This window comes from Mycobacterium gordonae (genome assembly GCF_001417955.2).
Taxonomy (GTDB): Bacteria; Actinomycetota; Actinomycetes; order Mycobacteriales; family Mycobacteriaceae; genus Mycobacterium; species Mycobacterium gordonae_B.
Genome location: NZ_LKTM01000001.1, coordinates 344,956 through 455,117, shown reverse-complemented (window position 1 = coordinate 455,117; position 110,162 = coordinate 344,956). Strand labels below are relative to the sequence as shown.

Below are 110,162 nucleotides of genomic sequence, written 5' to 3'. Positions count from 1 at the left end.
CGGGGTGGTGGCGGGGGTGGCGGTGATGCGTTCGAAGGCGGTGTCGGCCATGACTTGTCCGCGGGAGCGGCCGTCGACGGTGGTGTCGGCGGTGCGGCGTAGCGCGGCGTAGACCCCGACGCCCTGGGCGACGGGCAGCAGGATGCTGACCCAGGTCATGGTGTCCGGCGCCGGGCGGATGGTGACGGTGCGGTCGGCGGGGGCTTGGGCGGCCCGCTCGACGACGGCGCGGGCGTTCAGGCGGTAGGCGATCTTTTGGGCCGCGGCGGTGATCCGTGTGTCACCCAGGCCCGCCAGCGTGTCCATCTCGGCGCACAGTTCGCGGTCCAGCGTGCGGCGGTCCTCGACGTCCAGGCAGGCCGATTCCCGCACGATCAGGGTGGCGCGCCATTCGCTGAGCGCGCCGTGTTCCAGCGCGGCCAGGGTGTGGGGCATCTCGTGCACCAAGGCTTTGGCGAATCCGAGGTGCCGGCCCCCGCGGGCGGGGGAATCGCGGCGCGCCAGGGCGACCTCGCTGGCCACCCCGCGGCCCCGCTTGCCCGCCGGCACTCCCGCGGCCGATTCCGCGGCACGCCGGGCGGCATCCAGGGCGGCCGCCGCCCGCGCCTGCCCCGCAGCCGCCGCGGATTTCACCTGCTCCAACTCGGTGATGCGCGCGACCAGTTCGGCTTCGGTGGCACCCGGGTCCACCTGCGAGAATCCCAGTAGATCGAACACATGTTCGAGCATACCTGAACCTACTGACTCATACTTTGTGGCAGGGTCGCGACTTGTGGACAACTGCGTCCCGCCACCCGCCGTTACCCTTTGATAATGAGCCTGGTAGCCGGACGCGGCCCACTCAGCAGCAATCCCGCCGGACGATTCACTCCCCCTATCCCCGAGAGCGTCGTCTACATCGAGCCGCATCCGCGTCGGATTCAGGCCACACGTAACGGACACACCGTGATCGACACCGAACGGGCGCTGATGGTGCACCGGCAGAACAAACCGCTCAGCTACGCCTTCCCAGAAGACGTAATCACCGGGCTCCCAACCGAACCCGAACCAGACGCACCAGGCTTCGTTCGCGTGGCCTGGGACGCGGTGGACACCTGGTTCGAGGAAGGTCGTGAGCTCGTTCACTACCCGCCCAACCCCTACCACCGCGTCGACTGCAGGCCGACCAACAGAAGGCTCCGGGTGTCAATCAGCGACACCCAGCTGGTCCATACCGACGACACCCTGATTCTCTTCGAAACCGCGCTTGAACCAAGGCTTTACGTCCATCCGAGACATGTACGCACCGATCTGCTCAGGCAGACCGAGACCGCAAGTTACTGCAACTACAAAGGATATGCGACGTATTGGTCGGCGGTCATGGGCAACACCGTCATCGAGGACGTCGCCTGGACCTACCCCGACCCTTACCCCGAAAGTCAGCCCATAGCAGGGTTTTTCAGCTTCGACGCCGCAAGGGCTCAAGTCGAGGCCGAGCTGCCGTAACTGGGCCGACCCAACCGCAACTCGTGCTGGGCGATCATGTTCCGGAACACCTCGAGGCTGCCGCCGTAGATTCCCATCGGCAGGGCCAACCGGAAGAGATGCTCCGCCGAGCCGTCGTCGGCGGACCCCTCGGCGTCCGTCGGCAGGGCCGCTGCCGGCCCCAGCATGTCCATCAGGTCCCCTGAAATGTCACGCATGGTCTGCCCGATCGCGACGCGGCCGAACATTCCCGGGCTGGACAACGCCGCCTCCATCCGCGCGAAACTGCGCCCCAGCCGATACTGCACGGACGCGTCTTCAACATCTGCCAACGCGGCCACCCGGTCGACCGCCTCGGCCATCACCAGGCCGTGCCCGGCCATCGCGGCGACGTCCTGCAACCCCTCGGCATCCCGTTCGGTCAACCCGTGCTCGGAGTCCAGTGCGGCCCGCATCACCGTCCAGCCGGCGTTGACCTCACCGATCCGGTACAGGTCGTCGACCCGGACGTTGCTGTAGAACACGATGTTGGTGCGGTCGCCGTCCAGGGTGCGGATGCCCCGGATCTCGATACCCGGTGAATCCAGCGGCACCAGAAACATGGTCAGGTTTCGGTGTTTCGGCCCCTGCGGGTCGGTGTTGGTCAGCAGGAAGACGTACTTCGCATTCTGCGCGTTTGACGTGAACATCTTGGAGCCACTGATAACCCAGCCGTCTGCCTCCCGTACCGCACGCGTCTTGCAGGTCGCGACGTCGGAGCCGCCTTCGGGTTCGGTGTAGCCCAGACACAACCGCACCTCCCCCGACAACACACCCGGCAACACCATCTGCACGAGCTCGGGCGCCGCGAACTGCTCCACGAGCTGGGCGACGACGGACGTGGTGCCCCAGTGGTACCACGGCGTGTGAGCCCGGGCGATTTCCAGGTTGAAAATCCGCCGACGGACGGCGCTGAACCCTCCCTCGGATTCCGGTTTCCAATCCGAGGCCAGATAACCGGCCTCACCCAACGCCAAATGGACTCGCTCATCGAAGTTCTCGCCGAACTCTCGGTTCCGCCGACGCACGTCATCCGTGACGTGTTCGGTGACGAACGCGCGCGTCTGGTCATGAAATGCCCGATCCTCGTCGGACAGCGGTACCACAGAGAAGTCCACTCAAATCACATCGATCACCAGAGACCCGAACCGGTCCATCACTTCGAGCGCGTGCGCCAGACTGTCGCCGGGAAGGTGCGCCGACACCCATGTAATACCCAGTGCGGCAAGCTTTTCCAGCCCGTCCAGGTATGCGTCGGCATTGAAGTCGTCGCTGGCCGGGTTCCCGCCCTCGAAATTACTGAAGGTGATATCGATCGCCGACCAGTCCTTGCCCGCCGCGTCGCACCGCCGCCGCAGATCGTCGATCCCGGTGGCCAGCGACTCGATCGAATCGATGACGGCGGTTCCCGCAGTGCGCGCCAGTCCTGCCGGAGCGGGGAACGGGCACCACCCATCCCCGTATTGCGCGACCCGTTGGCGAGCCATACCGGTATTGCCGCCGATCCAGATGGGCGGATGCGGCCGGCTTACCGGCAACGGGTGCGCGGTGATCCCCCGCGCGGTGAAGTGCTGCCCCTCGAAGGAGATGTCGTCGGACGTCCAGATGGCCCGGATCGCCTGCAGGGCTTCCTCGAACAATTCCGCACGCTTGTCGTAGTCGACGCCCAGGGCGGCGAACTCCCGACGCAGATAGCCCACCCCCACGGCAAGCGTGAACCGGCCACCGGACAACAGATCCAGGGTGGCGCCGGATTTGGCCACCACGAACGGGTTTCGGTAGGGCAGCACCACGATGTTCGGAATCAGCCGAAGCTCGGACGTCTGCGCCGCCGCAAAGCCCAGGGCCACAAAAGGATCCAGCGCGTCGTGGCCACCCGCTTCCAGCCAGCGCTGCGACGGAGCCGGATGATCGGTGAACCCGAACCCGTGGAATCCGGCCTTCTCGGCCGCGGCCGCCACCGTCGCGATGCCGTCGCCGCTCACCAGTTCCGGGTTGTACGGATGACTGTGCATCGGGTGAGTGATGGTGAAGCGCATGGGAATCAGAATCTGGCCGCAGCGCCGATCGACGTGTCACTGGTGCGCAGCGGGCGGATCAGCGCCTCCTGCGCGAAGGAACACAGCAGATCGCCGTCCTCGGTGTGAATGGTGCCGCGCACGTAGGACATTCCCGCACCGACCTGCGTGCTCTCGTGGCTGTAGAGCAGCCAGTCGTCCCAACGCACCGGTTCGTGGAATGACACGAAGATCGACATCGGCGCGGTCGACACCGTCAGGTGCGCCTGGGCGGTGCCGATGCCCGGATGCGCCCGCATTGTCGTCGAAATACCAAGGTGCCCAGTGAAATACGCGATCAATGCCTTGGCCAGATCGTCCCGCTCGGGAATGGGGTCGTAATGCAGCCACGCATACAACTCCGGCGGGCCGACCTCATCAGGACTGTTCACATCGACCACGTCGACCAGGCGGAGTTCGCGGCCGGCCATCGGCATCTCGACAGCGTTGGCGTCTGCGGGCGCCGCGACATCGGGCCGGGTCAGGTGGTGGCGGATGACGTCGCCGGTCGGAACGTCGGTGAGCACCGTGACACTCACGCACCGCTTGCCGTTCTGCAGCACCGAGATGATCGCCGTCGCGGTGGAGCGTCCCTCGTTCAGCACATCGAGCACGAGTTCGATCGGTGGCCCCACCATGACAGCGCGGGCGAAGACAGCGTGCGCCGAACGCACGGACTTGCCCTCGAACCGGTTCGCCGCGGCCACAATCGCCTGAGCGACAACCTGGGTGCCTTCCACCACCTGCCGGCCGTCCTGACCCGCCAGTCCGGTCTCGGCGATGAACCGGTCGGGGCCGTCGGGCCGCACCTCGAAGAGATCCAGCAGGCTCTCCACCGACCACTGGACCTGTTCAGACTCTGTCGTCAACGCGCTCACCCCTTGTTCCGGCAGCTCACGGCCCAGCGTGACATTTTGAGCAATAATTGTAAAGCTTGCCGGCCAGCCGGCGCGCGTTGACAGCGATGCCCACGGTGCATGACACTTTGGCAGTGATTTGTAAAGGCACGCCGGCGCCGACACCGCTCGCCGACGGCTTTTGCTTCGGAGAGGGTCCGCGCTGGTTCGAGGGCTTGCTCTGGTTCTCCGACATGCTCGGCGCTGCCGTTCACACCTGCGACTGGCGCGGCTCGCTCACCACCCTGCCGCTGCCGGGCCACTCCCCTTCCGGACTGGGTTTCCGGCCCGACGGGTCACTGCTCATCGTCTCCACCGAAGAAAAGCAGGTTCTCCGGTACGACGGCGAGACGGTGGCGCCGGTCGCCGACCTGTCGGACCTCGCGCCGGCCAGCCTCGGCGACATGGTCATCGACGACCTCGGGCGGGCCTACATCGGCTCCCAGGCGGTCGAAGGCGGCATCATCGTCCGGCTCGACACCGACGACAGCGCGACCGTCGTGGCAACAGATCTCGACTTCCCCAACGGGATGGTCATCACTGAAGACCGGGGCACGCTCATCGTCGCCGAATCGATCGGCCGCCGGTTGACGGCATACTCGATCACCGAAGACGGCGGGCTCACCGATCGCCGGCTCTTCGCCGACAACCTCGACGGCCCACCGGACGGCATCGCACTGGACGCCCGCGGTGGCGTGTGGGTGGCGATGACGCTGGCTCATCAGTTCGAGCGGATCACCGAAGGTGGCGAGGTGACGGACCGGATCGACCTCGGTGACCGGGTCGCCATCGCGTGCGCGCTCGGCGGACCGGAGCGGCGCACGCTGTTCTTGCTGACGAGCACCGATGCTTATCCCAGGCGACTGGTGGGCACCCGGCTGGCCAGGCTGGACGCGGTGCAGGTGGACATTCCGGGCGCCGGCCTGCCCTGACTTGAGGGGGATGATGACCGACTCGTACTACGAGCTGATCGACAGCGCCGACGCGCAGGGCGAGAAGTTCCGGGCCACCGATCTGGCCCGCGGCACCTGGTCGTCCTCGATACAGCACGGCGCGCCGGTATCGGCGCTGCTGACGCGGGCGCTGGAACGATGCGAGCGGCGCGACGACACCAGGCTGAGCCGGGTGGTGATCGACCTGCTCGGCGCGGTCCCGGTTGAAGGGGATCTGTGGGTCCGTTCCAGGCTGGAACGCGGTGGCAAGCAGATCGAGTTGGTCACCGCCGAGATGCTGGCTCCCGGCCCCGACGGCGCGCCGCGGCCGGTGGCCCGGGCCAGCGGTTGGAGGTTGCAGCAGGTCGACACCGCGGCCGTGGCGCATGCGCCAATGCCGCTGCCCCGCCCGGTGTCCGAGGCGCGCGACCGCAACCTGGCCGCGAAAAACTGGGACCGCAACTACGTGCACAGTTTGGAATGGCTGTGGCTGACCGTGCCGATGACGCCGGGCCCGGGTGAGTCCTGGATCAGGCCGATCGCGGACCTCGTCGCCGGTGAGACCATGACGCCGCTGGAGCGGTTGTTCGCGGTGGCCGACTGCGCCAACGGCATCGGCAGCAAGCTGGACATCACCAAGTTCACCTTCGTGAACACGGATTTGGCCGTACACGTGTTCCGGGTCCCCGAGGGGGAATGGACCGGCATCCGCGCGGAAACCAGCTACGGGCCGGACGGCATCGGAACGACGATCGGGACGCTGTTCGACGAACACGGCGCGGTCGGCGCAATCCAGCAATCGGTGCTGGTACGCCCCAGGCCGCCAAAGCCAAACCCAAAACCAAACCCAAAACCATTGGGAGAGAACAAGTCATGAGCCAGCCATCGCCGGTGAGCGAAAGCGTCGAGAACGACACTTCGACCCGTCAGCGGATCCTCGCGGCCACCGCGGAGGTGCTGGCCCGCAGCGGCAAGACCAAACTCAGCCTGTCCGAGGTCTCGACACAGGCCGGGGTGTCGCGCCCCACGCTCTACCGCTGGTTCGCATCCAAAGAGGAGTTGATGTCCGCCTTCTCCCGCTACGAGCGGGACAATTTCGAGAAGGGACTGGCGAAGGCGACCGCGGGACTCAAAGGCGTCGAAAGGCTGGACGCCGCATTGCGATTCATCGTCGACTATCAGTACTCGTACTCCGGGGTGCGGATGGTCGACATCGAACCCGAGCACGTCATCCCGATGATGTCCGGTGTCATCCCGGAGATGCGGGAGGGCTTACAACGGCTCCTGCCGGGACCGAACGCCGCGGTGAAAGCGGCGACAGCGATCCGAATCGCGATCTCGCACTACGTCGTTCGCAGTGACGACGCCGATCAGTTCCTGGCTCAGTTGCGTCACGCCGTCGGCATCAAGGGGCCTACCGACTGAACAGCACCGCCGCGTTGAGGTAGCCGGTCGGGTCCAGCGCCGCCTTGACGACGCGCATCGCGGCGATGTCGGCGGGTTCCCGTGACATGCCCAGGTAAGACCTCTTCACAGTGCCGACGCCGTGTTCGGAACTGACATTCCCCCCACACCCGGCGATCAGCTCCATCATCGCCGCATACAGGGCCGGCTCCTGCCCGGAGGGCACGCGCAACACGTTCAGGTGCAGGTTGCCCTCCCCGACGTGGCCGAACAGCACCGGCAGCGCTTCCGGCACCCGGTTTCCGATCAACGCGACCGCGTCGCGGGCAAAATCACCGATGGCCGACAACGGCAGCGACACATCGAATTTCAACGGCGGACCGTACACCCCCAGCACCTCGGTCAGCGCTTCGCGGAGCCGCCACAAACGTTGTTGCGCAACCGTATCCACGCCCACCGCCGGCTCGCCGCATCGTCCCACCCGGTCCAACAGGCCGGCCAGCTGCTCGGTCTGGTCATGATCGGCCGCCAGCTCCACGAGCAGCAACCAGTCGCCGTCGACCGGCGCCCCGACCCCCAGCTGGTCGCGGGTCAATGCCACTCCCCGGGCATCGATCAGTTCCAGCGCCGCGATCCCGTCCACCTCGGCGAACACCCGGCCCGCCTCGACCAGCGCCGCCAGGTCGCCGAACCCGCACAGGGCGGTCACCCGGTACGGGGGAACCGGGTGCAATCGCAGGTCGAGTGCGGTGATGACGCCCAGGGTGCCTTCCGCGCCGACGAACAGCGACGGCAGGTCGTAGCCGGTGTTGTCGCTGCGTACCCGGCTGTGCCGGCGCAGCACCGAGCCGTCGGGCAGCGCCACGTCCAGACCGACGACCTGCTCGCGCATGTTGCCGTAGCGGACCGTGCGCAGGCCGCCGGCGTTTGTAGAGGCCATGCCGCCCACGGTCGCGGAGTCGCGCGCGGCCAGGTCGACGCCGAATATCAGGCCCGCCGCCCCGGCCGCCGCCTGGACGGCCGCGAGGGTGGCTCCCGCGCCCGCCACCACCCGCCGCTCAACCACGTCGACATCGCCTACAGCAGAAAGCCTTTCAGTGGACAGCAGCACGTCGTCGCGCTCGGGAACGGTGCCCGCGACCAGGGAGGTGCGACCGCCCTGCACGGTGACGTGGACGCCGGCGTCGCGGCACACCCGCAACACCCCGGCCACCTCGTCAGCCGAGCCCGGCCGCACCAGCGCGCTGGCCTTGCCGCGATACCGGCCGGTGTGGTCGACGCTGCGGCCGGCCAATATGTCAGGGTCGGTGACGACGTGGTTTGAGCCCACCACCTCGGTCAGAAGGGCGGCCAGGCTCGACAGCATGCTCAGAACTGCTTGTGCGGCACGTCGGTCACCAGCCCGCCGTCCATGATGAACTCGCTGCCGGTGGCGTAGGAGGCTTCGTCGCTGGCCAGGAACACCACGAATGTTGCGACTTCGCGCGCCTCGGCCGGCCGGCCCAACGGGATGGTGACCATGTCCTCGGGCAGGTGCGCGGTCATCGGGGTGCGGATGAAGCCGGGGTGCACCGAGTTCACCCGGATGTTCACCGGTGCGAGTTCCAGCGCCGCGGATTTGGTGATGCCGCGCACGGCCCACTTGGAAGCGACGTAGGGATGCACCATCGGCGCTCCCCGGATCCCTTCGATCGAGGAGATATTGATGATGGAACCGCCGCCGGCCTCGGTCATCGGGTCGACCACCGAGCGCATACCCAGGAAGGTGCCGGTCAGGTTGACGTCGAGCACCTGCTGCCACTTGTCCATCCGGAACTCGCGCAGCGGCCCGGCAGCGACGATGCCGGCATTGTTGACCAGCACGTCGAGCTTGCCGAATTCGCCGGTGGCCGTGGCGACCGCGGCCTCCCACTGGTCGAGTTGCGTGACGTCGAGATGGACGTAGCGTGCCGCCTCACCAAGTTCAGCGACCAGCGCATTGCCCTCGTCGTCACGGACGTCGCCGATCACCACCTTCGCGCCTTCTTCGACCAGCAGCCGCGCGTCCTCGGCGCCCATTCCGCGGGCGCCGCCGCTGATCAACGCGACCTTGCCCTCGACCCGTCCCGGTCGTTCCATCGCTGCAAGTCCTTTCGTTTAGGTGACCACCAGATCGGTGGGCGTGAACAGACCTTTTCCGGTGACCAGCGGCAGGTCCAGCGTGCTCCTGATGCCCGGCGGCGCCGAGATCACGTCCGGAATCGAATTGACGATGCGGCCCGCGGCCCCGGCGATGGCCGCATGGTTGTGGTCGCCCTTGCGGCTGCTCGGCACGATGTCCACCGCGTAGGACGGCTCCCCGGTGATCTCTACGCGATACGAGCCGGTGCCGGCCGCGGGCTGGGCCAAGTCGGGGCGCAGATCGGGACGCAATCGGGTGATGTGCTCGATGACGATCGCCGGACGGCCCTTGACCATGCCGCGGATCTCGAACTGCAGCACCGCCAGGGTGCCCTTGGCCACCCGGCCGACCGCGATGTCGAAATCCTCCGGAGCCGGCTCACGCTGGTAGGACTCGGTGATCTCGTCGACCTCGATGCCCAGGCCGGCCGCCAGCTGCCGGATCGCCGTTCCCCAGGCGATGCTGAGCACGCCCGGCTGCAGCAGCATCGGAATCTCGTCCAATGGCCGCGCGAAGCCCATGTAGTGCATAACCTCGGCGCCGTTGTAACTCGCGTAGTCGTGAATCTCCATGCACCGCACCGCTTCGACGCGCTGGCAGGTGCCGGCGAGTGCGAACGGGATCAGGTCGTTGATGAACCCGGGGTCGACGCCGGTGATGAAAATGCTCGAATTACCTTGCTGCGCAGTCTTTTCCACCCGTGCGATGTACTTGTCCGGCATCACGCCCCACGGGTACTGCAGCAGTCCCGGCGAGGACCCGACGACATTGACACCGGCAGCCAGGATCCGCATCACGTCGGCCATCGCGTCCGGCAACCGGGTGTCGCCCATCGCGCAGTAGACGACGCACTCGGGTTGGGTGGCCAGTAGCGCATCGAGGTCGCCGACCGCGGTGACTCCGGTCGTCACGCCCGAATCCAGGCCCACGCCGCACAATTCGCCGGCGTCGCGTCCAACTTTCTCCGGGGTCGACACGCATACGCCGGTGAGTTCGTACGCCGGGTTGGTGATGAGCTGGGCAAGGGCCAGCCCGCCGACATTTCCGGTGCCCACGTGGGCGACGCGAATCGCCATGAGTGTCCTTCCGTCCCCACAACGCTGTAGCTTTTCTAGACAGTAGTCCATAATTTTTCGGGGCTCTCGGCGGCACTATTGTTGCGCTATGCCGCAGCGCGAAGACGTCTCGTTCATTTCCGGTCGCGACCGGATCAGCGCCTGGCTGTACCGGCCCGAGGCGGACGGCCCGGCACCGGTGGTGGTGATGGCACACGGACTGGGCGCGGTGCGCACGATGCGACTCGATGCCTACGCCGAGCGGTTCCGTGCGGCGGGTTACGCCTGCCTGGTGTTCGACTACCGCAACTTCGGCGACAGCGAGGGGCAGCCGCGTCAGCTGCTCGACATCGACATGCAACTCGCCGACTGGGCGGCGGCCGTTGCCTACGCGCGCACCCTGCCCGGCCTGGACGCCAGCCGAATCGCGTTGTGGGGCACCTCTTTCGGTGGCGGCCACGTGATCGAGTCGGCGGCCCGCCTGCCGGGCATCGCCGCGGCGGTGGCACAGTGCCCGTTCACCGACGGCCTGGCGTCCATCGGGGCGATCAACCCGGTGACCGCCACCCGCGTCACCGCGCTGGCGGTGCGCGACCTGTTGGGTGCCCGCCGCGGCAAGCCGCCGGTAATGATCCCGACCGCGGGCATGCCGGGCGAGGTCGCACTGATGACGGCACCCGACGCCTATCCCGGCTATCTCAAACTGGTGCCCGAGGGTGTGGAGCTGCGCAACGAAGTCGCGGCGCGGATCGGACTGAAAGTGCTTCTCTACCGGCCGGGTCGCAGCGCTGCGAAAATCTCCTGCCCGATTCTGTTCTGTGTGTGCCAAACCGATTCGGTGGCACCGGCGGGTCCCACATTGCGTTATGCGGCCAAGGCACCGCGGGGCGAAATCAAGACCTACCCCGAGGGCCATTTCGCCATTTACGTCGACGACGCTTTCGAGCGCGTTGTGACCGACCAGATCGCTTTTCTCGACAAACACCTGCAGACCGCCGGCAATTAACCGCCGAAACGCCGGAATTCCCGGGCGCACAGTTCTAGTCTCTGGTTGATACCTAATACCCGCGGTTGCGGGTAGTGCGTGCCGGACCGGGATGGGGGCCGGTCGACGGGAAGGACGGGGAGATGTCGTACCTGCTCACTGCCCCCGAGGCGCTCGCCGCGGCGGCGACCGATGTCAACGGGATCGCCGCCTCGATTCATGCCGCCAACGCCGCCGCCGCAGGCCGGACGTCCGGCTTGCTGGCCGCCGCCGGTGACGAAGTCTCGGCCGCGGTGGCGAACCTGTTCAATGCCTACGGCGACGAATATCAGGCCGTCGTCAGGCAGGCTTCGTTGTTCCAGAGCGACTTCACCCGGGCCCTGTCGAACGCCGCGAGCGCCTACACCCAGGCGGAGGCGCTGAACGGCGCGCTGCTCAACGGAGCCCAGTCACTGCTCGCACAGCCCCCGACGGCCGCTTCCGCCGCGGCGACCCTGGCAAACCCGATCACCGCGCTGATCATGGGCGGCACCAACGACCCGATACCGAACGCGAAGTACCTCACCAACGTCTTCAACCGGTACATCAAGCCGCTCTACCCGGGGGCCATTCCCAGCGTGCTGCCCACGCCGGAGCAGTTCTGGCCGGTCACCCCGGCTCTGGGCGACATGACATACACCCAATCGGTCGCCAAGGGTGTGTCCATCCTCAGCAACGCGGTCAACGCTCAGCTCGCCCTGGTCCCGAGCCATGACGTCATCACCTTCGGCTACTCGCAGAGCGCCTCGATCGTCAACAACTACATCGTCCAACTCATGGCGAACGGCTCGCCGCATGTCGGCGACCTGTCCTTCATCCTGGCCGCGGCGGGTAACAACCCCAACGGCGGTCTGCTGTCCCGCTTCCCCGGTTTCTACCTGCCGATACTGGACGTGCCCTTCAACGGTGCACTGCCAGCCGGCAATCCCTACGAGACCTACGTCTACACCGCGCAGTACGACGGCATCGCTCACGTTCCGCAGTACCCGCTGAACGTGCTCGCCGACATCAACGCGCTGATGGGCTATTTCTACGTACACGGGAGCTACCCGTTGATTTCGGGCACGGATTTCTCCCACGCGGTGCAATTACCGACGTCGCCGGGATACACCGGAAACACGCAGTACTACATGTTCCTCACGCAGGACCTGCCGCTGGTGCAGCCCATCCGCGACATCCCCTACGCCGGACCGGTGCTTGCCGACCTCATCCAGCCGCCGCTGCGGGTGATGGTCGACCTCGGCTACAACTACGGCTATGCCGATCTGCCCACCCCGGCCGGGCTGATCAACATTCCCAACCCGTTCACCGTCGCCTACTACCTCGGTCAGGGACTGCTCCAGGCGCCCTACGGCGCCGCGGTGGAAATAGGCGTCCAGGCCGGCCTCTGGGGACCGGAGTACTTCCCGGACGCGTACCCGTGGGTTCCCTCGACCAATCCCGGACTGAATTTCTACTTCGGCCCGCAATTCAGCCAGACGCCGGTGACCGCGCTGTCCGTGCTCAGCGGCGTCCTGGGCGATGTGCTGCACATCATCCCGCCGATCTTCAACTGACCCGTCAGGGACCCAGCGGAGCGGTGGTGCGGATCGCCTCATCGCGAATCAGCCCACGCAGCAGCGCGGTGCTGAACTCGGCCGCGATCTCCTTGGCCGAGCGCCGACCACTGGGCCGTAGCCACCGGTAGCTGCCCAGCGTCATTCCGATGTAGCCCAGCGCCAGCACGTGCGAGTCGCACTCGTAGAACTCGCCGCTGGCGATCCCGCGGTCGATCAGGCCGTGCACGTGCTCGTAGACCTGAGCTTCCTTCTCCCGGACTTCGGCCACCTGTTCGGAGGTGAACCACTCGGTGATGTAGGGCTGTTCCTGGAAGTACACGGCGGCGCGTTCGGGATTGCCGGCGATACCGGTCAGCAGGCGGACGGTGTACTGATACAGCGCTTCGCGCGCGGTCCAGGACGGGTCGTCGTGGACCGCGGCCAGCGTTCCCTCGGCGGCCTGACGGTAGATGTCGAAGAGGATCAGCGCTTTGCTCGCGTAATAGTGGTAGACCGTGGCCTTGTTCAGCCCGATCACGTCGGCGACGTCGTCCATCCGGGTCCCGTGATAGCCGCGGGCGGCGAACAGCTTGGTGGCGACCGCCAGCAACTCCTCACGGCGGGTCAGGCCACTTCCGGATGCCATCTCTACTCACCCTCGTCACTGCGGGTGGGGGCGCGGACGACCCCCCACCTGACTGATTATCAATCAACTAGTTGGACAGTTTAGGCAGGACCGCGCCTGTCGCACCGACGCGGATAGGACTAGACTCGCGAAACAGACGCAATGGGGGAGTCGATCGGCAGTCGAGAGGTGGAGTGATGGACCCGAGTCCTGACTACGACGGAAGCGACGAGATCGAGTTTTTCTTCAGCTATCTCACCTGGGGCCTGCGCGGCGTGGAGTCCGGAAACGGATATCCGCCGCCCAGCTACCCGCCGGTCTGAGAACGGATCACCACAGCGGGAAGTCCGCGCCGTGCTCGGACTCGAGGCGGGGCCCGAACAGCCTGCGGTCGGATTCATTGATCGCGACATCGTTGATGCTGGCTTCGCGGCGCGCCATCAGCCCGTCCGCGCTGAATTCCCAGAGCTCGTTGCCGTAGCTGCGGAACCACTGGCCACTCGGGTCGTGGCACTCGTACTGAAAGCGCACCGCAATCCGGTTGTCGGTGAAGGTCCACAGACCTTTGCGTAGCGAGTAGTCGAGTTCGCGTTGCCACTTGCGGGTCAGGAAGGCAACGATCTCGGCCCGGCCGACGATGTGCTCGCCGCGGTTCCGCCACTGCGAGTCGACCGTGTAGGCCAGGCTCACCCGCTCGGGATCACAGGTGTTCCACGCGTCTTCGGCGGCCTGAACTTTCTGCAGCGCTGTCTCGAGGCTGAACGGCGGAAGCGGGGGGCGCATAACACAACACCATAGTCCCCGCGAGCAGACACAAAATCGCACAAATCCGTGCTCTTGCATGCGATTCTGCGTCTGCTCGCGGGGGGTGGTGACAGGTGTCCTATCGTGGCGGTCATGGACTTCGCAATGTCGGCCAAAGCCAGCGATTACCACAAACGACTGTCCGACTTCATGACCGAACACGTCTTTCCGGCAGAGGCCGACTATGACAAGTACCGCCACGAAGCCGGGCCCGGCGACTTCACGGTCCCGCCGGTCATCGAAGACCTGAAGGTCAAGGCAAGGGAACGCGGCCTGTGGAACCTGTTCCTGCCGGCCGAGTCCGGTCTGACCAACCTGGAGTATGCGCCGCTGGCCGAACTGACCGGCTGGAGTCTCGAGATCGCTCCGGAGGCGCTCAACTGCGCGGCCCCGGACACCGGGAACATGGAGACCCTGCACCTGTTCGCCACCGAACCCCAGCGCAAGCAGTGGCTCGAGCCGCTGCTGAACGGGGAGATCCGCAGCGCGTTCTCGATGACCGAGCCCGCGGTCGCCAGCAGCGACGCGCGCAACATCGAAACCTCGATCGTGCGCGACGGCGCCGACTACGTGATCAACGGCCGCAAATGGTGGACGTCGGGCGCGGCGGATCCACGCTGCAAGATCCTCATCGTCATGGGCCGCACCAATCCCGACGCGGCCAGCCACCAGCAGCAGTCCATGATCCTGGTGCCGATGGACACCCCGGGAGTGACGGTCGTGCGCTCCACACCGGTGTTCGGCTGGCAGGACCAGCACGGCCACTGCGAGATCGTCTACGACAACGTGCGGGTGCCGGCCACCAACCTGCTCGGCGAGGAGGGCACCGGCTTCGCCATCGCTCAGGCACGACTCGGGCCGGGCCGCATCCACCACTGCATGCGCGCCCTCGGCGGAGCCGAACGCGCGCTCGCGCTGATGGTCGCCCGGGCCAACAACCGCATCGCGTTCGGCCGCCCGCTCGCCGACCAGGGACTTGTGCAACACGCGGTTGCCAAGTCCCGCAACGAGATCGACCAAGCCAGGCTGCTGTGCGAGAAGGCGGCGTGGACCATCGACAAACACGGCAACAAGGCCGCGCATCTGCTGGTCTCGCAAATCAAGGCGGTAGCACCGCAGGTGGCATGTGACGTCATCGACCGCGCGATCCAGGTACACGGCGCCGCCGGCGTCAGCGACGACACGGTGTTGGCCCGGCTCTACGGCTGGCACCGCGCGATGCGTATCTTCGACGGCCCCGACGAGGTGCACCTGCGGACCATCGCGCGCACCGAGCTGGGCCGCGAGCAGTCAGCCCTGGCCGCGGCGGTCACCAGTCATGGCTGAGACATCCCGGGAACTGCCCGGGGCGTGGAACTTTCGCGATGTCGCCGATCAGACGGCGGCACTTCGGCCCGGACGGCTGTTCCGATCCAGTGAGCTGAGCGGACTGGACGACGACGGCCGGGAGGTGTTGCGCCGGTTGGGCATCACCGACGTCGCCGACCTGCGCTCGACCCGCGAGGTCAGCCGGCGCGGCCCGGGTCGGGTGCCCGACGGCGTCGACATCCACCTGTTGCCCTTCCCGGACCTCGCCGACGACCAGCCCGCTGCCGATGACCCCGACAACAATGAAGCCCCGCACGAAAGTGCGTTCAGGCGGTTGATGACCGAAGGCGACGCCGACGAGTCCGACGAGGCGATTGAAGCCAACGCGGTCCGCTACATGACCGAGGAGTACCGCGAATTCCCCACTCGCAACGGGGCCCAACGCGCGGTACGCCGGGTCTTCACGTTGCTGGCCGCCGGCCGCCCGGTGCTCACCCACTGTTTCGCCGGCAAGGACCGTACCGGATTCGTGGTCGCGACAGTCCTGGAAGCGGCCGGGCTGGACCGCGACCTCATCGTCGCCGACTACCTGCGCAGCAACGAAGCCGTACCGCAGCTTCGCCACCAGATCGCCGAGATGATCGCGCAGCGCTCCGACGTCGAGCTGACCCCCGAGGTGGTCACCTTCACCAAGGCGCGGCTGTCCGACGGAGTTCTCGGTGTCCGCGCCGAATACCTCTGGGCGGCATGGCAAACGATCGACGAGTCGTTCGGATCGCTGGACGCCTACCTGCGCGACGCCGGCATCACCGGGACGGATGTGAACCGGTTGCGAGAGGCTCTGTTGGGCTGATCCGGGCCAGGTTCTATGAGTCGGGCCAAAGGCCAGACATCGTGGCGCAACCGCTCTACCCTCACCAGGGTGTCTTACGTATTCGCGCAGCCGCCGGCATTGGCAGCCGCCGCGACGGAATTGTCCGGGCTCGGCACGGCGATCGGTGAGGCTGCCGCGGCCGCGGCAGCTCCCACGACCACGCTGATGACCGCGGCGGCCGACGAGGTGTCGACGGCGGTCGCCGACTTCTTCGGTGGGTTCGGCCGGGAATTCCAATCGATGAGCGCCAAGCTCGGGCCGCTGTACCAGGGTCTGATTCAGAACCTGAACTCCACGATCGACTACTACGTCAACGCCGAGGCGATCAACACGGCCCAGCTTCGGCGGAGCGTGACGGGCGGGCTCTTCCAACCGACCGCGCCGCCCGTCCTGCCGCCGGTGTTCAACGACAATATCGCAATTGCCATGGGCGGCACCGGAACTCCGATTCCCGGGCCGACCTACCTCGATGCTGTCAATAAACTCTTCATCCAGCCCAATGCGATGGGCGCGGTTCTGACATCGCTGGTCACTCCCGAGCAGCTGTATCCGATCACCGGCGTGCGGTCGTTGATCTTCGCCTCCTCGGTGCAACAGGGCCTGCAGATCCTCGACACCGCGGTCTGGGATCAGATCCACGCCGGCAACCACGTCACCGTTTTCGGCTACTCGCAGAGTGCGGTCATCTCGTCGCTGCTGATGGGGCATTACGCTTCGCTGGGACCCAATGCCCCGCTCCCCAGTCAGCTCAGTTTCATCCTCACCGGCAACGAGATGAACCCCAACGGGGGCATACTGGCCCGCATCCCCGGCCTGGACATCTCGACCGTGGGTCTGCCGTTCTACGGCGCGATGCCCAATACCCCTTATCCCACAACGACTTACACGCTCCAGTACGACGGCTTCGCCGACTTCCCCCGCTACCCGCTCAACATCCTGTCGGACATCAACGCCGTCTTCGGCATCATCACGGTCCACACCACTTACGCGGACCTCACGCCGGCCCAGATCGACGCGGCCACGCAGTTGCCGACCACCGGCGCGACGAGCAACAGGTGGTTCATCATCGATCACCCGAATCTTCCGCTGCTGGACCCGGTGCGCGCCATCCCCGTCATCGGCGAACCCCTTGCGGCGCTGGTACAGCCGAACCTGAAGGTGATCGTGAACCTCGGCTACGGCGACCCCAACTACGGATACTCGACGGGCTACGCCGACGTGCCTACGCCGTTCGGGCTGTTCCCGGAAGTCCCGCCGGGCGTCGTCGCGGACGCTCTGGTCCGGGGGACCCAGCAGGGCATCAACGACTTCCTCGCCATCGCACCGCACGCGCTGACCACGGCCCCGGTAATTCAACCGCCCGGGTTCCCGCCACTCATTCAGGCTTACGCACCACCGACGCCGCCGGTCCTACCGCCGACGCCGGTCAACATCGCCAACACGTTCGCATCGGTGGTCTCCACCGGCTACTCGGTGCTGCTCCCGACGGCAGACCTGCTCACCGCGTTTGCCACCACCATGCCCGCGTACGACTTCACGCTGTTCGTGAGCCAGCTCGCCCAGGGCAACCTCAGGGCCGCAATCGAACTTCCGCTCGCCGCCACCGCCGGGCTGGCCGCGCTGGGCGGCATGATCGAGTTCATCGCGGTGGTGGAGGCCGCCGCGGACATCGCTCAGGACCTGCAGAGCATCGGCTTGTAGCCGGACTCGGCCTTCGACGTGTTGGTCGATCTATTCCCTTGCGCCAGTTCCGAAGTCGCACACACCGCACCGGTCGGTGCGGCCCCGATCGAGGGACCCGCCGTCGGCCCGGTCGCTATTGGACGCAGAACCTTTGGCTTCCCAGCGGAATTCCCGCACGGTGGGCCAGAACGTCGCAAATCCGCGGGAAGCGTTAGTCGTCGAATTCCAATAATTCTCAAATGTATTGCGGCATGCGCTATTAGGCGATTGTCAAAGAACGGGAACTCCTGACAGGCATAGCGTCGGCGTCATACCCTGACTTCGGGAACTGACCGTCTTTTCGGTCACAGGGGGATGGGGTGGGCAAATGACGTCTATGTTGGTACAGCCGGAGATCATCACATCGGTCGCCACGGACATCGAGAGCATCGGTTCAACGGTGCGGGCGGCAGGCGCGGCCGCGGCCGCACCGACCTCGGGCCTCCTGGCCGCCGCCGCGGACGAGGTATCCGCGGCCGTCGCGAATTTCTTCGGCACGCACGGCCAGGAATTTCAGGCGGTGATCGGCCAGGTGGAGGCGTACACGCGCAGTTCCAGCAGAGCCTCGCAGCTGCGGCGAATGCCTACGTCCACACCGAGACCGCAGCCGCCGCCGCCCTGCAAGGGGCCCTGGGTCTGCCCGCCGCCGCGGCGTTCACACCCCCACCGCCGGCGTTCCCGGTCACCAATCCGCCCTTCAGCACATTTCCGACCGCGGTGTTCATCGGCCCCACCGGGGTGCCGATACCGCCGCCGGAATACGCCACTCTGGCGAATCTCCTTTACGTGCATGCGAACAACCCGAACCAGGCCCTGCCGATCCTCTACACGCCCGAAGAGTTGTACCCGATCACCGGCGTCAAAAGCCTGACGCTGAACCAATCGGTATCCGAGGGGCTGACGATCCTGGGCAACTACATCCAGAATCAAATAACAAACGGCCCGGTGACCGTTTTCGGCTACTCGCAGAGCGCGATCATCTCCTCGCTGTACATGCAACAGCTTGCGGCGCAGGGTTTCCCGATCTCGCCGGCGGATCTCAACTTTGTCCTGGTCGGCAACGAGATGAACCCCAACGGCGGCATGCTGGCCCGCTTCCCGAACCTGACCCTGCCGACGCTGGGTCTCGACTTCTACGGAGCGACACCGTCGAACACGCCCTACGACGTGGCCATCTACACCCAGGAGTACGACGGCTTCGCCGACTTCCCGCGGTATCCGCTCAACTTCATCTCCGACCTCAACGCGGTGGTGGGTATCGCCACGGTGCACACGAAATACCTGAGTCTGACTGCCGCCCAAGTCAATAGCGCCGTTCAACTACCCACTTCGCCCGGCTATTACGAGAACGGCGGCAAGACCTACTACTACATGATTCCCACCGAGGAACTACCGCTGCTCATGCCGCTACGCGCGATACCGGTGATCGGGAACCCGCTCGCCGCCCTGATCGAACCCAACCTGGAAGTGATCGTCAATCTCGGTTACGGCGACCCCAACTACGGTTATTCGACCAGCTACGCCGACGTGCAGACCCCGTTCGGCCTCTTCCCGGAAGTCAGTCCCAGCACCCTCATCGACGCTTTCGCCAACGGAACCCGCCAGGGGATCCAGGACTTCCACACCGAACTGCAGGCCCTGGCCACGCAGCCGATCGAGTTCCCGACATTCACGCCCCCGCAGCCCGCCGACCTCATTGCCACGTTGTCGAACCTGCCGTCACCGGAGAAGATCGTGAACACCGCCGCCACGGTCATCTCGACCGACTACGCCGTGCTGCTCCCAGCCGCCGATACGGCGCTGGCCTTTGCGACCTCGCTGCCCCTCTACGACTCCCAGCTCTTCCTGGAGCAACTGGTGCAGGGCAACATCGTCAACGCGATCGGATATCCCATCGCCGCCGATGTCGGTCTGGTGACAATTGCCGGCATCGTCCAGTTCCTGGTCATCTCGAAGGCGATCTCACAGAACATCAGCGACATCCGGGCACTCATTCCGTAGTCTCGGCGCTCCCCGATAGCGCCAAAACCCGGACAGATTCGGCGGCCTCGTCATACGCTGGCGGCCAATCTGACCGAGACCACCGCGTTTGACGGGGGAAGAGACGCCCATGACGAATCTGCTTGTCGCGCCGGAGGTCATCACGACAGCAGTCACGGACATCGGGAACATCGGTTCGACGGTCAGCGCCGCGAGCGCGGCCGCGGCAGCGCCGACCACCGGCCTGCTGGCCGCGGCCGCCGACGAGGTCTCGGCAGCCATTGCGAATCTGTTCGGCAGTCACGGGCAGGAGTTCCAGGCACTCGTCGGGCAAGTCGAGGCATTCCAGACCACCTTCCAGCAGACCCTGTCCGCGGCGGCGAACGCCTATGTGCAGACCGAGGCCGCCAGCGCCGCCGCGATTCCGCCCTTCGCCGCCAACCTGACCTCGTTGTTCGTCGGACCCACCGGTGTGCCCATTCCGTCAGCGGCGTACGTCGAGAAGGCCAACGAACTCTATGTCCGCACACTCACCGCCCGCCTACCGCTGTACACCCCGGAGAACCTGTATCCGATCACCGGCGTGAAGAGCATGACGCTCAACCAGTCGGTCGTCGAGGGCCTGACGATCATGGACAACGCGATTCAAGCGCAGTTGGCCATTCCCGGAAACAGCCTCACCATCTTCGGCTACTCCCAGAGCGCGATCATCGCCTCGCTGGAAATGCAGAAGCTGGCCGCCATGGGCTCGCCCTACCAGGGGAAGCTCAACTTCGTCCTCGTCGGCAATGAGATGAATCCCAACGGCGGCATGCTGGCGCGTTTCCCCGGTCTGACGCTGCCGACCCTCGGTCTGTCGTTCTACGGCGGGACACCGTCGGACACGCTCTACCCGACCGCCATCTACACCCAGGAGTACGACGGTTTCGCCGACTTCCCCCGGTATCCGCTCAATTTCATCTCCGACCTCAACGCGGTGATGGGGATCGCGACCGTGCACGTCAAGTACCTGGATCTCACGGTGCCGCAGGTCGACGGCGCCATCAAGCTGACAACCTCACCGGGCTACACCGGCGTGACCGACTACTACATGATCCCCACCGAGAACCTGCCCCTGCTGGCGCCGCTGCGCCTGATTCCCGGCATCGGGAACCCACTCGCCGCCCTTGTCGAACCCGACCTGAAGGTGATCGTCAACCTGGGCTACGGCGACCCCTACCACGGCTACTCGACCAGTCCCGCGGACATCCGCACCCCGTTCGGTTTGTTCCCGGACGTCAGCCCGGGCACGGTCATCGAAGCCCTCACCGCCGGAACACAACAAGGCATCCACGACTTCACCGCCGAAGTGCAGAAGCTGATGGCACAACCGATCACCATCCCGTCCTTCACTCCGCCGCAACCCGCGGACCTGATGGCGACACTGGCCGCGCTCCCGTCGCCGGAGAAGATCGTGAACACCGCCGCCACGGTCATCTCGACCGACTACGCCGTCCTGCTCCCCACCGCCGACACCGCGCTCGCCTTCGCCACCACCATGCCGCTGTACGACTCGCAGCTTTTCCTGAGCGAGCTGCTGCAGGGCAACCTCATCAACGCCATCGGATATCCGCTCGCCGCCGACGTCGGACTGGCCACCATCGCCGGCATCGTCGAATTCCTCGTCATCGCCAAGGCGATCTCCGAGAACATCAAGGACATCAGCGCCCTCATCCCCTGACTTTCGGGCCGAATGGCGTAAACGCCAGACAGTTTCGGAAGGTCCCCTTTACGCTTGCGCAAAGCTTGCGGGGGGTCGAGGGGAAGGGACTGCACCTATGTCGTTTTTGCTGGCGGAGCCACAGGCGATGGTGGCGGCTGCCACCGACATCGAAGGGATCGGCGCGGCACTCAGCGCGGCCAGTGCGGCCGCGGCTACCCCGACGTCGAGCCTGCTGGCGGCGGCAGGCGACGAGGTGTCCGCGGCGATCGCCAACCTCTTCGGCACGTTCGGGCGCGAATACCAGGACGTGGTAAGGCAATTCGAGGCGTTCCACGGTGAATTCCAGCGGACGCTGGCGGCGGCGGGTTCGGCCTATGCGCAAGCCGAGACGGCCGCCGCCGCAGCACTGGGCGGAGCGTTCGCGCCGACCGCGCAGGCGGCGACCGCGGCAGCGATCCCCTGGGTGCCCAACGACATCTCGCTGGTTCTCAGCGGCACCGGTGTTCCGATCGTCACGGCGGAGTTTCTGCAGAAGGCCAACAACTACATCGGCACTACCGTTGCACAACTGCAAGGGCTGAACACGCCCGAAGAGCTTTACCCGCTGACCGGCGTCCGCAGTCTGTACTTCAACAGATCGGTCCAGATCGGTCTCACCACCATGGACAACGCCGTCTACCACCAGATTCACGATCTGAACCAGTCGGTCACCGTCTTCGGCGTCTCACAGAGCGCCGTCATCTCGTCGCTGTACATGCGCAATCTCGCGGCGGGTCTGTCGAGTTTCGGCGCCACCCCGCCCCCGGCGAACATGCTGAACTTCGTCCTGACCGGCAACGAGATGAACCCCAATGGCGGTCTCCTGTCCCGGTTCCCGGGGCTGGTCATGTCGAGCCTGGGTCTGGAGTTCTACGGCGCCACACCGTCGGACACCATCTACCCGGTCCGCAATTACACGCTCGAGTACGACGGCTTCGCCGATTTCCCGAAGTACCCGCTCAATCTCATCTCCGACCTGAACGCGGTCGCCGGCATCGTCTTTGTTCACCCGCAATACCTCAACCTGACCCAGGCGCAGATCAACGCCGCCATACCGCTGCAGACGTCGCCGGGCTACACCGGCAACACCAGCTACTACATCCTGCCGACCGAGCACCTGCCGCTGCTGCAACCGCTGCGCGCCGTACCCGGTATCGGCAACCCGCTGGCCAACCTGATCGAGCCGAACATGAGGGTGCTGGTCAATCTCGGCTACGGCGACCCGAACTACGGCTACTCCACGAGTCCGGCCGACCTCCCGACGCCGTTCGGACTGTTCCCCGATGTCGCCCCGGGTACCGTGTTCAACGCCCTGGCCAACGGAACCCAGCAGGGCATCAACCACTTCAGCGCCGACCTGCAGGCCATGGCCAGCCAGCCGGTGACTGCTCCGACATTCTCGCTGCCGTCGCCGACCGAGATCGGGGCCAAGGTGGCCGCACTGCCGACACCGCAGCAGATCGCCAACACGGTGGGATCGATCGCCGCGACCAACTACGCCGTCCTGTTGCCCACTGCCGATATCGCCACGTCCGTGGTGACCTCGCTGCCCGCCTACAACGCGGCGCTGTTCACCCAGCAATTGGCGCAGGGCAACCTGATCAACGCGATCGGGCTGCCCATCGCAGCCGACGTTGGTCTGGCCACGGTGGCCGGCGCGGTGGAGTTCCTGGTGCTCACCGAAGCGGTCGTGAACACCCTCCAGGACATTCAGTCCCTGATCCCCTGAAGACTGACCGTCCCAAAAATATTTAGCTTCTAAAAGCACAATGCGGTCGGCCGGACCGTTCTAGTCTGACACCTGAAATTGCCCTGGCCGTGAAGGGGATTAGCAGATGTCGTATTTGACGACGCAACCACAACTGATCAGCGCCGCCGCCGAGAACCTGGCGGGAATCCGGACCGCCCTCACCGAGGCCAGCGCGGCCGCCGCGGGCCCGACGACCGGCCTGGCCGCCGCCGCGGCCGACGAGATCTCGGCGGCCGCCGCGCAACTCTTCGGAGCGTTCGGTCAGGAATACCAGCAGGTCATCGGCCAGGCGGCAGCGTTCCACGCGGAGTTCAACCGCGCCCTGGCCGCGGCCAGTCTCACCTACGCCGAAGCGGAGATCGCGAACGCGGCCCAGGTTCTGGGCGGCGCAGGCGGGTTCGGCGCGGCCGCCTCCCCGATCGAGACTCTGCTCGCTCCCCTGCAGCCATTGCTCGCCCCGGTCCAGTCGCTGTTCGGTGCACCGGTCCCGGGTGGGCCGGGCACCAAGATCACAACCGTTCCGGTGTCGCCCTACGGACCCTACGACGCGGCACTGATCATGGCCGGCAGCGGAACGCCCATCCCGCCGCCGTCCTACCTGACCTCCATCAAGCCCTGGATCACCGCTGGCTACAACCTTCTGGCGGGCGCGCCGTCGCTGCCGCTGAACACTCCGGAAGGCCTGTATCCGCTGACAGCGATCAAGGACCTGACCCTCAACGTGTCGGCGCAGCGTGGCGTGGAGATCCTGGACAACGCGTTGTTCGGGCCCAACGGATTGATCAGCACCGGCGGACAATCGGTGTCCGTGCTCGGCTACTCCCAGAGCGCCATCCTCTCCTCCCTCGAATTGCGCAACCTGATCGCCGCGGGCACGCTGCCCGGTCCGAACGACCTCAGCTTCACCCTGCTGGGCAACCCGATGAACCCGAACGGCGGGCTGCTGGCCCGCTTCCCTGGCCTGTCGCTGCCGGCACTGGGACTGGACTTCTTCGGCCCCACCCCGACCAACACGGGCATCCCGACCACCACGTACACGCTGCAGTACGACGGCTACGCCGACTTCCCCAGGTACCCGATCAACTTCCTGGCGGACCTCAACGCGTTCCTCGGTATCCAGACGGTGCATGGCGACTACCCCGACCTGAACCCGAACGCGCTGCCACCCGGCTACAGCCTCATCGAGCAGCCCGTATCACCGGGCAACACGTGGGACCACTACTACATGATCACGCAACCGGGTCTGCCGCTGCTGTCGCCGATCAAGGCCATCCCGGTGATCGGAACACCGTTGGCGGCGTTGCTCGAGCCCAACCTGACCTACCTGGTCAACTGGGGTTACGGCGACCCGCACTACGGCTACACCACCGGCTACGCCGACGTACACGTTCCGTTCGAAGCGCTGCCGCCGATCCCGACGAACTTCGTCGGCGACCAGATCGCTCTCGCGGGACAAGGTGTCCAGAACTTCACGAAGGCTATCGGCGCCCCGGCGCTGCCGTCGGCGGCCAGCCTGGCCGCCCTGGTGCCCTCGGGTGGCGGCGGCCTGTCGCTGCCGTTCGCATTACCCGGTGCGACCGCCTCCCCGGTGAACAGCTTCTTCGACGCGCTGAAGTCCGCAAACACCAACATCACCACCGCCATCACCAGCGCGGCCGCCGACACCTACGCGGTCGCGCTGCCGACCGCGGACATCGTGAACTCGCTGCTCACCACGGCTCCGTCCTACAACGTCAACCTGTTCCTGGACGGGATTCAGCAGGCCGTAAACGGTGATCCGGTGGGCGGCTTGGTCAATGCGTTCGCCAAGCCGATCGCCGCTGACGTCGCGATCGGAACACTCGCCGCCGGCTTCGAGTTCGTGGTCATCACCGACGCGTTCGGCAACGTGCTCGGCGACCTCACCGGCGCTTAGGCCCGTGCATTGCCGTTGCGGCAGTGGTAGTTTCCCTCGCCGAACTGCGACATTGACGCGGACGTCAATGTAGGCTCACCGGCATCGGCCGCGCCGGGCGGGAATTCGGGCTTCAAGTTGGCGCCGTCGACATCGCGTATTTCGTCGATGCGAAGGATTGGCCGATGTCGTATTTGACCGTGCAGCCGGATCTCATCTCAGCGGCCGTGGCGGACCTGGCGGACGTTCACGGTGCGATCGGCGCCGCCAACGCGAGTGCAGCCGCCGGAACCATCGGCCTGGCGACCGCGGCCGCTGACGAAGTGTCGGCGGCCATCGCGAATCTCTTCGACACCTACGGCCGCGAGGGTCAGGCAGTGCTGGGACAGGCGGCGGAGTTCCACGCGCAGTTCGCTCGTGCGCTGTCCAGCGGTGGCCTTGCCTACCTGGAGACCGAAATCGCCAATGCCGTTGCCGGCGCTCTGGACTCAGCTATTTCGCCGATCCGGTCGCTGTTGACCAACGTGGCCGCCGCCCCGGCAGCTGCCGTCACCCTGGTCATGGGCGCCAGCGGCTACCCGATCCCGATCCCGGACTACATCCAGGGCATCCCGCCGATGTATATCGACCCCTTCTTCCCCGGCGGCCCCAACATCGGTATCAACACGCCCGAGGGTCTCTATCCGCTGACGGGCGTCCAGGACCTGACTTTCGACGTGTCAGCGGCGCGTGGTCTGACGATCCTGAACAACGCCATCACCCAAGCCTTCTCCTCCTTGCCGCCCGGCGGCAACGTGAACGTGTTCGGTTACTCCCAGAGCGCGGTCATCGCTTCGATGGAGATGAAGGCACTGAACCCGAGCAACGTATTCGGTGCCGGACCGAATCTGAACTTCACCCTCGTCGGCAACCCGTCGAACCCCAACGGCGGACTGCTGACCCGATTCCCGGGGCTGAGCCTGCCGAGTCTGGGGCTGACCCTGTTCGGCACGGCGACTCCCGACAACTCCTTCGCCACCAACATCTTCACCAGGGAGTACGACGGTTTCGGCGACTTCCCGCAGTACCCCCTCAACATCGTGTCCAATGTCAACGCGTTCCTGGGCCTGCTCGAGTTGCACGGCGGCTACCCGTTCCTGTCCGCCGAGCAACTGACCGTGCCGCCGGGGGGCACCGCCGTGGAGTTGACGAACACGGTCGGGCCCGTCTCGACGCACTACTACATGATTCCCACCGAAAACCTGCCGATCCTGTCTCCACTGCGGGCCATCCCGGTCATCGGTCATCCACTGGCCTCTCTGATCGAGCCCGACATGCGTGTCATCGTCAATCTCGGCTACGGCAGCACCACTCACGGCTGGTCACCGGATCCACCGAATGTCCCCACCGGTTTCGGGGTGCTCCCGCCGGTCAGCGCACTCGAGATCGCCCAGGCGCTGAACGCCGGAACACAACAGGGGATCAGCGATTTCGCGGCCGACATCAGGGCCATGATGGCCACGCCGCCCGCGCTGCCGACGCCCGACGTGCCGACGATCCTGCAGTCGATCAGCACCGGCGGCACCACCGTGGCCAACGGCCTGTCGTCCACCCTGTCCTCGCCACAGAACTTCATCGGCTCTGTGCAGGCCGCGAACACCTATTTCGCCAACGGGATTTCGACGTCCGCCTCGGCGGCTTATGCCACGTTGCTACCGACGGCTGATGTCGCCAACGCGCTGCTGACCTCCGTCCCGTCCTACAACGTCAACATCATGCTGACCGGCGCCGAGATGATCGCCGACGGCGATCCGGTGGGCGGCAGCATCTATGCGCTCGGCGGACCACTGGCCGCCAACGCCGGGCTGTTGACCCTGTTCGCCGGTTTCGAAGTCCGCGTCTTTCAGCACGCGCTCTCTCAGATCGTCAGCGCATGGACGGGCGCGCCCCCGTCGACGACACCGGTCGGCGCCTTCGGAACCGCGTTCTGAGCGGTCACGCGAACCGACCGAGCCAGGTGGTCAACGCGTACAGGCCTGCGTAGGCACCGACGGCAATGGCGAGCACACCGAGCAACCGCCAACGGGCCTGCCGCACTCCGGCGATGCTGCACTGGTTGCGGCGGCGCAACTGCCACCACACCAGCGTCACGAGCACCGTCGCCCCGCCCAGGCGAAACCACCATGCGTAGTTGTCGTACAGGTTGTTCGCCCACGCAAATGCCGTTGCCGCACTGATGATTCCGATCATCGCCAGGGCAGTCGGACCGAGGCAGCACAGGATGCCGATCGTCCCGCCGGCGATGCCGATCCGCCACATCGGCACATCGGCGGAGCCTCGGCGCACGTCAGACCGTTCTATTCCGCTTCGTCCTCTATCGCGACCCCGTGCCAGAACGCGACATGATTCTTGATCTTGCGCGCCAGCGGGCTGGGCTTCGGGTAGTACCAGCCGGCGTCGGAATTGACCTGCCCGTCGACCGTCACGTCGTAGTAGTGCGCCACGCCCTTCCACGGACACAAAGTCTGTGTCTTGCTCTCGGTGAAGAACTCGCGTCGCAACGAATCCGGCGGAAAGTAGTGATTGCCCTCCAGCCGGACGGTGCGCGGCGCCTCGGCGAGCACCGCTCCATTCCACGTGGCCCGAATCATGTTGGTAGCGACCGGATCACACGTTGCGCGCTTGCAGCTTCGGAGACTCGGGATCGAGACCCCAGGCCAGTACCCGCGTCGGGTGGATGCGGATCATCGCGCCGCCGTCGGTGGACAACGCCTCGCCCCGGCCGCGAATCTCGAGTCCGCGAGGGCGCCACGGATCGACGCTGGCCAGGTCATCGAGAACCAGAGACACCTTTGGGTTGGTTTCCACATTGCGTAGTTTGCGACTGCCCGCCATCGCCTTCCCGCCGATGTCGATGGTGCCCAGTTCGGTGTTGTAGGTGAACCGGACCGGCCGGACTTGCGGGGATCCTTTGGGGGTCACCGTCCCAAGTCTGCCGAGCCGCTGACTGGACATGTACTCGAGTTCGACGTCGGTGAATGCCGCCATTTGCCTTGCTCCTTTTGGCTAAAGAACGAAGCGGAGTGGCGACAGTGTAGGAGCGAACAACATTGTCCGTCAATGATGCTCAGCCCAGGTACTGCTCGTCGCTCACCTGCTCCAGCCAGTCGACGAACCGCCCGTCGACTTCGTCCTGAATAGCGATGTGAGTCATCGCCGAACTCGCGGTGGCTCCATGCCAGTGCTTGATCCCGGCGGGAGTCCAGATCACGTCCCCGGAATTGATCTGCCGCCGGTCGCCACCCCACTGCTGTACCCAGCCGCTGCCTTCGATGACGATCAGCCGCTGTCCCGCCGGATGCGTATGCCAGACGCTGCGGGCGCCTGCGGCGAAAGTGAGTTGTCCGCCATGGGCTTTCGACGAACCGGCCGGTCCGAAGAGCTGCTTCATGGTCACGTCGCCGGTGAAGAACTGCACCGGGCCAACCATGGCCGGGCGATCCCCCTCGTGAGTGATCTGCATTTCCGGCTCGTGTTCTGGCATGACACGTCCTCCTCCGGTGCGGGATACCCGGTATAGAGGATAAGGAGGCTTGGGCTAAGGTTCCAGCACTACTTTGCCGAGCACCCCGCCGTCGTCCAGGCATTGCAGTGCGGCACGGGCTTCAGACAACGGATAGCGCTGCGGCGGAGGCGGTTTGAGCCCGAGCGAAACCAGCTGATTGAGACCCGAGGAGAACAGCACCGCCGAACCGGGGACCTTGTTTAGGTATTCGCCCCACGCGACGCCCAGCACGCCGATGTTGCGCAGCAACAACCGGTTGACCGTCAGGGTCGGGACGCTGCCGGCGGCGAAGCCGATCACCAGCAACTTGCCGTCGATGGCCAGCGCCCGGATCGCGTCGTCGAAGGTGCGACCGCCGATGGGGTCCACCACGATGTCGACCCCCTGGCCGTTGGTGAACTCGTGGACGCGCTCAACCCAGCCCTCGGCCAGATGCAGCACCCGGTCCGCGCCGAGCGCGGCGACGTAGTCCATCGCGGTTTCACGGTGCACCACGCCTATCACCTGACTGGCGCCCATCGCCTTGGCGATCTGAACCGCGGCGGTGCCCACCCCGCCGGCGGCGCCTAGGACCAGCACCGTCTGGCCCGGCCGCATCACCGCGCGGCGGGACAGGGCGAAAAACATGGTGTTGTAGTTGACCAGCAGCGACACCGCTTCGGCGTCGTCGAGTTCGGTGGGACTGCGGATCACGTGGGAGACCGGAACGGCCACCTGCTCGGCATAGCAGCCGAGCACACCGAACGCCGAAACCCGTTCCCCCACACGGAAACCCGAATCGGCGGGTGCCGAACGAACGACCCCGGCACATTCCATGCCGGGGACGAACGGCGGCGGCAACTTCAGTTGGTACTTGCCCTTGGTCAACAGCAGGTCCGGGAAGCACACGCCGGCGGCGCGTACCTCGATGACGATGTTGCCACCGCCATCGGATACGTCGGCGATATCGGTATAGACTATGCCGGCTGGCCCGGAAAGCTCTTGAACAACAGCGGCTTTCATCAAATTTTAGAGCTTGAATCCAGCTTTGGTGGCGGCCGACAAATCGGTGATCTCGCCCCAGTGGTCGGCCACATCCTGCACCGTCGGCGGCTTGTCGAAGTTGGCGCCCTCGTTACCGAACAGCGCGACCCGCTGTACCTTGCCGCCGCCGACGACGAATACCGATCCGTTGTCCGCGTTCTCCTCGGTGCACAGGTAGGCGACCACGGGAGCGACAAACTCCGGCGTCAGCTTCTCCAGCACCTCCTTGGGCATGATGTCCTCGGTCATCCGGGTGGCCGCGATCGGGGCGACGGCGTTGGAGTGGATGTTGTACTTGGCCCCTTCCAGCGCCAGCGTGTTGATCAACCCCACCAGGCCGAGTTTGGCTGCGCCGTAGTTGGTTTGGCCGAAGTTGCCGAACAGCCCACTCGTCGAGGTGGCGACCACGACCCGGCCGTAGCTCTGCTCGCGGAAGTGCGGCCAGGCGGCGCGGATGACGTTGTACCCGCCGTACAGGTGAACCTTGAGGACGGCGTCCCAGTTCTCGGACGTCATCTTGTGAAAAGTGCCGTCGCGCAGAATCCCGGCATTGCTCACCACACCGTGTACGGCGCCGAACTCGTCGAGCGCCGTCTTGATGATGTTGGCGGCACCGTCGGCCTCGGCGACGCTGTCGTAGTTGGCGACCGCGCGCCCACCGCCGTCCCGGATCTCGGCCACTACCTGGTCGGCCATCGCCGATCCGCCACCCGTACCGTCACGGGCACCGCCGAGGTCGTTGACGACGACGCTGGCGCCTTCCCGGGCGAGGGTGAGGGCGTACTCGCGGCCCAGCCCCCCGCCGGCTCCGGTCACTACGACGACGCGATCCTGCACTCCGGGCATCAGGTTCCTCTCTGCTGGCTATCAGGGTTGAGCGCCAGCACCAGGGACCTGGTGCCGGCGCAGGGAAAAGTCGGGGCTAGAACAGCTTGCGCGCCAACTTGAAGGCCCGCTCGGTGTAGGGCGGGTAGATCATGGCGGAGAAGTCGGGGCGGGTCGGCTTGGTCAGCACCGACTTGCGGTGACTGAACTCGTCGAAGCCCCACTTGCCGTGGTAGGCGCCCATGCCGGAGGACCCGACACCACCGAACGGCAGCTTGGCCGTCGACACCTGGAAGGCGAGGTGGTTGATCAGCATGCCGCCCGCGGGCACCTCCCTGATGAACCGCTCCCGGGTCGCCTTCGACTTGGTGAACAGGTACGCCGACAGAGGCTTGGGCCGGGCGTTGATGAAGGCGATCGCCTCGTCCAGGTTCTTGACGGTGAGCACCGGCAGGATCGGTCCGAAGATCTCGTTCCGCATCAGCGAGCCGTCCTGAGCCGGGTCGACCACCACGGTCGGCTGGATCCGCAGGCTGGACTCGTCGCATTTACCGCCGACCGCCACCTTCGACGTCCCGTCGCCCTCCGCCTCCGAGATGTAGCCCTTCAACCGGTTGAACTGGCGCTCATTGACGATGCGCATGCCCTCCTGGTTGTCCTGGGAACGGAACTTGGTGATGGAAGCGGCAATCTTGTCGACGAGTTCGTCGCGGATCGATGCGTCGGCGAGCACGTAGTCGGGCGCCACGCAGGTCTGACCGGCGTTGAGGATCTTCAGCCAGGCGATCCGCTTGGCCGCGACATCGATGTCCCCGTCGGCCGCCACCACCACCGGGCTCTTGCCGCCGAGTTCCAGCGTCACCGGGGTCAGGTGCTTCGCCGCGCCTTCGTAGACCTTGCGCCCGATCTCGGTGCCCCCGGTGAACATCACGCGGTCCAGGCCCTGCTTGATCAGCTCCTGGCTGACCATGCCATCGCCCTCGACCACCGCGACCGCATCCTGGTCCAGGTACTTGGGCACCAGTTCGGCCATCAGGTGCGACGACGCGGGGGCCAGTTCCGAAGGCTTGAGAATGACGGCGTTGCCCGCGGCCAGAGCGCCGACGGCGGGACCCAGCGTCAGGTAGAACGGGTAGTTCCAGGCGCCGATGATCAGTACGGTGCCGAACGGCTCGTACTCCACCCAGCCCCGGCCCGGCAGTTGCGGGGCCTCGAGCAGCAGGTACTTGCGGCGCATCCACTTCTTGAGCTTCTTGGCCGCGTACTTGGCCTCGCCCGCGGTGGTGGCGATGTCGGCGATGAACGCCTCGACGTGGTTGCGGTCGAGGTCCTCGGCCAGCGCCGCAGCGATGGCGGGTTCGTTCTCCTCCACCAGCTTGGTCAACTGCTCCAGTTGACGCTTGCGCCACTCGTAACTGCGGGTGCGGCCGGTGGCAAAGGTCTTACGCAGCCGGGCCACGATATCGGCGACGCTCGGTTGAGCGGCCGCGTGCCCGTTGGCGGGCGTCGATGCAGCCTTCGGCAGGGAATCGGTGGTCATCGTTGTCCTTCCTTCCCCGAGGTGCCCGCAGCCTGTCGCGCGGTCGCTCATCGGTGATAACCGCGATCCTAGTCATCCGGCCCGGACAGCAATAGGACGGCGACCGGAAAGATCCGGTCAGGACTTGCCGGCGACGACGAATCCGTTCTGGAAAGGCCCGGCGTCTTCCTGCGGCGGCCGGCCCAGGCGGGTCGCTTCCTCGCGGGCACTGACCGACTCGGTCGCCCACCCGTGCGCGGTGAACCAGTCACCCGGATCGGGCCGGCCCTCGTCGTCGAACCACAGGTCGAACGGGTCGAAGGACGTGTCTTCCCCGCGGGCTGCACGCCTGGCCCGCAACTGCGCCCACCGCTCCTGCGCCTCCGCACGGCGCTGAGCGTCCACACCGAAAATCTCCACCGCGACCCGGCTGCCCGGCCCGCTCAGCTCGTCGATCAAGGCGAACATCGACTCCTGCGCCTGGGCCGGCAGGAACGGCAGCAGCCCCTCGGCCAGCCACGCCGTGGGGCGGCCGGCCTCGAACCCGGCGTCGCGCAGCGCCTGCGGCCAGTCATGACGCAGATCGACGGGCACCGCACGCCGGTCGGCGCGCGGGGTGGCGCCGTGGGAGGCCAACGTCGCGGACTTGTAGTCCAGCACCTTCGGTAGATCGATCTCGTACACCGTGGTGCCCGCCGGCCAGTCCAGCCGGTAGGCGCGTGAATCCAGGCCGGCCGCCAGGATCACCACCTGGCGGATACCGGATGCGGCGGCCCCGGCGAAGTACGCGTCGAAGAAATGGGTGCGCACGGCCTGGTAGTTGATCATCTGCTGGGAGTCGACCGAGTATTCCTCGTCGTCATCCGGCGCGGCGGTCCACCATGCGGCGACCTGCTCCCGCACAGCTGCCAACTCCGAAGTGGAGACCAGCGGCTCGGCGAACTCATCCCGGATCAACGGGGCGTCGCTCGCGGTTTCCGCGGCCCGGGCCAGGGCGACCATCACCGCGGTGGCGCCGACGCTGGTTGCGATGTCCCAGGAGTCGTCCGCGGCGCGTGGCATTACCGCCGCTCCGCCGTCACGAACTCCGAGAACGCGTCTTTGTCGTCGGCCATCGGCACTTCGGCGACCCAGCGGCCCAGCCGGTGCATCTCGTCGCCGGAGCTGACGGCGACGGCCCGCCAACCGTGGTTGTTGAGCCAGTCCGCGACGGACGCGCGGTGCTCATCGCGGTACATCAGCTCACCGACGTCGATCGTCTCTTCCAGACCGATCTGCTCGGCGATCTTCTTGAACCGCGCCCGCATCTGCTCGCGCCGCTCGTCGGCGTGCGACGCCGCGGTTTCGGCGGCGATACGGCTACCCGCCGGGCTCAATTCCCCGATCAGGGTGAACAGCCTGTCCTGCGCCTCCGCAGGCAGGTACATCAGCAGGCCCTCGGCCAGCCATGCGGTGCGGGCGTTCGGGTCGAAGCCCGCTTCGCGCAGTGCGGCGGGCCAGTCCTGCCGAAGGTCGATCGCCACCGCGCGACGGTCCGCCGACGGTGTCACACCGTTATCGGCCAGCGTCGTGGACTTGTATTCGAGTACCTGCGGCTGGTCGATCTCGTAGACGGTGGTCCCGGCCGGCCAGTCCAGTCGGTAGGCACGCGAGTCCAGGCCCGAGGCCAGGATCACCACCTGCCGGATGCCGGCAGCCACGGCGTCCGCGAAGAAGGTGTCGAAGAAGTTGGTTCGCACCGCTTGGTAGCCGCGCATGTGCCGGACCATCGCGGCGGCCTCGGCGTCCAGCGTCTCCACCTTCGCCGCCACGGCCGGGTCGAGCATTGCCTCCCACAACACGCCGGCATTGGCGTTGGTGACCAGGATCTTGGCGTACGGGTCGCGGATCAGCGCGTCGGGTTGTTCGGTCTCGACAGCGCGGGCGGCGGCGACCATCACCGCGGTGGTGCCGACGCTGGTGCGGATGTCCCAGGTGTCGTCGTGGCTGCGCAGCGTGCTCATTCGCGTACTCCTCGCATCAATCTGCTGGTGATGGCCTCGTCGATGAGATCCGCGGGAACCGGCCGGCCCCGCCGGGCCATCTCCTGGTGGTTGTCGGCGCTCTGCACCTGCCAGCCGTGGTCGGTCAGCCACTGCGCGGGATCGGAGCGGTCGGGCTCCTGATAGGTGAGCTCCTCGACGTTGACGTCGAGGCCCAGCCGGTCGCGCATCCGGTTCCAGCGCTGCTTGTTGCCGGTCAGCTTCAAGTTGAACGCCTCGACGGCGAGTTGGCTGCCGGGCGCGCTCAGGGCGGTGCACATCTCGAAGAGCCGGTCCTGGGCGTCACTGGGCAGGTACGCCAGCAGGCCTTCGGCCAGCCACGCGGTGGGCAGGGCGGGGTCGAAGCCGGCCCGGCTCAGGGCGGCGGGCCAGTCCTCGCGCAGGTCGACCGCGACCGCGTGCCGGGTGGCCGCGGGACGCGCGCCGTGCGCACTCAGTATCTCGGCCTTGTAGTCCAGCACCTTGGGTTGATCGATCTCATAGACCGCGGTGCCGCAAGGCCATTGCAGTCGGTAGGCCCGCGAGTCCAGACCCGCCGCGAGGATCACCACCTGCCGGATGCCGGAGTCGGTGGCGGAGCCGAAGTATTCGTCGAAGTACTGGGTGCGGACCGCCTGGTAATCGCACCCGACGCGGTGCAGACGCCGGCCGTGCTCGTCGCCGTCGAGCCAGGCCATCTCGGGGTCGGCCAACCGGGCCCACGCCGGCCCCGCCGAGGACACCAGCACGGCGGCGAACTCGTCGCGGATCAGCGGGTCGGGTCCGGCGGTCTCCACTGCACGGGAGGCGGCGACCGCCAGCGCGGTGGCGCCGACACTTTCGGTGATGTGCCAGCTGTCGCCGGCGGTCCGTAGCGAGGGCGAATCGAGATCAGTCATATCCCGGTCAGCTTACCTAATAAGTTAGGCAAGCTATATGTGCGTCAGATCACCGCTGCTGGACCCGAGCCCGCCACAGACTGCCGGCCATCAACTGCTGCAGCGTCCCCAGGATGTTCTCCACCTCGGAGTAGGTGCCCACGAAACCGGCGTAGAACCCGATGCCGCACAACATCATCACCAACGCCTCGGCCAACACAGCGGCGTCGGTGTCAGGGGCGATTTCGCCGCTGGCAATGGCATCGTCGACCGCTGAGACCAGGAACTCCCGGGTGGTCGATATCGCGTCGTTGTCGTCCCGCTTCAACTCTGGGTGACGTTGCGACTCCAACACAGCGGTACTCAAAAACGCTGCAGTGCAGGGATTTTGAGCATCCGCTTCCAGCGCTACGGCAATGAACGCGCCGAGCCGGCCGGCCAGGGTCGACTCGCAGCGCGCCCGCTCGATACCCGCGGTGACGACGAGCTCGTTGGTTCGGTCGGCCACTTCGGTGTAGAGCACCCGCTTGCTGGGGAAGTAGTGGTTGATCGCCGGGCGGGTCAGGTCGGCCCGCACGGCGATGGCCTGGAACGTCGCACCGTCATACCCACGTTCGCTGAAAACTTGACGTGCGGCGCGGACGATGCGCTTACGGGTGTCGTCGGCTTTTGCGGCGGGGGGACGCCCGGGTCCCCGACTTGCCAGTTGAGGCATTACTAGAGTGTGCCACCGCCATGGTGCGGCATCAGAGCGTTCGGCGGGATGCTACGGAACTTGCCAGCTTGATAGTCCTCGAGCGCCTCGATGACCTCGGCGCGGGTGTTCATCACGAACGGTCCGTAATGGAAGACGGGCTCGCGGATCGGCCGCCCGCCCAGTAGCAGCACGTCCAGCGGCTGTGCGCGACCGGGCTGCGCGTTCACCGTTATGCGGTCACCCGGCCCGAGAACGGCCAGCTGGCCTTGCCGGACGGGGTGGCCGGCCGGGCCCACGGACCCCTGCCCGGACAACACGTAGATCAGCGCGTTGAAGTCGCGACTCCACGGAATATTAAGCCGCGCAGCGCTTTCGATCGTCGCGTGCGCCATCGTGATCGGTGTGTGGGTGACTCCCGGCCCACCGTGGCCGTCGATGTCACCGGCGATCAGACGGATCAGCGCCCCGCCGTCGTCAGAGGACAACAGCTTCGCGTCTGTGCCCTCGATGGCCTGGTACCGGGGTGCGGCGAACTTGTCGCGCTTCGGCAGATTCACCCACAACTGGATGCCGTGGAAGAGGCCGCCGCTGGTGACCATCTCCGCGGGCGGGGTCTCGATGTGCAGGATGCCCGATCCGGCCGTCATCCACTGCGTCGCACCGTCGCCGATGAGGCCACCGCCGCCGTGTGAGTCCTGATGGGCGAATTTCCCGTCGAGCATGTAGGTGACGGTTTCGAAACCGCGGTGCGGATGCCAGTCGGTTCCGCGCGGTTCGCCCGGTTCGTACTCCACCTCGCCCATCTGGTCCATGTGGATGAACGGGTCCAGCGCGGCGGTGCTGACCCCGGCGAAGGCGCGGACCACCGGGAATCCCAGTCCCTCGTAGCCCCGCGGGCCGGTAGTGACCGACCGGACCGGCCGCTCGGTGTCTCCGGGTCCGGCCGGGCTCACGCGAGCCAGGGTGAGCGTGTCTGCGGTGATGGCGGGCATGTGGGCCTCCTCTGTTTGAGTTATCCCTATTAACCGGACTGCGGTCCGTTTATTCCGTCACGCGAAGCTGCTAACCTCCGGAACATGCCGGAGGAGCCGAACGAGGCGCCCCCTGCGTCCGCCGGCGGCCGGTTCGGAGCCTCCATCAGGAACGCGGGTTACCTGCAGAAGTGGTTTCTGCTCGGCACCACCATCGGCGTGATCTCCGGTCTCGGCGCCGTCGTCTTCTACCTCGCGCTGAAGTACACCGGGGAATTCCTGCTGGGCTACCTCGCGGGTCACCACGTCCCCACCCCGCTGGGCGAAGGGGGCGGCCGCGGGTCCGCCGGATTCATCCGGCCCTGGGCCATTCCGCTGGTGACGACGGGCGGCGCGCTGCTCTCGGCCGTCGTCGTGACCAAGTTCGCCCCGGAGGCCACCGGCCACGGCACCGACGAGGCGATCGAGGCCGTGCACACCGATCCCCGCGCGATCCGGGCCCGCGTCGTCCTGGTGAAGTTGGTGGCCAGCGCGCTGACCATCGGCTCCGGTGGCTCGGCCGGGCGGGAGGGCCCGACGGCGCAGATCTCCGCGGGCTTCTCCTCGTTGCTCACCCGGCGCCTCGGGCTGTCCGACGAGGACGGCAGGGTCGCCGTCGCGCTCGGCATCGGAGCGGGCATCGGGGCCATCTTCGCGGCGCCGCTGGGCGGGGCGGTGCTGGCCGCGTCGATCACCTATCGCGACGACTTCGACTACCGCAGCCTGCTGCCCGGATTCATCACCTCGGGCACGGCCTATGCAGTGCTGGGGTCGTTTCTGGGCTTCGACCCGCTGTTCGGCTACATAGACGCCGAGTACCGCTTCGAGCGCGCTTGGCCGCTGTTGTGGTTCGTGGTGATCGGCCTGGTGGCAGCCGCGGTGGGCTACCTGTACGCACGCTTCTTCCATTCGACGGTGGCGCTGGTGCGCCGGTTGCCCGGCGGCCCGATCATCAAGCCCGCGGCGGGCGGGCTGTTGGTGGGCCTACTGGGCCTGGTGATCCCGCAGATCCTGAGCAGTGGCTACGGCTGGGCGCAGTTGGCCGCCGCCCGCGATTCTCTGATGTCGATCCCGCTGTGGATCATCCTGCTGCTGCCGCTCGCCAAGATCGTCGCGACCTGTCTCTCGATCGGATCCGGCGGATCCGGCGGCCTGTTCGGGCCGGGAATCGTGATCGGCGCGTTTGTCGGAGCCGCGATCTGGCGGCTGGGCGATCTGGCCGGGCTGCCCGGCGTGCCCGAGCAACCGGGCGTCTTCGTCGTCGTGGGCATGATGACCTGTTTCGGCAGCGTCGCCCGCGCGCCGCTGGCGATCATGATCATGGTTGCGGAGATGACGGGATCCTTCTCGGTGGTGCCGGGCGCAATCCTGGCCGTCGGCATCGCGTCGCTGCTGATGTCACGGACCAACGTGACGATCTACGAGGCGCAACGGCTCAATCGGGAGGCCGCCGAGGCCGAGCGCGCCCGGGGTGATTCGCCGAACGTGAACTGACGGCGCGATTTTCGCGATTTTCGCGCCGTGAGTTCACGCTCGGCGCATGCAATCAGCCCCGCGCTGCGTCCGCCGCACTCTTCTCGCTGCTGGCACCCTCGTGGGCGAGTTTCCCGCCCGCGCTCTCCAGGTGTGCCCGGACGAACCACTGGAACTTCTCCAGCTGCCCGGCCTGGCCGATCAGCAGATCTTGGGTGACCTGGTCGAGTTCGTCGGTCTCGTCGATGGCCTTGCGGATGTCCTCGATCACACCGGTGTAGACCAGGTCCAGCGCGGCCAGGTGGGCCTGAACCGTGTCGCGGCCCACCGAGTAGTCGTCCCAGTCCCGGTCGTTGATGATGGCGTTCGGCGTGCCCTTCGGCGACGCGCCCAGCGCCGCAATGCGTTCGGCGACGTCATCCGCGTAGCCGCGCACCGCCTCGACCTGCGGGTCGATCATCTCGTGCACACCAATGAAGTTGGGGCCCACCACATTCCAGTGAATGTGCTTCAACGTCAAGTGCAGGTCGTTGTACGTGCTCAGCTGCCGCTGCAGGATCTCGGCAAGCCGGGCACCCTGCTTGTCGGTGAGTCCCGGAATTGTGAACTGCGTCATCGATTTCCCCTCAAAGAATTCGCTTGATGTCCTGCCGAACGTGTACCCGATGAGGCAGGCACTAACCCTTAGAGCGGGTGGATCTGCTGCACCGGAAGGCGGGGGCCGCGCCGCGGCTCGTAGGCCAGTCCGCTGGCTTCGAGCACCCGGACCACCCGGTGCCGGTGCGGACGCATGGGTTCCAGCAGTTCGAGCATGCCGGCGTCGTCGAGCGGACGGCCGATCAACGTCCAGCCGATCATCTTCGACACGTGGTAATCACCCACCGACAGAGCGTCGGCGTCACCGAACGCGCGCTGCGCCGTCTCGGCGGCAGTCCATACCCCCACTCCGGGCAGCGACATCAGCGCCTCCCGCGCCTGAGCCGGCGGCAGTGATACCAGCCGTTCCAGCGACGACGCCCGCCGGGCACACACCACCACCGTCTGCGCGCGTCCGGGGTCGACGTTGGCGCGGTGAAACTCCCACGACGGGATGTACCGCCACGCGTCTGCCGACGGCAGCACCCGCATGCCCTCCGGCGCCGGCCCGGGCGCGGGCGTGCCGTACTTTCTCACCAGCACCCGCCACGATCGAAATGCGTCGGCGCCCGGCACCCGCTGCTCGATCACCGCCGGGATCAGCGCTTCCAGCACCTGCCCGGTGCGACCCAGCCGTAGGTGCGGCACCTTGCGGTGGGCCGCGGCCACGGTGGGCTCCTGCGGCTGGAAGCCCGACGCGTCGTCATCGGCTCCGATCATCGCCGGAAACAACTCCGCGAACTCCGCCGCCCCGGCTCCCCAGGCCTGGCAGCGGGCGGTGTCGCGACCGACGCGACTGATCCGCGCGGTGACCGGCCCGCTGGGCAGCAGGCTGGTCCGCCAGATGGTGCCGTCGCCACCCGCCCGGAAGCAGGGGTCACCGCGGCCCCGCCGTAACGGCGCCAGCGTATGCCCGAAGCCGCCGGCTCCGGCAAACGTGACGTCTCGGACGGTCTCCACCTCGATGATTCTTCCTACCGCAGCACACCGACCGACGGCCGTGTCAATTGACCGTCAACTGTCGCGCGAGACAGGATGGCCTTGTGATGACGCCGTGATGACGCCTTTTGATGACCCACAGGCCGAACTGGCGTGGATGTTCCTGCAGAGCATGTGCGAGGGCGGGGACCTCGACGAAGGCTTCCAGCTGCTCAGCGACGACTTCACCTACTGGACCATCATCACGCGCGAAGAGTGGAACAAGGAGACCATGCGCCGCGTGGTCGAACGGCGCAAGCAGGTCTTCGAGATCAACATCGATCTGCGCCGGTGTGTCAACGAGGGCGAAACCGTGGTGGTCGAGGGCCAGGTCTACGGCGCCACCGCCGACGGCACCGAGTACGACAGCCCGTTCGTCTGCATCTTCGACACCCGGGACGGCATGATCGTGTCGCTTCGCGAGTACACCGACACCCAGGCGCTGGCCCGGGTGTTTCCCTGAACGGCGATCGCAAGCGCGGCGGAGCCGGGCGCAGCGGGTCGCCGTCATCCAAATGCGCCTCTTAACCGACCGTGATCTCGGCTTTGTTCGGATAGAACGCGACGTGCCCGGCGATCGCGGCGACCGCGGGGTAGGGCTGCTCGTAGGTCCAGATGACGTCTTTGGCGGTGTCACCGGCCGAGGTCGTCACGCTGTAGTAGCTGGCCTCGCCCTTGAACGGGCAGTAGCTACTGGTGTCGGTCCGCGTGAGCCGCTCTTGCACCACGTCGGCCAGTGGAATGTACTGCACCAGAGGCAAACTGGCCTCCTGCAGACCCAGGGCCGCGGTGCTGTCCGCGACCAGCTCGCCGTTGACATGGACCTGGACCCGCCCCTGCGTCGGCTCGATCGTGATCGGGTGACCCGCGTTGGGTTCCTTGATTTCCGGATGGCTCATGAGACGTTCAACGCATTCGGGCCGCCCACATTCCCGTTTTCAAAAGGCGTAGCGGTGGTACTGCGCCATGTTCCGCAGCGCCGGCACCCGCGCCATCACCCGGCCCATCCACCGCACGGCGGGGGGTACGAGTGCGAACGTCTCGCTGTCGAACACCGATTCCCAGGCCACCAGCCGCGTGCCAGGCACCTCGTCGAGGATGTCGGACGGCCGGTCGATCCCCCAGTACAAGGTCGATCCCGAGCGGCGAACGACGGAGTTGATCACCTGGGTGCGGATGCCGAATGTATTGAAGGCGTCGAATTGCAGTTCACCGGAGGGGAATCGGTCGACCACCCGGCGCAGCAACGCCAGACCGGCGTCCTTGGTCAGGTACATCGTCAGCCCCTCGCCGAGGAACAGGGTGGGACGGTCGGCCGGTAGGTCGGCCAGCCACTGCGGGTCGGTCACCGAAGCCGCGACGGTGCGGCAGTTCTCGCGCGCGGGGTACACCCGCTCGCGTAGCGAGATCACCTCCGGGTAGTCGATGTCATACCAGCGCACCCCGGGCCCAGGGTCGAGCCGGAACACCCGGGCGTCCAGGCCACACCCGACATGCAACACGGTCGCCTCGGGGTGTGCGGCCAGGAACTCCCGGGCCCAGTTGTCGAAATGCGCACTGCGGACCGCCACCGACGGTGCCCGCCGCTTGGTGATAGTCGTTGCGGCCCAGTCGTAATCGATGTGCTGCACCGCGGCCTTGGCGTACTCGTCGCGCAGGATCGACTTGGGCGCGTCAGCGTCGAGTGCCTTGGCGTACAGCGTCGCGAGCATGGTCTGAGGTGGCCCGTTGAGGTCAACGTGAACACGTTCCATTGTCGCCAGCCTATTCGGGTGCGACAGCCTTCTTCGCAGCCTTTCGCATGCCGGCCCAGAAGCGGGCCGCCTCGCGGATCGACTCCTCCACCGGCCGCGGTTTCCAGCCCAGCTCGCGGACCGCCTTGCTGTGGTCGACCGGGGCTTCGGCGCGCATCATCCGCACCGAGTCCAGGCTGAGTTCGGCGTCCTTGCCGGTCAGCCGGGCCCGCAGGCTGCCCAGGGCGCCCAGCGCACAGAGCACGGGCACCGGGATCGACCGCCGTGGCGGTGCGACCCCGGCCTCGTCGGCCGCGATCCGCACCACGTCGGTCAACGGGATCATGCGCTCGGAGATCAGGTACTTCTCCCCGTTACGGCCGCGCTCGGCGGCCAGGATCATGGCCCGGGCGGCATCGTCGACGCCCACCACCTCCAGCTGGATACCGCTCATCAGGAACGGCAACTTGCCGAAGACCGCGCCGGCGATGAACGCGCCGTGCGGGGTGCGGCCCCAGTCACCGCTGCCATAGGTGGTGGAGACGCACATCGCGACCGCCGGCAAACCGAAGTCGGCGACGTAGCGCATCACCAGGTCCTCGGCCTGCACCCGGGACTGGACGTAGGGGGTGACCTTACGGTCGCCGATCCGGTCGGCTTCGGTGGCGACGTGCCCGTGCCTGCGATCCACCGATGCGTAGGTGCTGGTGAACACGAATCGGTGCAACTCAGGGTCTTTCGCTACGTCAAGGACGTTGCGCAACCCGTCGACGTTGGTGCGGAACAGGGGCGCCGGGTCACGCAGCCAGGCGCGGGTGTCCACAACGCAGTAATAGACGTCGTCGCAACCATCCATCGCTTCGCGCACGGTGGCGGTGTCGAAGACGTCGCCGTGAAAGCGGGTGACCGGCAGGTCATCGATCGAGCGGGTGTTGGCATTTGGGCGCACCATCACCCGCACGTCGTGACCGTCCTCGACCAGCAGCCGGGTGACGTGCGAACCGAGGAACCCGTTGGCGCCGATCACCAGTTTCGGCCGCCCGCTCACTGCGCACCCCCGTACTGCTTGAGAAAGGCCGCAGCGTCGTCGTCCAGGTTGCCGAACTCCTGGGCCTTGCGGCACCACTTCAACGCGGCCTGCACGAAGCGCAGCGGGTTGTAGATATCCTCCTGGCGGCGCCACAGGCCGTCGCCGGCATAGGTGATGATCGAGATGTTCGTCGCGGTGATGACGCTGCCGTCGCCTGGATCGCGCATCGGGTTGTCGAGCTCCATGATGATGCGCCCGGTGGGCTCGTCGATGACCGACCACAGCGACGGGAACTCCACCATGTGGCTGCCCGGGAAGCTGGTCATCGTGCGCTTGATCCAGGTGCGCACCTCGTCACGCCCGTGCATGGTGCCCGCCGCGTGCTCGATGTACTCGACGTCGGGCGTGTAGTGCTGCACCCAGGCGTCCCAATCGTGCGTTTCGGCCGCTCTGGCCACGGTCTGCTCGAACTGCGCGAAGGCTGCCGCCAGTTCACTTTTGGGGAATTCCGGGCCGCTCACGAGCCGTTACACCTCACGGGCGGAGTGTAGCCTGGGTGCCTGAGCTTGAGCTGCCGGCCCGGGCCGGTTAGGAGGACAGCAATGACGAGCACGCAGAAAGCCATCCTCGCCGGTGGCTGCTTCTGGGGAATGCAGGACCTGATCCGGCGGCAGCCGGGAGTGATCAGCACGCGGGTCGGCTACAGCGGCGGCGACGTACCCAACGCCACCTACCGCAACCACGGCACACATGCCGAGGCCGTCGAGATCGTGTTCGACCCGTCGGCCACCGACTTCCGCACTCTGCTGGAGTTCTTCTTCCAGATCCACGACCCGACCACGAAGAACCGCCAGGGCAACGACCGCGGCATGAGTTATCGCTCGGCCATCTTCTACGTCGACGACGAGCAGAAGCGGGTGGCGCTGGACACCATCGCCGACGTCGAGGCGTCCGGCCTGTGGCCCGGCAAGGTGGTGACCGAGGTCAGCCCGGCGGGCGATTTCTGGGAGGCCGAGCCCGAGCACCAGGACTACCTGCTGCGTTACCCGAACGGGTACACCTGCCACTACGTGCGGCCGGGCTGGAAGCTGCCGCGACGGGCCTCCGCTAGTCAGTAGGCCCTTGAGTTGTGCGGCGCCGCACCACAATCCGGCCGCCGTCTTTGGGGACGAACGCCACGCCCCGGCCGTGCCACCGCTCGTCCGGGGCAGTGGTGGGCTCAACGACGAACTGACGCAACACCGTTCGCAGCACCACGTCCATCTCCATGTTGGCGAACGCGGCTCCCACGCAACGGCGGGTGCCGCCGCCGAACGGTATCCACGCGAAGGCCGACGGCTTGCCGCCAATATAGCGCTGCGGGTCGAAGCGCTCGGGATGCGGGAACACGTCCGGGTTGTCGTGTATCCGGCCGATGTTGACGATGATCGAATACCCGCGGGGTATCACCCACTCGCCGAGTCGGTAGGTCTGCGGGTATACGTGCCGTCCGGCGAGGTCGATGACGGTACGGGCGCGCTGAACTTCCAGAATCGTCGCCTGCCGAAGCTCGCTGCCGCCGTTATCGGCCTCTTCGACCAGGTCGGCCAGCAGCGTGGGGTGGCGGGTGATCCGCTCGAAGGCCCAGGCCAGCGTAGAGGCGGTGGTTTCGTGTCCGGCTGCCAGCAGCGCGAGCAGTTCGTCGCCAATGTCCTTGCGCGACATGACCGAACCATCGTCGTACGTGCTGCGCAGCATCAACGCGAGGACGTCGTTGCGGTCGGCGAAGTTCGGGTCCGACCGCTCGCGGTCGATCAGCTTGTCGATGACCAGGTCGTACTGGCGCCGGAATTCGGACAGCCTGCCCCACGGGCTCAACCGGCCGTAATCCCGCTTGGGTTTGGGCACCGCCGCCAGACGGGAGCCCAGCGTGACCCACGGCGGAATGATCCGGCGCAGCTCGTCGAGTTCGGCACCCTCGGCGCCGAACACCGCACGCAGGATGGCATTCAGCGTGATGTGCATCATCGACGGCAACGTCGCGAACGACTGCCCCTCGGGCCACCCGGCACTCTCGCGCAGGGTCTCCTCCTCGATGATCGTCTCGTAGTTCTTCATGCTCTTGCCGTGGAACGGCGGCGCCAGCAACCGGCGCCGGCGGCGATGGTCGTCACCTTCCAGCCCGAACACCGACCCGGATCCGAACATCCGGCTCAGATTGGGCTGTATGTTGCCCAGCTCGTCCGGGCTGGTGGTGAACACCTGCTTGGCCAGCTGCGGATCCGACACCATCACCATGTGGCCGTACATGGGGATGTGCATGGTGACCGCGGAGCCGTATCGGGCGGTCAGGCGTCGCATCATTCCCTTGCGGGAGAACGCGAAGATGAGGCCCTGGAACAGCTTTGGGATGTGGGTGGACGGCGGCAGCTTGACTTCGGGCACGGCGGGCGCGTCGATGGCTTGGCTCACGGAGGTGTTACTCCCTACGTTCTGCCCCCTCGATCAGGGGTGGTACTGCGGTGTACCAAAGGCTTTCCCTGTACGGTACTCTGTGGTACCAAACCTGACAAGCGAAGGGCCCGATCGTGACGGCAGTGGCTGATGACGCGGTTGCGGCGCAACCCGATCCGTTCCGGCTGCGACTGCTCGACGGCCTCGCCGCGTCGATCGGCGAGCGCGGCTACCGGGCCACGACGGTCGCCGACATCGTCCGCCACGCCCGCACCTCCAAACGCACGTTCTACGACCACTTCGCCAGCAAGGAACAGTGTTTCCTGGACCTGCTGCGCGCCGAGATCGAGATCATGGCCGAAGACATCCGGGTAGCGGTCGACCCCGAGGCCGACTGGCACCAGCAGATCCGCCAGGCCGTCGAGGGCTACGTCGGCAACATCGAATCCCGGCCGGCCATCACGCTGAGCTGGATCCGCGAGCTGCCCTCGCTGGGCGATTACGCCCGCCCGGTTCAGCGCCAAGGTCTCGAGCTGCTCACCGGCCTGCTGGTCAATCTCAGTGGCAGCCCGGGTTTCCGGCGCGCTGATCTCCCGCCCCTGACCGTCCCGCTGGCGGTGATCCTGGTGGGCGGCCTGCGGGAACTGGTGGCGCTGGCGGTCGAGGACGGCCGGCCGGTGCGAAGCATCGTCGAACCGGCCGTTGACGCGTCCGTTGCCCTGCTCGGGCCGCGACACTAGTTCACCTGTGCACCAGCGGATTCGAGTATGCGCCTATTGCGCTGAAACCGCGTAGATCCCGCGGTAGACACACACCCGAAGCCGTGCCCGCACACTCGATCGCGGCACGGGGCTACGCTCCAACGATGCGCCTATCAACCCGCAACCAACTCAAGGGCACTATCACCGAGGTCGACCTCGGCCTGGAGGCCGGTCAGCCCGCGGCGGTGTTCATCAAGTGCACCGAAGTCACGATCGGCGTCCAGTGACGGCCACCATGCTCGCCGAGCGCTTTTACGCCGACACCAGAACGGTTGTGCTGGAAGAAGTTCCGATTCCCGAACCCGGGCCCGGCGAGGTTCTGGTCAAGGTTGCGTTCTGCGGCATCTGCCACTCGGACCTCAGCCTGATCAACGGAACCTTCCCTTCCCAGGCGCCGGTGGTGACCCAGGGCCACGAAGCGTCGGGCACCATCGCCAAGCTCGGTCCCGAAGTGACCGGTTGGGCCGAGGGCGACCGGGTGGTGGTCGCCGCGGGACGCCCCTGCCAGACGTGCCCGAACTGCAGGCGCGGCGACGTGGTCAATTGTCTGCGAATTCAGTTGATGGCGTTCGCCTATGACGGCGCGTGGGCCGAATACACCCTGGCGCAGGCGGCCGGTTTGACCCGGGTGCCCGACAACGTCCCGCTCGAGCAGGCGGCAATCCTGGCCGACGCGGTCTCCACGCCGTTCGGCGCCGTCGTGCGTACCGGGAAGGTCGCGATCGGGGAGTCAGTCGGGGTGTGGGGCGTCGGCGGTGTCGGCACACATATCGTGCAGCTCGCCAAGCTGGTCGGCGCGGTACCGGTGATCGCTCTCGACATCAACCCGGCCGTGCTGGAGCGCGCGCTCGAGATCGGGGCGGACTATGCGTTCGACACCCGCGACGACGGGTTGCAGGACAAGATCGCCGAGGTCACCGGCGGCCGGAAGCTGGACGTCGCGTTCGACGCCGTCGGACTCAAGGTGACCTTCGAGCAGGCGCTGGACTCACTGACCGCGGGCGGCCGACTGGTCGGCGTGGGAATGAGCGCGGAGTCGCCGACGGTGGGACCCACCGCCATGTTCGGGTTAAGCCGCAAGCAGGCGCTGGGGCATCTCGGCTACCAGAACGTCGACATCGAGACCCTGGCCAAGCTGGTTTCCTATGGCCGCCTTGATCTTTCGCGGTCCATCAGCCAGATCGTCCCGTTACGGGACATCCACGCGGGCATCGAGATGCTGGAGCGCCAGGAGGGCAACCCGATCCGGATCGTCGTCAAACCCTGAGAAACGCGCGCAGTCTGTCCAGCACCAGATCGGGACGCTGACTGACGATCCAGTGCCCCACCCCGTCGACTAGCTCGACCTCGAAATCCGTTATGTGGTCCGCATATCCGTCGATCAGGTCGGGCGTGATCACCGGGTCTTCGACCCCGGACAGCCAGCGCACCGGCACCTCCACCCGCGCATCGTCGAATTCCCCCCGCATCCAGCGCAGCATCTCCCCGGTCTGGAATGACCGGTACCACCGCGAACCGGCCTCGGCGTGCCCGGGCTGACGCATGCAGTCGATATAGAGGCGGATGTCTTCGTCGGGGATGTTGAACCCTCCGCCCACCCACTTTCCCAGGGCACGGGCGAAGCGGGCCTTGGGGTCGCTGAGCAACCGCGGCCCGATGCCCGGCAGCGAGATCGGAATCTGGTACCAGAGTCGCCAGATATTGCGGACCGAAGACAGATCGCGCTTCACCCAGGGCGCGACGGTGTTCATCCCGAAGAAGCCGGTCACCCGGTCCGGGTGGCGCAGCATCAGAATGAAGGCGACCGGGCCGCCCCAGTCGTGCGCGGCAAGCTTGACCGTGGCGATGCCCAGCTTGTCCAGCACCGTCGCCAGGTCACCGGCCATCTCGTCCTTCGTGTAGGTCGATCGCGGCGCCGAGCTCCAGCCCGCCCCGCGCAGATCCGGGCACAGCACCCGATAGCCGTCAGCGGCCAGCGGCCCGATCAACTCGTGCCACTCCCACCAATTCTCCGGGAAACCGTGCACGAGCATGATCGCCGGTCCGTCGGCCGGGCCGGCATCGGCGACGTGAATCGTCACTCCCCCGCCCACATCGATGAACCGGTGTTCGACGCCGTCCAGGTTGGGAATGGAGATGGTCATGGTCAAAGAACCTACTTCAGGAAGCGTTCGACATAGGGCGTGAACCGGGCCCGCAAGTCGTCCCCGGCGAGTCCGAACATCTCAAAAGACGTGGCCACAGTGCCCAGCCGGCCGCGCTGATGGCCGGCCAGGTAGCCGGAGATCGCCGCACGCGCCGCGTCCGTGAAAGGTTCGTCGGCCAGGGCGTAGAGCCGCTCCGCCACGCCGAGCTCATCGGCCATGAAGTCGCCGAACCGGACGTCGACGGATCGGTCCGGGCCGATCACGTCGCGATCGCGGACCAGGGCGTTGAGCATCTGTTCGAGGCGGTCGATCCAGTACCCGGCGATCTCCTCGACCGGAACCGGAGAGCGGTGCATGCGCGCGGAATAGGTGATCATCGCGACCATCGACAGCGCCACCGGCACCGGGTCGCGGTGGGTGAAAACCACGATGCTGTCCGGGAAGACCCTGTTCAGCACCGGCACCTGTTCGAGATGCTGCGGCGACTTGAGCAGCCAGCGCCGGCCACCGCGCAGGAACTGCATCGCCCTGAGCTGGGTGGCCAGGTAGCGGTAGTGCGGGGTCTGATCGTGGGCCTGGTAGTAGTCACGCCAGCCGGGCACGTGCGCGAGCGTCTCGAACAGCATCGTCGAAAAGTCGTTGGCCAGCAGTTGGATCTCTTCGTGGACATGATCGGTCGTCATCTCGTGCATCAGCGCGAAATGCGGCATCACCAGGTTGATCACGCTGACCGCGACATCCATGCGCGCGCGCCGCGGGTCCGGCGCGATGCCGGCTTCAGCGGGCAGCGGGAATGGCTCGTTGCTCTCCCAGTAGGGCATGGTGCGGAAGGTGGGCGCTGAGGCCAGCAGATTGTGCAGATGGGTGGTGCCGGTGCGGGGCAGCCCGGCGATCACCACCGGCGAGCGCAGCTCGATGTCGTTGATCTCCGGATGGCGGCGCAGCAGGTCGGCCAACAGCAGCCGGTTCTTCAGCAACTGCAGCAGCTGGCCGTAGAAGTTGACCACCCCGGCCGGGTGCAGTCCGTCGATGTCGCGGAGCGCCGACAGGTAGACATCGAGTCGTTCCCGGTAGTCCGCCGGGCCGAAGTCATCCAGGCCGGTGTCGGCACTTGCCTTGGCGCACAGAGCATCAGCATCCAGCGGGCAGTCCGGCGCCAGCCCCGCCATCATGTCCAGGATCGGCTGCGCCTCGGCGCTGAAGCGGGGCCTGGCCAGATCGTCCAGCACTACGGTTTCGGTCACGGCGACTTATGTTACTCTGAGTTTCGTAATGGTAGAAGAGCTCGGCCGGCCCCGTGACCCGCGCATCGACGCGGCGGTGCTGGACGCCACGGTCGAACTGCTGGCCGAAACCGGTTATCCCGGTCTACTGGTATCCGCCATTGCCCGGCGCGCCGGTACCAGCAAGCCCGCGATCTACCGGCGCTGGCCGAGCAAGGCGCACCTCGTGCACGAGGCGGTGTTCCCCATCGGTGCCGCAACCGAAATACCGGACACCGGCTCGCTGCGCCAGGATCTGCGCGAAATGGTTTGCCGCACAATGGAAGTTCTGAGCACCCCGGCAGCCAGGGCGGCACTGCCGGGCCTGATCGGCGAGATGGCGACCGACCCCACCCTGCACGCGGCGCTGTTGGAACGTTTCAGCGGCCTCATCGGCGGCGGGCTCAGCGACCTGCTTGGGAAGGCAGCGGCGCGAGGCGAGGTCCGGCCCGACGTGACCGCTCCCGAACTCGCCGAAGCCCTGGCGGGCGTGACACTGCTTGGCCTTCTCACCCGTGCCGCGGCACTCGATGACGCCTGGATCGACCGCACGACGACTTTGCTCCTGAGAGGAATCAGCACATGACGACGCACGAATCGACGGTGGCCTGGCGTGAATTGCTCAGCGCCCTCGGTGAACTCGACCGTTCCTTCCTCGAGGGCGACCGTGCGGTCACCGACGACCGGCACGTCGCCGACGGCTACCGCATGCTCGGCGCCACCCTGGGGGTGGCCCTCGACAGTTACCTGTTCCCCGAGCCCGGTCGTCCCCAGTTCGTCGCGGTGAACACGCCGTTCCGGCGCGATCGCCGGTGGGGTGGGGACAACACCGACGCCTACTACTACATGTGCCCCGTCGATCCGGACCGCCGCTATCGCATCAGCGGCAATAAGGGTGACAGCGTGTACTTTTCGGTGACGGCTTACAACGAGCCCTCGCCCGGCGCCTGGTCGGACCGCGTGGTCGCGATCATCCGTGACTCCGACGTCGAGATCGACGCCGACGGCAACTTCTCCTTCGAGTTCCCCCCGACGCCGGACGCGGCCGCGCTGATGACGCGCGACTACCAGGCCGACCCGCTGACCGGCCGGCCCGTCGTCTGGAATATCGAGGCGCTCGATGAGCCCGAGCCGATCAAGCACGGTGATTCCGAAACCGCGGCCAGGCTGCGCGCGGCGGCCACCTGGTTGCGCACCATGTTCGCCATCGTTCCCCTGCCGGTCGGGACGCGTGCCGACGACGCCCATGCGCTCGGGCACGAAGTCGCGCATGCCGCAAATGAATTCGCAGAACCGTATCAGGTTCCGGACGCCAACTTCGGCTGGTCGGCGCGGGACGCCTGCTACGCCTACGGCAGCTTCGTGCTCGAGGAGGACGAAGCGCTGGTCATCACGCACCGACCGCCGACATGCCGTTTCTGGAACATGTTGGTGTGGAACCAGTTCATGGCCACCTACGGGGCCGGCGACGCGCGTTGTTCGGTCAACGGGCACAGCGCGGTTGCCAACAGTGACGGCTCGGTGACGATCGTGTTGTCCGCTGCCCGAACGGCTCATCCCAATTCGCTGACAACACTGGGGTATCCGCGCGGCAACCTGGCCTTCCGGTGGTTTCTCACCGACGCGGTACCGGCGCGTCCCGAGGTCCGGCTGGTAAAGATCTCCGACGCGCCGGTCGCGCCATCCTAGCCCCTCGCGAGCGTGCAATGGCGGCGGAAAAATCGCGAAAAACGCGCCCTTAGTTCACGTTCGGCGCGATGTGGCGCGCACCAACTCGATCGCCCGGCCCAGCGTGGTGAGCTTGTCGTCCAGCGTCTCGCCGGCAGGGTAGAGCCGCACGGTGTCGACACCCGCGTCGCGCCACACCCCGAGCCGGGCGCGCACCATCTCCTCGGTGCCGATCAGCGTAGTGGCCAACACCATCTCGTCGGTGATCAGCGCGGCGGCCCCCGGCCGGTCGCCGGCCTGCCAGCGTTCCCGCACCGCGGCGGCCACCTCGCCCCAGCCCTGCCGGGAATAGGCCTGGTTGTAGAAATTGGTGCTGGCCGAACCCATGCCGCCGAGGCTGAATGCGAGTTCCGCCTTGCGTCCGGCCACCATCTCGCGCAACGCGTCTTCGTCGGCCGCGAAGGCGACCTCGGCGCCCTGGCAGATGTCCAGGTCGGCGCGGGTGCGGCCGGAGGCGGCCAAGCCCTCGTCCAGATGGGCGAAGTAGGCCTGATCGGCACCCTCGGGCACGAAGCTGGTGCCCAGCCAGCCGTCGGCGAGCCGGCCGGTGAGTCGCAGCATGGCCGGCGACAAGGTAGCCAGGTAGATCGGGATCGGATGCTCGCGGCGGGTCGACAACCGCATCGGCTTGGCCTCTCCGCCCGGCCGTGGAATTTGAAACTCCTTGCCGGAATGGGAGATTCTGCCGCCTTCGAAGACATGCCGGACGATCTCGACGGTTTCGCGGATGCGGGACAGCGGCCTGTCGAACGCGACGCCGTGCAGGCCCTCGATGACCTGGGGCCCCGACGCACCCAAACCGAGCAGGAAGCGACCTCCCGAGAGGTTGGACAACGTGATCGCGGTCTGGGCCACGAGCACCGGTGATCGGGTGCCGACCTGAATGACGCCTGATCCGAGCAGCATCGCGTCGGTGCGTGCCGCGAGATAGCCCAGCGCCGACGGGGCGTCGGCTCCCCAGGCCTCGGCGACCCAGCACATGTCGAGTCCCAGGCGCTCGGCCTCGACCACGAACTCGACCGTTTCGGCCGCATGCGCGGTTTGGGAAGCGGACAATTCGACCGTCGTCGCGGTGCGCATCACCGCACCCCGTGCTCGGCCAGCCTCTTGATCGCGGCCAGGGTCTTGTCGATCGCGGCCTCGAACTCCCGCATCCGGACGAACACGATCTTCTGTTCCTTGTCCGGCATCGCATCGATGGCATTGGACAATCCCGAGCGGCCCGGACCCATCTGCGTCCAGAACGAGAGCACGGTCCCGCCGTCGCGCGGTGTCAGCCGGAATCGCCAGGTAGCCGCGGGATATTCGGGTTCGCCGACAGCCCAGGCGAATTCGCGGGGCCGATCGAACGACACGATCTGCGACGTCGTGCTCCAGCGTCCGAACGCATCGTGTTCGTTGTGCCCGACGAACCTGGCGCCGACGCGTGGCTCGCTGACCCCGTCCAGCCAGGCCACGGATTGCAGCTCGTTGCTCAGGGTCGGCATCAACTCGATATCGGAGACCAGACTCCAGACTCGCTGCGGCTCGGCGTCCACCCATGTCCAGGATTCCACCGTCGGTTTGTCCGAGTATCGCGCGCCGGTCCACTCCATTTGGCCCATTCTCCACCCGAAAGCCCGGAGCATCGATTTCTCGAGCCCCGGGCTTCGGTTGGGCGGGTCAAGCTATGCGGCGATCAGCTCCTTTTCCGCAGCCTTCGGCTCGGCCTTTGCCTTGCGGTGCCACGAGTCCGGAACGCTCAGCCGGACGATCTTGCGGACCACCGTGCCGAACTGCTTGAGCAGCGGCCCCTTGTTGTAGGGAATGCCGTAGCGCTCGCAGATCTCCTGCACCTCAGGCGCGATCTCGGCATACCGGCGGGCCGGGATGTCCGGGAACAGGTGGTGCTCGATCTGGTGGGACAAGTTGCCCGACATGACGTGGAAGAACTTGCCGCCGGTCAGGTTCGCCGATCCGAGCACCTGGCGGAAGTACCACTGGCCGCGGGATTCACCCTCGGTCTCCTCGATGGTGAACTCCTGGGTGCCCTCCGGGAAGTGGCCGCAGAAGATGATCGTGTACGCCCACACGTTGCGCATCAGGTTCGCCGTGAGGTTGCCGGCGAAGACGAACGGCGCGAACGGTCCGGCCAGCAGCGGGAATGCGACGTAGTCCTTGAGGGTCTGGCGGCGGACCTTCTGCCAGATCTCCCGCAGGGTGTCGCGCTTGTCCCGTATCGAGATCTCGCCGGCGCGGATCCGCTCGGTTTCCAGCTCGTGCAGCGCCACACCGTACTGGAACAGCACCATCAGCAGGAACGCGTAGACCGGATTGCCCAGGAAGTACGGCTGCCAGCGCTGGTCCTCGCTCATCCGCAGGATGCCGTAGCCGATGTCGCGGTCCATCCCGACGATGTTCGTGTGGGTGTGGTGCATGTAGTTGTGCGAGTGCCGCCATTGGTCCGACGGGCACGCGCTGTCCCACTCGAAGTCGCGGCCGGAGATCGTCGGGTCACGCATCCAGTCGTACTGGCCGTGCATGATGTTGTGCCCGACCTCCATGTTGTCCAGGATTTTCGCGAAGCCCAGCATCGCGGTGCCGAACAACCAGGTCGGGGGCAGGAACAGCAGCGCGCGGCCGCCGACCTCCAGGGCGCGCTGGGCCTTGATGACCTTGCGGATGTACTCGGCGTCCTCTTCGCCGAGGTCGGCCAGCACCCGTTCCCTGATGGCGTCGAGCTCGCGGCCGAAGGCGTCAGCCTGCTCCTTGGTCAGCGTGATCTTGTTCTGTGACATGGCTTTTCCTCCTTGAGGTGGGTGTTGACTAGAGGGCGATATCGACGTCGCCGACCGGAACGCTGACGCAGATCTGCACGTCCTCGTCGGGGGCGGTGGAGACGGCGCCGGTGACGAGATTGCGCACGGTGCCGGAGGTCTTGCGGCGCGTGCAGGTGTGGCAGATACCCATCCGGCAGCCGTTCTGGGGCGTCAGGCCGGCCGCTTCGGCCTGTTCCAGCAGCGAGCGACCGTCGTCGGTGACGTCGACCTTGCTGTCCGCGAAACTGACCCGGCCACCCGTCGGGTCGGACGGCGGCGCGAACACCGGCGGGACGAAACTTTCGGTGAACACATTTTCACAGAGGCCTTTGACGGCGTCGACCAAAGCGTCGGGCCCACAGACGAACACCGCGTCGGGCGACTCCATCGCGACGGCCAGATGCCCGGCGCCGAAGCGGCCCTTCAGATCACCCGAACCCGAACGGGTGAACCCGTGCAATACCCGAACCCCGCGCATCGCCGCCAGCTCTTCCCGGTAGCACGCTTCCTCGGGGGTGCGGGCGTAGTGCACGAACGCAATCTCTCCCCCTTCATCGGCCAGGTGACCCCGCGCCACCAGCGTGCGAAGCATCGCCATCACGGGAGTGATGCCGCTGCCACCGGAAATGAACAGGATGCGCCGTGGCATTTTCTCCGGCAGGACGAAGTCCCCGCCGACCCCGTCCAGGCCGACCACCATGCCGCGGCGAGCCCGCTCATACAGGTAGCTCGACACCAGGCCACCGTCATGGACACCGATGGTCAGCTCGATCTCGGCACTGCCTTCGACGTTTGCCGGGGAGTAGCACCGCGAGTGCATGCGGCCGTCGATCTCGATGGTCACGTTGACGAACTGGCCGGCGCGGGCACGGTAGCGCTCGGTGAACGCGGCATTGGGAGCCAGCGTCAGGGTGACGCTGCGCGGCGTGCTTCGCCGCACGTCGACCACCTTCGCGCGGGCCTGTCCCGAGGTCCAGGTCGGCGTGACAAGCTCGGTGTACCGGTCGACGCCGTGCGGCCCGGTGAGCAGATCAACGAGGTCGGAACTCAGGACTCGCTTGGCGATCGTCCGAGTAAAAGTTTGAGTGAACATGTGTACACCGTGTCATCGATCGGCGCAGGTGGTCAAGGGTTTTCACCCGTTCTGTGTTACGGTTCACATAGTGAACAGTCGTACTCCTAGCTCACACCCGCGGCGGTCGAGCCGGGAACGGGGCCGCGAAAGCACCCGTGACACGCCCTCGCGTGAGGAACGCAAGGAAGCGACCCGGCGGGCGATCATCGCCGCGGCGCTCAAGGCGCTGAACGACCGCAGTTTCAGTGGGCTGAGCCTGCGCGAGGTGACCCGCGAAGCCGGGATCGTCCCCGCGGCCTTCTACCGCCACTTCGAGTCGATGGAGGCCCTCGGCCTGGTCCTGATCGACGAATCGTTCCGCAGCCTGCGCGACACGCTGCGCGGCGCCCGTGCCGGCAAGCTGGACCCCAGCCGGGTCATCGAGTCATCGGTGGAGATCCTGATCGGCAGCGTCGCGGACCAGCGCGAGCACTGGCGCTTCATCTCCCGCGAGCGCTCCACTGGCGTGTCCGTACTGCGGTACGCGATCCGCACCGAGATCCGGCTGATCGTCTCGGAGCTGGCCACCGACCTGGCGCGCTTCCCGCGGCTCAACGAATGGAGCACCGAGGATCTCAACGTCCTGGCGAGTCTGTTCGTCAACGCGATGATCGTCACCGCCGAGGCGATCGAAGACGCCCAGAGCACGGAAGCCCTCGAGGAGATTCACCGGATCGCGGTCAAACAGCTCCGCATGATCACCATCGGCGTTGCGTCGTGGAAGAGCGAACCCTGATCAGTCGTCGACGACTTCGAACAGCGAGTCGCCGTCTTCCGGTGTGCCGTCGATCTGGCCACGGTGCGCGCGGCCAGGGGTCACGTCGGGTGGCTCGACATCCGGGATGACGTCCGGCTCCTCCTCGGCGAGGCGCTGGTCAAGCGACTCCCCCTCCCGCTCTTCTCGCGCGGTCATGCCGAATTTGTCGGCCTCACTCCAGCCCTCGGGCGGATCGACAACGGTGTCGCCGTCGTCGTTGCGCACCTCGTCGGAGTCGGTGGACTCGCTCGGGTCCAGAGTGTCGCCGGGGCCGGTATCCATAGCCGGGTAATTTCCCAGCGGCCTGCGAGTTAAACCCCGGTCACACCGACAACGGGTAACCGCCGCTGAGTTTGAGGGTTTCGCCGGTGACGAATGACGCCGCGTCCGAACACAGGTAGAGCATCGCGGCCACCACGTCGTCCATCGTGCAGATCCGGTGCACCAACTGCAGACCATGCACGTAATCCTCGACCAGCGAACGCGGCACATCGGCAAGCGCGCTCTCGGTGTTGGTCAGCCCGGGCGCAATCGCGTTGACGCGGATCAGATCCGGCGAGAGTTCGGAGGCAAAGGCGACCGTCAAACCGCGCACCGCGAGCTTGGAGACCCCATACGGCGTGCTGCTGGCGTAGCCGGCCGTCGACGACATGTTCAGCACCACCCCGCCCCCGCGGTCGCGCATCGAATCACGGCACGCCAGAGTGCAATTGATCACGCCCATCACGTTCACGTCGAACATCCCGCGCACGTCGTCGCGGGACAGGGCGCCGAACGGTTGGTTGTACTTCATCAGATGCCGGCCGGCGTTGTTGATGAGAATGTCTATGCCGCCGTATGTTTCGACCGATGCCGCCACTGCGGCCTCGACCTGGTGCTCGTCGGCGACGTCGCAGGGCACCGCGATCGCGCTGGCGCCTTGTGATGTCAGTTCGGCGGCCGTCTGGCCGGCACTCGCGGTATCGATGTCGGCGATCACGGCGTTGGCTCCGCGGGCGGTCAGCGCCCGGGCGAAAGCACGCCCCAGTCCGGCTGCTGCGCCGGTGATGAACGCGGTCTTGTCGGCAAACTGCGCGGTCACTGCGGATCGCGCCACATCGGCCACAGCGTAGGACCACCGCCGGGAAGCGTGATCTCCCCGGTCACCCGGAAACCGAAACGCTCGTAATAGGGCACATTTTCGGACTTGGACGACTCCAGGTAGGCGGGGCAGTACTCGGCGTCGCAACGCTGCAGCCGGGACCGCATCAGCACCTGTCCGAAGCCCCGGCCGCGAACGTCTGGGTCGCTGCCGATGACGGCCAGGTACCAGTGCGGTTCTTCCGGATGCTCGCGTTTCATGATTTCCTGCAACAGGCGCCCCCGGTTGGATCGCGCGCCGAACGCCCACAGGAAGGTGGGCAGCTGAGCCAGTTCCGCCCAGCGCGACTCCTTCCATTGATTCGGCGGATCCCACAGCGCCGCCGCACCGATGCCGGGTCCATCGCAGGCCACCTCCACGCCGCCGCGGGGCAGATGGTGGTGGCGGGTCATGGTGGCGAACACCCGGCCCATGTGCTTCCGCCGCGCGTCGTCGTCGGGCAGGATCCACATCGTGACCGGATCGTCGAAGAATGCGCGGCCCAGGGTTCGGCCCAACTCGCGGACATCAGCTCTTTGCGCCGGACGCGCCTGTGGAGTCACGTCACTCACGGTAGGTGCGTCGCGCGGGGCGCGCCAGCCTCTTGCATGAAGGTGTGACGACGAGGGGCAAGGGTATTCGGATGCGATGACCGGTATCTCGAGACGGGGCGTGGCGCAGTTGGCCGCCGGGGTCGGCATCGCCGCGGCCACCGGTCTGTCGGGTTGCCAGTCCGGCGGCGGCAACGCCCCGGCAGGTCCGGCGCAGCCGCGGGGTGTCGGATTCGTGTTGTCGCACGAGCAGTTCCGCACCGATCAGCTGGTCGCGCAGGCGCAGGCGGCCGAACGGGCCGGTTTCCAATATGTCTGGGCCAGCGATCATCTCCAGCCGTGGCAGGACAACCAGGGCCACTCCATGTTCCCGTGGCTGACGCTGGCACTGGTGGGAAACAGCACAAGCGCGATCTCGTTCGGCACCGGGGTGACCTGCCCGACCTATCGCTACCACCCGGCAACGGTGGCACAGGCGTTCGCGTCGCTGGCCATCCTGAGTCCGGGGCGGGTGTTTCTGGGCGTGGGCACCGGCGAGCGACTCAACGAGCAGGCCGCCACCAACACCTACGGCAACTACGTCGAGCGCCACGACCGGTTGGCGGAGGCGATCGACCTGATCCGCCAGTTGTGGAGCGGTGAGCGAGTCTCGTTCGCGGGAAAGTACTTTCAGACCAATGCGCTGAAGCTGTACGACGTCCCGGCCACGCCGCCGCCGATCTTCGTGGCCGCCGGCGGACCCAGGAGCGCCACCCTGGCCGGCCGATACGGCGACGGGTGGATCGCCCAGGCTCCTGACATCAAGAACGCCGAGCTGCTGGCCGCTTTCAACGCGGGCGCACAGCAGGCCGGCCGCAACCCGGCCACCCTGGGCAAGCGTGCCGAGTTGTTCGCCGTCGTCGGTGACGGTGCGGCGGCGGCGCGCGCCGCGGCCCTGTGGCGATTCACTGCCGGCGCCGTCGATCAGCCCAACCCCGTCGAGATCCAGCGCGCCGCCGACTCGAACCCCACGGACAAGGTGCTGGCCAACTGGGCGGTGGGCACCGACGCCGCCACCCACATCAAGGCGGTGCAATCGGTTCTCGACGCGGGTGCGGTGCCGTTTCTGCACTTCCCGCAGCAAGATCCCGCGGCCGCGATCGAGTTCTACCGCACCAGCGTGCTGCCCAAACTGCGCTGATCCTACGATGGTGTGACTCAAACGATGCCGGCGCGACGGTGCGCCGGGGAACGGTGGCCAACCGTGTGGGATTTCGAAACGGACCCGGAATACCAGGCAAAGCTGGACTGGGTCGAGAAATTCATGGTCGAGGAACTCGAACCGCTCGATCTCGTTGCGCTGGACCCGTACGACAAGCAGAACGCCGAGATGATGGCGGTCCTGCGGCCGTTGCAGCAGCGGGTCAAGGAGCAGGGACTGTGGGCCGCCCACCTGCGTCCCGAACTCGGCGGGCAGGGCTTCGGTCAGGTCAAACTGGCGCTGCTCAACGAGATTCTCGGGCGTTCCCGCTGGGCGCCGTCGGTATTCGGTTGTCAGGCACCGGATTCGGGCAACGCCGAGATTCTGGCCCTGTTCGGCACCGAGCAGCAGAAGGCGCGTTACCTGCAGCCGTTGCTGGACGGTGAAATCACCTCCTGCTATTCGATGACCGAACCGCAGGGCGGTTCGGACCCGGGACTGTTCGTCACCTCGGCCACCCGTGACGGAGACGACTGGATCATCAACGGCGAGAAGTGGTTCTCCACCAACGCCAAACATGCGTCGTTCTTCATCGTCATGGCCGTCACGAACCCGGAGGGCCGCACGTACGAGAAGATGTCGTTGTTCATCGTGCCGGCCGAGACGCCCGGCATCGAGATCATCCGCAACGTCGGCGTGGGAGCCGAATCATCCAAGCGCGCCACCCACGGCTACGTTCGCTATCGCGACGTGCGGGTGCCCGCCGATCATGTCCTCGGCGGCGAGGGGCAGGCGTTCATGATCGCGCAGACCCGCCTCGGTGGCGGCCGCATTCATCACGCGATGCGCACAATTGCGCTGGCGCGCCGCGCCTTCGACATGATGTGTGAGCGCGCCGTGTCCCGTCAGACCCGGCACGGGCGGCTGTCCGACTTCCAGATGACTCAGGAGAAGATCGCCGACAGCTGGATCCAGATCGAGCAGTTCCGGCTGCTGGTGCTGCGCACCGCGTGGCTGATCGACAAACACCACGACTACCAGAAGGTGCGTCGCGACATCGCGGCAGTGAAGGTCGCGATGCCTCAGGTGCTGCACGATGTCGCGCAGCGCGCCCTGCACCTGCACGGCGCGCTCGGGGTGTCCGACGAGATGCCGTTCGTCAAGATGCTGGTGGCCGCCGAGTCGCTGGGCATCGCCGACGGCGCGACGGAGTTGCACAAGATGACCGTGGCCCGTCGCACGCTTCGCGAATATCAGCCCGTGACAACACCTTTCCCGTCCCAGCACATCCCGACGCGCAAAGCGGAAGCGGAGGCCCGGCTGGCCGCCCGGCTGGAGCACTCCATCGCCGAGTTCTAGGGGTCGCCGTTCCCCGCGAGCAGACGCGAAATCGCACTATTTCGGGCTTCCGCGTGCGAGTTTGTGTCTGCTCGCGCAAGGGAGGTGGCCGTCTGCTCGCGAGGGTCAGGTGATGTAGCGGACGATGCTTTCGGCCACGCACGCCGGCTTGGGTGAGCCGTCGATCTCGACGGTCGTCGAAACAATCGCCTGCACGGCCCCGTTGCCGACGTCGTCGACGCTGACCAGCGAACTTGTCGCACGTACCCGCGACCCCACCGGCACCGGCGCCGGGAAGCGAACTTTGTTGAGGCCGTAGTTGATTGCCAGTTTGATGCCCTTGACGGTGTACATGTCGTGCTGCAGCCGCGGGAGCAGCGACAGGGTCATGAACCCATGGGCGATAGTGGTCCCGAACGGCCCCTTCGCGGCCCTCTCCGGGTCGACGTGGATCCACTGGTGGTCACCGGTCGCGTCGGCGAACAGGTTGACCTCTTCCTGGCTGATCGTCACCCAGTCGCTCTGGCCGATGGTTTCCCCCGCTGCGGCGGCGAGGTCGGCGACTGACTCGAAGGTGCGCATGGTCTCTCCTCTGATCCTGATGGCGCCCGGGTATGCATAGAACTTATGCGGCTCCTTCTGATCACCGACACCCACGTCCCGAAACGCGCCAAAGACCTGCCCGCGCAGGTCTGGGACGAGGTCGCCACGGCTGACGTCGTCATCCACGCCGGTGACTGGGTGACGCCGGACCTGCTGGACAGGCTCGAGGCGCGGTGCAGCCGATTGATCGCGTGCTGGGGCAATAACGACGGTGACGAGTTGCGCGCGCGGCTGCCCGAACGCGCGGACGCGGACCTGGCCGGGCTGCGCTTCACGGTGGTGCACGAGACAGGCGGCGCAGCGGGCCGCGACGCGCGAATGTCGCGGCTGTATCCCGACACCGACGTGCTGGTGTTCGGCCACAGCCACATCCCGTGGGACACCACGACAACGACCGGACTGCGGCTGCTCAACCCGGGTTCGCCGACGGATCGCCGCAGGCAGCCGCACTGTACCTACATGACCGCAACGATTGAGCACGCGGCCGTGGACGTGACGTTGCGCCGGCTGTAGGGGTGCGCCGGCTACAACTCGGCATCGGCCTTGCGTCAAGTAATGCGCAGGAATAAATAGCTCGCCTACAGAGCTATTATGGGCTGAAGTGACTACGAACACCGCGAAAACCGATCTGGCCGCTGACGTGCCGCGGATCCTGGGCAGGTTCCGCCGTCAGCTGCGGCGAGCAGCCGGCACCGGCTACCCGGCCGGCCAGCTCTCCGAATCGCAGGCCGAGCTGTTGCGCCTGGTCTCGCGGCGCCCAGGAGTGTCGGTGAGCGTCGCAGCCGCCGAGTTGGGCCTGGTGCCCAACACCGCCTCCACCCTGGTGTCAAAGCTGTCCTGCGCGGGACTGCTGGAACGGACCGCGGACCCGGCGGACCGGCGGGTGAGCCGGTTGCGGCTGACCGATTCGGCGCAGCAGGTGATGGACGCGACCGCGGCCACACGCCGGGCGGTCCTCCACGACCTGCTCGACGAGCTTGACGACCACCAGATCGGGGTATTGGCCAAGGGGCTGGAGGTGCTCGAGGAGATGACCAGGAAGCTGCAGGAGCGATGCACATGACCGAGGCGATCGACTGCCGGCACCTGACCTATCGTTACGGCCAGCACACGGCCGTCGACGATGTGACTTTCACGGTGCACCCCGGCGAGACGATGGGCCTGTTGGGCCCCAATGGCGCCGGCAAGACCACAGTGGTGCGGGTGCTGACCACGCTGGCACCGGTCCAGCACGGCGAACTGCGCGTCTTCGGGCTGGACGCGCGGAGCCAGACGATCGACATCCGCAGCAACATCGGTTATGTGCCGCAACAACTTTCGATCGAGACAGCGTTGACCGGCCGGCAGAACGTGACGTGGTTCGCCCGGCTGTACGGCGTCCCGCGCGCGGAGCGCACCCAGCGCGTTGAGCAGGCATTGGCGGCCATGGATCTGCTCGATGTCGCCGACAAGCTGGCATCGAGCTACTCCGGGGGTATGGTGCGTCGACTCGAGGTGGCCCAGGCCCTGGTCAACCGGCCCTCGCTGCTGGTGCTGGACGAACCGACCGTCGGCCTGGATCCGATCGCACGCGACGGTGTGTGGACGCAGGTCCGCAAGATGCAGGAGCAGTTCGGCATGACCGTCCTGCTGACCACCCATTACATGGAAGAGGCGGACGCGCTGTGCGACCGGGTCGCGCTGATGCATCACGGTGCGCTGCAGGCGGTGGGAACCCCCGAGGAGTTGAAGGCGACCGTGTCGCCGGAGGCCACCCTCGAAGATGTCTTCCGCCATTACTCGGCAACCGGCCTCACCGACGACGCCGCCGACATCCGTCAAATCCGTTCCGCCAGAAGGGTTGCTCGCCGTGTCGGTTGATCACACCCACCCGCATACCGTCGATCTGGTCCGCGCTCCGCACGGATTGGACAGAGCCAGAGCAACATTGAGCCGCGTCGGCGCGTTCGCGATCGTGGAATTGCAGAAGTTGCGGCACGACCGGACCGAGCTGGTCATGCGGATGGTGCAGCCCGCGCTATGGCTGCTGATCTTCGGCACCACGTTCAGCCACCTGCGTGTCATCGACACCGGCAACGTGTCCTATCAGGCGTTTCTGGCGCCGGGGATCATCGCCCAGTCGGCGCTGTTCATCTCGATTTTCTATGGCATCCAGATCATCTGGGACCGCGACTCAGGTGTCCTGGCGAAGCTGATGGTCACACCCGCGCCGGCGTCGGCGCTGATCACCGGCAAGTCGTTCGCGGCCGGTGTGCGGTCGGTGGCCCAGGTCGTCGGCGTGCTGGCACTGGCCTACGCGATGGGCATCGGACTGACCGTCAATCCGCTGCGGATTCTGGGCGCGATGGCCGCCGTCATGCTCGGTGCCGCGTTCTTCGCCTGCCTGTCAATGACTTTGGCCGGCCTGGTACGCAACCGCGATCGATTGATGGGCATCGGCCAGGCCATCACCATGCCCTTGTTCTTCGCGTCCAACGCGCTGTATCCGGTTGATGTGATGCCCGGCTGGTTGCATGCACTGAGTAAGGTCAACCCGCTCAGTTACGAGGTCGACGTGCTGCGCGCGCTGCTGATCGGCACCCCGTTCCACCTCGCGGACGTCATCGTGCTGGTGCTGGCGCCGATTGTCGGGATCATCACGGCGTCAACGTTTTTGCGTCGGCTGGTCGCCTAGCGCATTCGTTGCCGGACGGGAAGACAGCGATGCCTTTCCGGTGGCCTTTCGTTACCCGATAGTGACCACGACGACGGGTCTCGGGGCCGAATCCCAATCGTTAGCAGACCGCGACAAAGTTCTACGGCCGCGACGGGCTTGAAGGCTCCGCCGACTGTGTTTCACTCGCCCAAGAACAGATTCCACCGCACGAGCGGCAGATGAAAGTGGGATGGGTAAAACGATGAAGTTCGTTGAAAAGCTGTGTGGCGCAGCGATAACCATGCCTCGCAGGTTGGCGTTCGCGGTTATGGGCGCCGCACTGCTGACCGGTCTCGTCAGCGCGGTCGGCGGGTCGGCCACCGCGGGCGCGTTCTCGCGGCCAGGCCTGCCGGTCGAGTACCTGCAGATCCCGTCGCAGGCGATGGGCCGGAACATCCGGGTCCAATTCCAGGGTGGCGGAGCGCATTCGGTCTACCTGCTGGACGGCCTGCGCGCCCAGGACGACTACAGCGGCTGGGACATCAACACGCCCGCGTTCGAGGAGTTCTACAACTCCGGCCTTTCGGTGATCATGCCGGTCGGCGGTCAGTCCAGCTTCTACAGCGACTGGTACCAGCCGTCGCAGGGCAACGGCCAGAATTACACCTACAAGTGGGAGACGTTCCTGACCCGGGAGATGCCCGCCTGGCTGCAGGCCAACAAGGGCACCTCGCCGGTCGGCAACTCCGTTGTGGGACTTTCGATGTCGGGTGGCTCTGCCCTGGTGATGGCCGCGTACTACCCGCAGATGTTCCCCTACGCCGCGTCGCTGTCGGGCTTCCTCAACCCGTCGGAGGGTTGGTGGCCGACGCTCATCGGGCTGGCGATGAACGACGCGGGCGGCTACAACGCCAACAGCATGTGGGGCCCGTCCAGCGACCCGGCGTGGAAGCGCAACGACCCGATGATGCAGATCCCGCGGTTGGTCGCCAACAACACCCGGATCTGGGTCTACTGCGGCAACGGCACCCCCAGCGACCTCGGCGGCGACAACATGCCGGCGAAGTTCCTCGAGGGCCTGACGCTGCGCACCAACCAGCAGTTCCAGCAGACCTACGCGGCCAATGGCGGGCGCAACGGGGTGTTCCAGTTCCCGGGTAACGGCACCCACTCCTGGAACTACTGGAACCAGCAGTTGATGGCGATGAAGCCCGACATGCTGCAAGTGATCAACGCGGTCAACGCTGCGCCGGCGCCCGCTCCGGCACCGGCCACCCCTCCGGCCGCGGGAACCTGACCACCGCAGTCCCAGAGACCACATCGGCAGCAGCGCAACGGCCAGCGCTGCTGCCGATGTTCCTTTTTGGAAGGTAGCAGCGCACCCGGCCAGCGCTGCTGCCGATGTTCCTTTTTACAGCCCAACTAATCCAGCAACCCGCGCCGATCGGCGTGCAGGTAGGTGTAACAGGTCGTCACCGCACAGACGAACGCGGCGACACCGAGCATCTGGGTGCCGCTGACCACCAAACTGATCGCGCCCCCGATCGCGGCGCCCAGCATGAACGTCGCGAGCATCATGAAATAGCCGAACCAGTCCTCGATTTTCCCGCCGGCCATGTGGCGCTCGATGCCCTGGCCCATCTTGACCAGCGTGCCGGTCACGTAACTCAGCGGCACCGACACTTCACCGTCTTTCACGAAGGAAGTGTTCAGCGCACCGATGCCGAAGACCACGAACATGATCGGCACGAAATCCAGCAGGGTTTGCTCCCAGCCGCCCAGCACGATGTCCAGGCCGGTGGCGAACACCAGACAGAACGTGGTCAGCACGGTGGGGCCGTGCGGGTGTTCCGCCCAGAACCGGCGGCGGCACACCGAGGAGACGATCACGCCGGTCACGAAACACAGCAGCAGCGTGCCCGCACTCAACGACAACGTCACGTCGTCACGGAACACGCCCAGCACGGCACGCTGTGCGTTGCCGGTCATGAACGTGACGAAATACCCCTCGGAGTGGGTGAAGGCGGTGGCCCCGAGCACCCCGGCCAACGCGGCCAGCACCCAGGCAAGTCTGGCTTCGCTGTCGTACATCTCTTTCTGCACACGAGCATGCTCCCAGAGACCGGAGCCGACGGCGCGGCCGAGCTTGGGTCAGGCCGTCGTCAGCCGGGCGATCGACCGCAGCGGTATCGGCAGCCACGTGGGACGGTGCCGCGCCTCGTAGCCCGTTTCGTACACCGCCTTGTCGAGTTCATAAGCCGCCAGCAGCAGCGCCGAATCACGCGGATCGATTCCGGACGCGGCCGCGTACCCGTCACAGAACGCGGTGCGATTGCGCTCGACCCACTCCCGGGCCCGCGCCGCCTTCTGCTTGTCGGCGGCGTTCTCCACCAACGGCCCGTACGCCGCGTACTCGAAGGACCGCAACACCCCCGCCACGTCGCGCAGCGGTGAGTCGGGCGCCCGCCGTTCGGCCAGCGGCTGGCCCGGCTCGCCTTCGAAATCGATCAGCACCCAGCTCTCCGGCGTCCGCAGCACCTGTCCCAGGTGCAGATCGCCGTGCACGCGTTGCACGGTGATCTGCTCGTCGGCGAGCTTGGCGAACCGCTCTTGGATCGTCGCCGCATACTGCTCGAGTTCGGGCACCGCGGCAACGGCAGCGCTGAGCCGCGTCAGCACATGGTCCAGCGGGAACGTGGTCTGCGATGTCCCCAGCGTCTCGGCCAGCGTGGCGTGCACGGACGCCACCGCCTCGCCGAGCCGGTAGGACTCGCCGGCGAAGTCTCCACCGACCTCGTGGGCGTAGAGGTCGCCCTCGGCGAACAGGTCGCGCACGCTCGCGGTGGCCATTGCCCAGCCTTCGGCGGCGTTGGCCGCGAACGCGGTGACCATGCCCAGCGGCGACGACGCGTCCGGATCGCCGGGCGAACCCAGCTCGTAGGCACCGAACAACTTGGCCACGTGGACATTCCCCGCCCGGCCCAGCACCCGATTGAGCTCGATGTCGGGATTGATGCCGGGGCTGACGCGGCGGAACACCTTGAAGATGGCGCACGGCGCCCGGTCGAAGATCACGCTGGTGTTGCTCTGCTCGGCGTCGGACACCCGGGGGTAGGCGTCCAGCGGCAGTTTCACGTCGGGCTCTTTGGCGAACCTGATCTGATTGCCGGATTCGCCCCGTACCGCCGCGGAGTCGATCAGCGAGAGCAGGAACTTGGCGGCCGACGGGTCGTACAGCGCGTCGAACGCGGTGTGGTCTTCGACCGAACCGATGGTCGCCAGGGTGCTGTATTCGGTGACCGGCTCGGTGTCCCAGCCGACGATCACCTGGTAGCGCTCGGTGAAGCCGTCGGCATAACCGACGTCGACCAGCACCACGTCCAGGTTCTCCCGTAACGGCACCACCACTGACACATCGGCGGTGGAGAGCTGCCGGTTGCGGCCGGCATACCAGCGTTGCTGCGGAAGCCAGTCCGCCCAGGGCAGGCTTGCGGGCATCGTCGGGCGGGTCATCGGTCCTCCTCGGAAGCGGACAGCTGGAACCAGTAGAAACCGTGTCCCGGGAGCGTGAGCAGATAAGGCAGGTGCCCGATCCGCGGGAATTCCACCTGTCCGGTGAGTTCGATTGGGGTGTAGTTGTTCCACTGCTGAAGGTTCAGTTCGATCGGCTGAGGGAACCGAGACAGATTGTTGACGCACAACACGACGTCGTTCTCTGCGTTCTCACGCGGCACTTCCCGCACATAGGCCAGGACGGACGGATTGGACCCGCCGAGTTCGTGAAATGACCCGATGGCGAAGGCGTCGTGCCGGCGCCGCACCGCGAGCATCGTGCGGGTCCAGTTGAGCAGCGACGTCGAGGTGTCCCGTTGCGCCTCCACGTTGACCGCCTGGTAGCCGTACACCGAGTCCTGGTTGGTCGGCAGGAACAGCCGGCCTGGGTTAGCGGTGGAGAACCCGGCATTGCGGTCCGGGGTCCACTGCATCGGAGTCCGCACACCGTCGCGGTCGCCGAGCCAGATCACGTCGCCCATGCCGATCTCGTCGCCGTAGTACAGCACCGGCGAGCCGGGTAGGGACAGCAACAGCGCCGTGAACAGCTGCATCTGGTTGCGGTCGTTGTCCAGCAACGGCGCCAAGCGGCGCCGGATACCCACGTTGGCCTTCATCCGCGGATCCTTGGCGTACTCCGCGTACATGTAGTCGCGTTCCTCGTCGCTGACCATCTCCAGCGTCAGCTCGTCGTGGTTGCGCAGGAAGATGCCCCACTGAGCCAGGTCGGGGATGTCGGGCGTCTGGGCCAGGATCTCCGAGATCGGAAACCGGGACTCCCGGCGCACCGCCATGAAGATGCGCGGCATCAACGGGAAGTGGAACGCCATGTGGCATTCGTCGCCGCCGGTGGTGGGGTCGCCGAAGTACTCGACGACGTCGGCCGGCCACTGATTGGCCTCGGCCAGCAGCACCCGACCGGGATACTCGTCATCGACGACCTTGCGCACCCGCTTGAGGAAGGCGTGCGTCTCGGGCAGGTTCTCGCAGTTGGTGCCCTCGCGCTCGAACAGGTACGGCACCGCGTCCAGCCGGAACCCGTCGATGCCCAGCCCGAGCCAGAACCGCAGCACGTCGATCATCGCTTCCTGCACGGCCGGGTTGTCGTAGTTCAGGTCCGGTTGGTGCGAGAAGAACCGGTGCCAGTAGAACTGCTTGCGCACCGGGTCGAAGGTCCAGTTCGACTCCTCGGTGTCGATGAAGATGATCCGGGCGTCGGTGTACTTCTCGCTGGTGTCACTCCAGACATAGAAGTCGCCGTACGGGCCATCGGGGTCGTGCCGCGACTCCTGAAACCAGGGATGCGAGTCCGAAGTGTGATTCATCACAAGGTCGGTGATCACGCGGATGCCGCGGGCGTGAGCCTCGTCGATCAGCGCGACGAAGTCCTCGACGGTGCCGAAGTCGGGCAGCACCTTGTAGAAGTCGCGGATGTCATAACCGCCGTCGCGCAGCGGCGAATCGTAGAACGGCGGCAGCCACAGGCAGTCCACCCCCAGCCACTGCAGATAATCCAGCCGTTCGATGAGTCCACGCAGGTCACCGGAGCCGTCGGCGTTCGAGTCGAAGAACGCCCGGACCAGCACCTCGTAGAACACGGCGTGCTTGAACCACGTCGGATCCGCGGGCAGGGCAGCCGCGTTGTCGAAGTCCTCGGCGGTCGGGTGCTCGACCACACCCCCTTCGACGTGGCTGCCCTCCGCTGGATGGTGTGCGGGATCTTGCCTTGAGGCGCTTATCGCGTCATTCATCAAATCCACGATGCCACGGGTACCCGACGCACCTGGTTAAGAATCACCCGAAGCCACCTGACTCCGAACCTCACCGTGAATCACGGCCAGCGCCAAATGAATTGACTCGATCAGGCCGGGGGGCCCTCCGCCAGCGTGACGTTCTCGGTGCGCGCGACGCCGGTTTTCGAGGTGAAGCTGATGGAGACCATGTCGCCCGGGTGGTGGCCGTTGAGCGCATCGGACATCGCGGTGGCCGAGTTGATCGGCGTCCCGTCGAGTGCGGTGATGATGTCGCCGTTGGAGATCCCGGCGGCCGCGGCGGGAGCGTTGGCGACGACCCGCTGGACGCGGGCACCGCTGCCGTTGTTGTCGACGACGCCGAGTCCGAGGAAGGCCGTCGGGCCGACGTGCACGGTGGGCGAACCGCCACCGGACCGGATGTTGTTGGCGATGCTGATCGCCGTTCCGATCGGAATCGCGAAGCCCTGACCGCCCTGTGACATCTGGAAGTTCTCGGTGGCCGCGGTGTTCATGCCAACCACCTGACCGGCGCCGTTGACCACCGGTCCGCCGGAATCGCCGGGCTGGATCGCGCCGTCGAACTGGATCAGTCCGTTCAGCGTCTCGGCGGCCCCGGTCAGGGAGTCCGATGCCTGGACGGTCTGGTTGACGGCCAGCACCTTGCCGGCCACCGCGCGCGGGGTGCCACCCTGGCCGCCGGTGTTGCCCATCGCCACGACCGGCTCACCGACGCTGACGCCGCCGCCGATGGACGCGGTGGGTAGGCCGCCCGCTCCGCGCAGCTGCAGCACCGCGACGTCCTGGGTGCGGTCGTAACCGACCACGTCGACGCCGTAGGTGCGGCCGTCGCCGACGCTGAAGGCGCTGATGTCGGTGGCTCCCGAGATGACGTGGTTGTTGGTCAGCACGACGCCGTTGGGGTCGATGACGATGCCGGTACCGGCGCCCACCGCGTTGTTGTAGCCCAGCTTGGTGTTGATGTTGACCACCTGGGGGCCCACCTGACCGACAAGCGCCGACGGGTCCAGCGGAACCGACGGGTACTGCTTGTACGGCGCCGCGTGCGCGGTCACCGGCGGAGTTGCCAGACCCAGTCCGGAGACCATTCCCACGACGGCCATGACGGCAACCAGCCATGACCACCTGAATGAACGGTGGCGCGATTTGCTCATCCGGTATACCTCCTGCGTCGGGTGAATAGTCAATTATCCCAGCCGTAAGGTCCGGGCGGCGGCTCCGTTGTCGGTACCACCGTAATCCAGATACCCATTTAAACGGTGGTCAGGCACCAATTCGGCGAAATGCCGGATCGGGTCCGGGTCAAATGGGCATCGAGTCAAATGCAGCCTAAGCCGACGGACCCGCCGACGGCCTAATCCAAAAGGCCGGTGGTGACTCACATCACCGGCCTTTGCGGCGGTTCTAGGCTGGTTGCGTGGACACCCGGGCGTGGTTCGCTGGATCGCCGGTAGCGCGGCTGGCCACCGTGCGGCCCGACGGCACGCCGCACCTGGTTCCGGTGGTCTTCGCCGTCGACGGAGACGTCATCTATACCGCGGTCGATGCCAAGCCCAAGAAGACCAAGCAACTGCGCCGGCTGGCCAACATCGAGCAAAACCCGGCGGTGAGCCTGCTGGTCGACCACTATGCGCCGGATTGGACGCAATTGTGGTGGATTCGGGTGGACGGCATTGCCACCGTCGCGGCCGACGGCGACGCCTTGCGCACCGGTTACCGGTTGCTGAGCGCGAAATACCCGCAGTACCAATCCGTTTCGCTGGACGGCCCGGTGATCGCCGTAACCGCGACGCGCTGGTCGGGCTGGCACGCCTGACTTCGCAGTGACACAGGGGCACGGCCGACCCTTGTGCGGGGCCGCCATTGAGAGAAAAGTTGCCCTTGCGTCCTGTGGGCTGGATCACGCCGCGTACGGGAGTCGGCGGCACCCCGGGAGAACTGGAGGATTGTCATGGCCGACAGAGTGAGCGGATCCCCGGGCGCAGGTACGGCCCCCACGGCAACCGGTCCGGACGGTATCCGCAACGTCGTGCTGGTCGGGCCCTCCGGCGGCGGCAAGACCACCCTCATCGAAGCCCTGCTGGTTGCGGGCGGCGTGTTGTCACGGCCCGGGTCGGTCACCGACGGCAGCACGGTCTGCGACTTCGACGACGCCGAGATCCGCCAGCAACGGTCGGTCGGCGTCGCGGTGGCGTCGCTGTCGCACGCCGGCGTCAAGGTGAACCTCGTCGACACACCCGGATACGCCGACTTCGTCGGTGAGCTGCGCGCCGGTCTGCGCGCCGCCGACTGCGCCCTGTTCGTCATCGCGGCCAACGAAGGTGTCGACGAACCCACCAAGTCGCTGTGGCAGGAGTGCAGCCAGGTCGGGATGCCGCGTGCGGTGGTGGTCACCAAGCTCGACCATGCCCGCGCCAACTATGCCGAGGCGCTCGATGCCGCGCAGAACGCGTTCGGCGACAAGGTCTTACCGTTGTACCTGCCGGCCGGTGACGGCTTGATCGGGCTGCTGTCGCAGACCCAGTACAACTATGCCGACGGTAAGCGCACCGAGTCGGCGCCCGACACCTCCGAAGCCGACCGCATCGAAGAGGCCCGGGGCAGCCTGATCGAGGGCATCATCGAGGAGTCCGAGGACGAGTCGCTCATGGAGCGTTACCTCGGCGGCGAGGTGATCGACGAATCGGTCCTGATCCAGGATCTGGAGAAGGCGGTGGCCCGCGGGTCGTTCTTTCCGGTGATCCCGGTATGCAGCAGCACCGGGGTGGGCACCCACGAACTGCTGGAGGTCGCCACCCGGGGTTTCCCGTCGCCGCGCGAACACCCGCTTCCGGACGTGTTCACGCCGCAGGGCGCCACCCACGAGGAATTGGCCTGCGACGTCGACGCACCACTGCTCGCCGAAGTGGTCAAGACGACGTCGGACCCGTATGTCGGGCGGGTCAGCCTGGTCCGGGTGTTCTCCGGCACCATCAAGCCGGACGCGACCGTCCATGTGTCAGGCCACTTCTCGTCGTTCTTCGGCCCCTCTAACGGGCATGGCGCCAACCACCCCGACCATGACGAGGACGAGCGCATCGGGGTGCTGTCGTTCCCGCTGGGAAAGCAGCAACGGCCCGCGTCCGCCGTGGTGGCCGGCGACATCTGCGCGATCGGCAAGCTGAGCCGGGCAGAAACCGGGGACACGCTGTCGGACAAGTCCGAACCGCTGGTGCTCAAGCCGTGGACGATGCCCGAACCGCTGTTGCCGGTCGCCATCCAGGCGCACGCCAAGACCGACGAGGACAAGCTCTCGGTCGGGTTGGGGAGATTGGCCGCCGAGGATCCGACCCTGCGCATCGAACAGAACCCGGAGACACATCAGGTGGTGCTCTGGTGCATGGGCGAGGCGCACGTCGGCGTCGTGCTCGAAGCCCTGGCCGGCCGCTACGGGGTCACCGTGGACACCGTCGAGTTGCGGGTGCCGCTGCGAGAGACGCTGGGCGGCAAGGCGAAAGGGCACGGCCGGCACGTCAAGCAGTCCGGCGGCCACGGCCAGTATGCGGTGTGCGACATCGAGGTGGAACCGCTGCCGGAGGGCACCGGCTTCGAGTTCGTGGACAAGGTGGTCGGCGGCGCGGTGCCGCGCCAGTTCATCCCCAGCGTGGAGAAGGGCGTCCGGGCGCAGATGGAAAAGGGTGTGCACGCCGGCTATCCGATGGTCGACATCCGGGTGACCCTGCTCGACGGCAAGGCACACAGCGTCGACTCGTCGGACTTCGCATTCCAGATGGCCGGCTCCCTGGCGCTGCGCGAGGCCGCTGCGGCGACGAAGGTGATCCTGCTCGAGCCGATCGACGAGATTTCCGTGCTGGTTCCCGATGACTACGTCGGCGCGGTGATGGGTGACCTGTCCGGCCGCCGGGGCCGCGTGCTGGGGACCGACACCGCCGGCCATGAGCGCACGCTGGTGAAGGCCGAAGTGCCGCAGGTCGAATTGACCCGCTACGCCATCGACCTGCGCTCGCTGGCGCACGGGGCCGCGTCGTTCACCCGGTCGTTCGCCCGCTATGAGCCGATGCCCGAATCCGCCGCGGCCCGGGTGAAGACGACGGTGTGATCGTCGGCGACGTCACTCCGGCCGGCCGAACCGGGCCGACACCGCACGCCGGTCCAGGGAGCCTTTGGCGGTGTGCGGCAATTCATCGGCCAGCTGGAAGGTAGCGGGAATCTCGAACGGCGCCAACCGATCCCGGCAGAACTCGGTAAGCTCCTCGGCACCCGGGGCGGAACCCCGCGGCACCAGGACGGCCGCGACGGCTTCGCCGTACATCGGATGCGGCACCCCGAACACGGCCACCTCCAACACATTCGGATGGGTGGCCAGAACTCCTTCGACGCGCTCCGGCGAAATCTTCTCCCCGCCGCGGTTGATGAGTTCCTTGATCCGCCCGCGGATGCTGAGGTCGCCGTCCTCCGAGAGCGTCCCCAGATCGCCGGTCCGCAACCAGCCGTCGGTGAAGTTCGCCTCGGTGATCTTCGGGTCCCCGAGGTAACCCCGCACCACGGTGGCGCCACGCAGCCACACTTCGCCGACGGCACCCGGCTGCAGGGGCGCCCCGTCGTTCCCGGCGATGCGGATCTGCGGCCCGGTGGAGCGGCCCACCAGACCGGTGGAGACGGCGGGGTTGACCTCCTGATCGATACCCGTGCTGGCCACCTGGTGGGTGGCCTCGGTCATCCCGAAGGCGCACAGCACGGGCGCCGAGAACTCCAGCTGCAGCGCCCGGGCCACCTCGGGCGTCAGCGGTGCGCTGCAACTGCGGATGAAACGCAATGTCGCTCTGGGGCTTTCGGCCGGCGCGGCGGCAGCCCTTTCCAGCAGGATCTGATGGATGGTCGGCACGGCCGTGTACCAGGTCGCTCCCACCGCGTCGATGTCGTCCCAGAAGGTGTGCGCCGAGAACCTGCCCCGCGCGGGCAGCAACACCGTGCCGCCGGATGCCAGAGTGGACATCAAGGCGGCGATCAGCCCGTGGCCATGGTAGAGCGGCATGACCGCGACCGTGGCGTCGCGCGGACCCAGTTGATAACCCGCGACGATGGCCCGCACCGAGCCGGCGATGTTGTCGTGCGTCCAGGGCACCATCTTGGGCAGTCCGGTGGTGCCACCGGTGAACATGATCATCGCGTCGTCGTCGTGCAGTCCCGCCGGGGAGTCCGTCACCGGCCCCGGTTCAGTCGAGGCTTTCAGTTGGGCCGTCCACTCGCCGTCCACGGACGTCACCGCAACCGGCCACCACTCGGAACCCTCGCCGTCGACCAGCACCGCCCGGGCACCGGCCGCTTCGCTACGCGCGCGTTGATCCGCAACCGGCAGGGCCGGGTCCAGCGGGACCACGATCAGGCCGGCCCGTAACGCTGCCAGCAACGCGACGACGAACTCGGCGTTACTGCCCGCCCGTAAGGCGACCCGGTCCCCCGGCGCCAGGCCCGCACCACTGAGTTGAGCGGCCAGATCGTCGGCCAGGCGCAGCAGGTCGCGGTAGGTGATCGGGACGCGGTCGGCGGTGACGACCAGCGCACGCGCGTCCGGCGCCTCGGTGGCCGCGGCCTCGATCAGATCGGTGACGCGTGAATTCTGCACGGAAGTCATCAGACGCTCCTTTGTCCGGGCTTACCGAGAACCCTGCCGGTGCCGATAACCGCTGTCCAATACTGATCCCCTAACAGTCGATAAACAGCGTGAATCACCGGATAGCGGCCCCGTCTTGGACACGGTCGCCAAAGCGGACGACAGTGAGTGCCGAGAGAACAGCCAAGAGAGGGGCGGCCCCATGACCGAACCGCTGACCGACGGCTTCCACCTGGTGGTGGATGCGCTGAAGGCCAACGACGTGGAGACCATCTACGGCGTTGTCGGCATCCCCATCACCGATCTGGCACGCACCGCACAGGACGCCGGGATCCGGTATCTCGGTTTCCGTCACGAAGGCTCCGCCGGTAATGCCGCGGCCGCGGCCGGATTTCTGACCCGGCGCCCCGGTGTGTGCCTGACGACCTCGGGTCCGGGTTTCCTCAACGGGCTTCCCGCCCTGGCGAATGCCACCACCAACTGCTTTCCGATGATCCAGATCTCCGGATCCAGCGGGCGGGCGGTGGTCGACCTGCAACGCGGTGACTACCAGGACATCGATCAACTCAACGCCGCGCGCCCATTCGTCAAAGCGGCCTACCGGATCGCACGCGTCGAGGACATCGGACGCGGTGTCGCCAGGGCGATCCGCACGGCGTTATCCGGTCGGCCGGGAGGTGTCTATCTGGACATCCCGGGCGAAGTGCTCGGACAGGCCATGGACGTGGCTGCCGGCGCCGCTTCGGTGTGGCGCGTGGTGGATCCCGCCCCCCGCCAGCTGCCGGCGCCCGACGCGGTCGAGCGGGCACTCGAGCTGCTCGCGGCCGCGCAACGGCCGCTGATCGTGTTGGGCAAGGGCGCCGCTTACGCGCAGGCGGACAGGGTGATTCGGGACTTCGTGGAGAGCACCGGGTTGCCCTATCTGCCGATGTCGATGGCCAAGGGCCTGCTACCGGACTCGCACCCACAGTCGGCCGCGGCCGCCCGGTCGCTGGCGATCGCTCGCGCCGATGTGGTGCTGCTGGTCGGCGCCCGACTCAATTGGCTACTCGGACATGGTGATTCGCCGCAGTGGGCGCCGGACAGCAAGTTCATCCAGATCGACATCGCGGCCACGGAGTTCGACAGCAACCAGCCGATCGAGGCACCGCTCGCGGGTGACATCGAATCGGTGGTGTCGGCGCTGCGGGACGGTTTGGCCACCCACCCGATCAGCGCGTCACAGTCGTGGAACGCCGAACTCGCCGAGCGGAAGGCCCGCAACGACGCCAAGCTGTCCGAGCGGCTGGCCGAGGACCCGCACCCCATGCGGTTCTACAATGCACTCCGCGCCATTCGCACTGTGCTGCAACGTAACCCGGACGTCTACGTGGTCAACGAGGGAGCCAACGCGCTGGACCTGGCCCGCAATGTCATCGACATGGAGTTGCCCCGCCACCGCCTCGACACCGGAACGTGGGGCGTGATGGGTATCGGCATGGGCTACGCCATCGCCGCGGCGGTCGAGACCGGCCGGCCCGTGGTCGCCATCGAGGGCGACAGCGCATTCGGCTTCAGCGGCATGGAGATCGAAACGATCTGCCGGTACCGGCTGCCGGTCACCGTCGTCATTCTCAACAACGGCGGCGTCTACCGCGGCGACGAATCGGTGCCCGGCGCGGATCCGGCGCCCACGGTGCTCAACTCCGGGGCACGTCACGAGCTGCTTGCGGAAGCGTTCGGCGGCAAGGGATACCACGTCACGACACCGACCGAGCTACAGGCGACCCTGTCCGAGGCACTGGCGTCCGGCGCACCCGCCCTGATCGACTGTCAACTCGACCCCGCCGCCGGGGTGGAGAGCGGGCATCTGGCAAGCCTCAACCCCAAGAGCGCCGCACGATCCTAGTGGGTGAGACTGCGCAGCTGCGCGGCGAAGAATTCGTCGAGGCCGAGGTGTTGCGCCGAGGCGACCAGCGCGCGGGCCACCGGCGATCCCGGACCGGATGCGTTGGTGGCCAACCCGATCAGCGCTCTGGGTGCCGGGTCGACGAGTTCTACGGCCCGGATCTCGCCGCGCGTCGGCGTCATCCACAGCCAGGTGTGCGGCACGATGGTCGCCCAGTTGCCGTTCGCCACCTGCGCGAACAGTGAAGCGACAGAATCCGTTTCGACCTGCGGGTGGACGGTGATGTCATGGTCGGCGAAGGCCGCGTCGATGACCTGCCGGTCGCGCATGTCCGGCGTGAGCAGTGCCAGCGGCAGTTGCGCCGCGTCCGGCCAGCGCACGGTGGCCGCGCCGGGCGGCAGCATGTCCGACCGGGACAGCAGCACGTACTGCTCCTCGTACAGCGGCACGAGTGCCACATCCTGGCTGTCCTTCGCGTCCGCCGGGTGCGCGATGACGGCGTCGAGCTCGAATTCGTGCAACCGCCGGTACAGCTCCGTGGCAGCCAGCCGGGAACTGATCTGCACCTTTGCCAAGGGGTGGGCCGAGCAAAAGGCCGACAGCACCAGCGACGCCGTCGTCGAGGCGGTCGGCACGGTGCCGAGCCGCAGCGTCCCGGTGATGCCGGACTGCACCGCATGCACTTCCGCCTTGAAGGCGTCGTGCTCGGCCAGAATTCGCTTGGCCCATACCACCAACCGCTCCCCCTCGGGCGTCAGGCCTTCGAAGCTGTGCCCGCGGTTGATCAACGTGACGTTGAGTTCTCGTTCGAGCTTGGCAATGGCCGCCGACAGCGCAGGTTGCGAGACATAACACTTTTCGGCGGCGCGGGCGAAATGACGCTCCTGGGCAACCGCGACGAAGTACTCGAGCTGACGGAAGAGCACCCGCACCTCCTGGGGCCGTGGGCCGCGACCCGCTGAGGCTAACGCGTCCACACCGGGCAGACCAGTCCGACGTGTTCACCGCGCATCGGCTATGCCGGAATCGGCCGGAATTGTTTGCTATGGCCCCCGCCCGCCGGAGAACCACTAGAATGAGGAGTCTTGTTTATCGCACGTCCCGAAGGGTGAGGCCATGCGTCGAGCGGTTCGTTATCTGTTTGTCCTGGCGGCGAGCGCGACGCTGGCCGCGGCCGGGTCGGGCAGTCCCGCCACCGGCGCTGTCCCGGTACCCCACCCGGTGCCGGGGGTGGCCTCGATCTTTCCGTCCAACGGTGCGGTGGTCGGGGTGGGAGCTCCGGTGGAGGTGACGTTCACCGCGCCGGTGCTCGACCACCGGGCCGCGGAGCGGTCCATCCACATCGGCTCACCGGGCAACCTCACCGGCCACTACCAGTGGCTGGACGGCAACATCGTGCAGTGGGTGCCAGACCGGTACTGGCCGGCGCACAGCCACATCTCGGTCGGGGTGCAGGAGCTGACGGAGGGCTTCGAGACCGGCGACGAATTGCTCGGTGTGGCAAGCATCTCCGCACACACCTTCACCGTCAGCCGCAACGGCGAGGTGCTGCGCACCATGCCGGCCTCGATGGGTAAGCCGAGCCGCCCCACGCCGATCGGCAACTTCAATGCCATGTCCAAGGAGCGCTCCGTCGTGATGGACTCGCGGACCATCGGCATCCCGCTGAACTCCTCGGACGGTTACCTGATCACCGCTCAGTACGCGGTGCGCGTGACATCGAGTGGCGTGTACGTACATTCGGCGCCGTGGTCGGTGAATTCCCAGGGCTACGCCAACGTCAGCCATGGCTGCATCAACCTGAGCCCGGACAACGCCGCCTGGTACTTCAACCAGGTGAACATCGGCGATCCCATCGACGTGGTCGCCTGATCTCCGGCGCGGGTGTGGTGACGGTCACACTCGCGGAGCGGAAGATGGTCAGCTGCCCGCCGGTTGCCTTTTGGGAGTCTCCGGAACGAAAGGCTGACCATGAGCAGTCCGCACGAGGAACGCCTAGCCCAGCTATTCACTGAGGACGAACAGTTCCGGCAGGCCCGGCCCGATGCCGGCGTCCGGGCCGCCGCGCGGCAACCCGAACTGCGGTTACCGCAAGTGATCGAGACGCTGGTGCGGGGTTACGCCGATCGCCCCGCGATGGGCTGGCGGGCGCGCGGACTGACGAGCGATCCCGTAACCGGCCGCACCGTCGGCACCTTGCTGCCGCGGTTCGACACCATCACCTACGGCGAACTGTGGTCTGACGTTGCGGCCATCGCCGCCGCCTGGCAAGGCGACCCCGCCAACCCGGTAGCACCGGGCGACTTCGTGGCCACCGTCGGTTTCGCGAGCGTGGACTACCTGACCGTCGACCTGGTCAGTGGGTACCTCGGACTGGTCGCGGTGCCGCTGCAACACAACACCACGGCCGCGCGGCTACAGCCCATCCTGGCCGAGGTGCAGCCGCAGATCCTGGCCGCCGGCGCCGACTATCTCGACCTGGCGGTGGACGCCGCCATCGGCAGCACATCGGTGCGCCGCCTCGTGGTTTTCGACTACCGGGACGAAATCGACGACCAGCGCGAGAGCCTCGCCCGGGCGCGACAGAAGCTGACCGCCGCCGGCATGACGGTGCACATCGAGACACTGGCCGAGGTCATCGCCCGCGGTCGTACCCTGCCGCCCCAACCGATGTACACCGGCGGCGACGACCAGCGGTTGGCCATGATCATGTACACCTCAGGCAGCACCGGATTGCCCAAGGGCGCAATGTATTCCGAGCGCATGGTGGCCAAGATCTGGACCAACGAGTTGATGCCGGACCGCGAGGATGTGCCGGTGTTCAACGTGAACTTCATGCCGCTGAACCACCTCGGCGGCCGGATACCGCTGTCCACGGCGTTCCAGGCCGGGGGCACCAGTTATTTTGTGCCGGAGAGTGATCTGTCCACCCTGTTCGAGGACTGGAATCTGGTGCGGCCCACCGAGATGGGTCTGGTGCCGCGGGTGGCGGAGATGCTCTACCAGCGCTACCAGAGTGCGGTCGACCGGCGCGTGTTCGACGGGGTGTCCGTTGCCGAGGCCGAGGCACAGGCTTACCTCGAGTTGCGCGAGCAGGTGCTCGGCGGGCGTGTCCTCACCAGCTTCACCGGCACCGCGCCGCTGGCCGCCGAGATGAAGACGTTCGTCGAAACCTGTTTGGGCGTAAATCTTCTGGATGGCTACGGCCTGACCGAGGTCGGCATGGTCACCAAGGACGGTGTGGTGACGAAACCGCCGGTGATCGACTACAAGCTCGTCGACGTTCCCGAACTCGGCTACTTCCGCACCGACAAACCCTATCCGCGCGGCGAGTTGCTGGTGAAGTCGGCGACCGCCATGTCCGGCTACTACCAGCGTCCCGACGTCACGGCCGCCGCGTTCGACTCCGAGGGCTACTACCGCACCGGTGACGTGATGGCACAAATCGGTCCCGACCGGCTCACCTACGTCGACCGGCGCAACAACGTGCTGAAACTGGCACAGGGGGAGTTCGTCGCGGTCGCCCGCCTGGAAGCGATATTCGCCACCGCACCCCTGGTCCGGCAGATCTTCCTGTACGGCAACAGCGAACGTCCCTATCTGCTTGCCGTCGTCGTCCCGACCGACGAAGCGCTCGGCCGGTTCCCGGACGACGACGCCGCCATCCGCGCGGCGTTGAGCGAATCCCTGCGCCAGACAGCCAAACTCGCCGAGCTGCAGTCTTATGAGGTGCCGGCGGAGTTCCTGATCGAGCGCGAGCCGTTCAGCACCGACAACGGACTGCTGTCCGGGGTGGGCAAGCTGCTGCGCCCGAAACTCAAGGAGCGCTACGGAGAACAGCTGGAACAACTGTACGCAGAGCTCGCCGACACGCGTGACGCGCAACTGCGCTCATTGCGGCACGGCGCGCCGGACCGGCCCGTCCTCGACACGGTGGCGCGTGCCGCCGAGGCGCTGCTGGGTCTGGTCGGCGGCGCTCCGGAACCGGACGAACACTTCATGGATCTCGGCGGGGACTCGCTGTCAGCATTGACCTTCTCCAATCTGTTGCAGGACGTCTTCGGCGTCGAGGTGCCCGTCGCACTGATCATCGGGCCCACCAGCTCGCTGCGGCACATCGCGGATCACATCGCGCAACACCGCGAATCCGGTTCCAAGCGGCCGTCATTCGCGGCCGTGCACGGCCGTGGGGCCACCGAGGTGCGGGCAGCAGACCTGACCCTGGACAAGTTCATCGACGCCGCCACCTTGTCCGCCGCCGGTTCTCTACCGAGGGCGACGGGGACACCGCAGACGGTGTTGCTGACCGGCGCCAACGGCTACCTCGGCCGCTTCCTGGCGCTGGAATGGCTGGAGCGGCTCAACGAGACCGGCGGACGTCTGCTGTGCCTGGTGCGGGGCACCGACCCGCAGGCGGCCTTCCGGCGCCTCGAAGACGTCTTCCGCTCCGGTGATCCGCAGCTACTGCAACGATTCCAGACATTGGCCGCCGACCACCTCGAGGTGATTGCCGGCGACATCGGTGAGCCGAATCTCGGTCTGAGTGAGGATGTTTGGCGACAGCTGGCCGATCGCGTCGATCTGATCGTGCACCCCGCGGCGCTGGTCAACCACGTCCTGCCCTACGACCAGTTGTTCGGGCCCAACGTGGTGGGCACTGCGGAGCTGATCCGGCTCGCGATCAGCGGGCGCATCACGCCGATCACTTATCTGTCGACGGTCGCGGTCGCCATGTCCGTCGATGCCTTCGCCGAAGACGGTGACATCCGTACCGTCAGTCCTGTCCGGCCCGTCGATGACAGCTACGCCAGCGGGTACGCGAACAGCAAGTGGGCGGGTGAGGTGTTGCTGCGCTACGCGCACGACCTGTGTGGCCTGCCGGTCGCCGTTTTCCGCTCGGACATGATCCTTGCCCACAGCCACTTCGCCGGCCAGCTCAATGTTCCAGATGCGTTCACGCGGTTGATCTTCAGCCTGCTGGTCGCCGGCATCGCGCCCGGCAGCTTCTACCGGGCGGACGGCAGCCGCCCCCGGGCCCACTACGACGGGCTGCCCGCCGATTTCGTCGCCGAAGCCGTCGCCACACTGGGTGAGCTGACGGCCGCCGAAGCGACGCCGGGATTCCGCTCGTTCGATGTGATGAACCCGCATGATGACGGCATCTCCCTGGACGTGTTCGTGGACTGGCTGATCGACGCCGGCCACGACATTCAGCGGATCGCCGACTATGACGAGTGGCTGCACCGTTTCGCGACCGCTCTTCGGGCACTGCCGGACCGGCAACGCCAGTTCTCGCTGCTGCCGTTGCTCGATGCCTACCGCCACCCGCAGGATGCGCTGCATGGTGCGCCGGCGCCCACCGACGTGTTCCGCGCGGCGGTGCGTAACGCGAAAATCGGTGTCGACAACGACATTCCGCATCTGTCGGCGACGCTGATCGACAAGTACGTCGCCGACCTGCAGCTGCTGTGCATCATCTGACCGACCGGCGGGTCAGGCCAAGCCTGCCTGGACGACTTTGACGACGACCAGAGCCACCGCCAGCACCAGGTAGCCGCGCAGGGTGAACAGGCCCGCGCGACGGGCCGGCGACATCACCGGGCGCGCCAGGCTGGCGAGTTCAGGGGTGCGCCAGTTCGCGCGATCCTGCCGGCGGACCGCGCGGCGCTCGGCGCGCGTCAGCACCGCGGCGTCGTCGAGTTCGTCGACATCCTCCGGATTCAGGGCACCACCCAAAGACTGGACCACGGCCCTCGCGGCGCGTAGGTCATTCTGCCGGCGGCCGGCGATGATCACCACGGCGCCGACCACCAGCCCCGCCACTGCTCCGGCCGCCAGGCCGATCTCGATGGTCGCCGTCGACAGGTGGGGGAAGAACGTCGCCACCGTTAGCGCCAGCGACAGCAACACCAGAGACCAGACGATGGTCCACGCAACGATGTTCTGCCGCACGGTATTCGTCCATGGGCCCAGGACAGCCCGGTCGTTGCACAGCAACACCAGAAAAACCGTCGCCGACGGCAGCAGGACACCGGCGAGCGCCTGGACGCCCTGGGTCACCAGGCCGAGCACATGGTCCGGGCTGAACGCAACCGCGGCCGAAACCGCAAGCAGGGCAGCGTAACCCCCGTAGAACAAGGGCGCCTCGGTGACCTTCCAGTGCAGTGAGTGCCGCTTTCCCAGCGCGTCTCCCACGGCGTAGGTGGTGGCCAGCCCGATGGCGTTCGCCCCGATCAACGATGCGTCCAGCAGGAGGACCGCGAACAGGACACCGACGGCGCCGCCGGCGTGATTCGCCAGGCCGGTAGCCACCGCGCCCGCGTCGGTGAAGTTGCCGACAGCGCCGCTTCCGGCCAGTCCGAACGCGGTCACCGCCATCAATGCCGTCGCTCCCACCATCACCACCACGATGCCGAGCACCAGATCGGCTCGCGCATAGGCGATCCAGCGGGTGGTGATCCGCTTGTCCACGACGTTGGACTGCTGGAAGAACAACTGCCACGGCGCGACCGTGGTCCCCACAATCGCCACGATCAACAGCAGCAGCGTGGAGTCGAGCCCGCCCGGGAACTGTGGCATCAACCCGCCGACGGTCCCCTTCCAGCTGGGATGCACCAGCAGCGTCATCGGGATGATCACCACGTTGACCGCGATCAGCAGGAACATCATCGATTCCCAGCGCCGGAAAGACCCGCCGGCCACCACGGCGAACAACAGCACGGCCGCTGCCGGGATCGCGATCATCTTCGGGCAGCCCAGGAATCCGAGTGCCAGTGCCACGCCGATGAATTCGGTGACGATCGTCAAGGCATTGAGGACCAGCAGGTCGCCGACGCTGAAGGCGCCCCAGAATCTGCCGAAGCGCTCGAAGATCAAGCGCGCGTGGCCGACCCGGGTGACCGCGCCCAACCGCAACACCATTTCCTGGTTCACGTACAGCACGGGAATCAGCAGGGTCAGCGTCCACAGCAGCGCCATGCCGTAGTTCTGGCCGGCCTGCGCGTATGTGGCCACACCGCCGGCGTCGTTGTCGCCCACCATCACGATCAGTCCTGGACCGCTGATGACCATCAGGGTGCGCAATCGGTGCCAACGCCCGCGTGTGGTGGCGCCCTCGCCGTCGTGCCGGTCGTGCCCGATACGCCCGAAAGCGCCGACGATGTCGCCGGTGTGCGCCGAGTCCAGCACAGCGGGCTCGGCCGCGGACCGGCTGCCGCGGCCACGGGTGGTGATCGATGCCATCGAATCTCTCGCTATCTGAACAGAGTCGGGCCCCGCGGCGGGCACCGAGGTGTGCCCGCCGCGCGCCCTGGGTGGGACGGAAGTTAGCTGCCGAGCACGGCGATCGGCATTCCTGCCACGTACCGGTCCGCCCGCTGCTGCGGGGTCATGTCGATCAGCGCGGTCAGCCTGGCCACCGCCCGGCGGCCGGCACGCAGCACAGATTGCCGATGACCGGTACGGTTATCGGCCTGTGGCACAACGAGGTTCATGGTCAGCATGGTCATTGTTCGCTCCTGACTTCGGAGCCCGACCTGCTCGCGTCATTCGCAGCGTGGCATCAGCCGACGGATATGCCGGAGCCGGATCGGGACAGGATGGATTTCAGATACGGACTATCGCCTGGACTGGTACTCATCACGCCCTCACCTCCTCACAGCCGGGACACACGGGGGTGCCACCACATCCACACAGCGAGAAGCGAATGCCCGATTCTCGGGCGCACCCCTCTCGTCGGAGCTTTGGCACTGCACGGCGTATCCGGCTGGAGACCGGAAGCCACTTGGGCTCAACCCTTAAGCCGGGAAGAGCTGTCCTGACCCGGGGCGTCTTTCGACGTTCGGGGTCAGTGGCCTGTATCCGTGCAGACGCCTCACCTACCGAGGTGCTTGCAGCTTCCCATGGTGGCACTGCGATCGCAGCACGTCAAACGCGGTGGTCGGCAGAGCGCCTACTGTCAGCGGTATGCCGAACACATTGCAGGAGCCCGAAGTCGCCTCGACGCTCGCGCGGATGTACACCGCCGCGCGCGAACAGATGTCGCAGTTGCAGGAACGGCGAGCCGATTTCGAACGTCCGATGACGCCGGCCGAGCGCACCGAGGCGATGAGCGAGTTCTACATCCCGGTGACACCGGAAGCCGGCCAACTGCTCTATGCCCTGGTGCGGGCGACCCGTCCGCAAACGGTGGTGGAATTCGGGATGTCCTTCGGTATCTCCGCGATCCACCTGGCGGCGGCCGTGCGGGACAACGGCACCGGGCGCGTGGTGACCACAGAGCTCAGCGAGACCAAAATCGCCGCGGCCGAACAAACCTTCGCCGAGGTAGGGCTGGACGACGTCATCACCATCCTGCCGGGAGACGCGCTGTCCACCCTGGCCGAAGTGGACGGTCCGGTGAACTTCGTCCTGCTCGACGGCTGGAAAGACCTGTACCAGCCCGTGATCGAACTCCTTCAACCGTCATTGTCGCCGGGCGCGGTGGTGGTCGCCGATAACACTGAGTCACCGGATCTCAGGCCGTATCTGGACTACGTGCGAGACCCCGGCAACGGCTACGTGAGCTTCAATTTCCCGGTACGGGATACCGACAGCATGGAACTGAGCTGCTGGACCGGCTAGCGAACCGACTCTTCCAGCCACGGCAACATCCACTTGACCCCTTCCGGAGTCAGGTGCACGCCGTCGCTGCGCACCTTGATGCCGTCGACCTTGGCGGTGTAAACGCCGTCCGGGCAGAGCTTTTTGTTGAGGTCGACGATGCCGACGTTAGGGCGCTGGCCAATCGCGTTGCGCAACATGGTGTTCCACTGGTTGACCCGATCGGGTTGGTCCTCGGGGTACAACCGTCCGTCCGGCTTCTCACCGCCGCGACTGTAGGGCACGGTGGCGACCAGCACCCGCACCCCGGTCGATCCCACGATGTCCAGCGCACGGTTCAATTCGAAGTTCAGGTACGCGTCGAACGTCGGGTCGCCGATATGAGTCCACTTGCCCTCGTTCACCCGGTCGACCGTCTCCCAGCGGCCGATGACCAATAGCGCGACATCCGGCCGGTCCGCGGCGATCTGGTTGGCCCAGCGTCCGGGCCAGGTGTCGCATTCCGGTCGCTGCTCCAGCGTTTGGCCGATGTAGCGGTAGGGCGTGCCGCGCACCAGGCTGCATCCGATGACGGTGTGATCGAGGAACCGGAATCCGGGCGTCGGCGGCAGATAGTGCATCATCGTCCAGCCGATCGAATCGCCGAATACAGAAACGGTGTACGGCGCGTTGGGATCTCGCGGCCCCGGCGCGGGGTGGCCCGCCGCGGGGGGCGACGGGGAAACCGCCGCCACCGCAGACACGCCGGGCGGTAAGCCCACCTCGTGCAGCCCGGTCCCGACGGGCACCACCAAGATCGTTGCCGCGGCGGCGCTGGCGACGGTTGCCGCGGCCAGCGGCAACAAGGGGACGCGCTGCGGCCGCCACCGCCGGATGGGTTGTTCGATCGCCCAGTAGGAGACCCCGGCCACCGCCAAGGTGACGCCACAGCGCGCCGCGAACAGCCCGAGCCCCGACCATCCGGTGCGTTCGCCGTTGAGCACCAGGAAGATCGGCCAGTGCCAGAGGTAGACGCCGTAGGAGATTGCGCCGAGCCAGACCAGGGGGCACCACGCCAGCGCGCGCGCCAGTATCCCGCGCTGCTCGAGTGCCACCGGCGCGACCACGAGAACCGCGGCAATGGCCACCGCGATCAGCAGGCCGTGCCGGAACTCGCCGGCACTACCGGTCGCATAATGGGTCAGGGCCGCCAGCGCGGCCAGGGCGGCAATCGGTAGCGCCCGCGCGATCCGGCGTCCCCACCGGGTCCGGATCAGACACCAGCCCCGGTTCAGCGCCGACCAGTCCCTGACCAGGAGAGCCGATGCCGCGGCACCGACCAGCAAAGCCTGCGCGCGGGTGTCGGTGCCGAAATAGATCCGGTCGCGGGTGGTGTCGGAGGTGAAGACGATGGCGGCAGCGGCCGACGCCACCGCACCGAGCGTGGCGATCACGAAGGCGGCCAGCCGAACATGGCCGACGGTGATCTTGGCGAAGTAGCGCCGCGCCCGCGCGGCCAACAACAGCGTGACCGCGATCAGCACCACCGGCCAGACGATGTAGTACTGCTCCTCGACGCCGAGGGACCAGGTGTGCTGCAGCGGCGACGGCGCGCCCTGGGTGAAGTAGTCGGTCTTCTGGGCCACGAACCGCCAGTTGGCCACCCACGCGAAAGCCGCGATCGCGTCTCCGCGCAAGCCGTCCAGCGACTGGTAGGGCAGGAATTCGCGGGCCACGCCGACGGTGAGGACCATCAGGACCAGCGCAGGCAGCAACCGGCGGGCGCGCCGGATCCAGAAGCCGGTCAGGTCGATGCGACCGCCGCGGCCCAGTTCGTCGAGCAACAGCGAGGTGATCAGGAATCCGCTGAGGACGAAGAAGATATCGACGCCGATGAACCCGCCGCTGACACCGGGAACGCCACCGTGCCCGACCAGAACCAGGCCTACGGCAACGGCACGCAGTCCATCGAGAGCGGGGATACCGCTAGGCCGGTCCCCCCGGTCCCACGCCGCCAACCGCCCGGTCCGCCGCAACGGTGCAACCCAGCGGGACTTGGGTGCAGAACGTGCCGGTGCGGGATTCTTTCCGCCCGGCTCGGTGTTCGCTGTCAGCGCGCCCTGACCACGTCCTCGTCCGGCGCCGAATTTGATGCCGATACGTCGCTGCCCCTCCTCTTGATCCGAGAAAGTTTAGGGGCGACGCGGTCAGAATCGCGGCACGACACGCGGAAATACCGAAGACCCGCAACGGATTTCCGCGCGTCCCGCTCAGCTGCCGGTGAAGGCGGCAGGCCGGCGCTGGTGGAAGGCCGAGGCGCCTTCGATGAAGTCGTCCGACTGCATCAGAATCGCCTGGCCGTGCAGCTCACGTTCGAACGCAAACTCGATCCCGTCCAGACTCGCCGCGTTGATCGCCGCCTTGGTGGCCGCGAAAGCGGCCGAGGGACCGGCCAACAGCGTCCGGATGACCTTGGCTGCCTCCCGATCGAGCAGCTCTGCCGGGTGAACGGCGCTGATCAGACCGCAGGCCAGCGCCTCGGCCGCGGACAGCCGCTCGTTGAGCAGCGCTATGCGCATCGCCCTGCCGCGGCCTACCGTCGCCGCCAGTGAGGCCGAAGCGCCGGCGTCGGGCATCAGCCCCATTCGGGTCACCCCCAGCGTGAAATAGGCCGTCTCGGACGCCAGCACCAGGTCGCACGCCAGGAGCAACGAGATGCCGTTACCAGCGGCCGGGCCTTGCACGACGGCGACGACAGGCTGTGGCATCGCGGTAATGGCGCGCACCACCCGATTGCCCTCCTCGCCGAAGTTGATCGCCGAGCCGGCGCCGTGCCAGTCGTCGACGTTCATGCTGGCCCCGGCGCAGAATGCGCGCCCCGCACCGCCCAGTCGCACCACCTTGACACCAGGGTCGGCAGCCGCGGCCTCCAACAGGTCGGCCAGACCCGACAACACCGGCACCGTGAGCGCGTTGAGGCTCTCCGGCCGGTCGAAGGTCACCGACAACACACCGTCGGCTCGACCGACCGACAGCCCCTGCACCGTGGTCGTCAACTCCGCTCCGTAGTTGCGCATGCCCGTCTTCCCTTCGTCTGCCCCAGCCAAAAGGCCCCTGCCCGAAAGATACATCAATGCATACGATCCATCAATGTAGCGGAGTCACGGTCCTATGCCGACCCGGCGGCTGCGCTGTCGACGCCCGCATCGATGCAGGTCAATCCCAATTCGCTGAGCACCTCGGAGGTGTGTGCGCCCAAGTCCGGAGCCGGCCCCGCGACTCCGCCGGGGGTGCGGGAGAACCACGTCGGAACCCCCGGGAAACGCACCGGCCCGTGGGGGCTGTCCACCGTCTCGAAGAAGCCCACCGCCTCCAGTTGCGGATCGTCGAACAACGCCGCCGGGGATGACAGAGCCGACGCCGGTATCTCCAGCTCGCGCAGCAGGTCCAGCCATTCCCGGGTCGTGCGCTGGGCGAATGTTCCGGCGAGCAGCGCATATACGGTGTCGATCTGACTTGCCCGTCCCTCGAGCGTGGCGTAGCGCTCGTCGTTCCAGTCCGGCCGCACGGCATCGGTGAAGGCCGCCCAGTGCTTGTCGTTGTAGATCAGGGCCGAGACGTAGCCGTCGCTGGTGCGGTACGGCCGCCGGTTGGGCGCCACCGTGCGCGGATAGACGGCGGGACCCAGCGGCGGATCGAATATCGCGCCGTTGGCGTGCTCCACCAGCATGAACGACGCCATCGCCTCGAACATGCCGATCTCCACTTCCTGCCCTTCACCGGTGCGTTCCCGGTGGAAAAGCGCCATCATCGTGGCGTAGAGCGCAGTCAGACCGGCGACCTTGTCGGCCACGATCGTCCCCACGTAGTTGGCTTCGCCGGTCAGTTGCTGCTGCACGGACGGCAATCCGCAGGCGGCCTGGATGGTGTCGTCGTAGGCCGGCAGGTCCCGATTGGGCCCGCGGCGGCTGTACCCGTAGCAGTTGGTGTACACGACCGTGGGGTTGATGGCCGCGACTTCGGCGTAGCTGAGCCCGAGCCGGCCGATCGCCGCCGCACGCATCGAGTGGATGAAGACGTCGGCGCCTTCGATCAGAGCATGCAGGGCGGTTCGGCCGGCATCGGACTTCAGATCCAGGATGACTCCGCGCTTGCCGCGATTGACGTTGACGAAGACGCCGCTCATGCCAGGTGCCGGGCCGACCGAGACGTACCGGGTGTCGTCACCCTGCGGCGGCTCGATCTTGATGACGTCGGCGCCCATGTCGGCCATGATCTGGGTGCAGTAAGGACCCATCACCATGGCGGTGAGGTCGACGACGCGTACGCCCGCCAGGGGACCCGAACCCGACTTAACCATGGTGGGCATTCTCCTTGATCGCCCACGCCGCCGACTCGAAGCTGTACCGGATGTGCTCGGCATGCCCGTCCGGCACCACCGGGAAGACCAACGGTGCGCTGAGGTCCCGTACCGCATACAGCTGTTCGGCGACGTCCTCGATGGTCCACGACAAACGCTGCACGCCCGGACTCTCGGCGACCACCGCGCGGGCCACCCGGCCCGCGATGGCGATCAGCATTTCACCGCTGACCGGACAGGATTCGTGCGCGAGAAAGCCCACCACGGGCGCCACCAGTTCGGGCTCCATCGGTGGGTAGGCCGAAACATCCAGCCCCTCGGCCATTCTCGTGACGGCGGACGGCACGATGACGTTGCACAGCACTCCCTCTGGCTCACCTTCGAGTGCAACGACGTTGGACAGACCGATGAGACCGGCCTTGGCGGCGGCGTAATTGGCGACGCCATGGTTGCCGTAAATGCCGCCGATGGAGGAGGTCAGCACGATCCGGCCGTAGCCGGCGGCGCACATCAACGGAAAGGCGGGGCGCACCACGTGGAAGGCGCCGCGCAGGTGCACGTCGAGGACGGCGTCGAAATCCTCGTAACTCAGCTCTTTGAGCGACCCGCGCCGCACCGTGCCGGCGTTGTGGATCAGGATGTCGATTCGCCCGAAGTGATCGAGCGCCGTCTGAATGATCGCCTGCCCACCCGCGGCGGTGGTGACGGACTCGCAACTGGCCACCGCTTCGCCGCCGGCGGCGCCGATCTCGGTCGCAACCTGCTGCGCCGGAGCGGTATTCGCGCCGTCACCGGCCAGCGTGCCGCCGGTGTCGTTCACCACGACCCTGGCCCCCCGGGCCGCCAGCATCAGGGCATACGCGCGGCCCAGTCCCCGTCCGGCGCCGGTGATCACCGCGACGCGGTTGTCGTATCGGAGTTCGGTCATCTCAGCTCGAGGCCGTCCAGGTTACCGGTGGCCCGCCACTGCTCGAGCAGGTCACCGAAGGCGTAGAAGCCCGGCCCGTATGGTTCGCCCAGGTGCGACCGGATTCCCTCGGTGCCGCCGCCCTCGTTGTTGTAATAGCCTGGCGTGCATTCCAAGTCGAACTGGCTGTTGTCGATCGCGGTCTCGCGGATGGTCCGACACCACGCGTCCTGTGCTTCCTGCGTGGGTTCCACCGTCGTCGCGCCGCGCTTGAGAGCCTCGGCGATGATGTAGGCGATGTGCTCGCCCTGCAGTTCATAGTTCGCCGCGATGTTGGCGGAGATCCCGACCTGGGTGAAGCCGGTGAAGAACTGATTGGGGAAGCCGCGGCTGGTCATCCCGTGCAATGTCCGGTACCCGTCGTGCCAGTGGTCGAAGAGCGACAAGCCGTCGCGACCTTCGATCGCCTCCATGGAGTAGCGGCGGCGCAGTTCGGTGGTGATCTCGAACCCGCTGGCGTAGATGATGCAGTCGACCTCGTATTCGATCCCGTTTGCCACCAACCCCTTTGCCGTCGCCCGCTCCACCCCTTTGCTGCCGGAAACGTCGATCAGCGTCACGTTCGGCCGGTTGAACGTCGGAAGGTAGTCGTCGTTGGTGCACGGCCGCTTGCACAGAAACCGGTAGTAGGGCTTGAGGGCCTCCGCGGTCTCGGGGTCATCGACGGCGTCCTCGATACGGCGCCGCAGCCGTTCCATGAGTTTGTAGTCTTCCTCCTCGCGGATGGCCATGAACTGCTCGGGAGTCATCGCCGCGGGATCCGGCAGTGCCAGGACCCGAGTGGCCGTGTTGCGGCCCAGTTCCGTCCAGAAGTCGCAGACCAGATCCGGCTGGCCCGGTGCCATTCCCTCGAAAGTCCAGCTGTGGAAATTGCGCTGGCGTTCCTTCTGCCAGCCCGGCTGCAGGGACTTCGCCCACTCGGGGTCGGTCGGCGTGTTGTTCCGCACCCCGACCGACGACGGAGTGCGCTGAAACACGTACAGGTGCTTGGCATAACGGCCCAGGAAAGGCACGATCTGCACCGCGGTGGCGCCGGTGCCCACGACGGCGACCCGTTTGTCGCTCAGGCCGTCCAGCCCGCCGGTCGCGTCCCCCCCGGTGTACCCGTAGTCCCACCGCGAGGAGTGAAAGCTGTGCCCGCCGAATTCCTTGATGCCGGGGATGCCGGGCAGTTTCGGCCGGTGAAACGGTCCTGAAGCGATCACCACGAACCGCGCCCGGATGTCGTCGTCACGATTGGTGCTGACCCGCCAACGTTGGATCTCGTCGTCCCAGTGCAGGGCCCGCACCTGGGTGGAGAACAGGGCGGAATCGTAGAGACCGTAATGCTTTCCGATGCGCCGGCAGTGTTCGTAGATCTCGGCGCCGTCGGCGAACTTCTTGCTGGGAATGAAGTCGAGCTCCTCCAACAGCGGTATGTAGCAGTAGGATTCGTTGTCGCACTGCAGGCCGGGGTACCGGTTCCAGTACCACACACCACCGAAGTCGCCGCCCAGTTCGATGATGCGGACGTCCTGAACTCCGGCCTTCTTCAGGTGCGCGGCGCACAGCAGACCCCCGAAGCCGCCGCCCAGGACCGCGACATCGATGTCGGCGGAGATGGGGTCACGTACCAGGTCCGGCGAGTATGGATCGATCTCGTAGAACCCGGCGAACTCGTCTACCAGTTCGATGTACTGCCGAGAACCTTCCGGCCGCAATCGTTTCGCACGTTCCTGCCGGTACTTCTCGCGCAGCGCGGGCAGGTCGATGTCGTCCGGCGTCACGGTGGGCGGGCAGTCCTCGGTCATGCCAGCGCGTTCTCCGGCAACGCAGCGGGATGCAGTGGCGCGGCCATCTCGTGTACGGCGGGCAGCACCTCTTCGGCGAACAGGCGCGTGCTGTCCATCGCCTCGTCGTAGGGCATGGTGCCGAACTGCGGGACGATCGTCAGCTCGGAGAACGAGCACGCTTCCTGCGCCGCGACGATCCGTTGGTAGATCTCTTCCGGAGTGCCGATCAACAGGTTGGAGGCGTGATACCCGGGAGTCTTCGGGGCACCCTTGGCATCGGCGGTCACCGAGGAGGCCAGGACGGCGGTGGCAGTGGCCTCGCGTGCCGCATATGCCTCGTATCCCTTGACGCCCTTGAAGTTCGCCGCATCGGCGAAGCCGTAGTGGACGGTGACATCGCGGTTGGCAGTCCAGATCCACTCCTCCGATCTGGCGGCTTCTCGAGCGTCCGGCGTGCAGTACATGAACATCACGTTCTTGGGCTGACACGGCGGCAAACCCTCCTCCTTCCGGAAGATGTTCACCTGCTGCACCTCCCGGCCGGCATCCTCGATCGGCTTGTTTCCCACGAACAGCGGCACCATGCCGCGCCGGGACAGGATCTCGAGCGACTCCGCGGTCGAGGACGAGCTGTAGATGCGGGAGAACAGGTCGCCACTTCGCGGTTCGGGCCGAAGCGACATCTCCGGCACCGTGAAAATCTCGCCCTCGTAGGCGAATCGCTCACCCGAGAGTGCGAGTTGTAGGATGTCCAACGTTTCGTTGAACCGCTGACGGCTCTCCTCCCGGGGCACGCCGACGGCGTCGAACTCGCCCTTGGACACTCCGCGCCCGATCCCGATGGTGTTGTACCGCCCGGTGGAGATGATGTCGAGATAGGCGATCTGATGGGCCAGCCGGACCGGATGCCACCAGGGTGCCACGACGACGAAGGTGCCCAGGCCGATGCGTTCGGTGCGGCCCGCGAAATAGCTCAGCGCCTGAATCGGGTTGGGTGTCATGCCATATGGGGTTCCGCAGTGCTCCGGCATCCAGATGCCGTCGAATCCCAGTGGCTCAGCCAGATCCGCGATGGCCAGCGTCCCCTGCACACACTCCCAGTCCGGAGTGGCCGGTGGCCGACCGAAGTCGCCGGCGAGCACGCGCTCCCAGTCCTGCGAATTGTGCGCTCCGAAGCCGAGATTGACCTTCATCGTTGCATCTCCGTCTCTGTTGCCAGTTGTTGCGGGGCGCCGGTCCCCATGTACTTCGCGAGATTGTGGTGCAGGTTTGCGGTACTGCGTTCCATGTACGGGTTGGGCTTGGGCCCGCGGAATCCCAACGACTTCATGCCCTGCTGCACCGCGGCCATATTGGAGAAGTCCTGCGGCAGAACGCTGCGCCAGTTCGGGTCATCAGGTGGTGCGTACACCCATTCGGTCTGCGGCTCTTCGCCTTTCGGGTAGAGCTCGTAACAGGAAGCTTCGAAGATGCACTGGTCGGGATCGTAGCCGTGCGGGCGCGCGCTATAACACAGGGCGGTGGTCATGCCCTGGCCGATCTGGAAGTTCGGGAAGATCTGCCAGGCGGTTCCGCTGTTGGCCAGGTGCTCGGGGTCGATGGTCGGCCAGGTCACGCCGCGCGCTTCGTCGTCTTTGCGTGCCGACGCCAGCCAGTGACTGAGCACCTGATCGGCCGGGGCGTCCTCCGGTAGTTCGTCGACAAGTCGCACTGCCGCGTCAACGAGCGTCCTGGTGGTGGTCGCGTTCGTCTCCTCGAGGGTGTAAAGCTGCATTTCGGCGGTCGAGACGCGTGGGTCGGCCCCGGTGCCGAGCCGGATCTTGGATTTGGTCTCGGCCAGATCCTTCGGCGCGTCGTAGCCGATGTTGCTGTGCTTGCCGTGCGCGGCCGCCCAACCCCGGAAGTTGCCGAACTTGTTGAACTGCGGATGCGTGGTCGCGACGTGGTAGGTCTCGTTGAAGGCCTCCATCGCGACCTTCCAATTACACTGGAAATGCAACCACTTTCGCCATTTGCAGCGCATGTCCTGCAGGTTGAACGGATCCAGCATGGTCGCGGCCGGTTCGAGGTAGTCGCGCAGCGGCTCGGCAGCGGGGTCCATGTTGATCCAGATCCAGCCGCCCCAGGTGTCGACGTTCACCATGCTCAGGTGCGTGTTCTCCGGGGTAAGCGCACCTTGCCAGTCGGCCTGCTCGGGAATGTGAATGCAGGTGCCGTCCTGGTCGTAGGTCCAGCCGTGGAAGCCGCAGACGAACGACTTCTTTTGTCCGCAACCATTTTTGGCGCCGGCGGGGGTATCAACGAGGCGGCGCCCACGGTGCACGCATACGTTGTGGTGGGCCTTGAAGGTGTCGGGACCGGTGCGCACCACCAGGATCGAGTCGTCAAGGATGTCGTAGGTCAGGTAGCTGCCCACCCTGGGGAGATCCTCCACCCGGCCCACCTGCTGCCACACCCTGCGCCACAACTTGTCTCGTTCGGCGCGGGCATAGTCCCGCGAGAGGTAGGCCTCCACGCCGATGGTGACCGGAGCGCTCAGGTCGTCGTCCATTGCACCTCCTGCTAGTCCCACTGCTTGATCGCCGTGCGGAAGGATTCGTCTTTCAGGAACAGCGAGGTGTTGTCGGCACCCAGATGCCCCCACTTGAGATTCAGGCCGCCGTCGACGAGCAACGTCTGCCCGGTGACGTAGGTCGAAAGGTCCGAAAGCAGGAACAACACGGCGCCGGCCACCTCGTCGGTGCGGCCGCGCCGGCCCACGGCGATGGCCTGACGGTCGCGGACCGGATCGTCGTCGGTATAGGTCTGGGACGCAGGGGTGGCGGTCACGCCGGGTGCCACCGCGTTGACCCGGATGGCCTGCCCACCCTCGTCGTACGCCAATTCGGCTGCCATGGTGCGGGTCACCGCGACGATGGCGGCCTTGGCGGTGCCGTAAGCGATGTGGAACGGTGCGGTATTCATTCCGCTGATCGATGAGATCGACACGATCGAGCCGGGAAGCCTGCGGCGCTTGAGTTCGGCGGCCACCGACTGACTCATGAAGAACATCGTCTCGAGGTTCTGCGTGAACAGATTTCGCCAGTCGCTCCGGGTCACCCGGGTGGATGGCATCCAGGTCGACGGATCCGCGCCGCCGGCGACATTGACCAGGCCGTAGAGCTCACCCTCGGCGCGGGTGGCGGCCTCCATTACGGAGGCCACGCCGTCATCGGTGGACACGTCGGCGGTCACCGGGACCACCGGCAGGCCCTCGTCGATCAGCGGACCCACGTGCTGGTCGAGGTTTGCGCGACCACGGCTGACCGCGACCACGGTCGCACCGGCTTCCGCGACGACGCGCGTCACCGTGGTGCCGATCCCGCCGCCGGCGGCGCCGGCCACCACAATGACCCGCCCGGCCAGGCCCAACTGGGTCGCACTCATCCAATTGTCCGGACATGATAATGACGTGCACTCATTAGAGAGCATGATTCTCTGGTCGCAGCCCGCGCGTCAAGGGCGCCGGTGTACTTGCCGGTCACTATTGTCTGGACCAGCACGGCATTGCTATCGTCCGAGCGGTGAAGGCTGCTCGCTACAGCGCCGCACGGCCACCGCAGGTTGCGGACGGCTGGACCTTGACGCGAGTGACCGGGCCCAGCCGCCTGTTCGGGGCAAACGGTCTGCGCACCGGCCCCGACGGCCGCGTCTACATCGCGCAGGTGACCGGCAGTCAGATCAGCGCACTCGACCTGCAGACCGGTCAGCTCGACACGGTGAGCGCCAAGGGCGGTGACATCATCGCGCCCGACGACGTGGCGTTCGATGCCGAGGGCAACCTGTATGCGACCGAGGTGATGGACGGGAGGGTGAGCCTGCGCGACACCGCCGGGCACATCCGGGTGCTCCGCGACGACCTGCCGTCCGCCAACGGCATCACCGTTCACCAGGGCCGGTTGTTCGTCGGCGAATGCCGCGCGGGGGGACGTCTGCTGGAGCTCGACCGCGCCGGCGGCGCGCCGAGAGTGCTGCTTGAGAACGTCCCGTCACCGAACGCGATGGAAGTCGGTCCGGACGGGTTGCTCTACTTCCCGGTGATGGGCGCCAACGAGATCTGGCGAATCGACCCCGACGGCGGCGACCCGCAAGTCGTGGCGGGCGATCTGGGCGTGCCGGATGCGGTGAAGTTCGATGCCGGGGGCTATCTCGTTTCGACCCAGGTCCATAGCGGCCAGGTGCTGCGCATCGACCCGCGCACCGGGCAGCGTGATGTCCTGGCGCAGTTGAATCCCGGCCTGGACAACCTGACGTTTGTGGGCAACCGGTTGCTCGTCTCGAATTTCACCGGCGAGATCACCGAGATTCTGGCCGACGGCCAGACCCGGACGGTGCTCGGTGGCGGGTTGAACTGGCCGCTGGACCTGGCGGTAGGCCCCGACGGCAACCTCTACATCGCCGACGGGACTTACTTCTATGAGCTTGCCGGTGGAGTGCTGCGTACCGCCGGCATGTTGTTCACTCCCGGCTATCCCGGATTCCTGCGCGGCCTGGTACCGGCGGGGCCCGGCGAGTTCATCGTCACCACCTCCAACGGAGAGCTTGCCCGCTACCGGCCTGCGACCGGCGAAAGCGAAGTGCTGGCAAAAGGTTTCGATCAGCTCTACGGTGTCGCGATGGCGCCCGGCGGCGCCGTGGTGGTGGCCGAGTTGGGCGCCGGCCGGGTGCTGAGCGTCCGGGCGGGTGAAGTAGAGGTGTTGGCATCGGGCCTGCACGAGCCCGTCGGTGTGGCTACGGCCGCCGACGGGACCTGCCTGGTCTCCGAGGCCGGGGCGGGACGGGTGCTCAGGCTGGGTGACGCGCGACCGTTGGTCGAGGGCCTGCAGCAACCGCAAGGTCTGCTGGTGGCGGACCGGCAGGTCTACGTAGTCGATTCCGGCGCAAAAGAACTCCTGAGCATCGATCTGGACACCGGGACCCGGGTCACCGTTGCGGCGGACCTGCCGGTCGGCGCGCCGGCCGGCGTCATCCCCAAGCCGCTGCGCGGCATGCCCCCGTTCTCCGGACCGCAGGGGCACTTCGCGGGGATCGCCGCCGGGCCCGACGGCACACTCTATATTTCCGCCGACGCCGAGGGCAGTGTGCTGGCGCTGCGCCGGAATGACGAAGGGCCACAACGATGACCGAAGCCAAAGTGGCCGACCACCGCTACCTTCAGGTGGCCCGCACGCTACGCAAGGAGATCGTGGACGGGGTGTATCCGGTGGGCTCCCAGCTGCCGACCGAGCACGAGCTGTGCGAGCGGTTCGCGGTCAGTCGTTACACCGTCAGGGAGGCGCTGCGCAGGTTGCGTGACGACAACCTGGTTTCGTCGCGGCCGCGTACCGGAACGCTCGTGGTGCCACGCCCTTCGGCGGATTCCTATGTGCAGCATGTGATGTCGATCAATGATCTGTTGGACTTCGCGTCCGGCACCCGGTTCGTGATCGAGTCGGTGGCGATGGTCAGCGTCGACGAGGACCTGTCCGGGCGAACAGGTCTGGCCGTGGGTGAGCAGTGGTTGTCGGTTCGTGGCGCGCGCCAGGCCGTCGAGCCCGAGTCCGGGTCGGCGCTGTGCCGCACGGAGTACTACATCAACCGCGAGTTCGCGGCGGTAGGTCGCCTGCTGCAACGCCACGAAGGCCCCATCTTCCCGTTGATCGAAGACCTGTTCGGCCTCAGTATCGTTGAGGTGCAACAGGAGATCATCGCGGTGCTACTGTCGGCCGAGCTCGCCGCGACCCTCGATGTCGAACCCGGAGCCCCGGCGTTACAGGTGCAGCGCACCTACCGCGCGTCGGACGATCGGGTGGCACAGATGACCATCAACACGCACCCCGCATCGCGATTCCGGCACTCGATGACAATGCGGCGAGTACGTGGCTAGGAAACTGGTCGGCGGGCGATGGCTTCGCTGGGATGACGAGCGGGCCGCAGCCGCCTACGCACAGGGATGGTGGGTCAACGGCACTTTGGCGGATGCGTTGCGCGAGGCCGCCGAGCGAACACCCGAGCGGGTTGCCCTGGTCGACGGCGATCACCGCCTGACGTGCCTGGACCTGCACCGGCAGGCGACAGCACTGGCCCGGGCATTGCTGGCACGCATCCCGCCGGGCAGCGTGGTGTCGTTCATGCTGCCCAATTGGCATGAGGCCGCGGTGATCTACCTGGCCGCCACGATGTCCGGCATGGTCGTCAACCCGATTCTGCCGTCGCTGCGGGACCGGGAACTCCGGTTCATCCTCGAAGACGCCGACAGCCGGATGGTGTTCATTCCGTCGGTGTTCGGCCGTCACGACTTCGCGGCGATGCTGCGCAGTGTCACAGCGCAGCTGGAGTCCCCGCCGGATGTCGTGGTGCTGCGCGGGGAGTGTGGAGCCCGCCAGATCCCGTTCGATTCGCTGGCGGCTGCCGCCGGGCCGCTCCCTGCATTGGACGCCGATGCCGTGCGCATGATCCTGTACACCTCGGGCACCACCGGTCGCCCTAAAGGTGTTCTGCACAGCCATAATTCGATCCATGCACTGCTGCGCCAGATCGGCGGGCACTGGCTGGTCGAGCCGGGCGATGTGTTCCTGGTGGCGTCTCCGATCGCGCATATCGGCGGGTCGATCTACGCCTTCGAAGCCCCGTTACTGCTGGGCGTCACCGCGGTGCTGATCGAACGCTGGGATGCCGACACCGCCGTGCGGCTGATGGCGGCCGAACACTGTACGCACATGGCCGGTGCCACACCGTTTCTGGACCAACTGCTCGCCGCGGCCCAGCGCGCGGACACCCGCCTGCCGAAGCTGAAGGTGTTCATCTGTGGTGGAGCATCGGTCGCCCCGGCGTTGATCAGAAAGGCAGCAGCATATTTCGCGTCCACCGTTGTCACCCGGGTATACGGTTCGACCGAAGTTCCGGTGACGACGGTCGGTTCGCCCGACGATCGCGATCACGCGGCCGATACCGACGGGCGACCGGGTTTTGCCGACGTGAAATTGGTGGACGGTGAAGTCCGCGTCCGGGGGCCGCAGATGCTCGTCGGCTACCTTCATCCGGAAGACGACGACGTATCCTTCGACTCCGACGGGTACTTCCGCACCGGTGATCTGGCGCGCTGGGTCGACGACGATTACCTCGTGGTCACCGGACGAGCCAAGGACATCATCATAAGAAACGGCGAGAACATCTCGCCCAAGGAAGTCGAGGACGTTCTCGCCAACCATCCCGGCATCGCCGAGGTCGCCATCGTCGGGCTGCCGGACGAGCGCACCGGCGAACGGGCCTGCGCCGTCGTCGTCCCGACCGGCACGCCGGAACCCGATGTGGCGAGCCTGCTGGACTTTCTGGGAGCATCAGGCGTCGCGCGGTTCAAAGCTCCTGAGCAGGTGGTCATCTGGGGCGACCTGCCGAAGAACGACGCAGGAAAGGTGCTCAAGCACCAGATCAAGGCGGCGCTGATGAAGACGGAACACTGACATGCAGGTGGCGATCGTGACGGGCGCGACCGGCGGCATCGGGTTCGGTTGCGCGGCAAGGCTTGCCGACGCCGGGATGGCGATATTGGCGACCGGACGGGACGAGAGCAGGCTGGCCCGGTTGGCGGACGCCATCGGTGATCCCGAGCGGGTCGCGACCGTGGCCGTCGACCTCGTCGATGACGACGCGCCGCGCCGGATCGTGGACGCCGCGCTGTCCCGTTGGGGCCAAGTCGATTTCCTGGTCAACGCCGCCGGCAAAGGCAGCCCCCGTCCGCTGCACGAGACAGATGACGAATCCCTGGACCTTTTCCTGGGCTTGATGTTGCGCGCCCCGTTCCGGTTGGTGCGTGAGGTGCTGCCGCACCTGCGGCCCGGCTCGGGGATCGTCAACATCACCTCGACGTTCGCGGTGGTGGGCGGCATGCGCGGTGGTGCCTACTCGGCGGCCAAGGGCGGGCTCACCGCGATGACCACGCATATCGCCTGCCAGTACGGGTCTCAGGGAATACGTTGCAACGCAGTGGCTCCCGGCGTCATCCAGACCGCAATGACCGAGCACCGGCTGGCCGATGAGCGATTCCGGCGGATCAACGTCGAGATGACGCCGCACCAGCGGCTGGGCACCGTCGACGACGTCGCCGCCACGGTTGCCTTCCTCTGCTCACCCGGCGGCGCCTTCATCAACGGCCAGACCATCGTCGTCGACGGCGGGTGGAGCGCCACCAGGTATCTTTCCGAGCGCGCGCTGAACTCCGAATGGCAGACCTGAACCCCGTCAACGCAATTCGAAATGACGCCGGATGCCGTAGAGCATCTTGGCGTGCGCCTTCACGGCCTCGCGCACGGTGAACCCGGCCAGCGGCCGGGGCGCGGCGAACCTTATGTGCTCGGTGACGCGGGTGCCGCCTTCGATCGGCTCGAAGCTCACCGTTGCGCGCAGCCGCACCCCTGGTGACTGGTCGGCTTCGGTGTGCACGTCGCCGTCCACCGGGACGTGCAGACGGGCCCGGTAGGTGACCTTCATCGCGACCGGACCCAACGGAATCCGATCCACCACTTGATAACTGACCCGGTAGCCGTCGGCAGTCTCGGTGCGGGACAGCAGCTCAACCGACACGATCAGCGGGTGCACGAGTCGGATGTTGTCCAGGTCGACGTAGTAGTCGCGAACCTCGTTCGGCGGCGCGGGCACCTCTTCGGTCAACGTCCGCTCGGCGTGAGCGACCCACCAGCTCATAGCGATCAACCTACTGCGCGGACACCTCACCTCCTACCGCGAGCAGACACAAAATCGCCCTGGAGCGGGCGCTCCAAGGGCGATTTTGTGTCTGCTCGCGAGGAAACCGGTCAGCCGAATTGGGCGAGCAGCGAAGCCGTGCGCCACCAGATCAACACAGCGAACAGAACCAGCAGGGCGACCGTCGCCGATGCTTGAATGAGATCCCGTCGCTGCCGCGGCGCGTACACGTACGCCGCAGAGAGCAACCCACCGGCGACCAGTCCGCCCACGTGTCCTTGCCAGCTGATCTGCTGCGAGCTGACCAGGGGCACCACGAAGGTGAAGACCAGGTTGAACACGATCACCGCGATCACCCAGCGAACGTCGAGGGTGAGCCGCTTGGCTACTACGAACGTCGCGGCGAACAGGCCGAACACCGCCCCCGACGCGCCGGCCGTCGCCGTGTTGAGCGGGGACAACAGGTAGACCAGCACCGAACCACCCAGGCCACTCACCGCATACAGCGCACTGAATCGCAAACGGCCCAGCCACATTTCGAGCGGCGGGCCCACGACATACAGCGCCCACATGTTCAACAGCAGATGTGTCGGGCCGTAGTGCAGGAACGCCGAGGTCACCAGCCGGTAGTACTCGTCGTAGAAGGCGACCGCCGGCGGCCACAGCGCAAAATCCCGCTGCGCATTCGCGACTGCCATCTCGGCGACGAACGCCAGCACGTTGACGGCGATCAGCGCAAAGGTGATGACCGGTGCTCCAGCGCGCTCCCGACCGCCGAAGCGCGTCCGCTCGGGCCTGATGGTGCGGGCGCCGGCCTGCACGCACTCCACGCACTGGTGACCGACGGCGGCGCTGCGCATGCAGTCGCCACAGATCGGCCGCTCGCACCTGGTGCAGTGAACGTACGTCTGGCGGTCGGGATGCCGATAACACGTCGGCGCGTCGGCCGGCAGCTGCGCTGGGCTGGGGCTGGTCACGCACCCATTGTTGCGGTCGCCCGCCGAATCGGCGTGAACTGGGAGCTATGACACAGCCAAGCATCGGGGTGATCGAGCGTTATCTCACATGTCTGGCCGCCCACGACTGGGACGGCGTGGCTGCCACCCTTGCCGATGACGGCCTGGTCCGGGAGGGACCGTGGTGCGACGTCATCGAAGGCAGAGACGAGTACGTCGCCTATTTGCGCGACATCACCACCAACCGCCTGAAAGGTCACCGGTTGCGGATCCGCCGCGTGTCGCACGTCGGCAACCGGTCCTTCGTCGAGCTGACCGAGTCCTTCGAATTCGACGGCGTGGATGTCGAGTGGCCGGAGTGCCTACTCTTCGAACGACAGGACGACGGGGCGCTGGACGGGTTGATCTCGCGCGTCAGCGTGTATTTCAAGCAGCCCGGGTCCGCGCCCCCGGGTGCCACGAATTGACGATCGCCGAACATTGCGACCCGCTGGGCAGACTATTTCCTCGCCTGGCGAGTTGACCTACTGTGACAAACGTGGAGTCACACGGAACCCCCGAATTGGTGCCCGTCGAGAATTTGCATTCAGGTGACCCGATCACCGACGGCGGCCAGCGGTACATCGTTCTCGAATCCAAGGCCGTCGGCGACGGCTGCGTAGTCCTTGAGCTGGAGTCCAGGGTGGACCACCACCTCCAGGTCATCGAGAAGTCATTCCCGGCCGGGTACCACGTCGGCAGGGCAAACCACCGATATTTGTAGGGCGGTCTTCAACCAGACCCCTTTCCACGCGTGGCCATTCAAGGGTCACCGCGCAATTCCGGTATTCCACAAATCAACTACGGGGCGGCCGTTGATCATTCGGGTCATCGGGATCCGGGTCGCCGAACCAGCGTGCCGGGACATGCGCGGCGTAAGAGTCATGCCAGGACCACCACTCGTAGGGCTTGGTCTGCGGGTAGCCCTCCGGAGAGTCCTCCCAGTCCTCCTGACGACCGAGCGCCGTCATGTCGAGAATGCTCCAGGTGTTGCCCAGCACCTCGTCGCCGCGGTTGTTGACGAAATACGTGCGGTACACCCGGGACCCGTCGTGGATGAAGGCGTTGGTGCCGTGCCATTCGTGCACGCCGAAATCTTCGTCGAACCCGTCGGTCAGCGTGTACCACGGCATCCGCCACTCCATTCGCTGCCGCAACCGCTGAATGTCGGCCTGCGGTGCCCGCGAGGCGAACGCCAGTGTGGTGTCGCGAGCGTTGACGTGCGCGAGGTGACCGATGTGGTCGGCGATCATCGAACAGCCCGGGCATCCGTGATCGGGCCAGCCGTGCACGCCGGGTTCGTAGAACGCGCGGTACAGCACCAGTTGGCGCCGACCCTCAAAGAGATCAAGCAGGCTCATCGGTCCGTCGGGTCCCTCGAACACGTAGTCCTTATTCACGGCCAGCCACGGCATTCGGCGCCGCTCGGCAGCCAGCGCGTCCCGGACACGGGTCAACTCCTTCTCCCTGGCCAGCAGCCGCTGGTGCGCGTCGGCCCACTCTGCCGCGGACACGATCGGAGGTGTCTTCATGGAGGTCTCCTCGCTCTTTCAGGCCACCGGGGACAGCCCGGCAGACGTCAACAGAAAGGCACCGCTGTCCCGCCGTTCCACGATGCCCCGCACCGCGATCCCGGCCTGCTCGGGGGTAAGCACCGGCCCGGCGGCCGCCACGAACGCATCGACCGCGACACCCTGCCGGGCGGCGTAGGCGGCGACGGCCTTGGCGCCCAGGTCGGTCGCGGGAGTCAGGCGCGGCAACACCGACGCGAAGCTGATGCCCAGCCCTGCCCGCTTCGATTCCTCGGCCGCGTAGCCGGCGATGAACCGGACGGCGGCCTTGGCGCCCGCGTAACCACCGCTAAGGGGAGACCCGTTGACCGCAGCGCCGCTCGAGAAGGCGATCACCGCGCTGCCCGGCGCCAGCGGCCGTCGCAGCGCGTACCGGACCCAGTGAAACGCCTGCGCAACGTCGACGTTCCAGTTCTCGCTGAAGGTTTCCCAGGTCTGGTCCGTCAACGGCATCATCCGGGGCGCCAGTCCGGCGGCCAGCACGACGGTGGCCGGGCGGTATTCGTCGATCAGCGCGGCAGCCGTCTGCGCGTCTGCGGCGTCGGCGGCGACGCCGGTGAAGGTGTCGCCCAGTTCGTCGCGCACCAGCTGCAGATGGGCCTGGGTCCGCGCGACCCCGACGACACGCGCTCCGGCCGAAGTCAGGGCGGCGGCGACGGCCCGGCCGAAGCCGCGGCTGGCGCCGGTGACGATCGCCGTCGTCCCGGCAATTGATTGATTCACGGTGAAGCTCCCTTTCGTGTGACACAACGTCACCAATGCAGATACGTCGCACCGCCGCGATTCATCGCTGCCCAGGTCGGCGATGATTTTTCCGGCGCGGAAGTATCTAAAGAGACATGACGGAGCAGTCGGAGTTCATCGAGCGGGCGGCGCCATTTCGCGCCGAGTTGATTGCGCACTGCTACCGGATGCTCGGGTCGGTGCACGACGCCGAGGATCTGGTTCAGGAGACCTACCTCCGTGGCTGGCGTGGGTATCCGGCGTTCGAGGAGCGCGCGGCGCTGCGCACCTGGCTGTACCGGATCGCGACGACGGCCTGCCTGCGGGCATTGGAGAACCGCGCGCGCCGGGCGCTGCCGGCGGACGATCCGATCGGTGACAGCGAGTGGCTGGAACCGATCCCGGACAGCTACCTCTTCCAGAATCCGGAGGACGCGCTGGCCGTGCGGCAGAGTGTCCGGCTGGCGGTGATGACCGCCCTGCAGGAGCTGCCGGCCCGGCAACGAGCGGTGCTGATCCTGCGCGACGTCGTGCAGTTCAGCGCCGCCGAAGTCGCCGAACTACTGGAAACCACGCCCGCGGCCGTCAACAGTTCCCTGCAACGTGCCCGCGGCCGGCTCGCCGAGATCACACCCGACGAGGACGAGATCGCCGAGCCGGACGACACTGCGCGCCGCGATCTGGTCGACCGCTACTGCTCCGCGTTCGAGAACGCCGACATGGCCGCCCTCACCGAGTTGCTGCAGGAGGACATCAAGCTCGAGATGCCGCCGATGCCGGAATGGTTCTTCGGCCGCGATAATGTGCTCCGCTTCCTGGCCGAGCGCGCTTTCGCGCCTGCGGGCGACGTCGTGATGGTCCCGACCTCAGCAAACGCACAGCCTGCGGTCGCCGAATATCGGCGCAACGCGGATAACATCATGGAAGCTCATTCCATTCAGGTGCTGACCTGCCGTTCCGGGGCCGGGACACCCGGGATCGCGGTGATGACCGTCTTCCTCGATCCGACGCTTTTCGCCGCGTTCGGGTTGCCGGCCACACGGTGACCCGGCCGCGTTCGCGCGGGCCGTGTGGACAGGTCATCGAGGCGCCGGGAGGATTGGCGCGGTAGACGTGATCGAAGGGTGATGGATGAAGATCCCGGGTGTGGCCGACCTTGTCGGCACTCTCACCGGTGGAGCGGTTCAGGCGATACAGGCAGGGGTCAACGGAGCGGCGGGTGCCGTCGGAGCGGTCCAGACACTGACCAGCCCGATGACGGAACTGGTCGGCCCCGTCATGCAGTCCGTGGCGCACACCACCGGCCGGGCCATCGGCCTGGGGAGCTCGCTCGACGGAGCGCCGGAAACCGTCACGCCGCCGGTGCGCTGGCACAGCGGCCGGCGGTTCCACCTGGACCTCGATCCGCTGCTGCCCTTCCCCCGCTGGCATGAATATGCCCCGGTGATCGAGGAGCCGGTCCGCCGAATCGCCGGAGTCGACAAAGCCCACGTCGAGGGCGCGCTGGGCCGGTTGGTCATCGAGATCACCGCGGATGCCGACGCCGACGACGTCCTCGACGAGGTGCGCGACACGGCGGCCGCGGTGGCCGCCGACCTAGCTGCCGCCGAAACCGGCCCCACACCGCATTCCGCGCCGTTCGCCGACCCGGGCAACCCGTTGGCGATTCTGGTGCCGCTCACCGCCGCGGCGATGGACGCCGTCGCGGTCGGCGCCGCCGTCACGGGCTGGTTCACCCGGCTGCCCGTAGCGCCGCGCAGCGCGCGGGCCGCCGCGGCGCTGATGAACTACCAGCCGCGGGTGGTCGCCGTGCTGGAGTCCAGGCTCGGCCGCGTCGGAACCGACATCGCGCTCAGCGGTTCCACGGCGCTGGCATACGGGCTGAGCCAGTCGGTCGGCACGCCACTGCTGAACCTCACGCAACGCGGGCTGCAGCTGTCCGAGGCCGCGGCGCACCGGCAGCGGTGGCGGGAGCGGGAACCCGAACTCGCCTCACCTACCCGGCCACAGGCACCGGTGGTGCCGATCCTCTCCTCGGCTGCGGACGAGCACACGCCCCGGCACAACTGGGCCGCGGCCGCCGCGGGCGAAGCCTCGCACGTCGTGGTGGACGGTGCCATCGACGCCGCGATCGACACCGGCAAGGGCTCCATGAAAGGCCCGATCGAGCACTACGTGGACCAGGCCGCGAGCGGCTCGGTGGTTGCCGCGGCCGGCGCGTTGTTCGCAGGTGGCGGCTCCGCCGAGGCTGCCGAAGCCATCCTGGCCGGAGTGCCCAAGGCCGCGCACGTGGGTCGTGAGGCGTTCGCCACCACACTCGGTCGCGGTCTGGCCAACGCCGGATTGCTGCTGCTCGACCCGGGTGCGTTGCGCCGCCTGGACCGGGTGCAGGTGGTCGTCATCGACGGCGCCGCCCTGCGCGGTGACCACCGCGCGGTTTTGCGCGCGCAGGGCGACGAGCCCGGCTGGGACGACGACCGTGTCTACGAGGTTGCCGACGCCCTGTTGCACGGCGAGGAGGCACCCGAGCCCGACCCCGACGAGCTGCCGGCCATCGGCGCGCGGCTGAAATGGATTCGCTCGCAGGGACCGTCGGCGACACCGGCGCAGGGCCTCGAACACGCGGAGCTGATCAACGACGGCGACCGGGTGGGCAGTGTGGACGTCGGGTGGGAAGTCGACCCCTTCGCGATCCCGTTGATGCAGACCGCGCACCGCACCGGCGCCCGGGTGGTGCTGCGTCACGTGGCCGGCACCGAGGACCTGTCGGCCAGCGTCGGTTCCACTCATCCCCCGGGCACGCCGCTGCTGAAGCTGGTCCGGGAACTGCGGGCGGACCGGGGACCGGTGCTGCTGATCACCGCCCTGCACCGTGACTTCGCATCGACCGACACGCTGGCCGCGCTGGCCATCGCGGACGTCGGCGTCGCCCTGGACGACCCACGTGCGGCCACGCCGTGGACCGCCGACATCATCACGGGGACCGACCTGGCCGCTGCGGTGCGAATTCTGTCCGCGCTCCCGGTGGCGCGCGCCGCCAGCGAATCCGCCGTGCACCTGGCCCAGGGCGGGACCACACTGGCCGGACTGCTGCTCGTCACCGGAGAAGACGGCCGGACCAGCAATCCCGCTTCCTTCCGTCGCTGGCTCAACCCGGTCAACGCCGCCGCGCTGACCGCCCTGCTGGGCGGGTCCCTCTCGGCCGCGCGGGTGCTCCGGCAGCCCGACCCCACGCCGCAGCCGCTGACCGCCTGGCACGCGCTGGACCCCGAGATCGTCTACTCGCGCCTCGCCGGCGGATCGCGTCCGCTGGCGGTCCAATCCGACACCCCGACCTGGCGGCGGCGGCTCGACGACCTGTCCTACGAGCCGGTCGTGGCCCCGCTGCGCGGTCCGGCCCACACGCTGGGACGGTTGGCGGCCGCCACCCGTGTCGAGTTGCGCGATCCGCTGACTCCGATCCTGGCGGTCGGTGCGGCGGCGTCGGCGATCGTGGGCAGCAATGTCGACGCACTCCTGGTCGCGGGGGTGATGGCGGTCAACGCGGTCACCGGTGGCGTACAGCGACTGCGGGCCGAGGCAGCCGCCGCAGAACTGTTCGCCGAGCAGGATCAGCTGGTCCGTCGCGTGGTGGTGCCGGCGGTCGCGACCACGCGGCGCCGGTTGGAAGCAGCCCAGCACGCCACCCGCACCGCCACCGTGTCGGCCAAGAAGCTGCGGCCCGGGGACGTCATCGACCTGGCCGCCCCCGAGGTGGTGCCCGCCGACGCCCGGATCCTGGTTGCCGATGACCTCGAGGTCGACGAGTCCTTCCTCACCGGCGAGTCCTTGCCGGTCGACAAGCAGGTGGACCCCGTCGCCGTCAACGACCCGGAGCGGGCCAGCATGCTGTTCGAGGGCAGCACGATCGTCGCGGGCCGTGCGCGGGCGATCGTCGTCGCCACCGGAGTCGGCACCGCCGCACAGCGGGCGATCTCTGCGGTGGCCAATGTCGAGACCTCGGCCGGCGTACAGGCGCGGCTGCGGGAGCTGACCAGCAAGGTGCTGCCGCTCACCCTGGCCGGCGGCGCGACGGTAACCGGCCTGTCGCTGCTGCGCCGCACCTCTTTGCGGCAGGCGGTGGCCGACGGCGTCGCCATCGCGGTCGCGGCGGTTCCGGAAGGTCTGCCGCTGGTGGCGACGCTGTCCCAGCTGGCCGCCGCGCAGCGCCTGACGACCCGCGGGGTGCTGGTGCGCTCACCGCGCGCCATCGAGGCCCTGGGCCGCGTCGACACCGTCTGCTTCGACAAGACCGGCACCCTCACCGAGAACAAGCTGCGCGTGGTGCGTGCGGTGCCGAAGGGCATCGGCCCCGACGGGCCGTTCCCCGAGTCCGGCGCCCCGGAGGCGATCGCGGTGTTGCGGGCCGCCGCCCGCGCCTCGACGCAGCCGCATGATGGCGAGGGACACGCGCACGCGACCGATGAGGCGATCATCATTGCCGCCAATTCGCTTGACGGCGAAGGTGATTCACCGTGGACGGTGCTGGCCGAGGTGCCCTTCGAATCCAGCCGCGGCTACGCCGCGTCCATCGGTGCGGAACTCGACGGTGCGACGCCGGTGCTGATGCTCAAGGGCGCGCCGGAGACGATCCTGCCGCGCTGCCGATCGGTCGACGCCGAGGCCGAGGCGCTGGTGGACAGCCTTGCGGCACAAGGGTTGCGGGTGCTCGCCGTCGCGCAGCGCCCCTGGGAGCTCGCCACCTCCGACGGCGACACCGATTCCGACTCCGTCGACGCCGCGGCGCACGACCTGGACCTGATCGGTTATGTCGGACTGGCCGACACCGCCCGGGCGTCCGCGCGGCCGCTCATCGAGGCGCTGGTGGAAGCCGAGCGCAACGTGGTGCTGATCACCGGTGACCACCCCATCACCGCCCGCGCGATCGCACGGCAACTGGGCCTGCCAGAGGATGTTCGCGTGGTGACCGGAGCCGAGTTCGCCAGCATCGACGCCGAGGGGCACACCAAGCTGGCGGCCGATGTCCAGGTGTTCGCGCGGGTCAGCCCGGAACAGAAGGTGCAGATCGTCGCGGCACTGCAGCGCGCCGGCCGAGTGACCGCCATGGTCGGCGACGGCGCCAACGACGCCGCCGCCATCCGGATGGCCGACGTGGGGATCGGGGTCAGCGGGCGCGGTTCCTCAGCCGCCCGGGGCGCGGCCGACATCGTGCTCACCGACGACGACTTGGGCGTGCTGATCGACGCGCTGGTCGAGGGCCGCAACATGTGGGCCGGTGTGCGCGACGCGGTCACCATCCTGGTCGGGGGAAACGTTGGCGAAGTGCTGTTCACCATTCTGGGGACGGCGTTCGGGCAGGGACGGGCGCCGGTGGGCACCCGGCAACTGCTGCTGGTGAACCTGCTCACCGACATGTTCCCCGCGCTCGCGGTCGCCGTCACCTCCCAGTACGACGACCCCGAGGACGACGAGGAACTGACCGCCGAGCAGATCGAGGAGGCCCGCCGGACCCTGCAACGCGACCTGCTGATCCAGCCCGCCCCCTCCCTCGACGAGCCGCTGATGCGTCAGATCGTCAACCGCGGCATCATCACCGCGGCCGGCGCAACCACCGCCTGGACCATCGGCCGGTGGACCCCGGGCACCGAAAGGCGCACGGCGACAATGGGTCTGACCGCTCTGGTGACGACGCAGCTGGCTCAGACTCTAATGACCCGCAGCCACAGCCCACTGGTGGTGGCAACGGCGCTGGGCAGCGCGGGAGTCCTGGTCGGGATTATCCAAACACCGGTATTGAGCCAGTTTTTCGGCTGCACACCGTTGGGACCGGTGGCCTGGTCGGGTGTTATCGGCGCCACGGCGGGAACGACCGCGATCTCGTGGCTGGCGCCTCATTGGCTGAATAAGGCGGTCGGTGCGGTCCAGCCGGCGCCGAACGGGGACTCCCAGTAGCGCGCGAAATCCGGCTTGTCAGTGCCCCGCAATAGAATTGGGGTGTGAGTTGCAGCACGCGTGAGGACTGGGCCGAGGCGCTGGGCGCGCTTTGCGGGTCGGTGTCGCGGCTGTTGGAGCTCACCGCGGAGACGTTGAGTTGCCCCGAGTTGCTGACGACGCTCGGTGAGCTGGAAGTACAGTGCCGGCGCCTGCCGGTGGCCGGGAACGTGTTGATCAATCAGCTTGCCAGCCAAGCGGCTCCGGCAGATCTGGGCGGCACACTCGGCCACGCGCTGGCCGATCGGCTGCGGGTGGTCAAGGACGAGGCCGACCGCCGCATCGCGGACGCCGCCGACCTGGGACCGCGCCGCGCACTGACCGGAGAACCGTTGGCACCGCTGCTGCCGGCCACCGCTGCCGCACAACGTCAAGGCCTGGTCGGGGCCGGGCACATCAAGGTGATCCGCAGATTCTTCAAGAAACTGCCCAACACCATCGCCGCGGCCGACCGCGACTTCGCCGAGGCTGACCTGGCCGGCAAGGTCGCCGCCGGATGTCGGCCCGATGAAGTGGCCGACTACGCCAAGCTGCTACAGAACTACCTGATGCCCGATGGTGACGGCCCCGACGAACCCGAGCGGGCCCGCAGAC

General features: G+C 66.8%; 103 protein-coding genes, 1 pseudogene and 1 riboswitch (1 of these 105 running past the window's edge). Of the genes and pseudogenes, 46 read left to right on the top strand and 58 right to left on the bottom strand.

The annotated features are described in order from the left end of the window. On the bottom strand, nt 1-729 hold a 729-nt coding region (locus AO501_RS02160; protein ID WP_156452253.1), incomplete at its 3' end, for a DUF222 domain-containing protein. Nucleotides 730-813: 84 nt separating this feature from the next. Between AO501_RS02160 and AO501_RS02155 the strand changes: the two genes are divergently transcribed. Beyond that, entirely contained in the window at nt 814-1,485 is a 672-nt protein-coding gene (locus AO501_RS02155) for a DUF427 domain-containing protein (RefSeq protein ID WP_055576106.1), read from the top strand. Here the strand turns inward: AO501_RS02155 and AO501_RS02150 are convergent. From AO501_RS02150 to AO501_RS02140, 3 genes are read right to left on the bottom strand one after another with little or no spacing between them, the layout of a single operon-like run. Next, complete coding sequence (locus AO501_RS02150; RefSeq protein ID WP_055576105.1) at nt 1,461-2,621, bottom strand: acyl-CoA dehydrogenase family protein; 1,161 nt, start codon at nt 2,619-2,621, stop codon at nt 1,461-1,463. The genes AO501_RS02155 and AO501_RS02150 overlap by 25 nt on opposite strands. Continuing rightward, a complete protein-coding gene (locus tag AO501_RS02145) occupies nt 2,622-3,542 on the bottom strand; it encodes an LLM class F420-dependent oxidoreductase (protein ID WP_055576104.1) in 921 nt (306 codons plus the stop codon). A gap of 5 nt (nt 3,543-3,547) precedes the next feature. Continuing rightward, nucleotides 3,548-4,438 carry an acyl-CoA thioesterase gene (locus tag AO501_RS02140; RefSeq protein WP_082658319.1) on the bottom strand — a complete coding sequence of 297 codons (891 nt, stop codon included), beginning with the start codon at nt 4,436-4,438 and terminating at the stop codon, nt 3,548-3,550. An 86-nt stretch (nt 4,439-4,524) separates the two neighbouring features. On the opposite strand from AO501_RS02140, the gene AO501_RS02135 reads away from it, so the two are divergent. The 3 genes from AO501_RS02135 to AO501_RS02125 are packed head-to-tail and all read left to right on the top strand — an operon-like array spanning nt 4,525 to nt 6,813. Further along, entirely contained in the window at nt 4,525-5,388 is an 864-nt protein-coding gene (locus AO501_RS02135) for an SMP-30/gluconolactonase/LRE family protein (RefSeq protein WP_055576103.1), read from the top strand. 13 nt (nt 5,389-5,401) lie between these two features. Next, nucleotides 5,402-6,265, top strand: coding sequence for a thioesterase family protein (locus AO501_RS02130; protein ID WP_055576167.1), 864 nt, complete (start codon nt 5,402-5,404; stop codon nt 6,263-6,265). Further along, entirely contained in the window at nt 6,262-6,813 is a 552-nt protein-coding gene (locus tag AO501_RS02125; RefSeq protein ID WP_055576102.1) for a TetR/AcrR family transcriptional regulator, read from the top strand. The genes AO501_RS02130 and AO501_RS02125 overlap by 4 nt, the downstream gene beginning before the upstream one ends. Here AO501_RS02125 and AO501_RS02120 read toward each other — a convergent pair. The 3 genes from AO501_RS02120 to AO501_RS02110 are packed head-to-tail and all read right to left on the bottom strand — an operon-like array spanning nt 6,803 to nt 10,029. After that, entirely contained in the window at nt 6,803-8,158 is a 1,356-nt protein-coding gene (locus AO501_RS02120) for an FAD-binding oxidoreductase (RefSeq protein ID WP_055576101.1), read from the bottom strand. The two genes, AO501_RS02125 and AO501_RS02120, sit on opposite strands and share 11 nt — an antisense overlap. A gap of 2 nt (nt 8,159-8,160) precedes the next feature. Next, entirely contained in the window at nt 8,161-8,910 is a 750-nt protein-coding gene (locus tag AO501_RS02115; protein ID WP_055576100.1) for a glucose 1-dehydrogenase, read from the bottom strand. Between the two features lie 18 nt (nt 8,911-8,928). Continuing rightward, nucleotides 8,929-10,029, bottom strand: coding sequence for a hypothetical protein (locus tag AO501_RS02110; RefSeq protein WP_055576099.1), 1,101 nt, complete (start codon nt 10,027-10,029; stop codon nt 8,929-8,931). An 88-nt stretch (nt 10,030-10,117) separates the two neighbouring features. Here AO501_RS02110 and AO501_RS02105 point away from each other — a divergent pair, with 88 nt between their 5' ends. Together AO501_RS02105 and AO501_RS02100 are read left to right on the top strand one after the other, a co-directional pair. Further along, the gene (locus tag AO501_RS02105; RefSeq protein WP_055576098.1) at nt 10,118-11,014 is read left to right on the top strand and encodes an alpha/beta hydrolase; all 897 of its coding nucleotides are present in this window, start codon (nt 10,118-10,120) and stop codon (nt 11,012-11,014) included. A gap of 122 nt (nt 11,015-11,136) precedes the next feature. Then, a complete protein-coding gene (locus AO501_RS02100) occupies nt 11,137-12,588 on the top strand; it encodes a PE family protein (RefSeq protein WP_055576097.1) in 1,452 nt (483 codons plus the stop codon). 4 nt (nt 12,589-12,592) lie between these two features. On the opposite strand, the gene AO501_RS02095 is transcribed toward AO501_RS02100, so the two are convergent. Next, nucleotides 12,593-13,216, bottom strand: coding sequence for a TetR/AcrR family transcriptional regulator (locus tag AO501_RS02095; RefSeq protein WP_055576096.1), 624 nt, complete (start codon nt 13,214-13,216; stop codon nt 12,593-12,595). A gap of 173 nt (nt 13,217-13,389) precedes the next feature. On the opposite strand from AO501_RS02095, the gene AO501_RS36765 reads away from it, so the two are divergent. Continuing rightward, nucleotides 13,390-13,518 carry a hypothetical protein gene (locus tag AO501_RS36765; RefSeq protein WP_197419735.1) on the top strand — a complete coding sequence of 43 codons (129 nt, stop codon included), beginning with the start codon at nt 13,390-13,392 and terminating at the stop codon, nt 13,516-13,518. A gap of 7 nt (nt 13,519-13,525) precedes the next feature. On the opposite strand, the gene AO501_RS02090 is transcribed toward AO501_RS36765, so the two are convergent. Then, entirely contained in the window at nt 13,526-13,978 is a 453-nt protein-coding gene (locus AO501_RS02090) for a DUF1348 family protein (RefSeq protein WP_055576095.1), read from the bottom strand. A 126-nt stretch (nt 13,979-14,104) separates the two neighbouring features. On the opposite strand from AO501_RS02090, the gene AO501_RS02085 reads away from it, so the two are divergent. The 8 genes and pseudogenes from AO501_RS02085 (at nt 14,105) to AO501_RS02050 (ending at nt 27,238) form a co-directional block, all read left to right on the top strand. Continuing rightward, the gene (locus AO501_RS02085; RefSeq protein WP_156452266.1) at nt 14,105-15,325 is read left to right on the top strand and encodes an acyl-CoA dehydrogenase family protein; all 1,221 of its coding nucleotides are present in this window, start codon (nt 14,105-14,107) and stop codon (nt 15,323-15,325) included. Then, nucleotides 15,318-16,160, top strand: a complete 843-nt coding sequence (locus AO501_RS02080; RefSeq protein ID WP_055576093.1) for a tyrosine-protein phosphatase — start codon at nt 15,318-15,320, stop codon at nt 16,158-16,160. The genes AO501_RS02085 and AO501_RS02080 overlap by 8 nt, the downstream gene beginning before the upstream one ends. A gap of 69 nt (nt 16,161-16,229) precedes the next feature. Continuing rightward, on the top strand, nt 16,230-17,882 hold the full coding sequence (locus AO501_RS02075; RefSeq protein WP_055576092.1) for a PE family protein: 1,653 nt from the start codon (nt 16,230-16,232) through the stop codon (nt 17,880-17,882). A 349-nt stretch (nt 17,883-18,231) separates the two neighbouring features. Then, nucleotides 18,232-19,904: pseudogene (locus AO501_RS02070) on the top strand (PE family protein). 109 nt (nt 19,905-20,013) lie between these two features. Beyond that, nucleotides 20,014-21,603 (top strand): PE family protein, encoded by a 1,590-nt coding sequence (locus AO501_RS02065; protein WP_055576091.1) that lies wholly within the window; start codon nt 20,014-20,016, stop codon nt 21,601-21,603. A gap of 97 nt (nt 21,604-21,700) precedes the next feature. Continuing rightward, a complete protein-coding gene (locus AO501_RS02060; RefSeq protein WP_055576090.1) occupies nt 21,701-23,353 on the top strand; it encodes a PE family protein in 1,653 nt (550 codons plus the stop codon). A gap of 106 nt (nt 23,354-23,459) precedes the next feature. Beyond that, on the top strand, nt 23,460-25,289 hold the full coding sequence (locus AO501_RS02055; RefSeq protein ID WP_055576089.1) for a PE family protein: 1,830 nt from the start codon (nt 23,460-23,462) through the stop codon (nt 25,287-25,289). 164 nt (nt 25,290-25,453) lie between these two features. Continuing rightward, nucleotides 25,454-27,238, top strand: coding sequence for a PE family protein (locus tag AO501_RS02050; protein WP_063892783.1), 1,785 nt, complete (start codon nt 25,454-25,456; stop codon nt 27,236-27,238). 4 nt (nt 27,239-27,242) lie between these two features. Here the strand turns inward: AO501_RS02050 and AO501_RS02045 are convergent, their stop codons facing one another. The 12 genes from AO501_RS02045 to AO501_RS01990 form a co-directional block, all read right to left on the bottom strand. Then, on the bottom strand, nt 27,243-27,566 hold the full coding sequence (locus tag AO501_RS02045; protein ID WP_156452265.1) for a hypothetical protein: 324 nt from the start codon (nt 27,564-27,566) through the stop codon (nt 27,243-27,245). Nucleotides 27,567-27,604: 38 nt separating this feature from the next. Continuing rightward, nucleotides 27,605-27,898 carry a DUF427 domain-containing protein gene (locus AO501_RS02040; RefSeq protein ID WP_055576088.1) on the bottom strand — a complete coding sequence of 98 codons (294 nt, stop codon included), beginning with the start codon at nt 27,896-27,898 and terminating at the stop codon, nt 27,605-27,607. 16 nt (nt 27,899-27,914) lie between these two features. After that, the gene (locus tag AO501_RS02035) at nt 27,915-28,295 is read right to left on the bottom strand and encodes a PPOX class F420-dependent oxidoreductase (RefSeq protein WP_055576087.1); all 381 of its coding nucleotides are present in this window, start codon (nt 28,293-28,295) and stop codon (nt 27,915-27,917) included. Nucleotides 28,296-28,374: 79 nt separating this feature from the next. Next, nucleotides 28,375-28,791 (bottom strand): cupin domain-containing protein, encoded by a 417-nt coding sequence (locus tag AO501_RS02030; RefSeq protein ID WP_197419733.1) that lies wholly within the window; start codon nt 28,789-28,791, stop codon nt 28,375-28,377. 54 nt (nt 28,792-28,845) lie between these two features. Further along, entirely contained in the window at nt 28,846-29,814 is a 969-nt protein-coding gene (locus AO501_RS02025) for an NADPH:quinone oxidoreductase family protein (protein WP_055576086.1), read from the bottom strand. Nucleotides 29,815-29,820: 6 nt separating this feature from the next. Further along, nucleotides 29,821-30,681: an SDR family NAD(P)-dependent oxidoreductase gene (locus AO501_RS02020; RefSeq protein ID WP_055576085.1), complete on the bottom strand. Its 861-nt coding sequence runs from the start codon at nt 30,679-30,681 to the stop codon at nt 29,821-29,823. A gap of 76 nt (nt 30,682-30,757) precedes the next feature. After that, a complete protein-coding gene (locus AO501_RS02015; RefSeq protein ID WP_055576084.1) occupies nt 30,758-32,200 on the bottom strand; it encodes an aldehyde dehydrogenase family protein in 1,443 nt (480 codons plus the stop codon). Nucleotides 32,201-32,317: 117 nt separating this feature from the next. Then, a complete protein-coding gene (locus AO501_RS02010; RefSeq protein WP_055576083.1) occupies nt 32,318-33,241 on the bottom strand; it encodes an SAM-dependent methyltransferase in 924 nt (307 codons plus the stop codon). Beyond that, nucleotides 33,241-34,173 (bottom strand): class I SAM-dependent methyltransferase, encoded by a 933-nt coding sequence (locus AO501_RS02005; RefSeq protein ID WP_156452264.1) that lies wholly within the window; start codon nt 34,171-34,173, stop codon nt 33,241-33,243. Before AO501_RS02005 ends, AO501_RS02010 begins: the two co-directional genes overlap by 1 nt. A 5-nt stretch (nt 34,174-34,178) precedes the next feature. After that, nucleotides 34,179-35,099, bottom strand: coding sequence for a class I SAM-dependent methyltransferase (locus AO501_RS02000; RefSeq protein ID WP_055576081.1), 921 nt, complete (start codon nt 35,097-35,099; stop codon nt 34,179-34,181). 49 nt (nt 35,100-35,148) lie between these two features. Next, nucleotides 35,149-35,793 carry a TetR/AcrR family transcriptional regulator gene (locus tag AO501_RS01995; RefSeq protein ID WP_055576080.1) on the bottom strand — a complete coding sequence of 215 codons (645 nt, stop codon included), beginning with the start codon at nt 35,791-35,793 and terminating at the stop codon, nt 35,149-35,151. A gap of 2 nt (nt 35,794-35,795) precedes the next feature. Further along, entirely contained in the window at nt 35,796-36,767 is a 972-nt protein-coding gene (locus AO501_RS01990; RefSeq protein ID WP_055576079.1) for a pirin family protein, read from the bottom strand. Nucleotides 36,768-36,851: 84 nt separating this feature from the next. On the opposite strand from AO501_RS01990, the gene AO501_RS01985 reads away from it, so the two are divergent. Further along, nucleotides 36,852-38,279 (top strand): chloride channel protein, encoded by a 1,428-nt coding sequence (locus AO501_RS01985; protein ID WP_055576078.1) that lies wholly within the window; start codon nt 36,852-36,854, stop codon nt 38,277-38,279. A 52-nt stretch (nt 38,280-38,331) separates the two neighbouring features. On the opposite strand, the gene dps is transcribed toward AO501_RS01985, so the two are convergent. Together dps and AO501_RS01975 are read right to left on the bottom strand one after the other, a co-directional pair. After that, nucleotides 38,332-38,874 carry a DNA starvation/stationary phase protection protein Dps gene (dps, locus tag AO501_RS01980; RefSeq protein ID WP_055576077.1) on the bottom strand — a complete coding sequence of 181 codons (543 nt, stop codon included), beginning with the start codon at nt 38,872-38,874 and terminating at the stop codon, nt 38,332-38,334. 68 nt (nt 38,875-38,942) lie between these two features. Next, nucleotides 38,943-39,860, bottom strand: a complete 918-nt coding sequence (locus AO501_RS01975) for a DNA-3-methyladenine glycosylase family protein (protein WP_371935025.1) — start codon at nt 39,858-39,860, stop codon at nt 38,943-38,945. Nucleotides 39,861-39,951: 91 nt separating this feature from the next. On the opposite strand from AO501_RS01975, the gene AO501_RS01970 reads away from it, so the two are divergent. After that, complete coding sequence (locus tag AO501_RS01970; protein WP_055576075.1) at nt 39,952-40,335, top strand: nuclear transport factor 2 family protein; 384 nt, start codon at nt 39,952-39,954, stop codon at nt 40,333-40,335. A 61-nt stretch (nt 40,336-40,396) separates the two neighbouring features. Here AO501_RS01970 and AO501_RS01965 read toward each other — a convergent pair whose 3' ends face one another. Genes AO501_RS01965 through AO501_RS01950 form a run of 4 tightly spaced genes read right to left on the bottom strand, consistent with a single transcriptional unit; the run spans nt 40,397 to nt 43,156 of the window. Next, nucleotides 40,397-40,771 (bottom strand): DUF427 domain-containing protein, encoded by a 375-nt coding sequence (locus AO501_RS01965; RefSeq protein WP_055576074.1) that lies wholly within the window; start codon nt 40,769-40,771, stop codon nt 40,397-40,399. A 39-nt stretch (nt 40,772-40,810) separates the two neighbouring features. After that, nucleotides 40,811-41,626 carry a class I SAM-dependent methyltransferase gene (locus tag AO501_RS01960; protein WP_055576073.1) on the bottom strand — a complete coding sequence of 272 codons (816 nt, stop codon included), beginning with the start codon at nt 41,624-41,626 and terminating at the stop codon, nt 40,811-40,813. Nucleotides 41,627-41,636: 10 nt separating this feature from the next. Then, nucleotides 41,637-42,653, bottom strand: coding sequence for an NAD-dependent epimerase/dehydratase family protein (locus AO501_RS01955; RefSeq protein WP_055576072.1), 1,017 nt, complete (start codon nt 42,651-42,653; stop codon nt 41,637-41,639). Beyond that, complete coding sequence (locus AO501_RS01950) at nt 42,650-43,156, bottom strand: nuclear transport factor 2 family protein (protein WP_055576071.1); 507 nt, start codon at nt 43,154-43,156, stop codon at nt 42,650-42,652. Before AO501_RS01950 ends, AO501_RS01955 begins: the two co-directional genes overlap by 4 nt. 81 nt (nt 43,157-43,237) lie before the next feature. Between AO501_RS01950 and msrA the strand changes: the two genes are divergently transcribed. Beyond that, nucleotides 43,238-43,753, top strand: coding sequence for a peptide-methionine (S)-S-oxide reductase MsrA (gene msrA / locus AO501_RS01945; RefSeq protein WP_055576070.1), 516 nt, complete (start codon nt 43,238-43,240; stop codon nt 43,751-43,753). Here msrA and AO501_RS01940 read toward each other — a convergent pair. Continuing rightward, nucleotides 43,743-45,086, bottom strand: a complete 1,344-nt coding sequence (locus AO501_RS01940) for a cytochrome P450 (protein WP_055576069.1) — start codon at nt 45,084-45,086, stop codon at nt 43,743-43,745. The two genes, msrA and AO501_RS01940, sit on opposite strands and share 11 nt — an antisense overlap. A 116-nt stretch (nt 45,087-45,202) precedes the next feature. Between AO501_RS01940 and AO501_RS01935 the strand changes: the two genes are divergently transcribed. The 3 genes from AO501_RS01935 to AO501_RS01925 all read left to right on the top strand — a co-directional run bounded on the left by AO501_RS01935 (nt 45,203) and on the right by AO501_RS01925 (nt 47,096). After that, nucleotides 45,203-45,808: a TetR/AcrR family transcriptional regulator gene (locus tag AO501_RS01935; protein WP_055576068.1), complete on the top strand. Its 606-nt coding sequence runs from the start codon at nt 45,203-45,205 to the stop codon at nt 45,806-45,808. A gap of 125 nt (nt 45,809-45,933) precedes the next feature. Next, nucleotides 45,934-46,056, top strand: a complete 123-nt coding sequence (locus AO501_RS39970) for a hypothetical protein (protein ID WP_269435158.1) — start codon at nt 45,934-45,936, stop codon at nt 46,054-46,056. Continuing rightward, nucleotides 46,053-47,096, top strand: a complete 1,044-nt coding sequence (locus tag AO501_RS01925; protein WP_055576067.1) for a zinc-binding dehydrogenase — start codon at nt 46,053-46,055, stop codon at nt 47,094-47,096. Before AO501_RS39970 ends, AO501_RS01925 begins: the two co-directional genes overlap by 4 nt. Here the strand turns inward: AO501_RS01925 and AO501_RS01920 are convergent. Continuing rightward, on the bottom strand, nt 47,086-47,973 hold the full coding sequence (locus AO501_RS01920; RefSeq protein WP_055576066.1) for an alpha/beta fold hydrolase: 888 nt from the start codon (nt 47,971-47,973) through the stop codon (nt 47,086-47,088). The two genes, AO501_RS01925 and AO501_RS01920, sit on opposite strands and share 11 nt — an antisense overlap. Nucleotides 47,974-47,984: 11 nt before the next feature. Further along, nucleotides 47,985-49,148 (bottom strand): sulfotransferase family protein, encoded by a 1,164-nt coding sequence (locus AO501_RS01915; protein ID WP_371935026.1) that lies wholly within the window; start codon nt 49,146-49,148, stop codon nt 47,985-47,987. Nucleotides 49,149-49,248: 100 nt separating this feature from the next. Here AO501_RS01915 and AO501_RS01910 point away from each other — a divergent pair, with 100 nt between their 5' ends. Together AO501_RS01910 and AO501_RS01905 are read left to right on the top strand one after the other, a co-directional pair. Next, on the top strand, nt 49,249-49,824 hold the full coding sequence (locus tag AO501_RS01910) for a TetR/AcrR family transcriptional regulator (protein ID WP_055576064.1): 576 nt from the start codon (nt 49,249-49,251) through the stop codon (nt 49,822-49,824). Next, complete coding sequence (locus AO501_RS01905; RefSeq protein WP_055576063.1) at nt 49,821-50,927, top strand: DUF1214 domain-containing protein; 1,107 nt, start codon at nt 49,821-49,823, stop codon at nt 50,925-50,927. Before AO501_RS01910 ends, AO501_RS01905 begins: the two co-directional genes overlap by 4 nt. 54 nt (nt 50,928-50,981) lie before the next feature. Here AO501_RS01905 and AO501_RS01900 read toward each other — a convergent pair whose 3' ends face one another. The 4 genes from AO501_RS01900 to AO501_RS01885 all read right to left on the bottom strand — a co-directional run bounded on the left by AO501_RS01900 (nt 50,982) and on the right by AO501_RS01885 (nt 54,857). Further along, on the bottom strand, nt 50,982-52,046 hold the full coding sequence (locus AO501_RS01900) for an LLM class flavin-dependent oxidoreductase (protein ID WP_055576062.1): 1,065 nt from the start codon (nt 52,044-52,046) through the stop codon (nt 50,982-50,984). After that, a complete protein-coding gene (locus AO501_RS01895) occupies nt 52,046-52,561 on the bottom strand; it encodes an SRPBCC family protein (protein WP_055576061.1) in 516 nt (171 codons plus the stop codon). Before AO501_RS01895 ends, AO501_RS01900 begins: the two co-directional genes overlap by 1 nt. A 72-nt stretch (nt 52,562-52,633) precedes the next feature. Further along, on the bottom strand, nt 52,634-53,743 hold the full coding sequence (locus AO501_RS01890) for a fatty acid desaturase family protein (RefSeq protein WP_055576060.1): 1,110 nt from the start codon (nt 53,741-53,743) through the stop codon (nt 52,634-52,636). 28 nt (nt 53,744-53,771) lie between these two features. Further along, nucleotides 53,772-54,857, bottom strand: coding sequence for a flavin reductase family protein (locus AO501_RS01885; protein ID WP_055576059.1), 1,086 nt, complete (start codon nt 54,855-54,857; stop codon nt 53,772-53,774). 70 nt (nt 54,858-54,927) lie between these two features. Here AO501_RS01885 and AO501_RS01880 point away from each other — a divergent pair, with 70 nt between their 5' ends. After that, entirely contained in the window at nt 54,928-55,614 is a 687-nt protein-coding gene (locus tag AO501_RS01880) for a TetR family transcriptional regulator (protein WP_055576058.1), read from the top strand. Here AO501_RS01880 and AO501_RS01875 read toward each other — a convergent pair whose 3' ends face one another. The 3 genes from AO501_RS01875 to AO501_RS01865 are packed head-to-tail and all read right to left on the bottom strand — an operon-like array spanning nt 55,615 to nt 57,318. Next, a complete protein-coding gene (locus AO501_RS01875) occupies nt 55,615-55,917 on the bottom strand; it encodes a hypothetical protein (protein WP_055576057.1) in 303 nt (100 codons plus the stop codon). 40 nt (nt 55,918-55,957) lie between these two features. Beyond that, on the bottom strand, nt 55,958-56,716 hold the full coding sequence (locus AO501_RS01870; RefSeq protein ID WP_197419732.1) for an SDR family NAD(P)-dependent oxidoreductase: 759 nt from the start codon (nt 56,714-56,716) through the stop codon (nt 55,958-55,960). Continuing rightward, on the bottom strand, nt 56,713-57,318 hold the full coding sequence (locus AO501_RS01865) for a GNAT family N-acetyltransferase (RefSeq protein ID WP_055576055.1): 606 nt from the start codon (nt 57,316-57,318) through the stop codon (nt 56,713-56,715). The genes AO501_RS01870 and AO501_RS01865 overlap by 4 nt, the downstream gene beginning before the upstream one ends. Nucleotides 57,319-57,403: 85 nt before the next feature. On the opposite strand from AO501_RS01865, the gene AO501_RS01860 reads away from it, so the two are divergent. Both AO501_RS01860 and AO501_RS01855 read left to right on the top strand, forming a co-directional pair. Next, nucleotides 57,404-58,486 carry a F420-dependent hydroxymycolic acid dehydrogenase gene (locus AO501_RS01860; protein ID WP_055576054.1) on the top strand — a complete coding sequence of 361 codons (1,083 nt, stop codon included), beginning with the start codon at nt 57,404-57,406 and terminating at the stop codon, nt 58,484-58,486. A 63-nt stretch (nt 58,487-58,549) separates the two neighbouring features. After that, entirely contained in the window at nt 58,550-59,845 is a 1,296-nt protein-coding gene (locus tag AO501_RS01855) for an acyl-CoA dehydrogenase family protein (protein ID WP_197419731.1), read from the top strand. A 105-nt stretch (nt 59,846-59,950) separates the two neighbouring features. Here the strand turns inward: AO501_RS01855 and AO501_RS01850 are convergent, their stop codons facing one another. After that, a complete protein-coding gene (locus AO501_RS01850) occupies nt 59,951-60,406 on the bottom strand; it encodes a MaoC family dehydratase (protein WP_055576164.1) in 456 nt (151 codons plus the stop codon). Nucleotides 60,407-60,451: 45 nt separating this feature from the next. On the opposite strand from AO501_RS01850, the gene AO501_RS01845 reads away from it, so the two are divergent. The 5 genes from AO501_RS01845 to ag85C all read left to right on the top strand — a co-directional run bounded on the left by AO501_RS01845 (nt 60,452) and on the right by ag85C (nt 64,359). Further along, nucleotides 60,452-60,940 carry a metallophosphoesterase family protein gene (locus AO501_RS01845; RefSeq protein WP_055576052.1) on the top strand — a complete coding sequence of 163 codons (489 nt, stop codon included), beginning with the start codon at nt 60,452-60,454 and terminating at the stop codon, nt 60,938-60,940. Nucleotides 60,941-61,028: 88 nt separating this feature from the next. Further along, nucleotides 61,029-61,490, top strand: a complete 462-nt coding sequence (locus AO501_RS01840; RefSeq protein WP_055576051.1) for a MarR family winged helix-turn-helix transcriptional regulator — start codon at nt 61,029-61,031, stop codon at nt 61,488-61,490. Beyond that, nucleotides 61,481-62,287, top strand: a complete 807-nt coding sequence (locus AO501_RS01835) for an ATP-binding cassette domain-containing protein (RefSeq protein ID WP_156452251.1) — start codon at nt 61,481-61,483, stop codon at nt 62,285-62,287. Before AO501_RS01840 ends, AO501_RS01835 begins: the two co-directional genes overlap by 10 nt. Beyond that, nucleotides 62,277-63,101, top strand: a complete 825-nt coding sequence (locus AO501_RS01830; RefSeq protein WP_055576049.1) for an ABC transporter permease — start codon at nt 62,277-62,279, stop codon at nt 63,099-63,101. The genes AO501_RS01835 and AO501_RS01830 overlap by 11 nt, the downstream gene beginning before the upstream one ends. Before the next feature lie 223 nt (nt 63,102-63,324). After that, on the top strand, nt 63,325-64,359 hold the full coding sequence (ag85C, locus tag AO501_RS01825; protein ID WP_055576048.1) for a diacylglycerol acyltransferase/mycolyltransferase Ag85C: 1,035 nt from the start codon (nt 63,325-63,327) through the stop codon (nt 64,357-64,359). 125 nt (nt 64,360-64,484) lie between these two features. Here the strand turns inward: ag85C and AO501_RS01820 are convergent, their stop codons facing one another. From AO501_RS01820 to AO501_RS01805, 4 genes are all read right to left on the bottom strand, one after another. Then, nucleotides 64,485-65,165 carry a YoaK family protein gene (locus AO501_RS01820; protein ID WP_082658317.1) on the bottom strand — a complete coding sequence of 227 codons (681 nt, stop codon included), beginning with the start codon at nt 65,163-65,165 and terminating at the stop codon, nt 64,485-64,487. Nucleotides 65,166-65,213: 48 nt separating this feature from the next. Next, nucleotides 65,214-66,575: a maltokinase N-terminal cap-like domain-containing protein gene (locus AO501_RS01815; RefSeq protein ID WP_055576047.1), complete on the bottom strand. Its 1,362-nt coding sequence runs from the start codon at nt 66,573-66,575 to the stop codon at nt 65,214-65,216. Beyond that, complete coding sequence (gene treS, locus AO501_RS01810; protein WP_055576162.1) at nt 66,572-68,365, bottom strand: maltose alpha-D-glucosyltransferase; 1,794 nt, start codon at nt 68,363-68,365, stop codon at nt 66,572-66,574. Before treS ends, AO501_RS01815 begins: the two co-directional genes overlap by 4 nt. A 110-nt stretch (nt 68,366-68,475) precedes the next feature. Further along, nucleotides 68,476-69,540 (bottom strand): S1C family serine protease, encoded by a 1,065-nt coding sequence (locus AO501_RS01805; RefSeq protein WP_055576046.1) that lies wholly within the window; start codon nt 69,538-69,540, stop codon nt 68,476-68,478. Nucleotides 69,541-69,803: 263 nt separating this feature from the next. Between AO501_RS01805 and AO501_RS01800 the strand changes: the two genes are divergently transcribed. Then, complete coding sequence (locus tag AO501_RS01800) at nt 69,804-70,202, top strand: TIGR03668 family PPOX class F420-dependent oxidoreductase (protein WP_055576045.1); 399 nt, start codon at nt 69,804-69,806, stop codon at nt 70,200-70,202. Between the two features lie 135 nt (nt 70,203-70,337). Next, nucleotides 70,338-72,485 carry an elongation factor G-like protein EF-G2 gene (locus AO501_RS01795; protein WP_055576044.1) on the top strand — a complete coding sequence of 716 codons (2,148 nt, stop codon included), beginning with the start codon at nt 70,338-70,340 and terminating at the stop codon, nt 72,483-72,485. Nucleotides 72,486-72,497: 12 nt separating this feature from the next. Here AO501_RS01795 and AO501_RS01790 read toward each other — a convergent pair whose 3' ends face one another. After that, nucleotides 72,498-74,021, bottom strand: a complete 1,524-nt coding sequence (locus tag AO501_RS01790) for a FadD7 family fatty acid--CoA ligase (RefSeq protein ID WP_055576043.1) — start codon at nt 74,019-74,021, stop codon at nt 72,498-72,500. Nucleotides 74,022-74,202: 181 nt separating this feature from the next. On the opposite strand from AO501_RS01790, the gene oxc reads away from it, so the two are divergent. Continuing rightward, the gene (gene oxc, locus AO501_RS01785) at nt 74,203-75,888 is read left to right on the top strand and encodes an oxalyl-CoA decarboxylase (protein WP_055576042.1); all 1,686 of its coding nucleotides are present in this window, start codon (nt 74,203-74,205) and stop codon (nt 75,886-75,888) included. Here oxc and AO501_RS01780 read toward each other — a convergent pair. Continuing rightward, nucleotides 75,885-76,814: a LysR family transcriptional regulator gene (locus AO501_RS01780; RefSeq protein ID WP_055576161.1), complete on the bottom strand. Its 930-nt coding sequence runs from the start codon at nt 76,812-76,814 to the stop codon at nt 75,885-75,887. The two genes, oxc and AO501_RS01780, sit on opposite strands and share 4 nt — an antisense overlap. 190 nt (nt 76,815-77,004) lie before the next feature. On the opposite strand from AO501_RS01780, the gene AO501_RS01775 reads away from it, so the two are divergent. Both AO501_RS01775 and car read left to right on the top strand, forming a co-directional pair. Next, entirely contained in the window at nt 77,005-77,760 is a 756-nt protein-coding gene (locus AO501_RS01775) for a L,D-transpeptidase (protein ID WP_055576041.1), read from the top strand. A gap of 99 nt (nt 77,761-77,859) precedes the next feature. Then, on the top strand, nt 77,860-81,369 hold the full coding sequence (gene car, locus AO501_RS01770) for a carboxylic acid reductase (protein WP_055576040.1): 3,510 nt from the start codon (nt 77,860-77,862) through the stop codon (nt 81,367-81,369). A 12-nt stretch (nt 81,370-81,381) separates the two neighbouring features. Here the strand turns inward: car and AO501_RS01765 are convergent, their stop codons facing one another. Then, nucleotides 81,382-83,130, bottom strand: a complete 1,749-nt coding sequence (locus tag AO501_RS01765; protein WP_055576039.1) for an NRAMP family divalent metal transporter — start codon at nt 83,128-83,130, stop codon at nt 81,382-81,384. A gap of 83 nt (nt 83,131-83,213) precedes the next feature. After that, the gene (locus tag AO501_RS01760; RefSeq protein ID WP_055576038.1) at nt 83,214-83,396 is read right to left on the bottom strand and encodes a hypothetical protein; all 183 of its coding nucleotides are present in this window, start codon (nt 83,394-83,396) and stop codon (nt 83,214-83,216) included. A gap of 211 nt (nt 83,397-83,607) precedes the next feature. Further along, nucleotides 83,608-83,780: riboswitch (M-box (ykoK) riboswitch) on the bottom strand. 73 nt (nt 83,781-83,853) lie between these two features. Here AO501_RS01760 and AO501_RS01755 point away from each other — a divergent pair. Next, nucleotides 83,854-84,510, top strand: coding sequence for a class I SAM-dependent methyltransferase (locus AO501_RS01755; RefSeq protein ID WP_055576037.1), 657 nt, complete (start codon nt 83,854-83,856; stop codon nt 84,508-84,510). On the opposite strand, the gene AO501_RS01750 is transcribed toward AO501_RS01755, so the two are convergent. The 8 genes from AO501_RS01750 to AO501_RS01715 all read right to left on the bottom strand — a co-directional run bounded on the left by AO501_RS01750 (nt 84,507) and on the right by AO501_RS01715 (nt 94,993). Beyond that, complete coding sequence (locus tag AO501_RS01750; protein WP_055576036.1) at nt 84,507-86,504, bottom strand: acyltransferase family protein; 1,998 nt, start codon at nt 86,502-86,504, stop codon at nt 84,507-84,509. The genes AO501_RS01755 and AO501_RS01750 overlap by 4 nt on opposite strands. A 234-nt stretch (nt 86,505-86,738) precedes the next feature. Further along, nucleotides 86,739-87,545 carry an enoyl-CoA hydratase-related protein gene (locus AO501_RS01745; RefSeq protein ID WP_055576035.1) on the bottom strand — a complete coding sequence of 269 codons (807 nt, stop codon included), beginning with the start codon at nt 87,543-87,545 and terminating at the stop codon, nt 86,739-86,741. Between the two features lie 92 nt (nt 87,546-87,637). Next, a complete protein-coding gene (locus tag AO501_RS01740; protein WP_156452249.1) occupies nt 87,638-88,828 on the bottom strand; it encodes a CaiB/BaiF CoA transferase family protein in 1,191 nt (396 codons plus the stop codon). Continuing rightward, on the bottom strand, nt 88,821-89,756 hold the full coding sequence (locus AO501_RS01735; protein ID WP_055576033.1) for an SDR family NAD(P)-dependent oxidoreductase: 936 nt from the start codon (nt 89,754-89,756) through the stop codon (nt 88,821-88,823). Before AO501_RS01735 ends, AO501_RS01740 begins: the two co-directional genes overlap by 8 nt. Next, nucleotides 89,753-91,585, bottom strand: coding sequence for a flavin-containing monooxygenase (locus AO501_RS01730; RefSeq protein WP_055576032.1), 1,833 nt, complete (start codon nt 91,583-91,585; stop codon nt 89,753-89,755). Before AO501_RS01730 ends, AO501_RS01735 begins: the two co-directional genes overlap by 4 nt. Next, nucleotides 91,582-92,760: an LLM class flavin-dependent oxidoreductase gene (locus AO501_RS01725; protein WP_055576031.1), complete on the bottom strand. Its 1,179-nt coding sequence runs from the start codon at nt 92,758-92,760 to the stop codon at nt 91,582-91,584. Before AO501_RS01725 ends, AO501_RS01730 begins: the two co-directional genes overlap by 4 nt. Next, nucleotides 92,757-94,118 carry an aromatic ring-hydroxylating oxygenase subunit alpha gene (locus AO501_RS01720; protein ID WP_055576030.1) on the bottom strand — a complete coding sequence of 454 codons (1,362 nt, stop codon included), beginning with the start codon at nt 94,116-94,118 and terminating at the stop codon, nt 92,757-92,759. The genes AO501_RS01725 and AO501_RS01720 overlap by 4 nt, the downstream gene beginning before the upstream one ends. Nucleotides 94,119-94,129: 11 nt before the next feature. Next, nucleotides 94,130-94,993: an SDR family NAD(P)-dependent oxidoreductase gene (locus AO501_RS01715; RefSeq protein WP_055576029.1), complete on the bottom strand. Its 864-nt coding sequence runs from the start codon at nt 94,991-94,993 to the stop codon at nt 94,130-94,132. Nucleotides 94,994-95,130: 137 nt separating this feature from the next. On the opposite strand from AO501_RS01715, the gene AO501_RS01710 reads away from it, so the two are divergent. From AO501_RS01710 to AO501_RS01695, 4 genes are read left to right on the top strand one after another with little or no spacing between them, the layout of a single operon-like run. Then, nucleotides 95,131-96,729 (top strand): gluconolaconase, encoded by a 1,599-nt coding sequence (locus tag AO501_RS01710; protein ID WP_371934981.1) that lies wholly within the window; start codon nt 95,131-95,133, stop codon nt 96,727-96,729. Beyond that, nucleotides 96,726-97,472: a GntR family transcriptional regulator gene (locus AO501_RS01705; RefSeq protein ID WP_055576027.1), complete on the top strand. Its 747-nt coding sequence runs from the start codon at nt 96,726-96,728 to the stop codon at nt 97,470-97,472. The genes AO501_RS01710 and AO501_RS01705 overlap by 4 nt, the downstream gene beginning before the upstream one ends. Then, the gene (locus tag AO501_RS01700; protein ID WP_055576026.1) at nt 97,465-99,048 is read left to right on the top strand and encodes an AMP-binding protein; all 1,584 of its coding nucleotides are present in this window, start codon (nt 97,465-97,467) and stop codon (nt 99,046-99,048) included. The genes AO501_RS01705 and AO501_RS01700 overlap by 8 nt, the downstream gene beginning before the upstream one ends. A gap of 1 nt (nt 99,049) precedes the next feature. Then, on the top strand, nt 99,050-99,820 hold the full coding sequence (locus tag AO501_RS01695; protein ID WP_055576025.1) for an SDR family NAD(P)-dependent oxidoreductase: 771 nt from the start codon (nt 99,050-99,052) through the stop codon (nt 99,818-99,820). 6 nt (nt 99,821-99,826) lie between these two features. Here AO501_RS01695 and AO501_RS01690 read toward each other — a convergent pair whose 3' ends face one another. Both AO501_RS01690 and AO501_RS01685 read right to left on the bottom strand, forming a co-directional pair. Further along, complete coding sequence (locus AO501_RS01690) at nt 99,827-100,288, bottom strand: SRPBCC family protein (RefSeq protein ID WP_055576024.1); 462 nt, start codon at nt 100,286-100,288, stop codon at nt 99,827-99,829. 110 nt (nt 100,289-100,398) lie between these two features. Beyond that, the gene (locus tag AO501_RS01685; RefSeq protein ID WP_055576023.1) at nt 100,399-101,265 is read right to left on the bottom strand and encodes a rhomboid family intramembrane serine protease; all 867 of its coding nucleotides are present in this window, start codon (nt 101,263-101,265) and stop codon (nt 100,399-100,401) included. A gap of 47 nt (nt 101,266-101,312) precedes the next feature. On the opposite strand from AO501_RS01685, the gene AO501_RS01680 reads away from it, so the two are divergent. Both AO501_RS01680 and AO501_RS01675 read left to right on the top strand, forming a co-directional pair. Further along, nucleotides 101,313-101,711, top strand: coding sequence for a nuclear transport factor 2 family protein (locus AO501_RS01680; RefSeq protein ID WP_055576022.1), 399 nt, complete (start codon nt 101,313-101,315; stop codon nt 101,709-101,711). A 71-nt stretch (nt 101,712-101,782) separates the two neighbouring features. After that, entirely contained in the window at nt 101,783-102,007 is a 225-nt protein-coding gene (locus tag AO501_RS01675; protein WP_055576021.1) for a hypothetical protein, read from the top strand. A gap of 73 nt (nt 102,008-102,080) precedes the next feature. Here the strand turns inward: AO501_RS01675 and AO501_RS01670 are convergent, their stop codons facing one another. Both AO501_RS01670 and AO501_RS01665 read right to left on the bottom strand, forming a co-directional pair. Then, nucleotides 102,081-102,815: a DUF899 domain-containing protein gene (locus AO501_RS01670; RefSeq protein ID WP_055576020.1), complete on the bottom strand. Its 735-nt coding sequence runs from the start codon at nt 102,813-102,815 to the stop codon at nt 102,081-102,083. An 18-nt stretch (nt 102,816-102,833) separates the two neighbouring features. Next, nucleotides 102,834-103,577, bottom strand: a complete 744-nt coding sequence (locus AO501_RS01665; RefSeq protein ID WP_055576019.1) for an SDR family oxidoreductase — start codon at nt 103,575-103,577, stop codon at nt 102,834-102,836. Nucleotides 103,578-103,693: 116 nt separating this feature from the next. Between AO501_RS01665 and AO501_RS01660 the strand changes: the two genes are divergently transcribed. The 3 genes from AO501_RS01660 to AO501_RS01650 all read left to right on the top strand — a co-directional run. Next, on the top strand, nt 103,694-104,623 hold the full coding sequence (locus tag AO501_RS01660) for a sigma-70 family RNA polymerase sigma factor (protein WP_055576018.1): 930 nt from the start codon (nt 103,694-103,696) through the stop codon (nt 104,621-104,623). Nucleotides 104,624-104,708: 85 nt separating this feature from the next. Beyond that, nucleotides 104,709-109,529, top strand: a complete 4,821-nt coding sequence (locus tag AO501_RS01655; protein WP_055576017.1) for a cation-translocating P-type ATPase — start codon at nt 104,709-104,711, stop codon at nt 109,527-109,529. A gap of 44 nt (nt 109,530-109,573) precedes the next feature. Continuing rightward, nucleotides 109,574-110,162, top strand: the start of a protein-coding gene (locus AO501_RS01650; protein ID WP_055576016.1) for an HNH endonuclease signature motif containing protein. The gene runs 788 nt beyond the window's last position; only the first 589 of its 1,377 coding nucleotides appear in the window; its start codon is at nt 109,574-109,576; the stop codon falls past the right edge of the window.

Bases quoted from the DNA above. Each gene is read 5' to 3' on its own strand.
- AO501_RS02155 (WP_055576106.1), top strand. From the start codon at position 814: ATGAGCCTGGTAGCCGGACGCGGCCCACTCAGCAGCAATCCCGCCGGA.
- AO501_RS02145 (WP_055576104.1), bottom strand. From the start codon at position 3,542: ATGCGCTTCACCATCACTCACCCGATGCACAGTCATCCGTACAACCCG.
- AO501_RS02135 (WP_055576103.1), top strand. From the start codon at position 4,525: ATGCCCACGGTGCATGACACTTTGGCAGTGATTTGTAAAGGCACGCCG.
- AO501_RS02130 (WP_055576167.1), top strand. From the start codon at position 5,402: ATGACCGACTCGTACTACGAGCTGATCGACAGCGCCGACGCGCAGGGC.
- AO501_RS02125 (WP_055576102.1), top strand. From the start codon at position 6,262: ATGAGCCAGCCATCGCCGGTGAGCGAAAGCGTCGAGAACGACACTTCG.
- AO501_RS02120 (WP_055576101.1), bottom strand. From the start codon at position 8,158: ATGCTGTCGAGCCTGGCCGCCCTTCTGACCGAGGTGGTGGGCTCAAAC.
- AO501_RS02115 (WP_055576100.1), bottom strand. From the start codon at position 8,910: ATGGAACGACCGGGACGGGTCGAGGGCAAGGTCGCGTTGATCAGCGGC.
- AO501_RS02110 (WP_055576099.1), bottom strand. From the start codon at position 10,029: ATGGCGATTCGCGTCGCCCACGTGGGCACCGGAAATGTCGGCGGGCTG.
- AO501_RS02105 (WP_055576098.1), top strand. From the start codon at position 10,118: ATGCCGCAGCGCGAAGACGTCTCGTTCATTTCCGGTCGCGACCGGATC.
- AO501_RS02100 (WP_055576097.1), top strand. From the start codon at position 11,137: ATGTCGTACCTGCTCACTGCCCCCGAGGCGCTCGCCGCGGCGGCGACC.
- AO501_RS02095 (WP_055576096.1), bottom strand. From the start codon at position 13,216: ATGGCATCCGGAAGTGGCCTGACCCGCCGTGAGGAGTTGCTGGCGGTC.
- AO501_RS02090 (WP_055576095.1), bottom strand. From the start codon at position 13,978: ATGCGCCCCCCGCTTCCGCCGTTCAGCCTCGAGACAGCGCTGCAGAAA.
- AO501_RS02085 (WP_156452266.1), top strand. From the start codon at position 14,105: ATGTCGGCCAAAGCCAGCGATTACCACAAACGACTGTCCGACTTCATG.
- AO501_RS02080 (WP_055576093.1), top strand. From the start codon at position 15,318: ATGGCTGAGACATCCCGGGAACTGCCCGGGGCGTGGAACTTTCGCGAT.
- AO501_RS02065 (WP_055576091.1), top strand. From the start codon at position 20,014: ATGACGAATCTGCTTGTCGCGCCGGAGGTCATCACGACAGCAGTCACG.
- AO501_RS02060 (WP_055576090.1), top strand. From the start codon at position 21,701: ATGTCGTTTTTGCTGGCGGAGCCACAGGCGATGGTGGCGGCTGCCACC.
- AO501_RS02055 (WP_055576089.1), top strand. From the start codon at position 23,460: ATGTCGTATTTGACGACGCAACCACAACTGATCAGCGCCGCCGCCGAG.
- AO501_RS02050 (WP_063892783.1), top strand. From the start codon at position 25,454: ATGTCGTATTTGACCGTGCAGCCGGATCTCATCTCAGCGGCCGTGGCG.
- AO501_RS02045 (WP_156452265.1), bottom strand. From the start codon at position 27,566: ATGTGGCGGATCGGCATCGCCGGCGGGACGATCGGCATCCTGTGCTGC.
- AO501_RS02040 (WP_055576088.1), bottom strand. From the start codon at position 27,898: ATGATTCGGGCCACGTGGAATGGAGCGGTGCTCGCCGAGGCGCCGCGC.
- AO501_RS02035 (WP_055576087.1), bottom strand. From the start codon at position 28,295: ATGGCGGCATTCACCGACGTCGAACTCGAGTACATGTCCAGTCAGCGG.
- AO501_RS02030 (WP_197419733.1), bottom strand. From the start codon at position 28,791: ATGCCAGAACACGAGCCGGAAATGCAGATCACTCACGAGGGGGATCGC.
- AO501_RS02025 (WP_055576086.1), bottom strand. From the start codon at position 29,814: ATGAAAGCCGCTGTTGTTCAAGAGCTTTCCGGGCCAGCCGGCATAGTC.
- AO501_RS02020 (WP_055576085.1), bottom strand. From the start codon at position 30,681: ATGCCCGGAGTGCAGGATCGCGTCGTCGTAGTGACCGGAGCCGGCGGG.
- AO501_RS02015 (WP_055576084.1), bottom strand. From the start codon at position 32,200: ATGACCACCGATTCCCTGCCGAAGGCTGCATCGACGCCCGCCAACGGG.
- AO501_RS02010 (WP_055576083.1), bottom strand. From the start codon at position 33,241: ATGCCACGCGCCGCGGACGACTCCTGGGACATCGCAACCAGCGTCGGC.
- AO501_RS02000 (WP_055576081.1), bottom strand. From the start codon at position 35,099: ATGACTGATCTCGATTCGCCCTCGCTACGGACCGCCGGCGACAGCTGG.
- AO501_RS01995 (WP_055576080.1), bottom strand. From the start codon at position 35,793: ATGCCTCAACTGGCAAGTCGGGGACCCGGGCGTCCCCCCGCCGCAAAA.
- AO501_RS01990 (WP_055576079.1), bottom strand. From the start codon at position 36,767: ATGCCCGCCATCACCGCAGACACGCTCACCCTGGCTCGCGTGAGCCCG.
- AO501_RS01985 (WP_055576078.1), top strand. From the start codon at position 36,852: ATGCCGGAGGAGCCGAACGAGGCGCCCCCTGCGTCCGCCGGCGGCCGG.
- dps (WP_055576077.1), bottom strand. From the start codon at position 38,874: ATGACGCAGTTCACAATTCCGGGACTCACCGACAAGCAGGGTGCCCGG.
- AO501_RS01970 (WP_055576075.1), top strand. From the start codon at position 39,952: ATGACGCCTTTTGATGACCCACAGGCCGAACTGGCGTGGATGTTCCTG.
- AO501_RS01965 (WP_055576074.1), bottom strand. From the start codon at position 40,771: ATGAGCCATCCGGAAATCAAGGAACCCAACGCGGGTCACCCGATCACG.
- AO501_RS01960 (WP_055576073.1), bottom strand. From the start codon at position 41,626: ATGGAACGTGTTCACGTTGACCTCAACGGGCCACCTCAGACCATGCTC.
- msrA (WP_055576070.1), top strand. From the start codon at position 43,238: ATGACGAGCACGCAGAAAGCCATCCTCGCCGGTGGCTGCTTCTGGGGA.
- AO501_RS39970 (WP_269435158.1), top strand. From the start codon at position 45,934: ATGCGCCTATCAACCCGCAACCAACTCAAGGGCACTATCACCGAGGTC.
- AO501_RS01920 (WP_055576066.1), bottom strand. From the start codon at position 47,973: ATGACCATCTCCATTCCCAACCTGGACGGCGTCGAACACCGGTTCATC.
- AO501_RS01915 (WP_371935026.1), bottom strand. From the start codon at position 49,148: ATGATGGCGGGGCTGGCGCCGGACTGCCCGCTGGATGCTGATGCTCTG.
- AO501_RS01910 (WP_055576064.1), top strand. From the start codon at position 49,249: ATGGTAGAAGAGCTCGGCCGGCCCCGTGACCCGCGCATCGACGCGGCG.
- AO501_RS01905 (WP_055576063.1), top strand. From the start codon at position 49,821: ATGACGACGCACGAATCGACGGTGGCCTGGCGTGAATTGCTCAGCGCC.
- AO501_RS01900 (WP_055576062.1), bottom strand. From the start codon at position 52,046: ATGCGCACCGCGACGACGGTCGAATTGTCCGCTTCCCAAACCGCGCAT.
- AO501_RS01895 (WP_055576061.1), bottom strand. From the start codon at position 52,561: ATGGAGTGGACCGGCGCGCGATACTCGGACAAACCGACGGTGGAATCC.
- AO501_RS01890 (WP_055576060.1), bottom strand. From the start codon at position 53,743: ATGTCACAGAACAAGATCACGCTGACCAAGGAGCAGGCTGACGCCTTC.
- AO501_RS01885 (WP_055576059.1), bottom strand. From the start codon at position 54,857: ATGTTCACTCAAACTTTTACTCGGACGATCGCCAAGCGAGTCCTGAGT.
- AO501_RS01875 (WP_055576057.1), bottom strand. From the start codon at position 55,917: ATGGATACCGGCCCCGGCGACACTCTGGACCCGAGCGAGTCCACCGAC.
- AO501_RS01860 (WP_055576054.1), top strand. From the start codon at position 57,404: ATGACCGGTATCTCGAGACGGGGCGTGGCGCAGTTGGCCGCCGGGGTC.
- AO501_RS01850 (WP_055576164.1), bottom strand. From the start codon at position 60,406: ATGCGCACCTTCGAGTCAGTCGCCGACCTCGCCGCCGCAGCGGGGGAA.
- AO501_RS01845 (WP_055576052.1), top strand. From the start codon at position 60,452: ATGCGGCTCCTTCTGATCACCGACACCCACGTCCCGAAACGCGCCAAA.
- AO501_RS01835 (WP_156452251.1), top strand. From the start codon at position 61,481: ATGCACATGACCGAGGCGATCGACTGCCGGCACCTGACCTATCGTTAC.
- ag85C (WP_055576048.1), top strand. From the start codon at position 63,325: ATGAAGTTCGTTGAAAAGCTGTGTGGCGCAGCGATAACCATGCCTCGC.
- AO501_RS01815 (WP_055576047.1), bottom strand. From the start codon at position 66,575: ATGACCCGCCCGACGATGCCCGCAAGCCTGCCCTGGGCGGACTGGCTT.
- treS (WP_055576162.1), bottom strand. From the start codon at position 68,365: ATGAATGACGCGATAAGCGCCTCAAGGCAAGATCCCGCACACCATCCA.
- AO501_RS01805 (WP_055576046.1), bottom strand. From the start codon at position 69,540: ATGAGCAAATCGCGCCACCGTTCATTCAGGTGGTCATGGCTGGTTGCC.
- AO501_RS01795 (WP_055576044.1), top strand. From the start codon at position 70,338: ATGGCCGACAGAGTGAGCGGATCCCCGGGCGCAGGTACGGCCCCCACG.
- AO501_RS01790 (WP_055576043.1), bottom strand. From the start codon at position 74,021: ATGACTTCCGTGCAGAATTCACGCGTCACCGATCTGATCGAGGCCGCG.
- oxc (WP_055576042.1), top strand. From the start codon at position 74,203: ATGACCGAACCGCTGACCGACGGCTTCCACCTGGTGGTGGATGCGCTG.
- AO501_RS01775 (WP_055576041.1), top strand. From the start codon at position 77,005: ATGCGTCGAGCGGTTCGTTATCTGTTTGTCCTGGCGGCGAGCGCGACG.
- car (WP_055576040.1), top strand. From the start codon at position 77,860: ATGAGCAGTCCGCACGAGGAACGCCTAGCCCAGCTATTCACTGAGGAC.
- AO501_RS01765 (WP_055576039.1), bottom strand. From the start codon at position 83,130: ATGGCATCGATCACCACCCGTGGCCGCGGCAGCCGGTCCGCGGCCGAG.
- AO501_RS01760 (WP_055576038.1), bottom strand. From the start codon at position 83,396: ATGACCATGCTGACCATGAACCTCGTTGTGCCACAGGCCGATAACCGT.
- AO501_RS01755 (WP_055576037.1), top strand. From the start codon at position 83,854: ATGCCGAACACATTGCAGGAGCCCGAAGTCGCCTCGACGCTCGCGCGG.
- AO501_RS01745 (WP_055576035.1), bottom strand. From the start codon at position 87,545: ATGCGCAACTACGGAGCGGAGTTGACGACCACGGTGCAGGGGCTGTCG.
- AO501_RS01740 (WP_156452249.1), bottom strand. From the start codon at position 88,828: ATGGTTAAGTCGGGTTCGGGTCCCCTGGCGGGCGTACGCGTCGTCGAC.
- AO501_RS01735 (WP_055576033.1), bottom strand. From the start codon at position 89,756: ATGACCGAACTCCGATACGACAACCGCGTCGCGGTGATCACCGGCGCC.
- AO501_RS01730 (WP_055576032.1), bottom strand. From the start codon at position 91,585: ATGACCGAGGACTGCCCGCCCACCGTGACGCCGGACGACATCGACCTG.
- AO501_RS01725 (WP_055576031.1), bottom strand. From the start codon at position 92,760: ATGAAGGTCAATCTCGGCTTCGGAGCGCACAATTCGCAGGACTGGGAG.
- AO501_RS01720 (WP_055576030.1), bottom strand. From the start codon at position 94,118: ATGGACGACGACCTGAGCGCTCCGGTCACCATCGGCGTGGAGGCCTAC.
- AO501_RS01715 (WP_055576029.1), bottom strand. From the start codon at position 94,993: ATGAGTGCGACCCAGTTGGGCCTGGCCGGGCGGGTCATTGTGGTGGCC.
- AO501_RS01705 (WP_055576027.1), top strand. From the start codon at position 96,726: ATGACCGAAGCCAAAGTGGCCGACCACCGCTACCTTCAGGTGGCCCGC.
- AO501_RS01695 (WP_055576025.1), top strand. From the start codon at position 99,050: ATGCAGGTGGCGATCGTGACGGGCGCGACCGGCGGCATCGGGTTCGGT.
- AO501_RS01690 (WP_055576024.1), bottom strand. From the start codon at position 100,288: ATGAGCTGGTGGGTCGCTCACGCCGAGCGGACGTTGACCGAAGAGGTG.
- AO501_RS01680 (WP_055576022.1), top strand. From the start codon at position 101,313: ATGACACAGCCAAGCATCGGGGTGATCGAGCGTTATCTCACATGTCTG.
- AO501_RS01670 (WP_055576020.1), bottom strand. From the start codon at position 102,815: ATGAAGACACCTCCGATCGTGTCCGCGGCAGAGTGGGCCGACGCGCAC.
- AO501_RS01660 (WP_055576018.1), top strand. From the start codon at position 103,694: ATGACGGAGCAGTCGGAGTTCATCGAGCGGGCGGCGCCATTTCGCGCC.
- AO501_RS01655 (WP_055576017.1), top strand. From the start codon at position 104,709: ATGAAGATCCCGGGTGTGGCCGACCTTGTCGGCACTCTCACCGGTGGA.